Genomic DNA, 112643 nt, shown 5'->3' with positions numbered 1-112643 from the left:
GATTGGCGGCCACCTCGCTGTGGTCGAAATTGAACACCTTGGACAGGATCTTGTAGGCGAAGCGGGTGGACAATCCGTTCATGCCCTCGTCCACGCCGGCGTAATCGCGGTACTCCTGCAGCGACTTGGCCTTGGGGTCCGTGTCTTTGAGGTTCTCGCCGTCGTACACCTGCATCTTGCTGTACAGGCTGGAATTTTCCGGCTCTTTCAGCCGCGACAGCACAGCAAACTGGGCCATCATCTTCAGCGTGCCCGGCGCGCATGGCGCCTTTGACAAGGAGGAGTGGCGGATCAGCTTGTCATAGATCTTGACTTCCTCGGTCACTCGCAGGCAATACGGCACCTTGACGATGTAGATACGATCAAGGAAAGCCTCATTGTTCTTGTTGTTGCGGAACTGTTTCCACTCGCTCTCGTTGGAGTGAGCCAGGATGATGCCTTCGAACGGGATGGCACCGAAGCCTTCCGTACCCTTGAAGTTGCCTTCCTGAGTAGCGGTCAGGAGCGGGTGCAGCACCTTGATCGGGGCCTTGAACATTTCCACAAACTCGAGCAGGCCCTGGTTGGCCAGGCACAAGCCGCCGGAATAGCTGTAAGCGTCCGGGTCGTCCTGCGCGTATTTCTCCAGTTTGCGGATATCCACCTTGCCCACCAGCGAGCTGATGTCCTGATTGTTCTCGTCGCCGGGCTCGGTCTTGGCCACCGCGATCTGCTTCAGCACCGACGGATAGCGCTTGACCACGCGGAACTGGCCGATGTCGCCGTTGAACTCATGCAGGCGCTTAACCGCCCAGGGACTGGGGATGCCCTTCAGATAGCGGCGCGGAATGCCATACTGCTCCTCAAGGATGGGGCCGTCTTCCTCGTAGCTGAACAGGGCAAGCGGAGACTCATTGACCGGGCTGCCCTTCAGGCAATAGAACGGCACCAACTCCATCAGCTCCTTGAGCTTTTCGGCGATGGACGATTTGCCGCCGCCCACAGGTCCCAAGAGATAGAGAATCTGCTTCTTCTCTTCCAGACCCTGGGCCGCGTGCCGGAAGTAAGCCACCACCTGCTCGATGACCTCTTCCGTACCGTAGAAGTCGCGGAAGGCCGGGTAAACCTTGATGACTTTATTGGAGAAAATGCGCGACAGCCGCGGGTCGTGGCGCGTGTCCACCAACTCTGGCTCGCCGATGGCCGCCAGCATGCGCTCAGCGGCCGTGGCGTAAGCGCCCGGATCGTGTTTGCACAACTCCAGATACTCCTGGATGGTGTACTCTTCCTCGCGGGTTTTGTCGTAGCGCACTGCGTAGTGACTGAAGATATCCGGGTGCATGACTCTCTCCTGGCTGGTGGCTGGGGTTGCGGCCAGGCCGAAAGCGCCTGCGCCCCCCTTGCTGAATTAGAGTACTAACTTTGTCTCCGGTTCTTTTTTTGGGTATAGCATAGCAGCACGCGACAACTGGAAAAAACAGCAGAGAAAGGAATCCAGCGCAATCAGGCGCCATGAAAATGAAAAGCCTTTGAATCAATGAGTGTTTTTGAATACTTATTTTTGTAACACTTAATGAAGTTGAGTAAAGGCTTGTAATTTGGACGGGAATGTTTTTCGGATAAATGTATTTAAAACAATAATTTGTCAATTTTTCCGCACGACGATGCGGACGCCGATCTCGTAAATCATCCCGCGCTGCACTTCATTGCAGCGCCGGACTTCCACTTCGGCCTCAAACGGTTTCCCAGGCGTGCCGCCCACGCCGGGCACCAGCACGATGACGCTCAGCTTTTCGCCAAACTGGGGAACAAAGGCTGAGCGCAAGGCCATGCCGTCGACCGACAGGTCCACGCACTCGCCATAATAGGTTTGCCCGCTGACCAGGCTTTTGATGCGGGCCTTGCAGCCCATGGTGATGCGCCGGCCGCGCCGGCGATCGTAATACGCGTCAAATCGGGACACCTCGCATCCTCCCGCCCAGATAGGCCCCTAGCCAGTGCAGGCCGACAATCGACTTGCTGTCGCAGATTTCGCCGGTCAGCACCATTTCCATGGCCGCTTCGAGCGGTTGAGTCATCACCTCCAGAAACTCGCCTTCGTCCAGCTGGCGTTCGCTGAGCATGAGATCCTGCGCCACATAGTAGCTGATCTTTTCATTGGAATAGCCTATGCACGGATGCGCCGTGCCCAGGTAAACCCAGTTATCCGAACGATAGCCGGTTTCTTCGAGCAATTCCCGACGCGCGGTCAATTCCGGCGCCTCGCCCGGATCGATCTTGCCGGCGGGAATCTCGATGAACTCGCGCCCGGCCGGATAGCGGAACTGCCGCTCCAGCACCAGCTCGCGCTGCGGCGTCAGCGCCAGGATGGCCACGGCGCCGGGATGGACGATGTACTCGCGCGTCGCCGCCTTGCCGTCCGGCAGCGCCACCTTGTCCTTGCGCACGGACAAGAAGCCCCCTTCATACACCCGCTCCGAAGACAACTGCTTCTCAAACAGATTCACATTTTACCTTTCTGTTGCGCCACGCGCTGAGAACAGCCCAGCGCCAAAGCAAGCGCGTGGCCAGATATCCCGCCGCTCCCAGCGTCAAACCCAGGGCCGGCATGCCGACCAGCAGCGGCCAGCCCAGATCCATCAACCAAGCCAGCATCTGCCGCAGCCAGGCGGACAACCCCATGCTGAACATGCCTGGCGGCGCGATCATTGTAACCGGGCCCGTCTCGCCGAGTAAGCAGCGGCCAAAACGATAAGCCAGGTAGTAGAGGGGCAGCACGGTCAAGGGATTGCTGTACAGCGACACCACCATGGCCGCCGGGAGATTGACCCGCAGCGCCAAGGCCAGGAATAAGGCAGTGGCCTTTTGCGTGAAGCCGGGCATCACGCCGGAATAGAGTCCAACGGCCACCCCCATCGCCACCTTGCGGCGATTGAACGCCCAGAAAGCGGGGCGATCCAGATACGGCGCCAGCCAGCGCATGGCCGGTTGGGCAAACCATTCGTGCCGCCGCTCGGAGAAAGCGCGGATCTTTCGTTTTAACAAGGTCATTCTGCATTCAAATCATCACGTTGCCGTTACGCCACAGTTTGTCGGGCACTCATGCGCAATTCGGTTGTCAAACGCCCTGGAATAATTTAAACAAGCGTTTGAATTAACCCGACCCCCAGAGTGGGTCTACACAGCATCGCCCTGGCACGCACCAGGCCGAGTCAACCGAACTGGAGAAACCGAATGCCTGCTTACCAAGCCCCGCTGCGCGACTTTGATTTCGTTCTCAACGAACTGATCAAGGTACAGGACATCATCCCCACGTTGCCAGGTTATGAAGAAGCCACGCAGGACATCTTCCAGGCCTACCTGGAGCAGGCCGCCCAGTTCTGCGAATCCGAACTCGCGCCGCTGAACCGCCAGGGCGACGAAGAGGGCTGCCAGTTCGACAGCGCCACCAAATCCGTCACCACGCCAGCCGGCTTCAAGGAGGCCTACAAGCAGTACTGCGAACTGGGCTTTCCGGCGCTGGACTGCGACCCCGCCTACGGCGGCCAGGGCATGCCCAAGAGCCTGGCCTTCCCCATCATGGAAATGCAGTGTTCGGCCAACGTAGCCTGGTCCATGTATCCCGGATTGTCGCATGGTGCCTACTCCGCCATCCACGCCCACGGCACGGAAGAACAAAAACAAACCTATCTGCCCAAGCTGGTGGACGGCAGCTGGACCGGCACCATGTGTCTGACCGAACCGCACTGCGGCACCGACCTGGGCCTGCTGAAAACCCGCGCGGAGCCCAATGACGACGGCAGCTACCGCATCACCGGCACCAAAATCTTCATCTCCGCCGGCGAACACGACCTGTCCGACAACATCATCCATCTGGTGCTGGCCCGCCTGCCCGACGCGCCCAAAGACGTAAAGGGCATCTCGCTGTTCATCGTGCCCAAGTTCCTGGACGGCGGCGCGCGCAACACCGTGTCCTGCGGTAGCCTGGAACACAAGATGGGCATCAAGGCCAACGCCACCGCGGTGATCAATCTGGACGACGCCAAGGGCTGGCTGATCGGCGAGCCGAACAAGGGCCTGGCCTGCATGTTCACCATGATGAACGCCGCCCGCCTGGGCTGCGGCATGCAAGGTCTGGGCATAGGCGAGGCCTCGTTCCAGGGCGCGCTGGCCTATGCGCGCGAGCGCCTGCAGATGCGCGCGCTGAACGGCGCCAAGTGCCCGGACAAGGCGGCCGATCCCATCATCGTCCACCCGGACGTGCGCCGCATGCTGCTGACGCAGAAAGCGTACACCGAAGCCGGCCGCGCGCTGACCGCCCTGCTGGCGCTGCAGCTGGATATCGAGGACAAGCACCCGGACGCCTCCGCCCGCGCCGACGCCGCCGACCTGGTGGCGCTGCTGACCCCGGTGGCCAAGGCCTTCATGACCGACAACGGCTACACCGCGGCCAATATGGGCATGCAGGTGTTCGGCGGCCACGGTTTCATCCGCGAATGGGGCATGGAACAGCTGGTGCGCGACTGCCGCATTTCGCAGATTTACGAAGGCACCAACGGCATCCAGGCCATAGACCTGCTGGGCCGCAAGGTGCTGCTGGACCAAGGCGCCAAGCTGCGCAAGTTCACCAAGCTGATCCACAAGTTCTGCCAGCAGTACGAAGGCCACGCTCAACTGGGCGAATTCGTGGGCCCGCTGGCCAAGCTGATGAAGGAAGTGGGCGAAATCACCATGGGCATCGGCATGGCCAGCATGCAGAACAAGGACGAGGCCGGCGCCGCCGCCACCGACTACCTGCGCCTGATCGGCCACCTCACTTACGCCTGGCTGTGGGCGCGCATGGCCGAAGTGGCCTACGCCAAGCTGGGCCAGGGCGACGACGCCTTCTACCACGCCAAGATCAGCACCGCCCGCTTCTACTACGCCAAGCTGCTGCCGGAGGCGGAAGCGCTGAAGGCCAGCATCAAGACCGGCGCCAAGCCGCTGATGGCGCTGGAGGACGAGCACTTCGCCTTCTAAGCCTATCCGGCGACAACAGGCAAACGCAGGCCGCGCTCCACAAGGGCGCGGCCTGTTGCTTTTTTCATCCTGGCCGGCAGCTTATGCCGCGCCGCCCCACAAGTTTTCCGATTCGCTGCCGAAATCAAGTCATACTGAAAGCAGTCCCTCCTTCCACCTCTCAATCCAGTGCGCCAGAAGGCAGAGACGCACAGACAGGAGTCCGTGATGTCGATTTCTTCCTTAAACAACACGCCAAACAACACGCCGGCGAACCAGACCGCCCAGCCCGGCGTCGCCGCGCAAGCTCAGGGCGCGTACAACGACCAGACCGCGCGCAACCAGCTCAATGCCACCTTGGTGCAGTCGCTCAGCGTGGAATCGCTCAGCGTGTCCATCAGCAGCGGCAAGCAGTCGCAATCGCTGCTGTTCAAAGCCTCCATCACCAACATCAACCAAATACTCAGCGCCGACTTCGCCAACGCCAACGGCCAGGGCGGCGGGCAGGTCAGCGCCAGCCTGCAATACAGCAGCGTGCAGCTAAGCCTGTCCGTGCAACAGCAAAACAGCGCGCAGGGCTCGGCCAGCGAAGACGACAACTCGCCGGAAGCCACCTCCAAGCGCATCCTGGACGGCTCGCTGGGCCTGTTCGGCCTGTACCAGCAGCAGCACAAAGACCAGAGCACGGCCGATCAGGCGCAAGGCTTCCTGAAACTGATACGCCAGGGCTTCGATCAGGGCTTTCAGGAAGCCACGGACATTTTAAAGAGCCTGAATGTGTTCAACGGCGACGTGGCGGACGGCGTGCAGAAGACCCACGACTTGGTGCTCAAGGGCTTCGACGACTTCCTGAAGCAATATCAGGGCAGCGACGCCGCGACTTCGCCCTCCACCACCAGCCAGAGCAGCGCCAGCTGAAGCCTGAAGCTGCGGAGCAGCCGCCATGACCATAGACGACGACATCGCCATTTCGCCCATCCTGCCGACGCACCCGCGGCAGAGCAACGGCGTCAACCAGGTGACCTGGCGTCGCGGCGGCCATGGCGGCGCGCCGCTGCCGCAGGACGACAGCGCGGAGATCGGACTGAGCCAGGGCAAACAGGCGGCCGAGCTGCTGTACAGCGCGTCCATGGATCAGATCGCGCAACTGGCCGGCCTTACACTCGATGCCGGGCTGCGGCAGGAGGCGGACCTGCCGGGCATCAGCCACAGCCAGCACTTGTTGCTGGGCATTGTCATGCTGCAAGAGCGCTACCAGCGCCGCCAGCAGGCACTTGGCGCCGACGCCGCTTGCCGCGCCTTCGCGCCGCTGGCGCGGGAGGGCCTGGCGCGCGGCCTGGACGAGGCCTGCCAGGTTTTGCGGCAAGTCCACGCCCTGACGCCATCCACCGAGGCGCAGCTGCACGGCCTGCATCAACTGACCGTGCGTCTGCTGGATGAGCGTTACGCGCCAGCCTGACGCCTTTCTTAGGCCGGCACCAGCATGCAGGTGCCGGCAATCACCACCACCAGTCCCACCACGATAGGCAAGGACGTGCGCTTGACGATGTCGAACGGCGACACCTGGCTCATGCCTGCGCACGCCACCACCACGCCGGATACCGGCGATACCGTGCGGCCCAGATTGGACGCCTGCAGCATGGGGATGGCCAGGAAGGCAGGATTGATGCCGGACTGCGCCGCCAGCTTGGGAATCAGCTCGACAAAGGCGTAGAACGGCGCATTGCCGGAGCCGGTGGTCAGCGCGGCGATGGTGGTGATCGCCACCAACACCAGCATCAGCACCACGGCGCCGGAGCCGAAGGACTGCGCCAGCGCGATCAGCTGGCTGATGAAGCCCAGCGTGGACAGGCCTTGAGCGAACACGCCGGCAGCGACGATCAGCATCACCACGCTGGTAAACGCGTCGCCCATGCCCTTGTACACCGTATCCAGGCCCGCGAACACCGGCTTGACGCTGCGATGGCGCAAAAACTCCAGGCACGACGTCATCAGGATGCAGATGATCAGGATGGTGACAATGTGCAGCTCCGGCGCGAGCTTGCCGTTGAACAGCAGCACGCCGACGATGGGCGTGAACGGCAACAGGGCGTAGAAAGCCGGCGCATGGGTCTGGATTTCCTTCACATCCTGGCGCGACAGCTCCACGCCGGCGCGGCGGTCCAGATAGCGCTGCCAGAAGAAATGCGTGACGCCCATGCAAACGATGGCGGCGATGGAAATCGGCAGGGTGGTCTTGAAGGCGAAGTCTATCAGCGGCATCTTCGATGCCTGGGCCGCGATCACCACATCGCCGGAAGTGGGCGACAGAATCACCGCCGCCGGCGAGGCGCAGATCGCGGCGGCCGCGCCGCGGCTGATGCCCATGTTCACCATCAGCGGAAACAGCGTGGCCATCAGCAAGACGCCCAGGCCGGTAGCCGAGGATACGGCCAGCGACAGCACGCAGGCGACGAAGTACGCGGCCACCATCAGCACATAGGGCGAACGTATCTTGCTAAGCGGACGCGAGGCCAGCTTCACCACCATGTCGTTGGCGCCGATATGGGTGGTGTAGCTGGCGAAGCCGCACAGCGCCATCACCATCAGGCCCAAGTCCGCGGCGCGGTTGCTCAGCAGCGATTTGACGTATTCCGGGATGTCGGCCAGCGGCTGACCGGTGCTGGGCACGTTCTTGGGCAAGATTTGATGCCCCATCAACACCGAGACCAACAATAGAAACAACCCGCCCACCAGCAGCACGCCAGTGGCGGAATAACCCTTGAAAATGTAGCGCCCCACCAGCACGGTGACGGCGAGGCCAAGCAGCAGCTCCATGAGCGAACTCCCAAATAAATCAATAAAAGCTAATTTACAGGGATATCGCCCGGCCTAGCGGCTAAGACGGCATGACTTTGACCTGAAACAAGCCGTCTACTACGCCCGCCAAAGCCAAAGCGCGCTCAACTCCCGCAAAACGCGCTGACGATGCGGCCGACCCTGGCCTCATCCAGAATGCCGTTCTCGCCCAGGCGGATTTCGCCCTCCTTGCGCAGCGACGCCATCACCCTCCGCGCTGCGTCCGCCTCCGCCACCCCGGCTTCAGACAGCGTCACCGGCATGGCCAGGCCGCGATACAGTTCGACCATGCTGTCTATGACCCGCTCCGGCGCCATGCCGGGGGCGTCGAACACCCGCTCGCCCATCTGGCTCAGCTTGGCCGCCTTTTCCGCCAGGGTTTCGCGCAACAAGGACGGCTGCACGATGGACAGGGTGCGGCCATGATCCATGCCGTACAGAGCCGTCAGCGCGCGGCCTATGCGGTGCGTGGCCCAGTCGTGCGGCACGCCCAGGCCGATGGGGCCAGACAAGGCCTGGTTGGCGGCCCACATCATGTTCTGCCGCCAGTCCAACGAGCGGCGCTCTCCGAAGCGCTGCGCCAGCTGGCGCAAGGCCCGCAACACGGCTTCGGCGCAGCCATCCTGCACCAGCGCGCCCACCGGATAGGTCAGGTACTGCTCGCAGGCATGCACGAAGGCGTCCACCACGCCATTGGCCAGCTGCGCGTCGGGCAAGGAGACCAACAGCTCCGGGTCCAGCACCGCGAAGCGAGGCTGCAGGAGCGGCGAGCGGAAAGTCAGCTTGTCCTGGCTGGACAGCCGGGAAATCACCGCGGTGCCGTTGGCTTCCGCGCCCGTTGCCGCCAGGGTCAGCACCGCGCCTATGGGCAAAGCGGCCCGCACGCGCGCCTTGCCCGCCACCAGATCCCAGGCGTCGCCCGCGTAATGCGCCGCGGCGGCCAGGTACTTGGCGCCGTCTATCACCGAACCGCCTCCCACCGCCAGGATGAAGTCTCGCCCGGTTTCCGCCAATTGGCTGAGCGCCGGGTTCAGCGCCTCGACCGAGGGGTTCGCCGTCACGCCGCCGAATTCGTTCCAGTCATGGCCCGCCAGGGCCTGGGTCAGTGTTTCATACACGCCGGCACGCTTGATCGAGCCGCCGCCATACAGCAGCAGGATTTTCGCGCCATCCGGCAGCAAATCGGGCAGACTGGCCAGCTTGCCGGCGCCGAAGCGGATGCGGGTTGAGGAGTGGTGGTCGAAAGCGATGGCCTGGGTCATGGGTGGCTCCGGATGCGCGGCGCTGAAAATGTCAAAAGAATACCCCTGCCAGCCCCTGCCGCCCAAGCCTCCGTCGCGGAAATGAAAACAGCGGACCGAAGTCCGCTGTTTTCAATGCTGCTTGCCGGGCTTAGTTGGCGCCGCAGCAGGCCTTGTATTTCTTGCCGCTGCCGCACGGGCACAGGTCGTTGCGGCCCACCTTGTCGCCTTCGCGGCGCACGGTGCTCGGCGCCTGTTCCTTGGCGCGCCAGTAGTTGTGCACGGCCACCAGGGCATCGGTCAGCTCTTCCTTGTAGCCTTCCACTTCTTCGTCGGTGAAAGTCAGCAGGTCCTCGCCGCCCTCCTCGTCCTCGAAAGCGCCGCCCAGCACCAGCATCGGCATCATCAGGCTTTCGAAGCCTTCGTCCTCTTCCGCCACTTCGAACCAGTCGGTGTCGACCAGGTCCAGCGCGTACAGATAGGCGTTGGCCCACGGCCAGTAGTCCGGCTCGCCCTCTTCTTCGCTGTCTTCCTCGGCGTAGAGGATCATGTCCAGCTCTTCGCCTTCGGCCAGCGCGGCGCGGATGCTGTCGAACAGCTTCTGCAGCAGGGCTTTCAGCTCGGCTTCGTCTTCCGGGTTTTCAAAGGCCGGCGCGTCGCCCAGCACTTCCGGCAGCCAGAAATCGGCGTCCACCTGGTCCGGACCGCTGGCCAGCGCGGCGAAGAAGCCCTGCACTTCGTCCGGGCGCATGGTGCTGCCGCTGGCGGACAGCGGCGTCAGCAGCGTTTCAAGACGGGTCAGGTCTGCATCGTTGAATACGGTCTCGGTCATGGTGTCATTCCTCAAGATGAATCGGTTTGGCGGCATTGTAAGCCAAAAGCGCGACCGAGGCGGCGCATTTTGCTGTCATCGCTTGTCCGAAGTCATGCCGTTTTCGCATCGGCCAAGCCCAGTTTCTCCGCCATTTGCCGGCGCATCAGGTATTTCTGTATCTTGCCGGTGACGGTCATCGGGAAACTATCGACGAACTCGATGTAGCGCGGAATCTTGTAATGGGCGATCTGGCCCTGGCAAAAGGCGCGGATGTCGTCCTCGCTGGCCGTCTCGCCGTCTCGCAGCCGTATCCACGCGCACAACTCCTCGCCGTAGCGGACATCCGGCACGCCTATCACCTGCACGTCCTGAATCTTGGGATGGCGATACAGGAACTCTTCTATCTCGCGCGGGTACACGTTTTCGCCGCCGCGTATCACCATGTCCTTGACCCTGCCGACGATATTGACCGAACCGTCCTCGTTCATGAGCGCCAGGTCGCCGGTATGCATCCAGCCGCCGGCGTCTACGGCGGCGCGCGTCATCTCCTCGTCGTCCCAGTAGCCCAGCATCACGGAATAGCCGCGCACGCACAGCTCGCCGCTTTGTCCGCGCGGCGCGATTCGCCCCTCGGCGTCGACGATCTTCACCTCCACATGCGGATGGGCGGAGCCTACGGTGCTGACGCGCTGCTCCAGCGGCGTATCGGTGGCGCTTTGCAGGCTGACCGGGCTGGTTTCCGTCATGCCGTAGCAGATGGTGACCTCGGCCATGTGCATGCGCTCTATCACCTTGCGCATCACCTCCACCGGGCAGGGGCTGCCGGCCATGATGCCGGTGCGTAGGCTGGACAAGTCGAACTCGGCGAAGCGCGGATGGTCCAGCGCGGCGATGAACATGGTCGGCACGCCATGCAGCGCGGTGCAGCGCTCTTCCTGCACCGTCTCCAGCACCGCCAGCGCGTCGAAGCCCTCGCCCGGAAACACCATGGCCGCGCCGTGGCACAGGCAGCACAGGGTGCCCATCACCATGCCGAAGCAGTGGTAAAGCGGCACCGGAATGCACAGCCTGTCATCCGGCCCCAGCTTCATCGCCGCGCCGACGAACCAGGCGTTGTTCAATATATTGTGGTGGGACAGCGTGGCGCCCTTGGGATGGCCGGTGGTGCCGGAGGTGAACTGGATATTGACCGCCTCGTCGAACTGCAGCGTCTCGCCCAGCGCCTGCAACGCGGCCAGTTCGTCCGCCGACGGTTCCGTCAGCAGTTCGGAAAACGGCAGCATGCCGGGCAAGGCTTGCTGCCCCATGCGCACGACCCAGCGCAGCTCCGGCAGCTTGGCCGCGCGCAATTCGCCCGGCCGGCAGGCGTCCAGCTCCGGCGCCAGGTCGCGGATCATCTCCACGTAGTCGCTGCTCTTGAAGCTGGGAGACAACACTAGCGCGCGGCACCCCACCTTATTCAGCGCGTACTCCAGTTCCGCGCGGCGGTAGCCGGGGTTGATGTTGACCAGCACCAGGCCCGCCTTGGCCGCGGCGAATTGCATCAACACCCACTCCGCGCGGTTCTGCGACCAGATGCCCACCCGCTCGCCCGTTTTCAGGCCCAGCCGCAGCAGGCCGCAAGCCGCGCGGTCCACCCGCCGCCGCAGCTCGGCATAGCTCCAACTTATGTCCTGATGCCGCACGCGCAGCGCCAGCCGCTCGCCATGCTTGGCGCAAGCTTCGTCGAAGAAACGTCCTATGGTCTGTCCAAGCAGCGGCTGCGCGCTGGCGCCGTGGGCATAGCTGGGTTGCGGCATGGGCGACTCCCGTCAAGATGTGGCGATAAGCGAAGAGACAGATTGACGATTACGTAAACGTAAATCAAGCTCTGCGCTGCGATGGTGGGAAAAACGCTACAATCGCCGTCCAAGGAAGACTTACATGACTCAAGCAGAATTTTTCACCATCTCAGACCTGGCGCGCGAATTCGACGTCACGCTGCGCACCATCCGCTTCTATGAGGAGCAAGGCCTGATCGAGCCGCAACGCGAAGGCCGCCAGCGCCTGTTCACCCGCCGCGACCGCGCCCGGCTCAGATTGATACTGCGCGGCAAGCGCATCGGCCTGTCCTTGGCCGAGATCCGCGAAATCATCGACATGTACCAACTGGCGCGCGACGAAGCCAGCCAATCGCAAAAACTATTGGACCTGCTGTTGGACCGCCGCCGTCAGCTGGAAGAACAAAAACGCGATATCGACGCCGTGCTGGACGAAATCGGCTCGCTGGAAACCCATTGCCGCAGCGTCATCGCCAGCGGCGGCGAGGCGGCCTGACTCCTTGCCGCATCCCTCGCAACAGCGGTAATCCGCGCGCAGCCTTCATGGCATCCAAACAAGTGCCGGGCGCGGCCTGACCCCGAGCCTGGCACCTCCCCTGTTCAAGCATTCCAGCAAAGCCGCCGTGCGGCCGACGGTTTTAGGGCATGCCGGCGCTGGCGCGCATCGAACTGACCGCCCGCGTTGCCTGTCCCCGGGTGCCCGCAGCTCCTTAGGGCAGATGAGGACGAGTCGTCCACAACGGACATGAGCGGCGGCTGGCCAAGTTGTTGCCGAAGTTTGCGCGCTAGTTCATCGCCCGTCACAAAACAAGCCCGCCTCTCCCCCCATCCTTTCCATTCCCTCGTCATGCCAGACCGTCGGAAGCCTTATCTGACGCGGCTGCCAGCCTAACCCAGCAAGAACGTAAGCATATATATACAGCCAAGATAACCTGTCCTACATAACAGGTTCACACCACGGAAATGCGAATGTATTATCCGTGAAAACTAATAATGCTAAATTCATCAAAAATAATAAACTAGCTATAACAATAAAAACCTGCACTTTCCGTAGGACATAACGTAAAGAAAACGTTGACCATTTGCAGGAGATCGGGAATTGCTGAATCACGCATCAATGACGGACGCCATCCTCTCTGCGCTGAAGCATGCCGGGCCGGATAGCGGGCAAGGCATCGCGGTGGTGGAGGAAAGCGGCGAAGAAAAACGAATCTCCCACGCTGAGCTGGCGCAGCAAGCGCTGGCGCTGGCCTCAGGACTCAGAGAACTGGGCGCCGCGCGTGGCGACCTCGTCATCCTGGCCCTGCCCGCCTCCATCGATCACCTGCTGCTGCAAACCGCCTGTGTGCTATTGGGCGCCCTGCCCTGCACCGCGCCGCTGCCAGGCCGATCTCCCGCCGACTCGTCGCGCGGCCAGATTCCGCTAGCCTGCCGCCTGTTTTCCCCGCGCCTGGTCATCGCCAAATCCGCGCAGGCGGAAGCTTTGCGCGCCCTGCTGGCAGACCAGGCCGTCCGCGTCGTTTCCACAGAAGTCGTGGAGCAGGCCGCCGCAGCCGCCAACGCGCTGTCGCCCCTGCGGGTTTCTCCGGATGACGCCCATCATGTACAGCTGACTTCCGGCTCCACCGGCTGCCCCAAGGCCGTGGTGCTGAGCCACCGCAACGTGATCGACAATGTGCGCGGCATAGGCGGCGCGGTTGGCTATGATCCGGCCCGCGGCGACGCCTCCGCCTCCTGGCTGCCGCTGTATCACGACATGGGCTTGATCACCCTGTTGTCCAATCTGTACTACCAGGCGCCGCTGCTGTTGATGCAGCCCCCCGGCTTCATCCGCAATCCGCTGGGCTGGCTCAAGCGCATCGCCGCCTTCGGCGCTACCACCACGGCCACGCCCACCTTCGGCCTGCAATACTGCGTGCGCCGCTACCGCGCCGCGTCCATGCAGGGCGTGGACCTCTCCCGGCTGCGCAATATCTTCATCGGCGCGGAGCGCGTCGACCTGGCCTGTTTACAGGAATTCTCCCGCGTGTTCGAGCCGCACGGTCTGTCCCGTTCCGCCTTGCAACCATGCTACGGCATGGCGGAATCCACCTTGGCCGCCACCATGCACGACGCGACGATAGGCTACGACCGCGACGCTTTCTCTTATCTGATAGCGGACCGCATAGACTCCGACGCCCTGACCAATTTCTCCATCGCCCGACCGGCCGACGAACACGCCCGCGCCGCGGAAACGGTGCTGGCCATGGGCAAGCCGATACCGGGCATGGCAGTGCGCGTCGCCAGCGCCGAGGGCATGGAACTCAAGGCGCGCCAGGTCGGCGAAATCCAGCTGCGCGGCAGCTCGCTGATGTCGGGCTATCTGCCGGCCGACGGCCAGCATGAGGCCTACCATCCCGGCGAATGGTTCGCCACCGGCGACCTGGGCTATCAGGCCGACGGCCAGCTATTCGTGCTGGGCCGGCAGAAGGAAATCATCATCATCCGCGGCAGCAACTACTTCCCGCATGAGGTAGAAGACGCGCTGGCCGCCCACCCGCTGCTGGCCGGCGGCAGCGCCATCGCCGCCACCGGCATCTACGACGAAACCCAGGGCACGGAAAACCTGATCGTGATGATCGAGTTCGAGCGCGAAGAAGAGCAGGCGAATCTGCGCGCAGAGCTGCAGGCCCTGCTGCGCGAGCGTTTCGGCTTCGGCGCCCACGCCATCGCCTTCGTCGCCAACGGCAGCCTGCCGCGCACCACCAGCGGCAAGCTGCAAAGACTGAAATGTCGGGGCCTCTACATCGAACAAGCCCTGCGCAACGTCGACGCGGAAGCCGCGACGGCCTGATTCGGGCCTCGCCCCTCTCCTAATGAACTGACGGAAGCTCCATGCACACTCTTTCCGCCCTCGCGGACGGCGCCCCCGCGCCCGCCGCGCAAGCCCCCGGCTTGCCCGAACTCGCCATCTCTCCGGTGCTGCACCGCCTGAGCGGCTACGGCCAAGCGCCGGCCGGCCTCGCCGCCATGCTGGCCCGCTCCGCCGCGCGCCTGCTCGATTCGGACATGCTGATCCGGCAAACCGAACAGCCCTTCGCCGAGCCCGAGGCCAGCACCCACGCGCCGGTGCCGCTGGAGCACCGCGAACACGCGCTCAGCGAAAGCATATTGGAGCAAATCCGCGCGGATGGCCTGGCGCCGCACTACAAGCCCTTCATGCGCACCTTCGCCCGCATCCTGTTTTCGCTGTTCCTGACGCCGGACCAGTACGAGCGCGCCTGCGCCTGCATAGACAGCGGCAACAATCTGCGTTTCCTGATGAGCGACGCCGGCGGCCCGACCCTGGGCAGCTGGCGCACCGTGGCCCAGCCGGAAGGCGACGGCTTCAAGCTGCGCATAGACAAAGTATGGGGCATGTACGCCCAATTGGACGGCATGGCCATCATCGCCGCGCGCACGCCGGGCAGCTTCTTCCCGTCCGCCTTCCTGGTCTGGCCGGAACAGTACGCCGCGCTGCAGCGCAGCCTGTGCGGCGACAGCTTCCTGGACGGCGTGGTGCAGCTGGGCAATGTGCGCGGCGAAGCCACCGTGGCCGCCGCGGACAAGCTGAAGGCCGGCGGCCCGGCCGCGCTGAACAAATACCTGACCACGGTGCGCCCCTTCCTGGTGCGCGCGCTGATGGCCCACGTCGAATGGCTATGCGGCCAGGGCCGGCTGCGGCTGGGCGCGGACGAGCGCGCCGCGCGCGATTTCATCGCCGAAGCCGCCCGCATCAAGACCCAGACCGGCACCTATGCCAGCGAGGACGTGCACAAGGTGCTGGCCTTGAAATTCGCCTCCAACGAACTCTTGCTACATCTGGTGGCCAGCGGCGCGGTCGCCGGCTACGCCGACCAGCGCGACCTGTTGGCCTTCACCAAGATGGAAGGCAGCTCCTACCGCTGCTACCACGAGCTGCGCGCCGCCGCGCGGCTGGCTCAACCCTGATTCCCCACCCTCTCAACAAGGAGAAGCACCATGTCCGAAACCCTGAACACCCTGGAAACCCTGCGCAAGGAAACCGCCAAGATCCTCAACGTGGAAAGCGTGGATGCCGAAGTCGGCCTGGGCGAACTGGGCATCGATTCGCTGAACGTCGTCGAACTCATCGTTTTCTGCGAACAGCTGTACGGCTCCATCGACCCGGAACAGCTGAACATCACCCAGTACACCACGCTGGCCCAGCTGGACGCCCAGCTGCAAGAGCAACAGCAAACCGCCTGATCCGGCGATGCCGACACCGGGGAACGCCATGACCGAACCGCGCACGCCGCCGGCCTTCCAAGCCGCCGTCATCGCCTACCGCCAGACGGCCACGCCGTTTGTCGCGGCCGGGGCGTCCCTGGCCGAGGCCTCGGCCGAACTGGGCCGCCTGCTCGGCGCCGAGGCCGCCCGCCACGCGGCGGACGCCCGCGTCGACGACTACATCGTGTCGTCCACCGTGCTGTCACCCTTGCTGGCCGACGACACAGAGGAAGCCGGCCTGTTCCGGCAAGCCATAGCCGAACGTTGCGGCCGCGCGCCGGACTGGCTGACCAACGGCTACGAATGCACGGGCTGGGGCTACATCCTGCGCCATGTCCAAGAGAAGGCCAGGCTCAGCGGTCCGCGCCGCCTGCTGCTGCAGATCGCCGACGTGGACATCCACAACTTCGCCTTCTGGCGGCTGACCAGCCGCTGGGGACGCTCCGGCTTCGGCGTCGCCACCCTGCTGCTGGACATCCAGCCGGATGGCGGCGACGAGTCCCTGCTGTTGGGCGCGGCGCCGCAGGCCCACGCGCTGACCATGATGGGACGCGCGCTGCGCCAGTTCGCCGCGCCGCGCCCGGAAGTGCCGGTGGCGCTGCCGCTGTTTCCGGAAGCGACGCGCGGCGCGCTGTTCAAGAGCTTTGATGGCGCGGCCGCCCACGCCGACCACTACCCGCGCTTCGGCCACGCCTTCGGCAGCGACCCCTGGCTGTCGCTGCTGGCGGAAATCGAGGCCGGCGCCGACTACGCCGGGGGCCGCTGCGTGCTGGCCTCGCTGGCGCTGAATGGTTATTTCGCCATCGCGGAACTGGCCTTCGCGCCGGATCTGCGCCATGCGCTGGAGGCCGCATGAATCCGCCATCCCCGCTGGCTCTGCGCCTGAGCCGCAACCCGGACCACGGCCGCGCCCACCCCTGCGCCAGCGTCAATCTGCCCTTGCTGGAGACGCTGGACTACGCGCGGCGCGAGGCGCATGCCCTGGACAACGCCGCGCCGGCGCTGCTCAACCACAAGCAGTACTACGCGCTGCTGGAGCGGCTGGTCCGCCAGGCCTGGGCCGCGCTGGGCGAGGACTGCCGCGTCTTCGTGCAGCTGCGGCAGCCGGCCAAAGACCTGTCCCTGCCGGCCGCGCTGTTCGACCCGCGCGTGCTCTTGGGCGCCTGCCTATGGCGCGAAGCCCTGTGGCGCGCGGAAAGCGACCCGGCGCCGGTGGCCTGGATCGCCGCCGAACGCCTGCGCCGCGACTTGCTGGACCGCGGCGACAACATCGTGCGCCTCGCCTGCTGGCGGGCCGGAGAAGCGGCCTCGGCCGAGGCGCTGCTGCCTGCCTTGGCGTCCATGGCACCGCAAACGACAGACTGGGCCGAACCCGGCCTGGACGCAACGCGATAAAGGAATCGATATGCAAGCCACGCTAGAACCGAGCCAGGACGCGGCCCAGCCTTACAAATGGAAGGTCGAGCTGGACGCCTTCATGTCGGAAAGCTACGACTTCGCCGACGACAGCCTGAACGCCATCTACCAAAAGGCCAAGGCCAACCAGTGGGACGTCAATGTCGACCTGGACTGGAGCCAGGAGTTAAACGCCGACAACCCGCTGGGCATGCCGGACGGCACGCTGCTGATCTACGGCACCGACGTCTGGAACAAGCTGGACGCCAAGGGCCGCGCCGAGGTGCGCCACCACTCCCAGGGCTGGACCCTGTCGCAGGTGCTGCACGGCGAGCAGGCCGCGCTGATCTGCGCCTCCAAGCTGGCCGTGGCCGAGGAAAGCCTATCGGCGCGGCTGTGCGCCGCCGGCCAGATCATGGACGAGGCCCGCCACATCGAGGCCTTCGGCCGCCTGGTCAACGACAAGCTGCCCATCAGCTACCCGATGAGCCAATCGCTGAAGAGCCTCTTGGGCGACACCATCAGCAGCAAGGAACTGGACATCACCAATCTGGGCATGCAGGTGCTGGTGGAAGGCATCGCGCTGTCGCTGTTCCAGAGCATCGTCGCCTACAGCCAGGACCCCTTCATCCGCGACATGGTCACCCGCATCCAGCGCGACGAAGCCCGCCACTTCGCCATCGGCCGCATCACGCTGTGCCGCGTCTACCAGGAAATGAGCGCGACGGAACGCAAGGAGCGCGAGGAGTTCGTGGCCGAAGGCGCGCACACCCTGCACGAACACCTGTGCGCCGACGACATCTGGGAGCCCATGGGCCTGTCCAAGAAGGAATGCGCCCACCTGGTGCGCAACTCGCCGGTCACCAGCTCCATGCGCCGCTCCATCTTCCGCCGCCTGGTGCCCACCATACGCGAGATGGGCCTGCTCAGCCCGCGCGTGCAGAAGGTATTCGAACAACTGCAGGTGATGGACTACGCCGCCATGCCGCTGCCGGCCTGATTCGCCAGACGAGGAAACCCCGCATGACCCGCAACGCAAGCCCAGCGGCCGCCCCGGCCTGGATAGGCATAGAAGCCGCCGCCTACCACTTTCCCGGCGAGCTGCAGGACATCGAAGCCTGCGCCGCCCAGCACAACTGGCAGGACACCCGCGTCCAGGCCATTCTCCGCTCCGGCTGCCGCCACTTCCACGCCGCGCCGGACATCGGCGAAGTCGAACTGGCCGAGCGCGCCCTGGCGCGGCTGTTCGACGAAACCGGCCTGCGCCCGGACGAAGTCGGCGCGCTGATCCACGTGCACACCCAGCTGTTCAGCGTGCCGGCCGCGCCGCGCAGCCTGCCGCTGGAGCTGGTCTCGCGCTTCGGCCTGCGCCCGCTCTGGGCCGGCTCCGTCAACCAGCTGAACTGCTCGTCCAACGCCGCCGCCATCCAGCTGGTGCAGGCGCTGATGGCCAGCCATCCGGGGCTGCGCCGCGCCGTCATCGTCTCCGTCGACCGCGTCTACGGCGAGCGCTTCCGCCTGCGCCAGATGTCCGGCGTGCAAAGCGACGGCGCCGCCTGCCTGCTGGTGGAACGCGAAAGCCGCCGCAACCGCATCGGCGCGCTGGCCCTGCGCAACTATGGCAAATGGCACCAGGGATCGGACACCAATGCCGCGGTGGAGCGCGAAATGATCAATCTGGAATGGCATTACACCCGCAAGGTGATGCAGCAGGCGGTGGCCGACAGCGGCGTGGCGCTGGCCGATTACGGCTGCGTATTGCCGCACAACTCGGACCACAAAGGCTGGATCTCCATCTGCAAGGCCATGGGCATTCCGCTGGAAATCCTGCGCGCCGACAACATCCTGCAAAAAGGCCACGCCTGCTGTTCCGACCTGGCCGTCAACCTGGCCGACATCGGCCTGGCTCAAGTGGACGCCGGCCGCCACCTGATCAGCGTGACCCAGTCCAATAGCGGCGCCTTCTCCGCCCTCACCCTGCACCCGGTGGCCAGCCATGACGCAAACTGACGCCCTTTCCATCCCGCTGCCGCCAGACGAGCAGGCCCTGCAATGGCTGTGGGACGTCAAGACGCCCGGCTACGTGTTCGACCCGTCTATCGTCCTGGCGCGCTACCGCAAGCTGCGCGAGCTGCTGGACAGCCGGCTGATCGTCTCGCTGAAGGCCAATTCCAATCTGGAGCTGCTGATACGCTGCGGCCATGGCTTCGTCGACGGCGTGGAGCTGGCCAGCCTGGGCGAACTGGACCTGGCCGTCGGCCGCATCTCGTCGACCAAGTACGTCAACAACCCCTCGATGGACGAGACCTTCATGCGCGCCGCCCTGGCTTCGCGCTGCGTCTTCATCATCGACAGCCTGGGCCAGGCCGAACGATTGATTGCCGTGCTGGGCAAGCAACCCGCGCCGCAGACCATCTTGCGGCTGAACGCGGCCGAGCTGATGCCGGGCCGCCGCAAGGAGGCGGCCGACCACTTCGGCATGAGCCCGCAGGAAGCCATGCTGGCGGCGGCGGCGCTGAGCCGCGCCGATGTGCCGGTCATCGGCCTGCACAGCTTCGTCGGCTCGCACCAGTTCCGCGTGGACGAGCGCGGCGGCGACTCGGCCGACCTCGCCCACGCGCTGGCCGCCCTGGCCGGCGACATCGAGCGCGTCGCCGGCGCGCCCATCGCCATGCTCAACTGCGGCGGCGGCTTCGGCGAACGCTTCCACGAGGACGAGTCCGTCTTCGCCGCCTACCGCGAGCGGCTGGCTCCGCTGCGCCAGCGCTTCCAGCTGGCGCACGAATCCGGCCGCGCCATCTTCGCCGGCGCCGGCCTGTTCGCCACCCGCGTGCGCGCGGTGAAGACCCTGGGCGGCCAGACCATAGCCGTGTGCGACGGCGGCCTCAGCCACAACTTCCTGCTGGCGCGCACCGAGTCCGCCATCAAGAAATACGCCGCGCCGCGCCTGCTGCGCCGCCAGCCGGCGCCCGAAGGCGCGGCCGTCCAGCCCGTGCGCTTTGTGGGCAGCACCTGCAGCCGCGCCGACGTCATAGGCTGGCAGCCCGATCCGCAGGCCGCGCCCGCCGTCGGCGACCTGGTGATTTTCGACCAATGCGGCGCCTATCACCCCAGCTACAGCGTCAGCGGCTTCCTGTCGCTGGGCGCGGCCGGCGCCTACATCCACCAGACCGGAGAAACCGCATGAACCGCGCCCGCATCAGCCTTTACCATCTGCTGCGGCTGAGCGCCGAGCGCCACGGCGAACGCCCGGCCTTCGCCCAGGGCGAGACGCGCGCCAGCTACGCCCAGTTGCTGGCCGACGTCCGCCGCCACGCCGCGCGGCTGGCCGCCGCCGACATCCAGCCCGGCGACCGCGTCGCCGTCTACGCCGGCAAGCAATACGACACCGTGGCCATGATGCTGGCCGTCAACGCGCGCGGCGCCATCCTGGTGCCGGTCAACCCGCAATTGAAGCCTGCCCAGCTGCGCCACATCCTGGCCGACAGCGGCGCGCGGCTCCTGGTCAGCACCGGCGCGCGGCTGGCGCGGCTGGCCGAGGCGCTGGACGGACTGGCGCTGCAATGCTGGAAACTGGAGGCCCTGCCCGACGCCATGCTGGACGCGGCGGAGCCGGAAGCCACCGACAACGACCCGGCCGCCATCCTCTATACCTCCGGCTCCACCGGCCGCCCCAAGGGCGTGGTGCTGTCGCAGCGCAATCTGGTGTCCGGCGCCGACAGCGTGTCGGCCTACCTGGGTCTGGCCGAGGACGACGTGATCCTGGGCATCCTGCCGCTGAGCTTCGACGCCGGCTTCAGTCAGTTGACTACCGCGCTGGCCAGCGCCGCCTGCTACGCGCCGCTGGATTTCCTGCAGCCCAAGGAAGTGCCGGCCTTCTGCGAGCGCCACGGCGTCACCGCCATCACCGGCGTGCCGCCGCTGTGGATGCAGCTGATGGCCGCCCACTGGCCTGCCGCAACCGGCGCGCGCGTCCGCCGCTTCGCCAATACCGGCGGCCACATGCCCGGCCCGCTGCTGGACAAGCTGCGTCTGGCCTTCCCCCAGGCCCAGCCCTATCTGATGTACGGCCTGACCGAAGCCTTCCGCTCCACTTATCTGCAACCGGAAGACGCCGCCGCCCGCCCCGGCTCCATCGGCAAGGCGGTGCCCAACGCCGACATCCGCGTGCTGCGGCCGGACGGCGCGGAATGCGCGCCGGGCGAGCCGGGCGAGCTGGTGCACCGCGGCGCCTTCGTCACCCTGGGCTACTGGAACGATCCGGAGCTGACCGCCCACCGCTTCCGGCCATGGCAAGGCCCGCACGGCCAGATTCCGCGCCAGGAGGCGGCGGTGTGGTCCGGCGACATCGTCTACCGCGACGAGGAAGGCTATTTGTACTTCGTGGCGCGCGGCGACGACATGATCAAGACCTCCGGCTACCGCGTCAGCCCCACCGAAGTGGAGGAAATTCTGTTCGCGCTGCCCGGCGTGCATGAAGCGGCCGCTTACGGCGTGCCTCACCCCATGCTGGGCGAAGCCATCGCGGTCAGCCTGCACGGCGCCGACGGCGTGGCCGAGGCCGAGCTGCTCGCCTTGTGCCGCGAGCGGCTGCCCAGCTATATGGTGCCGCAGCGCCTGTCCTTCCACGCCGAGCCGCTGCCGCGCAACCCCAACGGCAAGATAGACCGCAAACAGCTGAAACAGCAGTTCGCCGGCCTGTTCGCCGACTCCCCCACCCATACTGGATAACGCCATGCTCTGCATACGCGCCATCGCCTCCGCCTTGCCGGAGCGCGCCGACTTCCACGGCGTCCAGGCCGCCGAACGCAACTTCGGCTACGGCCACCTGCTGTTCCCGTCCGCCGTCCACGCCTTGCCGCGCGGCAAGGGCAAGCTGGACGAAGAAGAAACCCTGCGCTTGACGCCAAGCGCGCCGGTCTCGCTGCCGGTGGCCGAGGCCAGGCTCAGCCACGCCGACCTCGCCCTGCAGGCCGTGGACGCCTTGCGCCGGCAAGTCGCCGCCGAGGAGCTGGCCGCCGTCACCCACATCGTCGTCGCCAACGCCTCGCTGAACCAGCGCATCAACGAATCCCTGTCCGGCCGCGTCCAGCACGCGCTGGGCCTGGACGACGCGCTGCCCTTCGCCGTCGGCCAGTCCGGCACCGCCGGCGTCTACAACGCGCTGACCTTGATCGAGGCGCTGTGCGCCCAGGGCGGCCGCGTGCTGCTGGTGGCCGCCGACAAATGGCTCTATCCCTTCTTCCGCGCCTGGGGCGACCTGGTGGCCTACGGCGACGGCGGGGCGGCCATGCTGCTGGATGGCGGCGGCGAAGGCGGCGTCGGCCGCATCCTGTCCCACGCCGTCCACTACGGCGAAGCGATCGCCAGCCCCTGGGAACAGGCGCCGTCGGCCTTGGCAGAACGGCTGCTGCCGCAGGCCGTGCAAGCGGCCAGCGACGCGCTGGAGCAGGCCCGCATGCGCGCGTCCGACATCGACTGGCTGCTGCCCGCCGGTTTCGGCGCGGACTTCGCCGCCCGCGTGGCCGACGAGCTGGGCATCGCGCCCGCCCGCCGCATGGCGCGCGGCGGCTGCCATCTGTCCAACGCCGATCCGCTGCTAGCCTTGCTCGAATTGCGCGCCGCGCTGCGGCCCGGCGAACAGGCCGCCGCCCTGCTATGGGACGCCGCCCTGTGCGGCCTGTCCGGCGCCATGGTGGCGCAGATTTCCGCCGCGGCCTGAGCCGCGGCCCCATCCTCATCACGGAAACCGAATATGTCCGCTTACAAAGTCAGCTTGCGCGAGCTTCGCTTCTTCCTGTGGGAACAAAACCGGGCTGAAGGGCAGTTCCTGTCGCGCCCGCCCTTCAACGACAAGGACCGCGCCTACTACGACGGCCTGCTGGAGCGGGCGCGCGAGTTCGCGCTGGAGCTGGGCCGCGCCTACCAGGCATCGGACCGCCAGGAGTGCCGGCTGCTGGACAACGGCGAAGTCGCCATCCCCCAGGAATTCCACGCGCTATGGCAACGCTACAAGGCGGAATGGGTGCCGGTGCTGGGCAATAGCGGCGACATCCATCGCCCCGCCCTGCCACCCATTCTGCGCCAGGCCATCCAGGAAATGTTCATGGGCGCCAATCCGGCCTTCATGACCTACGGCGGCTTCAACCTGCCGGCGATCAAGCTGTTCCGCCTGCACGGCACGCCGGAGCAGAAGGCCACCTATCTGGACAAGCTGCAGCGCCACGAGTGGGACGCCTGCTTCTGCGCCACCGAGTCCCAGGCCGGCAGCGACCTGACCGCGGTGAAGACCCTGGCCGAGCCGCTGGAGCAGGAAGGCGTGTACGCGGTGACCGGCGAGAAAGTGTTCATCTCCGCCGGCATGCATGAGCTGACCGACAACACCGTCTACTTCGTGCTGGGCCGTCTCGGCAACGCCGCTGGCGGCTCCTACTCCCTGTCCTGCCTACTGGTGCCGCGCTATTGGCCCAATCCGGAAACCGGCGAGTTGGAGGATAACTTCGTCGAGTGCGCCGAGCTGCCGGTCAAGATGGGGCTGAAAGGCTGCGCCAACACCCGGCTGGTATTCGGCCGCAAGGGCGTCACCCGCGGCGTGCTGCTGGGCGGCCGCAAGAACGCCGGCCTGCTGCAGCTGATCCCGTTGATGAACCAGGCGCGCATCAGCACGGCCGTGATCGGCCTGGGCCTGGCCTCCTCTGCCTATCTGCACTCGGTGGCGTTCGCCGGCAAGCGCCGCCAGGGCCGCGCCATCGAGCGCACCTCGGACGCCGCCGCGCCTAGCCTGCCGATAGCCGAGCACGGCGACGTGCAGCGCATGCTGCTGGACATGAAGGCGCGCGTCGAAGGCTGCCGCGGCCTCTTGGGCAAGCTCACCGCCGCCTCCACCGAGGCCTTCGCGCTGGAGGCCGAGGCCGCGCCGGACGAGATGAAGATAGAAAAGCAACGCAAGCTGGTGCAGCTGCTGACTCCGGTGTGCAAGGCCTTCGTCTCCGACCAATCCTGGAAAATCTGCGAATTGGCCATCCAGATTCACGGCGGCATAGGCTACACCGACGCCTACCCGGTGGAGCAGAACGCGCGCGACGTGAAGATCCTGTCCATCTGGGAAGGCACCAACTACATCCAGGCGCAAGACCTGGTGCGCGACAAGCTGGGCTTCGGCCGCAACTCGCGCCTGATCAAGTATCTGCGCGAGGAGCTGGACGCCTTCCTGGCCGGCGGCAGCGTAGACCCCTCGCTCGCCCAGCTGCCCTTGCAGCTGGACGCGGCCATGCGTTCGGTGGAGCAGGCGCTGGCCCGCATAGGCGAGGCGGTGCGCGACGGCCTGATGCAAGAAAGCAGCCAGTTCTACACCCGCTTCCTGGAAATGCTGGGCTACACCGTCTGCGGCTGGAGCCTGCTGGAAGGCGCCGCGCTGGCCGCCCAGGCGCTGGCCCGCGAGCAGAGCGACGCCGAGGCCGCCTTCTATCGCGGCAAGCTGAAAACCGCCCGCTACTTCTTCGCCAACCTGCTGCCCACGGTGCGCATGCACGAGCAGGCCATCCTGGGCCTGGCCGACGCCGCCGTAGCCATTTCCCTGGACGAACTCGCGCAGGAGGACAGCCATGACGCAAACCGTCTCCGCTCCGCCGTCTGAAGCCGCGCCGCAATCCTTGTTCGGCGGCTCCCGCACGCTGTACCGCGGCACGGATATCGACGGCGCCACCATAGAGCCCAACGAGGGCCTGTGGGTGCGCGGCAGCAATCTGAACGAGCTGATCGGCCATATCGACTTCGCCAGCGCGCTGTGGCGCGTGTGGCTCGGCGGCACGCCGGCCCCCGCCGTCGCCCAGGCGGTGGACGCCGCGCTGGACGCCGTGGCCGAGTCCATGCCCGGACAGCCCTGCCTGGCCGCGGTGCGGGCGGTGGCCGCCAGCGGCGCCGGCATGGTGCAGGCCGCGGCCTGCGGTTTCCTGGCCGATCTGTCGGCGCTGGAGCGCGTCGCCCGCGCCGAGGCCGCCGCGCGCGGCCTGCCGGACGGCGACGACTTCATCCAGGGCCTGGTCGGCATCGCCGCCGCGCCGGCCATGCTGGCGGCGGCGATGGGCCAGGGCGACGCGATCGTCGGCGGCGCCAGCCACGCCGAGCGCGCGCTGGCGGCCATGGGCTCGGCCCGGCGCGACACAGCCGCGCGGCGCGCCGTGGACGCGCTGCTGGTGGCCTGGCACGCCGGCTTTGGCTACATCACGCCCACCGTGCTGGTGCCGCGCACCGCCATCGGCACCGGCGTCACCCTGCCGCAGGCCCTGGCGGCCGGCTTCATGGCCAGCGGCCCCAAGCATGTGGGCGCGGCCGAGGAGGCGCTGGCCTGGCTGAAAAGCATAGGGCCGGACGCAAGCGACGAGGCAGTCTTCGCCGCCGTGGACCTGGCGCTGGATTCGCCCGGCCAGCTGCTATTCGGCTTCGGCCATCCGCTGTTCGTCGAAGACCCGCGCCCGCCGCACATCCGCGCGCTGTTCGCCGAATGGGGCTTTGAAGGCCCCCATATCCGGCTGTTCGACCTGGCCTGCCGCCGCGCCCTGGAGCGCAAGGGCCTACGGCCCAATATCGACTTCATCACCGCCGCCGCCCTGCTGGACCTGGGCGTGAGCGAACCGCGCTGGGGCGTGGGCCTGGGCCTGTGCGCCCGCGTCGCCGCCATGGTGGCGCACGCGATAGAACGGCGCGACCGGCCCGCCTTCGGCGTCAGCAGCAAGGCCGCGCGCAAGCTCTTGGCCACCGTGCCCGTCGGCTGGCTGTGAGCGCGGCCAAAGAAACGCCTGCTGCCGCGTTGCGCCTCCTTGCCGTGCGAATTGCACTGTCCGCGTCGGCGCGCCTGGCCTCAGCCGTTGCTTTAGCCGCTCACGATTCTGTTTGACTCACTGGAGACACACCAATGCTATTGAAAAACCTCCGCCCGGCCGATGAATACGACCGCTTCGCCTCGCAGGCGCTGGAACCGTGGGACGTGCTGTTCGTCACCCGCATCCGCCAGCTGGCGCGCGGCATGGCCCCCGGCGCGCTGGTCGACATCGGCACCGCCACCGCCGTGGTGCCGGTGCGCCTGGCGGCCGACCCGGTATTCAAGGACTGGCGCTTCATCGGCCTGGACCTGGACGAAACCATGCTGGACGGCGGCCGCCCGCGCATCGCCGAGATGGGCCTGGCCGACATCATCGAACTGAAAGTGGGCGACGCCCAGGCGCTGCCCTTCGCCGACGGCAGCTTGGCCATGGCGGTCAGCCGCGCCACGCTGCACCACCTGCCGGACAAGATCAAAAGCCTGACCGAGATGTACCGCGTACTGCAGCCGGGCGGCATCGGCCTGGTGCACGACATGCGGCGCGACGTGTCGCCGGCCCTGCTGGAGAAGTTCACCCAGATGCGCGCCGCCGTCGGCTACCCGCCCACCCATGTCGAGGAAAAAGTCACGCTGGACGAGGCGCGCGAACTGGTGGCGGAAGCCGGCCTGGCCGACTGCTGCGCGGTGAGCAGCCCCAGCGCCGGCCTGGGCGCGCTGGGCTTTGAAATCCTGATCCGCAAGCCGCTGCCGGTCTGAAACCCAAGGAGAGCATCATGGAACACGCCGCCGATCAGGCGCTGAGCTTCCAGCGCGCGCTGGGCGAGGACCAGGTGGCCTGCCGCCCCTACTCGCCGTGGCGCATGCCGCTGCTGATCACGCCGCTGGACGAGGCCCTGCGCCACGATCCGGCAGCCGTCGCCGACTGGCACCGCGCCAAGCTTCCGGTGCTGGAACAGGCCGTGCTGGCGTTCGGCAGCGTGCTGCTGCGCGGCTTCGCGCTCAGCGAAACCGCGCATTTCCAGGCCATCGCCGCGCAGTACCCGGAGCATGCCTTCGGCTATATCGGCGGCGCCACCCCGCGCCGCAATATCGACGGCAAAGTCTACGAGTCCACGCGCATTCCGGCCTCGCTGAAAATAGGCCTGCACCAGGAGAAGGCCTATATGGCGCACTACCCGCGCCGGCTGGCCTTCTTCTGCAAGCAGCCCTCGGCGCGCGGCGGCGAGACCATCCTCTGCGATATGCGCGCGGTGACGCGGCGGCTGCCGCCGGCGCTGGTCGAGCGCTTCCGCCAGCGCGGCATCCAATACTTGCGCAATTTCCGCCGCCCCAGCCAGGACGGCGAGCCCAAGAACTCCACCATGCGCGAATACCACCGTCCCTGGGACGACGTGTTCCAGAGCGACGACCCTGCCCAGGTGGAGCGGCTGTGCCGCGACACCGGCCTGGGCTTCCGCTGGCTGGACGACGGCAGCCTGACCGTGTCCAACACCGGCGGCGCCACCGCGCGCCACCCGGTCACCGGCGAGGAAATCTGGTTCAACCAGCTGTCCACCCAGCACAACAACGCGCGCGCCATGGGCGCGGCCGGCTACGAATACATCCGGCTGCTGTACCGCGACCGCCCGGCGCGGCCGTATGAAGTGCGGCTGGGCGACGGCACGCCCATCGCGCCGGAGGAGATCGCGCCCATCTACGACGCGCTGGACGCTGAGGAGATCGCCTTCCCCTGGCAGCGCGGCGACCTGCTGCTGCTGGACAACATCGCCGTCGCCCATGGCCGCAACCCTTTCCAGGGGCCGCGCGACATCCAGGTCGCGCTGTTTGATTGACCCGTCGCCGCGCGCCATCGCCGGGCGCGCGGCCAAGCCAAGCAAGGAAGAAGTCCATGTCTCCCATTCAATGGGTCCGTTCCTATCTCGCCCACGCGGCCGCCTTCGCGCCGGCCGTCGTTTTCCTGATGTGGGGCCGCTTCGCGCCCGGCGACGCCGGCCTGCGCTGGCAGGATGCCTACCTGGCCGGCGGCGCGCTGGCGCTGCCCCACATGGCCTGGCTGCTGAAGCGGCGCGCCGGCAGCTGGATCGCCCTGGGCATCGACCTCTATCTGGCGATAGGCGCGCTGCTGGCGCTGGTTTCGGCCCAGGCCGTGGACCTATGGGGCCGCGGCTACGGCGCCGCGCCGGCCCTGGCCTCGGTATTCGCCATCGGCTTGGCCGCCACGCTGTTCTCGCCGCTGGGCTTCATAGGCGAAGCGCACCATGACGCGGAGCGCGTGCGGCGCGTATCCGCGCTGCTGCTGGCGGCTGCCGGCGCCGCCATCGCCATCGCGCTGTGGCTGCGGCACAGCCCGCTGCTGGGCGGCGTCGCGCCGGTGCTGGCGGTATTGCTGATCCGCGGCAGGCTGGCGCGGCAACTGGCGCCGGCGAGGTAAGGCGCGATGAATGCCGCCTTGCTCGCCCCCGCCTCCGGCCTCGACGCCTTCCTGGCCGAAGCCGCCTCCTTGCTGCCGCCCGGCGCGCTGCTGCGCGGCGAGGCCTGCGCGCCCTACCAGGCCGACGCCTCCGGCTGCCATGGCCAGGCCGCCGCCGTGCTGCTGCCGGATAGCACGGCCGCCGTCAGCGCCCTGCTGCGCGCCTCCGTGCGCCACCGCGCGCGGCTGGTGCCGCAGGGCGGTCGCAGCGGGCTGGTAGGCGGCGCGGTGCCGGACGGCTCCGGCCGCCAGGCCGTGCTGTCGCTGGAACGGATGCGCAGGCTGCGCGAGTTCGACCCGCTCAACCGCAGCGCGGTGGCCGAGGCCGGCCTGCCGCTGTCCGAATTGAACCGCCGGCTGGAGCCGCATGGGCTGTGGCTGCCGATAGACGTGGGCAGCGACCCGGCCGTCGGCGGCCTGGTCGGCGCCAATACCGGCGGCAGCCGGCTGCTGCGCCACGGCGACGTCCGCCGCAATCTGCTGGGCCTGGAGGTGGTGCTGGCCGATGAACACGGCAGCGTGCTGGACCTGACCGCCCCGCTGCGCAAGAACAATGCCGGCATAGACCTGAAGCAGCTGTTCATAGGCAGCGGCGGCGCGCTGGGCGTCATCACCGCCGCATCCTGGGACTTGAAGCGGCGCGACGCTTCCTCGCTGACGCTGTTCGCCGCCCTGCCGGCGAGAGAAGCCGCGCTCGCCGCGCTGGACGCCTGCGAGCAAAGCTTCGGCGAGATGCTGTCCGCCTTCGAGGTGATCGGCGCGCCGGCGCTGGACGCCACGCTGCGCCAGTTTCCGGTCCTGCGCCACCCGCTGGCGGGCAGCGCCGCCGGCTGCTACGCGCTGATCGAGTTCGCCAGCGCCATGCCGGGGCTGGACGCGCTGCTGCAAGAACGGGCCGAGGCGTTGCTAACCAGCCTGCATGCGCGCGGCCTGATCCTGGACGCGGCCTTCGGCCAAGCCGAACGGCTATGGCCGCTGCGCGACAGCCTGCCGCTGGCGCTGGCGGCGGAGGGCATTCCGCTGTCTTTCGATGTCGGCCTGCCGCGCTCCCGGCTGCCGGCCTTCCTCGCCGCCGCCGAGCGCTGGCTGGCAGCCGAGCACCCGGCGCTGCGGCTGTACGACTTCGGCCATTTCGGCGACGGCGGCTGCCATTTGATCGCACTGCTGCCGCGCGAGCTGGCCGCCAGTTACGGCCCGGCCAAGCTCGCCATGCTGAAAAGCGCGCTGTACCGGCTGACGGCCGAGCATGGCGGCAGCTTCAGCGCCGAGCACGGCGTCGGCCCGCTCAACGCGGCCTTTTACCGCAAATTCACCGGCGCCGCCGCGCAAGGCCTGGCCGCCAGGCTGCAGCGGCTGCTGGACCCGGCGGCGGCGCTGGGCCGCCACCGCTACGACTGAACCATAGACTCCCTGTCCCACCCACCCGACAAGGCGCACCATGAACGCAACCGAACTGCTAGACGCCGCTCCCGATCAAGCCACGACCGGCCAAGAAATGTACGACTTCGTCAAATCGCGCGAATCGTCCGCCCGCACTTACGCCAACGCCATCGACACCGTCATCGCGCGCGGCCACCTGGCCCGCGTCTACGACAGCGAAGGCCGCGACTACCTGGACTGCCTGTCCTGCGCCGGCACGCTGGCCACCGGCCACAACCACCCGCGAGTGCAGAGCCAGGTGCTCGACTTCCTGCACTCCGGCCACGTGAGCCAGGCGCTGGACATCACCACGCCGGCCAAATACCGCTTTCTGCAAAAGCTGCTGGAATGCCTGCCGCCGGACTTCGCCCGCCATGTCCGTTTCCAGAGCTGCGGCCCCAGCGGCGCGGACGCGGTGGAAGCCGCCGTCAAGCTGTTCAAGACCGCCACCGGCCGCCGCACCGTGCTGGCTTTCCACGGCGCCTACCATGGCATGAGCGCCGGCGCGCTGGCGCTGACCGGCAACCTCACCGCCAAACGCCAGGTCGCTTCGCTGATGCCGGACGTGCACTTCCTGCCTTATCCCTATTCCTATCGCTGCCCCTTCGGCGTCGGCGGCGAACGCGCCGAGGACATCTCGCTGGCCTATATCGAGCGTCTGCTGGCCGACCCGGAAAGCGGCATCACCCAGCCTGCCGCGCTGATCGTGGAGGCGATACAGGGCGAAGGCGGCGTCATCCCGGCCTCGGCGCGCTGGCTGCGCGGCCTGCGCGAGATCACCGCCCGCTTCGACATCCCGCTGATCATCGATGAAATCCAAACTGGTTTTGGCCGCAGCGGCGACATGTTCGCCTTCGAGCACGCCGGCATCACGCCGGACGCCGTGGTGGTCTCCAAGGCGGTGGGCGGCGGCTTCCCGCTGTCCATGCTGCTGTATCACGAAAAATACGACGCCTGGCAGGCCGGCGCCCACGCCGGCACCTTCCGCGGCAACCAGATCGCCATGGTGGCCGGCGCCGCCGCGCTGGAGGTGATCCAGTCAGATCAACTGGTGGCCAAGGCCCGCGCCGACGGCGCAAAGCTGGGCGAAGCGCTGCGCGCGCTGGCCGCGCGGCTGCCGGTCATAGGCGACGTGCGCGGACGCGGCCTGATGTGGGGGCTGGAGATCGTGCATCCCGACGCGCCGGCAGACGCGCTGGGCAGCCGCCCGGCCGATGGCGATCTGGCGCGCGCCATCAAGAAACGCTGTCTGGCCAACGGCCTGATCATAGAAACCGGCGGCCGCCACTCCGCCGTGCTGCGGCTGCTGCCGCCGCTGGTGATCAGCGCGGCCGAGCTGGACGAGGCGCTGGACAAGCTGGAGCGCGCCATCCGCGAGGCGCTGGCCTCATGATGGAAATCCGCGGAGACATGCTGATAGGCCGCGCCGCCGTCTATGGCCGCGCCGGCGCGCTGCGCGCCGTAGACCCGGCCAGCGGCGAGGTTCTGGAACCGGCCTTCGGCTGCGGCGACGCCGGCGACGTGGACCGGGCTTGCCGGCTGGCGCGCGAGGCCGCGCCGGCCTTGCGCGCCGCCTCCGGCGAGACGCGGGCGCGGCTGCTGGAAGCCATCGCCGCCGGATTATTGGCCGCCGGCAACGCGCTGTTGGAACGCGCCGCGCGCGAAACCGGCCTGCCGCCGGCGCGGTTGATCGTGGAGCGCGGCCGAGCGGTCGGCCAATTGCGCCAATTCGCCCAGGCCGCGCGCCGCGGGCTGGACGCCGGCGCCATCGTGGAGCCGGGCCAGCCCGGCAAGCTGCCGCCCAAGCCCGACCTGCGCTCGCGCCGCGTCGCCATCGGCCCGGTGGCCGTGTTCGGCGCCAGCAACTTCCCTCTGGCCTTCTCCGTGGCGGGCGGCGATACCGCCGCAGCCCTGGCCGCCGGCTGCCCGGTGGTAGCCAAGGCGCATCCGGCCCACCCCGGCGTGTCCGAGCTGACCGGCCGCGTCATTCAACAGGCCGTGGCCGATTGCGGCCTGCCCGAGGGCGTATTCTCCTTGCTGATAGGCGACGGCCACGACATCGGCCTGGCGCTGGTCCGCCACCCCGCCATCGCCGCCGTGGCCTTCACCGGCTCCCGCCAGGGCGGACTGGCGCTGCTGCGCGCCGCCGCGCTGCGTCCCAGCCCCATCCCGGTATTCGCCGAGATGGGCAGCCTCAACCCCATCTTCGTCCTGCCCCATGCGCTGGCCGCGCGCGCGGAAAGCCTAGGCGCCGCCTGGGTGGACGCGGTGGCGCTGAACGCCGGCCAGTTCTGCACCTGCCCGTCCCTGCTGCTGGCGCTGGAAGGCGAGCCGCTGGACCGCCTGCGCGCCGCCGTCGTCAAGGCCGCTGCCGCCAAGCCGGCCGAAACCATGCTGACGTCGGCCATCCACGCCGGCTACCAAGCCGCGCTGCGAAGAATCCGCGCCGCGCCGGGCGTGGCCGAGCTGGCTACGGGACAGGCCGCGACAGGGCCGCATGCCGCGCGGCTGACGCTGTTCGAAACCCGCGCCGACGCCTTCCTCGCCGCGCCGGAACTATCGGAAGAGGCTTTCGGCCCCTGCGCCCTGTTGGTGGCCTGCCGCGATTTGGATCAATGGTTCGAAGTCGCGCACAGCCTGGATGGCCAGCTGGCCGCCGCCATGCAGCTGGACGAGGCCGACCTGCCCTTGGCGCGCGAGCTGCTGCCCGTACTGGAAGCGCGCGCCGGCCGCGTGCTGGCCAATGGCTCCCCCAATTGGGTGGAGGTGTCGCCGGCCATGATGCACGGCGGGCCGTTCCCGGCCGGCTCGGACAGCCGCGCCACCTCGGTCGGCCTGGCCGCCATGGATCGCTTCCTGCGGCCCGTGTGCTACCAGAACCTGCCGGCCGCGCTGCTGCCGCCGCAATTGGCCGACGACAATCCGCTGGCGCTGTGGCGGCGGGTAGCGGGCGAGTGGCGCGGCGACTGAGGACCCGCCCGACAGCGCCCTCGCTGCCTAAACGCCATGCAATTGCAATGCCATTGACATTTCAATAAGATGACCTCTTATCTAGGAGGCCATCATCATGCCCAGCCCGCATATGGCAGCGTTTTCCCTGCAGCATCTGAGCGCCGAGCGCGCCGAGGACTTCTGGCGCGTCAGCGACAGCGTGGCCAGGGAGCGCCGCTTCCTGTCATTTCTGGAAATCCCGAAAGCGTCATCCCTGGAGTACGCGCGCAGCCAATTGGCTTGCCAGGCGCCGCATCTGCTGTTGCTGGACGGCAATCAAGTCGTGGGCTGGTGCGATGTCTCGCCGCATCCGCGCCCCATCTACCAGCATGGCGGCACGCTGGGCATAGGGCTGTTGCCCAGCCACCGCGGCATGGGCCTGGGCGGCTGGTTGCTGGAAAACACCGTGCGATTGGCGGAGCGACGCGGCTTCCGCCGCATCGAGTTGACGGTTCACGAGGACAATCTGCACGCGATCAGGCTTTACGAAAAGCATGGCTTCCTGCTGGAAGGCCGCAAACGCGAGGCCATTTGCATTGATGGCCGATACCAAGACGTCTTGATGATGGCGCGGCGGCTTCCGCAAAACGCCGAAGCCAGTTAGCTTGACGCGGCGCCCAGCATGCTCCACTGCACCGCCAGCACACTGGCCAGCACGATGGCCAGGCCGGACAGGGATTGCGCCGACAAGGCCTGCCCCAACAGCGCCCAGCCCAGCACCACGGCGGTCAGCGGACTCAGCAGGCCCAAGGACGTGACGGCCACGGCCGATAGGCGGGCGATGCCGCGGAACCACAGCAGATACGCGACCAAGGCGCCGAAGACCGTCAAATAGGCATAGCCGCCGATCTGCGTCGCGCTCAAAGCCGGCAAGGGCGGGTCCGCGATCATGGCCGCCGGCAGCAGCATCAGTCCGCCCAGCGTCAGCTGCCAGCCGGTCAGGCCCGCCACCGGCGCCTGGAAACGCCAGCGCCGCGTCAGATAGGTGCCGCAGGCCATCACCACCGCGCCGCCAAAGGCGGCCAGCATGCCCACTCCGTCCCAATGCGTACCGGGAGACAACAACAAGGCCGCCATGCCGGCCACCCCGCTCAGGCTGGCCCACAAGGCCAGCCGGGCCGGCTTGCGTCTTTCCACCTGCCAGGCCAGCGCCATCACCAATAGCGGCTGGCAGGCGCCCACCACGGCCGCGAGGCCGCCCGGCAAACGGTAGGCGGCGACGAACAGCAAGGCCTGGAACGCGCCGATATTCAAGAAAGACAATAACAGCATGCGCCCCCACTGCCCCTTGGCCGGCCGCCATCCGCCGTAGCAGGCCAGCAGCAAGCCAGCGGGCAGCACTCGCAGCAAGGCCGCGGTGAAGGGACGGTCGGGCGGCAGCAGCTGGGTGGTGACAATATAGGTGGAGCCCCAGATCACCGGCACCAAGGCGGTGATCAGGACATCGCTCCAATGAGCGGAGGCGCGTTGGCCAGACATGGGCAATCCTTTTTCCTGCGGTTATAATCGGTGGTGAGTTAACTTGAATTCAAGATAACATTTATCTCGAATTCAAGGCAAATAAATCTTGAATTCAAGACAATGGTGCAATATGTCCGAGACCAGAACAGGCGACGCGGTAGACCGCATACTCGAACAATGGGCCAAGGAAAGGCCGGACCTGGATGTCAGCCCCATGGGGTTGATCGGCAGGCTCAGCCGCTGCTCGGCATTGTTATCGCAACGGCTGGACAGCGTGTTCGCGCAATACGGTCTCAGCGGTTGGGAGTTCGACATGCTGGCCGCGCTGCGCCGCAGCGGCGCGCCCTACTGCCTGGCGCCGACCGAGCTGTTTTCCTCGCTGATGGTCACCTCCGGCACCATGACCCACAGGCTGAAGGTATTGGAGGGCAAGGGCTGGATAGAACGCGTAGCCAGCGAGCAGGACGCGCGCAGCACCCTGGTGCGGCTCAGCGCGGACGGCTTCGAACTCATAGAGCGCGCGCTGGAAGCCCATGTCGCCAATGAACACGCCATCCTGTCCGCGCTGCCAGCGCGCAGCGTGGAGGCGCTGCAAAAACGGCTGGCGGAATTGCTGGCAACACTTGAAGACCAAGCTAGCTAGCCCGATTATTCCGATAGGCGAAAGAATTCCTTGCGCATCGCGGCCATTCCGCGGCGAGCGGCGCTCAGGCAAAGTGAAGGTCCCAAGCTATCCCCCGACAAGGAGACACGCATGACCCGCACCGCCATCCGGCTATACGACTTCCCGCTGTCCGGCCACAGCCACCGCGCGCGGCTGATGCTGTCGCTGCTGGGGCTGGAGTATGAAACCATCCCGGTGAAGCTGGCCGAAGGCGAGCAAAAGCAGCCGGCCTTCCTCAAGCTGAACCGCTTCGGCCAGGTGCCGGTCTTGGTGGACGGCGAGGCGGTGGTGCCGGATTCCAACGCCATCCTGGTCTATCTGGCGCGCCGCTACGGCCATGGCGACTGGCTGCCAGCCGACCCGCTGGGCGAGGCGCGCGTGCAGCGCTGGCTGTCCGCCGCCGCCGGCCCGCTGGCTTTCGGCGCGGCCCAGGCGCGGCTGCACAAATGGCGCGGCGTGCCGCTGGATTACGAGCTGGCCGCCAGCCGCGCCCGCGCGCTGCTGCAGGTGATGGACGAAGAGCTGGCCGAGCGCCCCTTCCTGGCAGGAAGCGCCGCCACCATCGCCGACGTCGCGCTGTACAGCTACACCGCCCGCGCGCCGGAAGGCGACATCTCGCTGCAGCCCTATCCGCATGTCCGCGCCTGGCTGGCCCGCGTCGAAGCGCTGCCCGGCTTCGTGGCCATGCCCGCCGTCAAGAGCTGAATCAGGAAACCATCATGTCCGACACCCGCCCCGCCTCGCCCTGGCACGCCGGCGAACAAGAAATGCAACGCCGCGCCGGCAGCCTGGACGCGCTGGCGGCGGTCGGCCCGCGCGTGGTGCGCGACCATATGCCGGAACAGCACCGCGCGTTTTTCCGTCAGTTGCCTTTCCTGGCGATGGCGGCACTGGACGAGGCCGGGCGGCCTTGGGCGGGCATCGTCGAAGGCCTGCCCGGCTTTGTCGATTCGCCCGATCCGCGTGCGCTGAGCATCGCCGCCCTGCCCAGTCCGGCCGACCCCCTGCGCGACTGCCTGCGCCCCGGCGCGGCGGTGGCCCTGCTCGGCATCGAGCTGCACACGCGCCGCCGCAACCGCATGAACGGCGAGTTGATCGAGCTGGATGATGCCGGCTGCGTCGTCGCCGTCCGGCAATCTTTCGGCAACTGCCCCAAATACATACAGCAGCGGGAATTCTCATTCTCCCGCGAGCCGGGGCCGCGCATTGTGGGATCGGTAGAGTGGATGGACGAGCTGGACGATGACGCGCGCGCCGCCATCGCCGCCGCCGACACCTTCTTCGTCGCCAGCGCCTGCCGGGACGAGGCCGGTGGCTGGCAGGCCGACGTGTCGCATCGCGGCGGCAAGCCCGGTTTCGTCAAAATAGACGGCGACGCGCTGACCATTCCGGACTTTGCCGGCAACGGCTATTTCAACACCCTGGGCAATTTGCTGCTGCATCCGCGCGCCGGCCTGCTATTCGTCGACTTCGCCAGCGGCGACACGCTGCAGCTGGCCGGCCAGGCCCAGGTGCTGGATGCCGAGGCGGCCGCCGTTTTCGATGACGCGGAGCGGCTGTGGACCTTCCGCGTGGAGCGGGTGGTGCGCCGCCGCAACGCGCTGGCGTTGCGCTGGACGCTGCGGGAATACTCACCCTTCGCCCTGGCCACCGGCTCCTGGCCGCACGCCGCGCCAGAGCGGCGATGGCTGCCCTTGCGCGTCGCCCAGGTGGAGGACGAAAGCAGCGTCGTCCGCTCCCTCTATTTCGAGCCGGCGGACGGGACGGCACCGCCGCCCTTCCTGCCCGGCCAGCACCTGAGCCTGAAAGTGGCGGGCGTGGACGGCGCGCGCATGCGCAACTACACGCTGTCGCAAACCGGCAGCTACCGCATCAGCGTCAAACGCCAGGGCAAGGCCTCGGCCCGGCTGCACCAGTTGGCGCCGGGCGACATTGTGGAGGCGCTGCCACCGCGCGGCGATTTCACCCTGGCGCGCGCCGACCGCCCCATCGCGCTGTTGGCCGGCGGCATCGGCATCACGCCCATGCTGGCCTTCCTGCATCAGTTGACGGAAAACCCGGCCGCCATGCCGCCCACGCTGCTGGCCTACGCCACCCGCAATGTGGCCGAACGCGCCTTCGACGCCGAGCTGGAAACCTTGCGGGTCCAATCCGGCGGCAAGCTGCGCATCGTCAAGGCCGTCAGCCAGCCGGAAACCGGCCGCCGGCTGGGCGTCGACTACCAGCACGCCGGCCATGTGGATATCGACCTGCTGCGCGGCTACGGCCTCAGCCTGGATGGAGACGTCTATCTGTGCGGCCCGGCCGGCTTCATGCAAACGCTGTACGAGCAGTTGATCGATGCCGGCGTGGAGGACGCGCGCATCCATGCCGAAGCCTTTGGTCCGGCCGGGCTGCGACGCGTCGGCCATCCAGTCCAGGCCTTGCCGGCGCCGGCCGACGGCGCGGTGCCGGTGCGCTTCGCCGCGTCAGCCCTAGACGCCGAATGGCAACCCGGCCAGAGCCTGCTGGAATTGGCCGAATCCTGCGGCCTGAATCCGGATTTCAGCTGCCGCGGCGGCACCTGCGGCAGCTGCCGAGCCGCCTTGCTGGCCGGCCAGGCCACCTATCTGCAAACGCCGGAATACGGCACCCAGCCCGGCGAGATTTTGCTGTGCTGCGCCTACCCAGCCGCCGGGGCGGACAGGCTGGAAATCAACCTATAAGCCGCGGATCCGCGCGCAGCCGCTCGGCCAGGAAGTCGATGAAGCGGCGCATCCGCGTCGAGCCGTAGCGGCTTTCGGCGTGGACGATGTGTATCGGCAGCGGCGCGCTCTCGTAAGCCGTCAGCACCCGCTCCAGCTTGCCCGCCGCCAACGCCTCCGCCACCTGGTAGGACATCACCCGGATCAGACCGAATCCGCCCTGCGCCGCGTCTATCGCCACATCGTTGCCGCTGACCGTCAGCCGCGGCCGCACCCGCACCCGCCGCTCGCCATCCGCGCCGAACTTCCACTCCAGCGAAGCCGAGGCGGCGGTGGACGCGATCACGGTGTGGCTCAGCAAGTCTTCCGGCGCATCCGGCGCGCCATGCCGCGCCAGATAATCCGGCGCCGCGCACACCAGCCGTCTCACCTCGCCCACCTTGATCGCGCGCAGCGAGGAATCCGGCAGATGCCCAATGCGCACCGCCGCGTCCAGTCCTTCCTCCATCAGGTTCACCACGTTGTCGCGCAGCTGCGCCGATACCTCCACCAACGGGTGCTGACGCAAAAAATCCAGCACAATGGGCATCACGTACAGCCGGCCGAACAAGACCGGCGCGGTCAGCCGGATCAGGCCGCGCGGCTCGGCGTTGCCGCCGGCCGCCGCCTCTTCCGCCTCATCCACCGCCGCCAGGATGCGGCGCGCGTCGTCCAGATAGCGCGCGCCGGCCTCCGTCACCCTGACATAGCGCGTGGTGCGGTTCAGCAGGCGCACGCCCAGGTTTTCCTCCAACGCCGCCACCGCGCGCGTCACCGCCGGCGGCGACAGCTTGAGCCTGCGCGCCGCGCCGGCGAAGCCTTCCTCCTCCGCCACGGCGACGAAAACGGCCATCAGGTGGAAACGGTCCATCTACTATTCCCCATATTGAAATAATCCATTTTATAAAACAGATATTCTTCCAAAATAAAGAATTTGGCAAAGTACACCCATCGCGGAAACGTTCCGCATCCACCCAGGAGTCTTGCCATGAACCGCATCGCCATCCCCGCCGCCGAGCACATCCCCGCCGCCAGCCAGCCGCTGCTCGCCGCCGTGCAACAACAACTGGGCATGGTGCCCAATCTGATGAAGCTGCTGGCCCACAGCCCTGCCGCGCTGGAAGGTTATCTGTCGCTGAACGGCGCGCTGGGCAAGGGCAAGCTGAGCGCCGCGCTGCGCGAGCGCATCGCGCTGGCGGTGGCCGAATTCAACGGCTGCGACTACTGCCTGTCCGCCCACAGCTATCTGGCCAAGCACGTGGCCAAGCTCGGCGATGACGAAATCGCCGCCGCCCGCGACTTCGCCAGCGCCGACGCCAAACAGGCCGCCGCGCTGCGCTTCGCGCTGAAGGTGGCGGAACAGCGCGGCCGCGTGGCCGACGCCGAACTGGCCGCCCTGCGCGGCGCCGGCTTCGACGAGGCGGAAACGCTGGAAATCGTGACCGTAGTGGCGCTGAACATCCTGACCAACTACGTCAACAACGCCGCCGCCACCGCGGTGGACTTTCCGCTGGTCCAAGCCCGCGGCTAAACCCGCCGCAGCCGGGAGCCTACGGGCTTCCGGTCCTTCATGTCACTCTGCCTGGAATTCTGTACATCGGAGCCTCCGCATGCCCCTTCATCTGGCTACGCTTGGCATCTGAAATCTGTGCCCAACCTCACCCTACTAAAGCCTTACCTGGCTTGATTTTGAACAATGCAGTGCACAACAAAACAGTAGCACTTTAAATGCCATTCATATAAAATATGAGAAATATAAATTTGATATGACTATTCATCATCTGTGCAGCGGAGACCTAAAACTTGGGAGCAACCGCGCGCGATTGATTGAAAAAATTAGAAAACTTCAAAAAAATGAAACTGGCACTGGAATTCCTACGCGGAAAAGGCATCGAATTTGGACGCGGCGCTCACAACCCTTTAGCACCAGACAATTGCATCTCCATTGCACCATGCAATGGGGTTGAATATATGGAGGAAAATGATCTCGATGATTACCGATACCATTTTTCCTTACAAATGCACTACCACTCTTCAGTCACCAGAGTAGATGTCGTGGCTGAAGCAGATCAAATTCCATTCATTGAAGATAACTCCCTAGATTACATCGCCACCTCTCACGTACTGGAACATATTCCTGACATTTTCTCAGCCTGGCACGAGTGGTGGCGTGTATTGAAGCCAGGCGGCGTAAATTTCATGATCGTTCCCAAACGCATCGCCCTAGAAGATGACACCATCAGACCCATCTCCTCACTTAATGATTTCACTAATGCATTTATAAGAAAAATCAAACCCAAGGATCTTCCTGACATGCCATGGCGTGGCCATTACCATGTATTCACGCTTCAATCATTGCTTGATGCCGTGAACTGGTATAACCAACAAGGCATGGGAATGTGGGAACTCGCAGCATTAGAGGAGAGCGATACAAAGGTAGGAAATGGCCATACTCTTGTGCTGAAGAAAACACTACACTTACCGGACATCCAAGACACTGCAATGCTACTTGGTCAATTTTTTTCCGATGACGACCATGTAAAAACCAAAGAAGCTGCCAAACAAATTCTCTCCCTAAACTTCAGAATTCACGAAGCCTGGTTTATGCTTGCGATAGCAGAATTAAGCACAGGAGAGACACAAGCAGCAATTCAAGCCATCACCCAAGCACTCATACTCCAACCCAGAAACATTGAATACAATAGCATTTACCAAAACATCACAAAATGTGCATTTCAATATCCAACCAGCCTAATAGACTATTACGCTCGCATGATTTAATTATGGCTATTCCATCCCGCACGATCATCTGAGCAAACGCCTCTGGAAACTGACCTTGGCCCTCCAGAATTTGGGTAAGCATCTGGAAACGCTCAAGCATGCCGAGCGTCAAACTGGTTTGCCCATGCGCTTCTATCGAATCATTCGCGTGAGCAAGCCTTAGGGCTTGCTCTCCCTACCCACTACACAACTGTCCGCATCTCCCCCCGCGGGCAAAGCGCTGCCCGGCAATAGCTAGGCAGGACCGACAGCAATTTCAATGCCAGGCCAGCTCACGCCCCAAATGGATCAAGCTTTCTGCGCCTGGTCATTCAACGCAACAAGCAAACTGACATTAGCTATTCTTTATAGTTATTTTTCACACTTAAATTGATTTGTAAAAAAATTTTATCCGCTTAAAATAAAACTTTGCGCATGCATTTTTATTTAATACAAGTTCAACGTTGTCATAACTATGAAAAATTATCTCGCACCTATCGCACTCGCCTTCGCCCTACCTCTGTCAGGTTGCGGCAGCGGCTCCGGCGACAATACCGCCAGCAACCCGCCAATTGCCGCGCATGATAGTACAATTCAAAATATAAGCGGTACCGTAGCCGTCGGCGCCCCACTGGCCAATGCTCAGGTCACCGTCAAAAGTGCCCAAGGGCTAGTGATTAAAACCTTCCAAGTAGATGCCAATGGTTCCTTCCGCAATATTGAAGTGAGCAATGCGACGATGCCTCTGCTGCTGGAGGCCAGCGGCATGGCGAATGGCGCTCCCCAGAAAATACATTCTGTCGCAATCCGCAGCGGCATAGTCAATATCACTCCGCTGACCAATGCCATAACAACGCTGGCTAGCGACGGAGATGCAAGCCAATGCTTCGCCCAAGCGGCAGACTGTGCCAAGAAGCTCACTGCCAATGCGCTGCAACAAAGTCAGGCCAATCTCAAAACCGCGCTGGCTCCGCTTAGCCAAGCCATTTCACTAGATGACAAGGCTGATTGGATTTCGACCGCTTTCACGCCAAATAAAACTGGCCATGACAAATTATTGGAGTTGGTGGACATCAGCGCTGGGACACAATCTGGCAGCCTGACACTGAAAAGCAAACTTGGTGGAGGCTCGGTTGAAATCAACCGTCAACAAGCTCCAGTTTCGCTGAAAATTCCCGATGGTGGCGCACCCGACCTAGCCAGTCTGGATGCTTTGGCACAACAGCTGACAGACGTATACAAAACCGCGGACGGAGCGAAAGAACGATACGCCGCCCTACTCAGCAAAAACTTCAACAACTCGGGCATGAATGCGACGCAGTACTTGGCTCAATTCTTCTTTGCAATGCCAGGCCAACACTTCTCCCTTCCTCGCCTGATACGCTGCGAGGATGCTAATCGCTGCGAAATCGCGCTGGGGCTTGACGACGGTAGTCAATGGGCGAGTTACATCGTCAATTACGAAGATAGCAAGTGGAAAATTGCCGGCAACGGCTATCCCGTGGCGATGAATATTGCATCAACTGCATTCGCCAACCATAAAATTGATCGAGCCACGGGCCAAGATAAAACCGTTATCGACACCACCTTCGAATTAATCATTGCGCAAAGCCCGATTGGGCAAAATGCCAAACTAGTACGCAGCGCCCAGATGCTGGCATATGGTCAACCCATACTGTCTTTGACTGCAAACTCGGCTTGCGGCATCACGCTCACCGCCACAGATCAACAGTATAGCCTTGGCCCTATTTGCAACTCTCGATATCGCTTCCCTGACGATGTTGCCCATAAGATAAATCAGGCAATACACGATGGCCAGGCGCAGATCAGGCTATATAGTCAAGCCGATTTTACTCAGCCAGCAGCCAAAGACATCGCGCTTTACCAACCAGTCTTCGCATCCGGTGATTTGAAAGCCGACTCATTCCCCATGCTGGATCAGCCCAGCATCGATAAATTAATCAATGCGACAGCGAATAGCGATCTCTCCTTGAGCTGGATCCAAACTGCAGATTTGTATTTTGAATTTGCAAATATAATGATGAACAAATTATCGCCCTTCCGCATAGAAAGCATCGGACTGAAAAATATGGTGCGCGACCCAGAAAATCCAACCAAGCTTAGCGGTGTATTCAATAAGAATATTAAAACTCAGGCGGATAACTATAGCAGCTTGTCCGTTCTACTAAATGGCTGGGATGCCCATTTGCGTCAATTCGGCAGCTCTTACATTATTCAATAAGACACTTCGCCACCAATAGCAGGCCGTTGAAAAACCAACAGCCATTCATTTGGTATAATCATCAACATCCAACGAACCGCGAAAGCACCCGATGAGAGGCGTCCGCAACGACAGTCAGACGAGCCTGTTCAGCTACATCCAGCTGGAAGATCGCATCCCGGCCAATCACCCGCTGCGCAAGATCCGCCAGATGGTCGACCTGGTGCTCGGCTCGATGAATGAGGTATTCGACGGCTTATATTCCCGCGTCGGGCGGCCTTCGATTCCGCCTGAACATCTGCTGCGCGCCTCCCTGCTGCAAGTGCTCTACACCATCCGCTCCGAGCGGCTGCTGGTCGAGCAACTGGACTACAACCTGCTGTTTCGCTGGTTCGTCGGCCTTTCCGCCGATGCCCGCGTATGGGATCACTCGACCTTCTCGCAAAATCGCGACCGCTTGTTTACCGAAGACGTCGCCCGCGCCTTCTTCATTCGCGTACGCAGCCTGGCCGAGTGGGGCAAGCTCACCAGCGACGAACATTTCAGCGTCGACGGCACGCTGATCGATGCCTGGGCTTCGCACAAAAGCTTTGTTCACAAGGATGACGACACCTCCCCACCCGCAGGGCGCAACCCGGACGTCGATTTCCGGGGTGAGAAGCGAAGCAACCAGACGCATCAATCGCGAACCGATCCGGAAGCGCGACTGGCCCGCAAGAGCGCCGGCGACGCCAGCCGCTTGTGCCATATGGCCCATATCCTGACCGAGAACCGCAACGGTCTGGTGGTGGACGTCTCGGTGTCCGAGGTCAATGGCCACGCCGAAAACATCGAAGCGCTGAACCTGTTGCTGCGCAATGCCAAGAAAGGCAGCACCGTCGGCGCGGACAAGGGCTATGACACGCCGGCTTTCGTGAACGGCTGCAGAGACTTGGGCATCACGCCGCACGTGGCGCGCAAGCGTGTCGGCAGCGCCATCGACAGCCGCACCACGCGCCATGAGGGTTACGCGATCAGCCAGCGGCGACGCAAACGGATCGAGGAATGCTTCGGCTGGCTGAAAACCGTCGGAGGCCTTCGCAAAACCAAACTGATCGGCCGGGCCAAACTGGCCGGGCAAACTTTTTTAGCGTTTGCGACCTATAACCTGATCCGCATGGGCAGCCTGTCCGGCTGTTGGGGCGGATCGCATGTATAGGGCGTATTGCGCCCAAAATCGCCGGATAACCGGCAAACAGCCTGAAAACCCAGGCAGAGAGCGGATTTATTGGCATTCTGCCCGCTGAAACCGCCCATTTTTGTTCATACGGAAATGGGTTGGGGCAAGATCGACGTGTTTTTCAACGGCCTGATAGGCGAGCGCGGACCCATCGCCTGCGCTCGCCTCGACATGCAGCCACAGCTTGCATTTCATTCCGTGTCGCCTGCATTTCATTCCCGCGCTGCGCCACCAATCCATAAGCGCGTGCTTATACTCATGCCAACCGTAATGATTTTAAGCGAGCAGCGGCATGAACGACGCATCCAACGCCATCCGCTACCGAACCCTGCCGGTACCGTCCTCACCCAGTTCGCGCTAGGTTCCGTCTATACCTGGAGCCTGTTCAACGTCCAGCTTTCGCACAAGCTCTCCGAGCCGATCAGCCAGGTGGCCATCGCCTTTGGCCTGATGCTGGGCCTGGGCGTTTACCTGACCTCTCAAGCCAATAATCTGATCATGCTCTACCTATGCGCCGGCCTGCTGGTGGGCTTTGCCGACGGCGCCGGTTACCTGAAGTCGCTGTCCAATTGCGTGAAATGGTTCCCCGAACGCAAGAGCCTGATCTCGGCCTGCGTCCTCGGCGCTTACAGCTGGGCAGCCCGGGCTTCAAGTTCATCAACTTGGCGCTGCAGTCGTGCTTCAGCCTTGAGACAACCTTCTAGTTGTGGGGCCTGATCGCCATGGCCATGGTGGCGGCCGGCGCCCTGCTGATGACTGACGAACCGCAGTTGGGCAAAGCCTGAGATTCCCCCCCAGACAAAACAAAGCCCCCGGATTCGGGGGCTTAATGTGATGGTCAGCCTGACCTAAATGCCTCAGCAGGCGTCAAACCTGCTGAGGCATTTTTTCTTCTTCGGGGAGAGCATCATGGCAACCGTCACACTCATCGGTCTGGATATCGGCAAGCACAGCTTTCATCTGATTGGGCACGACCCGCGCGGCAACCCGGTCCTCAAGAAGCAGTTCAATCGCAACAGTCTCATCGAATTTCTCGCGAAACAGCCTCCCTGCCGCATCGTGATGGAGGCCTGCTGCGGCGCGCACTGGCTGGCACGCAAGCTGACGGGCTTCGGTCATACCGTACAACTGATCGCACCGCAGTACATCCGCCCGTTTGTCTTCGGCAACAAGAACGATTTCATCGATGCCCAGGCCATCTGCGAGGCGGCTACGCGCCCGACCATGCGCTACGTTGCCGCCAAGAGTGCCGAACAGCAAGCCTTGTCGGCACTGCATCGCCTGCGGGAATCTCGCATTGCCGAACGAATACAGACCAACAACCAGATCCATGCGCTGCTGCTGGAGTTCGGCATCGCGCTTCCTGTCGGGGTACGGGGGATCACGCAGCTGCCGATGCTGCTGATGGACGAGACCAACGGCTTGCCCGTCAAGGCCCGGCAGATCCTGCAACGCCAGCTGGATCACTACCGTCTGCTCAAGACCGAGATCGACGAGCTGGATCACGAGATTGCCACAGAAGCCCGACAGGACGATGTCGCCCGGCGGTTGATGACCATTCCCGGCATCGGTGCGATCACCGCCAGCCAGTTGTCGGCGGACGCCGGCAATGCCAAGGGCTATGGCAATGCCCGTGACTTTGCGGCATCGCTGGGTCTGGTCCCGCGACAATACTCGACAGGCGGGAAGTCCAAGCTGCTGGGCATCAGCAAACGCGGTGACAAGAGCCTGCGTCGCCTGCTGGTGCAATGCGCACGGGTGATCATGCAGAACGCGCCGCGCTGGAAGAGTGCGATGGCAGCGTGGACGGTGGCGCTGATGCAGCGTCGCCACTCGAATATCGTGGCCTGCGCACTGGCCAACAAACTGGCACGGGTCGTGTGGGCGCTACTCGCCAAAGGCGGCGAGTACCGTCCCCAGGCCCGCGCACTGACTGAAATGCAAACCGCCGGGTAAACCCGGCGGCGAGTAGAAGCCTGCTTTTGCCAAGACAGATACTGATGACGACAACCGGCCCACGGCCTGCAGGATACCCCGATCGTAAAAACAGTCATGACAGACTGAGGGCTTTTTAGGGACTTGCAGGAGCGGCTCACATCATGGATCGGGCTCTATTGTGCCCATCAAGAATCCGGATAGATTAGAGCAAGCCTACCCCGTCATGATTCATCAGCACGCTGTTCTTGCAAAGGTCAGGCTGACCATAGATTTTTCGTAGGGCGGAAGCCCCAACGGGGCGTTCCGCCTTCTACTTGCCTGTAGCCTTTGGCGGAACGCCCGGATCAAGCCGGGCTTCCGCCCTAGCGCCTCTTCGCCAGCCAAATGTCCAACTGCCGGGCGAAGGCCTGGCGGTCCGCCTGGCTCAAGGGCGGCGGGCCTTCGGTCTGGATGCCGCTGGCGCGCAGATTGTCCATGAAGTCCCGCATCGTCAGTTGGGCGGCGATGGTTTCCTTGGAAAACGCCTCGCCGCGCCAGTTCAGCGCCTGCGCGCCCTTGGCCAGCACCTCGGAAGCGAGCGGAATGTCGCCGGTGATCAGCAAATCTGTCGGCTCGATGCGGCGGGCGATTTCGTTGTCGGCCACGTCGAAGCCCTTGGGCACTTGCAGCGCGCGGATGTTCGGCGCCTTCGGCACCGTCAGCAGCTGGTTGGCGACCAACACCAGCTCCACGCCGGTGCGCTGCGCCGCGCGGAACAACACTTCCCGTATCACCTTGGGACAGGCGTCGGCGTCTACCCAGATCGTCATCGCGTTTCTTTCTTCATTTACATAGCAGGCCATGATACCCGCCCTTGTCCATGACGGGAGAAAGCGCTATGCTGCGCGCCCGCCCAAAATGCCAAGGAGATATCGCATGATCAGCGTCGACATAGACGGCACCCGCTTCAATCTGCGCGCCGGCGCCATCATCGAGCATGAGGGCAAAGTCTTGCTGCACCGCCTGATCCGCGACGACTTCTGGACCCTGCCCGGCGGCCGCGTGGACCCCGACGAGGAAGCGCCTAAAACGGTGGAGCGAGAAATGCTGGAGGAGCTGGGCGAAACCGTGCGTTGCGGCGAGATGGTCATGCTGATAGAAAACTTCTTCACCACGGGCGGCCAACGCAACCATGAACTGGGCCTGTATTTCCAGACCTATCTGGCCGCCGACTCCGCGCTGCCTGACCGCGCCGCGCCTTTCATTATCGAAGACGGCGGCTCGCGTCTGGAATTCGACTGGTTCAGCAGCCAGCAGCTCAGCGAATTGCGCATCCTGCCGCTGCCCATGAAAGACATGCTGATCAGCGAAGACCGCCGCTTCCGCCACGTAATCAACCGCGAATAAGCATCCGGCCGCCCTTTGCGGCGGCCATCATGTCGACGTATTGACGCTTACGTAAACGTAAGCGATGATGTGCTCATCAGGCGCCGCCAGCCGCGCCGCACGCTTAAACGAGGAGAACCCCATGTACAGCAGCCTGCGCTTCGCCTTCGGCGAGACTTACGACCTCCTGCGCGAATCGGTGCGCGACTTCGCCGAACGCGAGATCGCCCCGCGCGCCGCCGCCATCGACCAGGAAAATCTGTTCCCGGCCGACCTGTGGCGCAAGTTCGGCGAGCTGGGCTTGCTCGGCATCACCGTCAGCGAGCAATACGGCGGCGTGGACATGGGCTACCTCGCCCACATGATCGCCATGGAAGAAATCAGCCGCGCCAGCGCCTCGGTGGGCCTGTCGTACGGCGCGCACTCCAATCTGTGCGTCAACCAGATCTACAAGAACGGCAACGACGCCCAGCGCGCCAAGTATCTGCCCAAGCTGATCTCCGGCGAGCACGTCGGCGCCTTGGCGATGTCCGAGCCCAACGCCGGCTCCGACGTGGTCAGCATGAAGCTGAAGGCCGACAAGACCGACGGCGGCTACCTGCTCAACGGCAGCAAGATGTGGATCACCAACGGCGGCGACGCCGACACGCTGGTGGTGTACGCCAAAACCGACGTCAACGCCGGCCCCAAGGGCATCACCGCCTTCATCGTCGAGAAGAACTTTGCCGGCTTCAGTCACGGCAGCAAGCTGGACAAGCTGGGCATGCGCGGCTCCAACACCTACCCCATCTTCTTCGACAACTGTTTCGTGCCGGAAGAAAACGTGCTGGGCGGCGAAGGCAATGGCGTGAAAGTGCTGATGAGCGGCCTGGATTACGAGCGCTCGGTGCTGGCCGCCGGCCCCTTGGGCATCATGCAGGCCAGCCTGGACATCGTGGTGCCCTATCTGAACGACCGCAGCCAGTTCGGCCAGCCCATCGGCGACTTCCAGCTGATGCAGGGCAAGCTGGCCGACATGTACGTCAAGCTGTCCGCCAGCCGCGCCTACGTCTACGCCGTAGGCCAGGCGCTGGACCGCGGCGAAACCGGCCGCCAGACCCGCAAGGACGCCGCCGGCGCCATCCTGTACGCGGCCGAGAACGCTACCCAGCTGGCGCTGGACGCCATCCAGTGCCTGGGCGGCAATGGCTACATCAACGAATACGCCACCGGCCGCCTGCTGCGCGATGCCAAGCTGTACGAAATCGGCGCCGGCACCAGCGAGATCCGCCGGTGGTTGATCGGCCGCGAACTGATGGCCGAAACCCGCTGAGCGCGGCGGATAAAATGCCTGATGCCGCGTTGTGCAGCCTGGCCGTACGATTTGTACTGTCTGCGGCGGCGCGCCTTGCCTCGGTCCCTTTCTCCACCACGCTCCGGCTTATCTCAGCAAAGCTAGAAGAAACCCGAACATGACCGCCGCCGAACGCATCGTCCAGGCCCAGCTGGACGCCTACAACGCCCGCAATCTTGAGGCCTTCGCCGCCTGCTACGCCGAGGACGTCAAGGTCTACCGCCTGCCATCGATGGCGTTGAGCCTATCCGGCCGCGCCGCGCTGGCCGACCACTACGCCAGCAAGCGCTTCCATCTGCCCCGGCTGCACGCCGCGCTGCTGCACCGCATCGTCCAGGGCAGCCGCGTCATCGATCACGAAGACGTGACGCTGGATGGAGAAAACCACCTGCGCGCCGTCGCCATCTACGACGTCAACGCCGACGGATTGATCGCCTCGGTGTGGTTTGTGGATGAGGCCTGAACTGGAACAACTCAATGAGAAAATTGCACCATCCGCCCTTTAATATCAGTGCACTCGCGGACGAGGTGGAAAACGATGGCATCGCAGTCATTGTTTCCAATACCTCGCATCAACGCCAGGCTGGCCAAGAGGTCATAGAAGCCCTCTCAGCGCGAGCCGTCACCGCCCGTTCCGTCGAGGCGGGAGCGCCCAATTTCGTACATTGCATCTACAACAGTGACGAAATGACCTCCTCCGAGGCTCAGTCCATTGGTCAATCCCTAGATATTGAGGATCTGTAACCATGCCCATCCTCGAATCCAAGCTGTCGCCGCGCGCCGCGGACTTCGTCGCCAACGCCGACAAGATGCGCGCGCTGGTGGACGATCTGAAACAGAAAGTCGCCCAAGCGGCGCTGGGCGGCGGCGAGAAAGCCCGCGCCAAGCACACCGCGCGCGGCAAGCTGCTGCCGCGCGAACGCATAGACCTGTTGCTGGACCCCGGCGCGCCGTTCCTGGAACTGTCCCAGCTGGCCGCCTACGGCATGTACGGCGGCGACGCGCCCGGCGCGGGCATGATCGCCGGCATCGGCCGCATTTCCGGCATCGACTGCCTGATCATCGCCAACGACGCCACCGTCAAGGGCGGCACCTATTACCCGATGACGGTGAAGAAGCATCTGCGCGCGCAGGAAATCGCCCGCGACAACCGCCTGCCCTGCGTCTACCTGGTGGACTCCGGCGGCGCCTTCCTGCCGCTGCAGGACGAGGTATTTCCGGACCGCGAACACTTCGGCCGCATCTTCTACAACCAGGCCAATCTATCCGCCGCCGGCATTCCGCAGATCGCCGTGGTGATGGGCAGCTGCACCGCCGGCGGCGCCTATGTGCCGGCGATGAGCGACGAAACCGTCATCGTCAAGGAACAGGGCACCATCTTCTTGGGCGGCCCGCCGCTGGTAAAGGCCGCCACCGGCGAGGTGGTCAGCGCCGAAGAACTGGGCGGCGGCGATGTGCATACCAAAGTCTCCGGCGTGGCCGACCACCTGGCCCAGAACGATGCCCACGCGCTGGCCATCGCCCGCCGCATCGTGTCGGACCTGAACTGGAAAAAACAGGGCGAGCTGGACCGCGCCGAGCCCAAACCGCCACGCTACGCCGCGGAAGAAATCTACGGCGTGATCCCGGCCGATCCAAAAAAGCCGTTCGACGTGCGCGAGATCATCGCCCGGCTGGTGGACGATTCGGACTTCGACGAATTCAAACAAAACTACGGAAATACTCTAATAACGGGCTACGCCCGTTTAAATGGGTACCGCGTCGGCATCCTGGCCAACAACGGCATCCTGTTCTCCGAATCGGCGCTGAAAGGCGCGCACTTCGTCGAATTGTGCTGCCAGCGCGGCATCCCGTTGATCTTCCTGCAGAACATCACCGGCTTCATGGTGGGCAAGAAGTATGAGAACGGCGGCATCGCCAAGGACGGGGCCAAGCTGGTGACGGCCGTAGCTTGCGCCAAGGTGCCCAAGTTCACCGTGCTGATAGGCGGCAGCTTCGGCGCCGGCAACTACGGCATGTGCGGCCGCGCCTACTCGCCCCGCTTCCTGTGGATGTGGCCGAACAGCCGCATCTCGGTGATGGGCGGCGAGCAGGCCGCCGGCGTGCTGGCCCAGGTGAAGAAGGAACAACTGGGCGACGCCTTCACCCCAGAACAGGAAGAAGCGCTGAAAGCGCCGGTGCGCCAGCAGTACGAGGAACAGGGCCACCCCTACTATGCCAGCGCCCGCTTGTGGGACGACGGCGTGATCGACCCGGCCCAGACCCGCGACGTGCTGGCGCTGGCGATAGAAGCCGCCCTATCCGCCCCCGTCGAACCCACTCGCTTCGGCGTGTTCCGGATGTAAGGAGCGCAGAATGAGCTACGCCACGCTGCAAATCGAACACACCGGCAAAGCAGCCACCATCTGGCTGAACCGCCCGGAGCTGCACAACGCGCTGAACGAGGTGCTGATCGCCGAGCTGACCGAGGCGATGGGCCAGTTGAACCGCGACGAAACCGTGCGCGTCATCGTGCTGGCCGGCCGCGGCAAAAGCTTCTGCGCCGGCGCGGATCTGGACTGGATGCGCCGCGCCGCCGGCTACAGCGAAGCGGAAAACCTGGCCGACGCGCAAAAGCTGGCCGCCATGCTGAAGAGCGTCTACCGCAGCGCCAAGCCAGTGATCGCCCGCATCCACGGCGCGGCCATGGCCGGCGGCACCGGCCTGGCGGCCGTCTGCGACGTAGCCATCGCCACTGACGCCGCCAAGTTCGCCCTGACAGAAGTGCGGCTGGGCCTGATCCCGGCCACCATCGGCCCCTATGTCGCCGACGCGATAGGCTGGCGCCAGGCCAGGCGTTATTTCCTGTCCGCCGAGCGCATCTCCGCCGCCGCCGCTTTGCAATTGGGCCTGGTTCACGAGTTGGTCAGCGAGGAACGGCTGGACGCGCGCGTGGCGGAAATCGCAGAGGAACTGGCCAAGGGCGCGCCCGGCGCGCTGCGCGAGGCCAAGCTGCTGTTGGCGGAGCTGCGCGAAGGCTCGCCGTGGGACGACGCGCTGCTGGAACGCACCGCCGGCCGCATCGCCTCCATCCGCGCCGGCGACGAGGCGCGAGAGGGCCTGGCGTCGTTCTTCGAAAAACGCGCGCCGAAGTGGCAGGAATAAAGATGGATAAGCGGCTGCTTCGCCCCCTCTCCCCCAGCCCCTCTCCCACAGGGGGAGAGGGGAGCCATCGAGCGTCGGCCACGCCGTGGCAACTGAACGCAGTTGGGAATGAAGGCCAGTCGAACCATGCCGCCCATAGCCCCTCTTCCTTACTGAGGAATGAGCGCGGTCAAGCTCCAGCCTGGCGAGCCAACGCGCTTGCAGATGCACACCAGCCCAACAGCGCCGCCCATAGCCCCTCTTCCTTACTGAGGAAAGAGCGCGGTCAAGCTCCAGCCTGGCGATCAAGCACGCTTGTGGATGCACACCAGCCCAACAGCGCCGCCCATAGCCCCTCTTCCTTACTGAGGAAAGAGCGCGGTCAAGCTCCAGCCTGGCGAGCCAACGCGCTTGCGGATGCACACCAGCCCAACAGCGCCGCCCATAGCCCCTCTCCCCTCGCGGGTGAGGGGTTGGGGAGAGGGGGCGATGCCGCTCTCTCATTCACAACCAGACAACGCCCAACTGGCAGACCATGAAAGATTGCCATGTTCAATAAAATCCTGATCGCCAACCGCGGAGACCAGCAGCCGCAGGGCTGCGCAGCTGCGCAGCAAAATCGCCTGCCGGCGCGCCTGCGCCGGGGCGGTTTCGCCGCGGGAGACCACCATGTTCAATAAAATATTGATCGCCAACCGCGGCGAAATCGCCTGCCGCGTCATCCAAACCGCCAAGGCCCTGGGCATCGCCACCGTCGCCGTCTATTCCGACGCCGACGCGAACGCCCGCTTCGTCAAGCTGGCCGACGAGGCCTATCGCCTCGGCCCGGCGCCGGCCGCCGAGTCCTATCTGCGCGCGGACCGGATCCTGGCCATCGCCCAGCAGAGCGGCGCCCAGGCTGTGCATCCCGGCTACGGCTTCCTGTCCGAGAACGAAGACTTCGCCGCCGCCTGCGAGGCCGCCGGCATCGCCTTCATCGGCCCGCCGGCCTCGGCCATCGCGGCCATGGGCAGCAAGTCCGCCGCCAAGGCGCTGATGGAAAAAGCCGGCGTGCCCCTGGTGCCCGGCTACCATGGCGATGATCAAGATCCCGCGCTGCTGCAAAGCCAGGCCGACGCCATCGGCTACCCGGTGCTGATCAAGGCCAGCGCCGGCGGCGGCGGCAAGGGCATGCGCATCGTGGAGAAAAGCGAAGACTTCGCCGCCGCCCTCGCCTCCTGCCAGCGCGAAGCGCGCGCCAGCTTCGGCGACGACAAGGTGCTGGTGGAGAAATACCTGACCAAGCCCCGCCATGTTGAAATCCAGGTGTTTGCCGACAAGCTGGGCGGCTGCGTCTACCTGTTCGAGCGCGACTGCTCGGTGCAGCGCCGCCATCAAAAAGTGCTGGAAGAAGCGCCGGCCCCCCACCTGCCGCAGGCCACCCGCCAGGCCATGGGCGAAGCCGCCGTCGCCGCCGCCCGCGCGGTGGGTTATGTCGGCGCCGGCACGGTCGAGTTCATCATGGACGTGGACACGGGCAAGTTCTACTTCATGGAGATGAACACCCGGCTGCAAGTGGAGCACCCGGTGACCGAGATGATCACCGGCCAGGACCTGGTGGCCTGGCAGCTGGCCGTCGCCGCCGGCGGCGCGCTGCCGCTGAAGCAGGAGCAGCTGGCGATGTGCGGCCACGCCATCGAGGCGCGCATTTACGCCGAAGATCCGGACAAGGGCTTCCTGCCGTCCACCGGCGCCTTGGTCCACTTGGCGACGCCTGTAGAGTCCGCCCACGTGCGCATCGACACCGGCGTGGAACAGGGCGACGCCATTTCGCCGTTCTACGACCCGATGATCGCCAAGCTGATCGTCTGGGGCGAAACCCGCGAGGCGGCGCTCAGGCAGATGGACGCCGCGCTGGCGCAGTATCAAATCGTCGGCCTGTCCAGCAATGTGTCCTTCCTGCGCCGCATCGTGAACCACCCCAGTTTTGCCAGCGGCCAGGTCGATACCGGCCTGATCGCGCGCCATCACGACGAACTGTTGCCGCCGCCCGCCGCGCCCAGCGCCAAGCAACTGGCCCTGCTGGCGCTGGCCGAAGCGCTGGCACAGCAAGCACCCTACCCGGCGGCCGCCGGCTGGCGCTTGAACGGCGAGCAGACGCGCCGTTTCGCCTTCCGTCTGGATGAAGAAGAGTACAGCGCGACGCTGCGCCATCAGGCGGACGGCTTCATCGTCTCCGTGGACGGCCAATCGTTCGCCGCGCGCGCGCAATTGCAAGGCTCGCAACTGCTGGCCGTGCTGGATGGCTCCACGGTCAAGGCCACCGTGGCGCGCCACGGCGCGCAGCGGGTGCTGTTTGAAAACGGCGAGCGTCTGGCGCTGGAATGGGTGGACCCCTATGCCTACACCGAGCTGGGCGTTCACGGCGAGACCCACCTCAAGGCCCCGATGCCGGGCCGCGTAGTGGCGCTGCTGGCCGAAATCGGCAAGAAGGTGGCCAAGGGCTCGCCGCTGCTGATCCTGGAAGCGATGAAGATGGAACACACCATCACCGCCCCAGGCGACGGCGTGGTCCAGGATTTCTACTTCGCTGCCGGCGAGCAGGTTAACGATGGTGACGAACTGGTAGACTTTGCCGCAGAATGATGAGGACATAAAACCAACAGCAAGGACAGCTCATGCACATCGCCCTGGAAAACATCCGCAAGCTGCAACACAACGGCCAGACGGAACAAGCCTTGCGAGAGGCGCAAGACTTGCTGCGCCAGCAGCCGCAGCATGCGGACCTGCATTATCTGGCCGCCTGCCTGCACGATGGCCGCGGCGAAGAGGCCGAGGCGATTCCGCACTATCTGCAAGCACTGGAAATGGGCATCAGCGGCCATGACGCCGCCGGCGCCTGGCTGGGCCTGGGCAGCAGCTACCGCGCCCTGGGCCAGTACCGGGAGGCCGAGATGGCCCTGCGCGAGGGGCTGCATCATTTCCCGGACGACAAGGCCATGCAAGCCTTTCTGGCCATGGCCTTGTACAACCTTGGCCGCCACAAGGAAGCCACCGAAAGGTTGCTGGCCTTGCTGGCCGATACCAGCGCCGATGAGGACATCCGCCGCTACCGCCAAGCCATGCGCTTTTACGCCCAAGACCTGGATAAAACCTGGTAAGACCAGCCCGCAAGCGGAGGACTATACGATGGACCCCATCATCATTGATCACCCCGGCCTGGCGCTGGCCGGTTACAGCATCGCCACCGGCAAGCAAAACGACGACAATCTGCGCCAGATTCCCGCCTTTTGGAACGATTACTCGGTGAAGCTGCGCCAGCCCTTGCTGAACGCGCTGCAGCGCCCCCACGCGCCGGAATACGGCGTGGTCTGCGACTTCGACCCCGCCAGCGAGCGCTTCCGCTACCTGATAGGCATGGAATGCCCGGACGAGCGCGCGCTGCCGGAAGGCTGCGAACGCCGCCGCATCGGGCCTGCCAAATACGCCGTGTTCTCCACGCCGCCGGCCGCGCCAGCCGATTTCGGCCAGGCCATCGTCCAGACCTGGCAACACATTTATCAAAGTTGGCTGCCCGCCTCCGCCAAATGGGAGCACGCCGCCGGCGAAACCTTCGAGCGTTACGACGGCCGCTGCGCGCCGGGCCAGGAGACGCTGCAGATGGACATCTACATTCCCGTTCAGCCTAAACGCTAAGAATTGATCCCCATGCAAAGCGTCAAGATTGTCGAAGTCGGCCCGCGCGACGGGCTGCAAAACGAAAAGCAGACCGTGAACGCCGCCGTCAAGCTGGAGCTGATCCGCCGTCTGGCGGACAGCGGCCTGTCCGCCATAGAAGCCGGCGCCTTCGTCTCGCCCAAATGGGTGCCGCAAATGGCCGACAGCGCCGAAGTGCTGGCCGCGCTGGACCTGTCCGGCCCCATCGCCTACCCGGTGCTGGTGCCCAACGACAAGGGCCTGGACGCCGCGCTGGCAGCCGGCGCGCGCGAGATCGCCGTTTTCGGCGCCGCCAGCGAGAGCTTCAGCCAGAAAAACATCAACGCCAGCATCGCCGAGAGCCTGCAGCGCTTTGAAAGCGTGACCCGGCGCGCGCTGGACGCCGGCCTCAAGGTGCGCGGCTACGTGTCCTGCGTGGTGGGTTGTCCCTACGAGGGCAAGATCGCGCCGCAAAAAGTGGCCGACGTGGCCAAGGCGTTATCCGAGCTGGGCTGCTACGAAATCTCGCTGGGCGACACCATAGGCGTGGGCACGCCGGCTTCGGTGCGCGAGATGCTGGACGCCGTGCTGCGCGCGCTGCCGGCGGTGCGCCTGGCCGGCCACTACCACGACACCTATGGCATGGCCATCGCCAATATCCGCGCCTCGCTGGACGCCGGCCTGCGCGTGTTCGACGCCTCCGTCGCCGGCCTGGGAGGCTGCCCCTACGCCAAGGGCGCGTCCGGCAATGTGGCCACCGAGGACGTGGCCTACCTGCTGGCCGGCGAGGGCTACCACACTGGCATCGATCTGACTAAACTGGTGGCCGCCTCCTGGCACATCGCCGACGCGCTGGGCAAAGCCCCCGCCTCCAAGCTGGCGCACGCGCTCGGCCGCCAGGGCTAAACCATATCGGCCGGCCCGTCCCCATCCAGAGAGCCACAAAACGGGCCGCCACAGGAGAAACCATGCAAGCAAGCAACACCCCGATCTGGACGCCCTCGGCCGAACGGCTGGCCGGCTGCCATCTCACCGCCTTCACCCGCCTGGCCGAAACCATATGGGGCCGCCCGCTGCCGGACTACCGCAGCCTGTGGCACGCCAGCGTGGAAGATCCCGCGCGCTTTTGGTCCCTGGTCTGGGATTACTGCGGTGTGATAGGCGACAAGGGCGAGGTAGCGCTGGAAAACGGCGACGACATGCTGGCCGCCCGCTTCTTCCCGCAAGCCCGGCTCAATTACGCGGAAAACCTGCTGCGCCGCGACGACGACAGCCTGGCCGTGGTGTTCCGCGGCGAAGACAAGATCGAGCAAAAGCTGAGCTGGCGCGAGCTGAACCAGCAAGTCTCCCGCCTGCAGCAAGCCATGCGCGCCGCCGGCATCCAGCCTGGCGACCGCGTGGCCGGCTTCATGCCCAATATGCCGGCCGCCCTGGCCGCCATGCTGGCCGCCAGCAGCCTGGGCGCGGTGTGGACCAGCGGCTCGCCGGACTTCGGCCTGGACGGCGCGCTGGACCGCTTCGGCCAGACCGAGCCGAAAATCCTGTTCTGCCCGGACGGCTACTGGTACAACGGCAAGGCCGTGGACATCCGCAACAAGATGATCCAGCTGGCGCAGCAACTGCCCAGCGTGGAGCGCATCGTCGTCGCGCCGTATCTGAGCGCCGACGGCGCGGCCTTCGCCGCCGAGGTGCCGAAGGCGCAAACCTGGGACGCCTTCCTCGCCGGCTACGACGCCCGCCCGGTGGAGTACGTCCGCCTGCCGTTCAACCACCCGCTGTTCATCCTCTACTCCAGCGGCACCACCGGCAAGCCCAAGTGCATCGTGCACGGCGCCGGCGGCACCCTGCTGCAGCACCTGAAAGAACATCAGCTGCACGCCGATATCCATTCCGGCGACCACTTCTTCTACTTCACCACCTGCGGCTGGATGATGTGGAACTGGCTGGTAAGCGGCCTGGCCTCCGGCGCGGCGCTGATGCTGTACGACGGCTCGCCCTTCGCCGACGAAGGCCGCGTGCAATGGGACTACGCCGCCGATCACGGCTTCACTCACTTCGGCACCTCGGCCAAATACATAGACAGCCTGCGCAAAACCGCCATCGTGCCGGCGCGCGACTGGCAGCTGCCGCGGCTGCGCAGCGTGTTCTCCACCGGCTCGCCGCTGGTGGCGGAAAGCTATGACTGGGTGTATGAGAACATCAAGCCCGATGTCAGCCTGGCCTCGATCTCCGGCGGCACCGACATCGTGTCCTGCTTCGCCCTGGGCGCGCCCACCCTGCCGGTCTACCGCGGCGAACTGCAATGCCGCGGCCTGGGCATGGCGGTGGACATCTTCGACGAACTGGGCCGCCCGGTATGGCAGGAAAAGGGCGAGCTGGTCTGCACCAAGCCCTTCCCGTCCATGCCCATCGGCTTCTGGAACGACCCGGACGGCGCCAAATATCATCAGGCCTACTTCCATCGCTTCCCCGGCATCTGGTGCCATGGCGACTACGCCGAGATCACTGCCCACGATGGCGTGATCATCTATGGCCGCTCCGACGCGGTGCTGAACCCCGGCGGCGTGCGCATCGGCACCGCCGAGATCTACCGCCAGGTGGAGGCCTTCCCGGAAATCCTGGAAAGCCTGGCCGTGGGCCAACTGTGGCAGGATGACGAACGCGTGGTGCTGTTCGTCAAGCTGCGCGACGGCGTGGCGCTGGACGAGGCGCTGATCAGCCGCGTCAAAACCCAGATCAAGAACGGCGCCAGCCCGCGCCACGTCCCCGCGCGCATCGTCGCCGTGGCGGACATCCCCAAGACAGTCAGCGGCAAGATCGTGGAGCTGGCGGTCAAGAACATCATCCACGGCCGCCCGGTCAGCAATGTCAGCGCCCTGGCCAATCCGGAGGCGCTGAAGCTGTTCGAAAATCTGAAAGAACTGGGCGAATAAATTCGCCGCGCAAACGTATGGCAAAACGAGGACATCGGTCCTCGTTTTTTATTTTGCGCCGCGAAAGCCCGCAATCCGCAAACCCTTGTGGCGAAAATGGCTTGGTGCCAACTCGCTGGCGGCCCATGCGCCGTTTGAAAACCTGGTTCAGACCGAACTGGATTATCATGAAAGGGGAAGCATCCATCTTTCCAGTCGCGACCGGCATCAAGAAATGGGCGGCATCCGCCGAAATACAGGCGGAACGCGGCGATTATCGGAGCGCGCAAACATGTTAAGTCGACAGCAAAGAAATTGGGGCGTGCAGCAATGGGCGGCTTACCTGAAAGACAGGGAGATACCCGTCTTAGCGGCCACGCGCGATGCCTTTCTGCAACTGAAATCGCAAGGCCAGGACGCGCCGGAATTCTCGCCCAAGCAACTCGCCGAACGCGCGCAGGAAGATCCCTATTTGGCGGTCAAATTGCTGATAGAAGCGGAGCGGCATCGGTCGCGGCGCCTAGGCAAGGAAACCACCACCCCGCTGGCCGCCATTCTTCAGCTTGGCAGCGACGAATTATATGCGCTGATTGCCGGCAGCCCTGTCGTAGCGCTTGAGCATCCGGGCTGGCAGGCCGCCGTTTCGACAGCGGTCATGGCGTCCGGCATCGCCCGCGCCTGGTCCAATTTCCGCTCCGACGCTTCGCCCGAGGAAATTTCGCTCGCCACCCTGCTTTCCGAAACCGGCGAGTTGCTGCTGTGGCATTTCGCGCCGGAATTGCCGATGCAGGCCATAGCGGAATTCGAAGCCGGGCGCTCCAACCGCACCAGCCTGGCGCAATTGAATACCGCTGGTTTCACTTTCCGGCAATTGACCCTGGTTTTAGCCGAAGAGTGGAAACTGCCGCAAATGATCAGCCAGCTGATCCGCGGCGTGGATCGGCCGCGCACCCATATCGCGCAAATCGCCATCGACTGCGCCCGCCACCTGATGCAAAACCCGGACAACCCGGCCCTGCCTTCCGACATCGGCCATATCGCCGAATACCTTCCCGGCATCGCCAAGGAAAAGCTGGTTTCCATTTTGCCGATTTCCGAAGACCAGCAGGCCCATATCCTGGCTCATCTGCTGGAGGAATAGCGGCGGCCGCGCCTGGCCGGCAAGGCTCAAAGCCGCCGCAATGGCAAGCGCCGGCGTCCTTTGCCGAGTCTCAATCCGGCGCTTGCGCGGGCGGCAGCCGCTGCAGCAAGGCGAAAGTGAGATTGTCCTCGCGCGGTCGGTGGCCGGTCCACAATACCTGCCAGCCCGGCTCCGCCATGCCCTCGCTCTTGTCACGCACCACCAGCCAGTAATCGCAAGGCGGCGTTTCCCCTGCGGGAAACGGCACCAGGTCCATGTCCGCGTAGTATTTCCAGCTGATCAGCGCCAGGCGGTTGTAACGCTCGGTGGCGATGCAGGACACGCCGCCCGCGGGCAGTTTGCGCAACATGCTCTGCACCACCGGACGATAGCTCTTGGCGGCATCGAACCAGGGCAACCACAAGGACATGGCCAGGCCCCACAGCAAAATCAGGCCGGCGGTCCAATTGGTGATGGCCTGGCGGCCGCGCAGATGCGGCCGGCTCAGCGCCCATAGCCAAACCAGCGTCGCCAGCAGCGCCCCCACGGCCTGCCACCAGGACACATGGGGCTGGTAAAAGGGGCTGAAATATCGCGCGCGTCCGGCCAAGCCCTCCGGCCAGCCGTAATTCATCGCCGCCCAGCCCAGCCATACCAGAAGACCGAACAAACCGAAGGTCATCAACGCGAACCAGTTCAGGAAGGCGGCCGCGCCGCGCCGCAGCGTGTCCAGCTCCACCGCCGCCAGGATGGACAGCGGCAGCAGCAACGGCATGGCGTCGGTGATGCTGGCGCGGTCAGACAGGGTCAGCAGCAGCGCGATCATCAAGGTGAACAACAAGGGCAGCTGCAGCTTGGGCGATTGCAATTGCCGGTTGCGGTACAGCGTCCACAACGCCAGCGGCCAGGCCGGAAAGGCAAACCACAGCACGTTCTTGGTGTAGTAGCCAAAGTCGTGGAACAGACGCACATGATGGAAGCCGCTGGTCTGGCCCAGGGCGTAATTGGACCACCAATCGGCAAACACGGCGGGGTATTCGCGCAACAGCAGCAGGGGCCAGATCAGCGTGGCGGGCAAGGCCACCAGCAAGGCCAGCAGCAGCGTCAGCGCGTAGTTCTTGTGGCGCCAGGCGCTGAAGGCCGGCAGCATCAGCGCAGTCAGCCAGATCAGCATCAGGTCCGCCAGGCTGCCGCCCAGGAAAGTGGCCACGCTGGCCGCGCCCAGCAAGGCGCCGGCGAGCCCAGGCGAGCGCAGGCTCAGCGACAGCGAGTAAAAGGCGGCCACGAAGCCGGCAAAACCGGCGATGACGGGCGTGAGCTGATGGCCGGACTCGACCAGGCCCAGGCAGCCAATCAGGATCATCACCACGCTGCGGCCATGGCGGCGGCCTATCAGGTCGCGCCCCGCCATGCCCGCCAGCAGCAAGGCCAGCGACATCAGGAGCGGCGTGGCCAGCCGGGCGGCGTCATGCGCCGTCAACAGCCACGGCGAAAACAGCTTGATGCAGCCCGCCGCCAGCCAGTAGTACAGCGGCGGATTGTCCAGGTAAGGCACGCCGTTCAGCGTGGGCAGCAGCCAGTCGCCGCTGCGCAACATGGCTTGCGCCACCGCCAGCACATACGGCTCGTCAGGCTTCCACGGGTCATGCCCCAGGATGCCGGGCCACAGCCAGATAAAGCACAGCAGCAGCAAGACCCAGGGTTTTTCGGTTGGCTTGGCCAATTGGCTGGCCTGAGCGGAATAAGTCAGCATGGTCGTTTGGACTCCGCTTACCGGCGGCCGGGAGCGGTTCGATTTGGGTATGGGAGGACGGGTCGCCGATTACGGCGACCGACTCGGCTGGTCATTATATCCCGATAGGCGATGAACCATCAGGCTGGCCATCGCCGCGCGCGCAAAGCAAAAAAGGCAGCCATGGCTGCCTTTTTTCCAGATGCTTCGTCTACGACAAACGCGATTAGCGCTTGAAGAAGCTGCCGAACTTCTGGTTGAACTTGTCCACGCGACCTGCGGTGTCCACGATCTTTTGCTTGCCGGTGTAGAACGGGTGGCAGCTGGAGCACACTTCGATGGAGAAGGCGTCCTTGGACATGGTGGACTTGGTCACGAACTGGTTGCCGCAGGAGCAGGTAACGTTCAGTTCTTTGTAGTTCGGGTGAATATCGGTTTTCATCTCTCTACCTTTCAAATCGGGTACAGGGGTTTTGCCTGTACTGCTTTACGAAACACGGCATTATCCGCCGTTTGACTACCGTTGACAAGCGCAGGCGGCCAAACCCGGATCAAGCGCGGCGCCAGCTGGTGCCGCCCGCGCCGTCTTCCAGCACGATGCCCTTGGCGGTCAGCTCGTCGCGGATGCGGTCGGACTCGGCCCAGTTCTTGGCCGCGCGCGCGTCCTTGCGCGCCTGGATCAGCGCTTCCACTTGTTCCGCGGACAACTCGCCCTCGACCGCGCCGCCCTTGAGAAAGTCTTCCGGATCGCGGGCGAGCAGGCCCAGCACGCCGGCCAGGTCCTTCAGCAGGCGGGCCAGCAGCGGGTCGCGGCTCTTGTTCACCTCGCCCGCCAGCTCGAACAGCACCGCCACCGCCTCGGACGAATTGAAGTCGTCGTCCATCGCCGCCTTGAAGCGCGCAGCGTAGGCGTTGTTCCAATCAATGCCTTGGGACGCCGGCAATTCGATGCCGCGCAGGGCGGTATACAAGCGGGTCAGGCCCTGCTTGGCGTCGTTGAGGATGCTGTCGGTGTAGTTCACCGGGCTGCGGTAGTGGCTGCGCACGATGAAGAAGCGGATCACTTCGCCGTCGAAATGCTGCAGCACATCGCGGATGGTGAAGAAATTGCCCAGGCTCTTGGACATTTTCTCGCCGTCGACATTGATGAAGCCGTTGTGCAGCCAGTAATTGACGTACTGGTGGCCATGCGCGCCCTCGGACTGGGCGATTTCATTCTCATGGTGCGGGAACTGCAGGTCCTCGCCGCCGCCGTGGATGTCGAAATGCTCGCCCAGATGATGGCAGCTCATCACCGAGCACTCGATATGCCAGCCCGGACGGCCCTTGCCCCACGGGCTGTCCCAGGACGGCTCGCCCGGCTTGGCGGCCTTCCACAGCACGAAGTCCAGCGGATCGCGCTTGTTCGGGTCCACTTCCACGCGCTCGCCGGCCCGCAGCTTGTCCAGGGTGCGGCCGGACAGTTTGCCGTAGCCCTCGAACTCGCGCACCGCGTAGTAGACGTCGCCATTGGCGGCCGGATAGGCCTTGCCGTTGGCGATCAGCTGTTCGATCAGCGCGATCATGCCGCCCACATGATGGGTGGCGCGCGGCTCGTGCGTCGGCGGCAGCAGGCCCAGCGCGGCCGCGTCCTGGTGCATGTCGGCGATGGTTTCTTCCACCAGCTGGTCCGGCGTGATGCCGCGCTCCAGCGCGCGCTTGATGATCTTGTCTTCGATATCGGTGATGTTGCGGACGTAAGTCACGTCGTAACCGGAGGTCTTGAGCCAACGGTAGATCACGTCAAAAGCAGCCAGCATGCGCGCGTGGCCGATGTGGCAGAGGTCGTAGACGGTCATGCCACAGACGTACATGCGCACTTTGCCGGGTTCGATGGGTGTGAACGCTTCCTTCTGGCGGGTCAGTGTGTTGTACAGACTCAGCATGTTTGCAACCTATGGTGTTCGGTCAAAAAGAGGGAGATTGTAACAGATGGCGCGCGGCCGCAGCAGCCGCCAAGCAAAAACCGCCGGCGAGCCGGCGGTTTGGATGGCGCGTGGCGTTCAGATCTTGGGCCAGGCGATGGGGCGGTAATCCGGCAGGCCATCCTTGAACGGCGGGATGCGCTCGCCCTCCATCAGGGGCTTGACGTAGTCGAGGAAGGCCTGGGTCACGCTGAAGCCATCCTCGCCGATGAATTCCGGCGGCAGGCACTTTTCCTTGTCCCCCACCGCGGACAAGGGCACTTCCGCCACGTTCCAGCAGTAGGGATGGTCGTTCAGGCGCTCGATGCCCGCCATCAGACCGGTCTTGCCGGCCAGCAGCCACTCCACCGCGCGCTCGCCCATCACATAGGCTTGGCGCACGTCGGTGGCGGAAGCCAGGTGGCCGCCGGCGCGCTGCAGATAGTCCACCTGGGCCACGTGGGCGGAAATGCCGCGCTCGCTCAGGATCAGCTGGGCCAGCCAGTGGCCGGCGCCGCCCAGTTGCTCGTGGCCATAGGTTTCGGACTTCTTGGCCTCGGCGACGAAGCGGCCGTCCTTGTCCGTGATGCCCTCCGCCACGGCGATGGCGCACTGGCCGTACTTGGCCAGGCTGGCGTCCAGCGCAGCCAGGAAACGCTCCTGATCGAACGGCACTTCCGGCAACAGCAGGATGTGCGGCGCTTCCTGCGGGCTGCGCGAAGAGGCGGCGCAGGCGGCGGCCAGCCAGCCGGTGTGGCGGCCCATGGTCTCCATGATGAAAACGCGGCCCCAGCCCATGCTGGTCATGTCCAGGCCCACCTCGCGCATGGCGCTGGCCAGGAATTTGGCGGACGAGCCGTAGCCCGGGCTGTTGTCGGTGCCGACCAAGTCGTTGTCTATGGTCTTGGGAATGCCGATCACGCCCAGCTTGTAGCCGGTATGCTTTTCAAAATCCACCAGGCGCTCGGCGCAACCCAGCGAGCCGTTGCCGCCATTGATCAGCAGATAGTGAATGTCGTGCTTGGCCAGCACGTCGCGCAGGCGCAGCCAGTCTTCCGGCGCCTCCTCGAAGGTGCCGATCATGCGGCGGCTGACGCCGAAGCTGCCACCCGGCATGAAGGCGAGCTGGGCGATGGCGGTGTCGGGCACGCCATCGGTATCGCACAGGCGCCCTTCCAGCAAGCCCGCCAAGCCATCAAAGGCGGCATACAGCGACAGGCCCAGCCGGCGCGCGGTCTCAATCGCGCCCTGGGCGGAAGCGTTCAGCACGGCGGTGGGACCGCCGGATTGCAGATATACAGCTCTTGGTTTGGACATGGCGTTCTACCTGTAGGGTAAAAGTAGCGCCTGGCGCCGCAACAGCCCGCAAGCCAGGCATCGGATAGGCACACCTTACCACCACGCCCGAATACGGCTCAACCTCGCCAGAGCGCCGATTTACAAGCGTTTGATCCTTCGCAAATCGATTATTCCGATGCAGGCCACCCAAGACGCGAGCCATGGCGCGGCCGGCAAAAGTAATAAAACAACAAACGATTGATCTATAAAGCTCTAAACGCGCTACAAGGCAACATCCTGCGCCTCCGGGCAAGCCATGCGCGCGATGCGCGCGCGCAACACCCTATCGCGCCAAGCGCCGCCGCCAGACCCGCCCCCTCATCCCGGCTCGGGACACACGCCGCTGCCCCACGCAAACTGTCAGACGAAAAAAAACCTCCCGCCAAAACGGGAGGTCTTGATCTTGCCGACAGGCGCGGGCTTTACTTCCAGCTGTCCTTCAGGCCCACGGTGCGGTTGAACACCGCCTTGACGCCCGGCTGGTGCTCGTAACGGTCGGTCACGAAGTAACCCAGGCGTTCGAACTGGAAGCGCGTTTCCGGCGCCGCCTGCAGCACAGAAGCCTCGACATAGGCCGGGACCAGCTTCAGCGATTCCGGATTCAGGAATTGGCGGAAGTCGACATATTCGCCGTCCTCGCCGCGCACCGCATCGGGGCGCGACTCGGTGAACAGGCGATCATACCAGCGCACATCGGCCTGGATGGCGTGCACGGCCGACACCCAGTGGATCACGCCCTTGACCTTGCGGCCTTCCGGGTTCTTGCCCAGGGTGTCGTGGTCGATCGAGCACTTCAGCTCGACGATCTCGCCATTGGCGTCCTTCACCACTTCCTCGCACTTGATCACGTAGGAGTAGCGCAGCCGCACTTCGCCGCCGGCGGTCAGGCGCTGCCACTTGGGCGGCGGCACCTCGGCGAAGTCGTCGCGCTCGATCCAGATTTCGCGGGCGATGGGCACATCGCGCTCGCCGAACTCCGGGTGATGCGGGTGGAACGGCGCGCTGCGGCTGGCGGTGACGGCGGCGTCATAGTTGGTCAGCGTCACTTTCAGCGGGTTGACCACGGCCATCACGCGCGGCGAATCGTTTTCCAGCGTCTCGCGCACCGCGCCTTCCAGAATGGCCATGTCGATGATGTTTTCGCTCTTCGACACGCCGATGCGCTGGGCGAACAGCTTGATGCCGGCCGGGCTGTAGCCGCGGCGGCGCATGCCGGCGATGGTGGGCATGCGCGGATCGTCCCAGCCGGTGACGAAGCCGTCGTTGACCAAGGCTTGCAGCTTGCGCTTGGAGGTCAGCGCGTACAGCAGCTCCAAGCGCGAGAATTCGATCTGCTGCGGATGGTGCTCGATGCTGATGTTGTCCAGCACCCAGTCGTACAGCGGGCGGTGGTCTTCAAACTCCAGCGAACACAGCGAATGCGTGATGCCCTCGATGGCGTCGGAGATGCAGTGGGTGTAGTCGTACATCGGGTAGATGCACCACTTGTCGCCGGTGCGGTGATGATGCACGCGGCGGATGCGGTAGATGGCCGGATCGCGCAGATTGATGTTGGGCGAGGCCATGTCTATCTTCAGGCGCAGCGTCTTGCTGCCGTCGGCGAACTCGCCGTTCTTCATCCGGGTGAACAGGTCCAGGTTCTCTTCCGGGCTGCGCTCGCGGTAGGGGCTGTTCTTGCCCGGCTCGGTCAGGCTGCCGCGATACTGGCGCATTTCCTCGGCGGATAGGTCATCCACATAGGCCTTGCCGGCCTGGATCAGCTCAACGGCGTAATCGTACAGGCGGTCAAAGTAGTCCGAAGCGAAACGAACCTCGCCGTTCCACTTGAAGCCCAGCCAGGCGATGTCCTCCTTGAACGCCTCGACGAACTCGTCCGATTCCTTTTCCGGATTGGTGTCGTCCATGCGCAGATTGCACTGGCCCTGGTAATCTTCGGCCAGGCCGAAATTGATGCAGATCGCCTTGGCATGGCCAATGTGGGCGAAGCCATTCGGCTCCGGCGGGAAGCGCGTCATCACGGAACCGCGGCGGCCCGTGGCCAGGTCCTCGTCGATGATGCTGCGAATGAAGTTGTTGACAACCGGCGCGTGGTTTTCCGTGCTCATGTTCTGGCTGTGGGTATGGATAGCGAATCGGCCATTGTAACCGATTTTCAGCGCATTTTCCGAGAGGGCGCAGATACCCGAGGGAAGTGGCGAACGCTCCCGCCGAATCGGCGCCTGCCACGGCTCAGCCTACCCGCTCCAGCACCACTTCCCACAAGGCCTTGGGCAGGCCGTATTTGCCAGACACACGATGTTCCAGCGACAGCACGCGCCAGCCGTCCGCAAACAGTTGGCGCACCGCCCGCTCGTTGAAAAAGCGCTTGGGGGAGCCTTCCACCAGATAATAATCGGGCGCGATTTCAGGATGGCCGCTGGAGCCGTAATGGTGATCGTCGGTAGCGTTGAGCCGGCACAGCAGCTTGCCGCCAGGCGGCAGGCTCTGGCGAATGCGCGCCACGATATCCAGCGTTTCATCCCAAGGAAAATAATGCAGCGACAGGCTGGCCACCGCCGCGCCAGGCTGCCGTCCATTCAACGGGAACGGTTGCCGGGCATCCTGACAGTGGAACTCGCCGCCCGGCGCGCGACGGCGACGGCCTCCGCCGACAGGTCGAAAGCGATCAACGCCAGCCCCGCTTCCATCAGCGTGGCGGAATCCTCGCCCTCGCCGCAGCCTATCTCCAGCACCGGGCCATGCGCGCACGACTCGCGCAGCATGGGCAGCCAGCGCGCCAACCAAGCATCGCGCGCGCCGCCCAAGCGGACATCCGACACTGCTTCTGGCTCTCTCATAAAACCACCGCCACAAACCGCCATCGACGCCGCGATGGCGGCCGATCATGCAAGACAGACGCGCCACTCATATCAGCGCCCTGCTCGTCAGCCGCTCCAGCTGCCGCAGCGGAGACTTGGCCGGATCGTCCATTTTCTCCAGCGGCAGCCACAGCGTCTGCTCCAGCATGAACTGGCCGGACATCACCGCGTGCGAGGCGTGATCGGAGAAACAGATCCAGGCGCCGCCCGGCGCGAACGGCACGGTCTGCTGCGGGCAATCCTTCTGATAAGCCAAATCAGCCTTCATCGCATCGTGCAGATGCAGCATGATGTGATCGTAAGCGCTGCGTTTGCGTTTGGTGATTTTCAAAGCCGCCAGCAGCGCGGCCGAGCCCGGCCATTGGCGCGGCACGCGCGGCAGCATCTTTCTGGCCATGTCCTCGAACGGCTCGCCCACGCGCCATACGCGCGGCTCGCCCGCCGGGTTGACGTTGCAGAACACGCGCAGGATGCGCTCGCCATAAGTGGGGCGCGACGGGAAGGCGTCCACGTGCAGCCGGCTGTCGTCCTTGCGCCAAGAGGTCTTGCGGTCTTCCACCCGCACCAGGCGCAGGCTGGTGGGCGCGGCGCGGGTCTTGCCCTGATACTCCGGCAAAACCTGGGCCAGCAGATCCGCCGCCGCCTGCTGATAACGCGAGACCAGCGCGCGCACCGCCCGCTGGGCATCGTCGCCGCCCAGCACGCCATGCAGCGCCCCGTTGTTCGGCTCCAGGCTGATGTTCTTGCGCTTGGGATCGGCGATGGCGGGATTGAGCAAGGCTTGCTCGGCCGCGTCCAGCTTGAAGCCGAAATCAGGCACATGCAGCACCGCGCCCGCTTCCAGTTTTTTCACCCAGCCGGTTTCCCCAGCCTGCACGCTGACGATGCGCTCCGTCATGATTCCGCTTCCTTATCCATGGCGACAGGCGGCGCGCAAGCTATCGCTGCTGCGCCGCACAAAGCGACAGGGTACACCCAAACGCCCGGCAAAGGCAGCCCGCCGCCAGGACAGGCCAGGACAGCGCCTTGATTTGGCGGGAAAAATCCCGCAGACAAAAGCCCTACCCGCAGCCGGACAATTAAGCGCAATAAACAGTTGTTTATGCTGATTTTTTTATCGAAATGCGGCATAATGGCCGGCTGCCAGAAATAGACGTGAACGCATGACTACTCCGCAAGCCGCCAAACCTATCGATTCCTACCGCAAGTACTGGGCCAGCCGTTTCGGCACCGCCCCGTTCCTGCCGATGACCCGCGCCGAGATGGACCAGCTGGGCTGGGACTCCTGCGACATCATCCTGATCACCGGGGATTGCTATATCGACCACCCAAGCTTCGGCATGGCGCTGGTGGGCCGCTTGCTGGAGGCGCAGGGTTTTCGTGTCGGCATCATCTCGCAGCCGGACTGGCACAGCGCGGACGCCTTCCGCGAGCTGGGCCGGCCGAATCTGTTCTTCGGCGTCACCGCCGGCAATATGGATTCGATGATCAACCGCTACACCGCCGACCGCAAGCCGCGCTCGGACGACGCCTACACGCCGAACGCCGAGCCCAACAAGCGGCCGGACCGCGCCGTCACCGTCTACGCCCAGCGCTGCCGCGAAGCCTATCCCGGCATAGGCGTGATGATAGGCTCGATCGAGGCCAGCCTGCGCCGCATCGCCCATTACGACTACTGGAGCGACAAGGTCCGCCAGTCGGTGCTGATCACCTCCAAGGCCGACATCCTGCTGTTCGGCAACGCCGAGCGCGCGCTGGTGGAAATCGCCCACCGCGCGGCCAAAGGCGAGAAGCTCAATGAAATCCGCGACGTGCGCGGCACCGCCTTCATCGTGCCGCACGGCTGGAAGCCGGACGAAGAATGGCAGGAGATGGACTCCAGCGTGGTGGACGAGCCGGGCCGCGTCGATCCGCACCTGAATCCGTATCAAGAAATCCCGGAACAGGCGGCTGAGGCCACCAAGGGCATGGACCCGTCCAAGCCGCAGGTCATCCGCATCGAGTCGCGCGAGGAGCGCCTGGCCAAGCGCCGCGCCGAGCGCGCCAAGACCGTGCTGCGCATCCCAGCCTACGAAGCCGTGGCGCACGACCCGGTGCTGTACGCCCACGCCAGCCGCACCCTGCACCTGGAATCCAACCCCGGCAACGCCCGCGCCCTGGTGCAGCTGCACGGCGAGCGCGACGTGTGGCTGAACCCGCCGCCGATTCCGCTTTCCACCGAGGAAATGGACTTCGTCTACGGCCTGCCCTACGCCCGCAATCCGCACCCCAGCTACGGCGACGCCCACATCCCGGCCTGGGAGATGATCAAGTATTCGGTCAACATCATGCGCGGCTGTTTCGGCGGTTGCACCTTCTGCTCCATCACCGAGCACGAAGGCCGCATCATTCAGAGCCGTTCGGAAGAATCCATCCTGCGCGAGATCGAGGAAATCCGCGACAAGACGCCGGGCTTCACCGGCCACATCTCCGACCTGGGCGGCCCGACGGCGAACATGTACCGCCTCTCCTGCAAGGACCCGAAGATCGAATCGTCCTGTAGAAAGCTGTCCTGCGTGTTCCCGGACATCTGCGAGAACCTCAACACCGATCACAGCCACCTGATCCAGCTGTACCGCAAGGCGCGCGCGCTGCCGGGCGTGAAGAAGATCAACATCCAGTCCGGCCTGCGCTACGACCTGGCCGTGCGCTCGCCCGAGTACATCAAGGAACTGGTGCAGCACCACGTGGGCGGCTATCTGAAGATCGCGCCGGAGCACACCGAGGACGGCCCGCTGTCCAAGATGATGAAGCCGGGCATGGGCGCTTACGACAAGTTCAAGGAATTGTTCGAGCGCTTCAGCCGCCAGGCCGGCAAGGAACAGTATTTGATCCCCTACTTCATCGCCGCCCACCCGGGCACCAGCGACGAAGACATGATGAATCTGGCGCTGTGGCTGAAGAAGAACAACTTCCGCCTGGACCAGGTGCAGACCTTCACCCCCACGCCGATGGCGCTGGCCACCACCATGTGGCACACCCGCCGCAACCCGCTGAAGCGGCTGGGCCGCAGCTCGGAAAAGGTGGACGTGGTGCGCGACGGTTACCGCCGCAAGCTGCACAAGGCTTTTCTGCGCTACCACCACCCGGACAACTGGCAGATCATCCACGACGCGCTGCTCAATATGGGCCGCGGCGACCTGATCGGCCACAGCAAGCACTGCCTGATCCCGCCGACGCCGCCGGGCGACAAGGCCGCCGCCGTGCGCCACAAGATGGGCGCGCCCATGAACCGCGGCAAGAGCACCGGCGCGCGGCAGGCGCCGCAAGGCCAGCGCGGCAAGCCGGCGGCAGTCGGCGCGCGCGGCCAGGGCGGCAAACCGGCAACGGGCAAGCCGCCAGCCAGCCGCGCGCAAGGCAGCGGCAAGAAGTCGGGCCGCTGATGCCAGCACCACGCCACGCGCCAGCAATGGGCGTGGCGTTTTGATTTCCACCGCGCGCGCAGCATAAATGCCAATGGTCTAGCCATGGCTGGCGCCAAGGCGCAAAATGGCCAAGCCGGCCGCATGCGCAAGACCGCAACATGCGGCAGCTAAGCTGGCGGACAGACGACAGCGCGCCTTCCCTCGCGGAACAGAGGGCACGCGTAAAGAAGCGCAAGCAGAACCGCGAACAACCAGCCGCCCACGCAGCAAAGTCTCGCTCCGCTAGCGGGAGAGGGGCTGCGCAAGAGACCCATCCACGAGGCCAAGCATGATCCATATCGACTTCGACCACAGCTACGCCCGCGAACTTACGGGCGCCTGGGAAGCGGCGCAGCCGGAGGCGCCCTACTTGCCGCAGTTGCTGTATTGGAACGCCGCATTGGCCGACGAGCTGGGCCTGGACGCCAGCCAGGCCGGCGAAGCCGAGCTGGCCAGGCTGTTCTCCGGCGCGGCCCTGCCCGCAGGCGCCCAGCCCATCGCCCAGGCTTATGCCGGCCACCAGTTCGGCGGGCTGTCGCCGTCGCTGGGCGATGGCCGCGCCCTGCTCTTGGGCGAAGTGATAGACAAAAACGGCCTGCGCCGCGACATCGCATTCAAGGGCAGCGGCCGCACCGTGTTTTCCCGCCGCGGCGACGGCAAGGCGGCAGTCGGTCCCATGCTGCGCGAACTGATACTGGGCGAGGCCATGCAGGCCCTGGCCATCCCCGCCACCCGCGCGCTGGCGGTCGTGGCCACCGGCGAGGCCGTGCAGCGCGAACGGCCGCTGCCCGGCGCGGTGTTGACCCGCGTCGCCGCCAGCCATCTGCGCGTCGGCACCTTCCAATACTTCGCCATCCGCGGCGAAGCCGACATGCTGCGCAAGCTGGCCGACTACACCCTGGCCCGCCACTACCCGGAACTGGCGCGGCAAGAGAACCGCTACCTCAAGCTATTGCAAGCCGCGGCGGAACGGCAGGCGGCGCTGATCGCGCGCTGGATGCACGCCGGCTTCATCCATGGCGTGATGAACACCGACAATATGGCGCTGTCCGGCGAAACCATAGATTTCGGCCCCTGCGCCTTCATGGATGCCCACCACCCGGACACCGTGTTCAGTTCCATAGACCACAACGGCCGCTACGCCTACGGCAACCAGCCGGCCATCGCGCAATGGAACCTGGCCCGCTTCGCCGAGACCCTGCTGCCGCTGATCTCCCCGGACGATCCCGCCGCCGCCGTGCCGGCCGCCACCGAAATCATCGAAGGCTTCGCCGAACGCTATCAGGCCGCCTGGCTGGACCAGGCGCGCCGCAAGCTGGGCCTGCTGGACGCCAAGCCGGCCGATCTGCAATTAACGGAAGACTGGCTGGCCCTGCTGGCGGCCTACGGGGTGGACCACACCCTGGCCTGGCGCTATCTGGCCGACGAGGCGGAAGGCAGAAGCGAGCGCCTGGCTGCCCTGTTCCCCTCCCCGGACGCGCTGGAACCGTGGCTCAAACAATGGCACAACCGCCAGGTGCCGCGCACCCGCCGTCCGCAAGACATCGCCGCCGCCATGCGCCGCGAAAACCCGCTCTACATCGCCCGCAACCATCTGGTGGAAGAAGCGCTGGACGCCGCCAGCGAGCATGGCGACATGGGGCCCACCTTGAAACTATTGGAAGTCTTGCGCGACCCGTTCAACGAACGCGAGGGACTGGCGCGCTACGCGCTGCCGGCCGCGCCGGAAGTGGCGGAGGGATATAGGACGTTTTGTGGGACGTGACATGACTAAACCAAGCTTCACGCTGCGCCAAGCGACGCTAAGTGACGAACCGGTGGCTTTCGAAATTTTCGAAGCGGCTATGAAACATTACGTTGATCTGACATGGGGCTGGGACCAAAACTATCAGCGCGACGGCCACCGTGATCACTTCGATCCCCATCAGCATTGGATCGCGTCATCAAACAAACAGATCGTTGGATTGATCAGTCTGGAAAACCATCCAACGCATCTGCAACTGCTCAAGCTCTACCTGCTTCCAGAATTCAGAAACCGGGGGCTAGGCGCCCAGATATTGCAGTCTGTACTCCAACAAGGACAAAACGAAAACAAGCCAGTTCGTCTCCGCGTGCTGCAAGTCAACAAGCTGGCGCAAGCATTCTATTTGAGACAAGGCCTCAGCATCGTCGCAGAAACTCCTGAAAGACTTTATATGGAGCACTGCTAGCCCAAGGTATTAAAAAAGAAGCGGTGGCTCCTTGATCAGAACCACCGCTACGTTCTTATCAGCCAGCGCGTAATTCAGTCCGGAAACCGACAGATAGGTCACGCCATTCGCAACTGGCTGCATCGTTACCACCGCATTGCCGCTCACCACGCCGCCCTGGAATGAAGCCCCATTCTGATTGATCATCGGCGCCACTCGGCCATTCAACGCCTGCTGCAAATCGTAAGGCAAGGCCTTGAGCTGATTCACCACCCCACCTAACAGGCCGTTGAAAAACCAACAGCCATTCATTTGGTATAATCATCAACATCCAACGAACCGCGAAAGCACCCGATGAGAGGCGTCCGCAACGACAGTCAGACCAATCTGTTCAGCTACATCCAGCTGGAAGATCGCATCCCGGCTCATCACCCGCTGCGCAAGATCCGCCAGATGGTCGACCTGGTGCTCGGCTCGATGAATGACGTATTCGACGGCTTATATTCCCGCGTCGGGCGGCCTTCGATTCCGCCTGAACATCTGCTGCGCGCCTCCCTGCTGCAAGTGCTCTACACCATCCGCTCCGAGCGGCTGCTGGTAGAGCAACTGGACTACAACCTGCTGTTTCGCTGGTTCGTCGGCCTTTCCGCCGATGCCCGCGTATGGGATCACTCGACCTTCTCGCAAAATCGCGACCGCTTGTTTACCGAAGACGTCGCCCGCGCCTTCTTCATTCGCGTACGCAGCCTGGCCGAGTGGGGCAAGCTCACCAGCGACGAACATTTCAGCGTCGACGGCACGCTGATCGATGCCTGGGCTTCGCACAAAAGCTTTGTTCACAAGGATGACGACACGTCCCCACCCGCAGGGCGCAACCCGGACGTCGATTTCCGGGGCGAGAAGCGAAGCAACCAGACGCATCAATCGCGAACCGATCCGGAAGCGCGACTGGCCCGCAAGAGCGCCGGCGACGCCAGCCGCTTGTGCCATATGGCCCATATCCTGACCGAGAACCGCAACGGTCTGGTGGTGGACGTCTCGGTGTCCGAGGTCAATGGCCACGCCGAAAACATCGAAGCGCTGAACCTGTTGCTGCGCAATGCCAAGAAAGGCAGCACCGTCGGCGCGGACAAGGGCTATGACACGCCGGCTTTCGTGAACGGCTGCAGAGACTTGGGCATCACGCCGCACGTGGCGCGCAAGCGTGTCGGCAGCGCCATCGACAGCCGCACCACGCGCCATGAGGGTTACGCGATCAGCCAGCGGCGACGCAAACGGATCGAGGAATGCTTCGGCTGGCTGAAAACCGTCGGAGGCCTTCGCAAAACCAAACTGATCGGCCGGGCCAAACTGGCCGGGCAAACTTTTTTAGCGTTTGCGACCTATAACCTGATCCGCATGGGCAGCCTGTCCGGTTGCTGGGGCGGATCGCATGTATAGGGCGTATTGCGCCCAAAATCGCCGGATAACCGGCAAACAGCCTGAAAACCCAGGCAGAGAACGGATTTATGGGCATTCTGCCCGCTGAAACCGCCCATTTTTGTTCATGCGGAAATGGGTTGGGGCAAGATCGACGTGTTTTTCAACGGCCTGCTAATGGCCCTGCAGCACCAATCCGGCTCTCGGCATAACCCACCGATCCTCCACCATAATTTACCGCGACATTCAGATTATCGCTGTGGATCACAGGCCGCCAACCGGCCTGCGCTACCCCGGACACCACACCCAGCGCAACAACAAATAGTTTTATTTTCATACTCTTCCCTTATTTATCCGTCTTTTGTAAACAAAATTTACATTGCAGCAATGACATAGTAATGCCTTTGGCATTTTTCTGGCAAGCAGTATCGGCAACTACCTAAAACTGGGTCATCAAACAAAACGCCGCCTCCAAAAACATGAGAAGCGGCGCCATGTGCTTTTTCTTGACAATCACATCAAATGCTTTTCCATCACATAATCATCCATCACAAAGCCATTGCCGATATCGGCCACCACCTGCTCCCGCACACTGAAGCCGCGTTTTTCATACACGGCGATGGCGTCGGCGTTGTGGCGGTTGACGGTCAGCATCAGCGTGGCGCAGCCCTTGGCGCGCGCGGCGGCTTCCACTTCGTCCATCATGCGGCCGCCCAGGCCCTGGCCGCGCAGGGTTTCCAATAGATACAGCTGCTCCAGCTTCATCTCGCCGGGCCTGTCCGTCAGCGCGTAGCTGCAGTAGCCGGACGGCTGGCCGTCCACGCGCAGCAGGCGGAACCAGCGGTCCGGCGCGTCCAGGTAGCGGCTCAGTTTTTCCGGCGTGTAGCGGCCGGACACCATGTAGTCGATCTGCTCCAGCGTGATCATGGAAATGAAATGCTTGCGCCAGATTTCCGCGCCGAGTCGGGCTACGGTGGCGAAGTCGCGCGAGGTCAGAAAATCCAGGGTCGCGATGGCGGGCATGGCTGGGGCTCCGAGTAAATTCGACGAGGTTATGCATCAAACATGCTCGATTCATCATGCGGCCGGTCCCGCCCCCTGTCCAGTCCATAAAATCAGACCACCCGGATACGGATGGATTGCGCAAATCGCCGCCGCCGCTGATAAACAAAGCATCGCCCAACCGCCGCCGGCAAGGAGGCGCCCATGGCCGCCACCCTGAAACTGTCGCAATTGATCAGCGCGCTCAGCTACGCGCTGGACATCACCGAAGGCCAACCGGCAGGCCATTGCGTGCGCAGCTGCTGGATAGGCATGCATATCGGCCGCGCCATCGGCCTGGAGCCGCAGGCCTTGTGGGACTTGTACTACGCCATCCTGCTGAAAGACCTGGGCTGCAGCAGCAACGCCGCCCGCATCAGCGAGCTTTACCTGACCGACGACCGCCGCTTCAAACAGGACTTCAAGCTGGTGGGCGCCAGCCTGCCGCAGATGCTGGGCTTCGTCTTCGGCAACACCGGCACCCACGCCGCCAGCTGGCGGGAGCGCGCCTCGTCCATCGTCAACGTGCTGCTGCGCGGCAAGGAGATGGCGGACGAGCTGATCAACACGCGTTGCCACCGCGGCGCCGACATCGCGCGCCAGCTGCGCTTCAACGACAATGTGGCGCGCGGCATCCAGTGCCTGGATGAACACTGGGACGGCTCCGGCCGGCCGCTGGGCCTGCGCGGCGACGCCATTCCGCTCAATGCGCGCATCGCGCTGCTGGCCCAGGTGATAGACGTGTTCCACATCACACACGGCCGCCATGCCGCGCTGGACGAGGCGGTAAGCCGCGGCGGCGCCTGGTTCGACCCGGAACTGGTGGCCGCCTTCCGCGGCGCGGCCCATGACGACGCCTTCTGGCGGCAGCTGGAGGCCGACGACATCGAACAAGCCGTGCTGGCGCTGGAGCCGGCGCAATGCGCGGTGCCGCTGGACGAGGACTATATGGACGAAATCGCCGAAGGCTTCGGCCAGGTGGTGGACTCCAAGAGCCCGTTCACCGCCGGCCACAGCCTGCGCGTGGGCCATTACGCGGACAGGATAGGAGAGGAACTGGGCCTTGACGCCCCGCGCCGGCGCTGGCTCAAGCGCGGCGCGCTGCTGCACGACGTGGGCAAGCTGGGCGTCAGCAACACCGTGCTGGACAAACCCGGCGCGCTGGACGAGGCGGAATGGGCCGCCATCCGCCTCCACCCCGGCTACACCGAGACCATACTCGGCCGCATTGAATCCTTCTCCGAGCTGGCCCGCGTGGCCGGCGCCCACCATGAGCGGCTGGACGGCAAGGGCTATCCGCGCGGCCTCAAGGCCGGCGAAATCGCGCTGGAAACCCGCATCATCACCACGGCGGACGTCTTCGACGCCATCCATGCCGAACGGCCCTATCACCCGGAGAACCCTATCCCCAAGACGCTGGACATCATGCGGCAAAACCTGGGCAGCGCGCTGGACCCAGCCTGCTTCGCCGCGCTGGAGGGCATATTGCGGCTGGAAGGCGCGCTGGAAAGCGACGCCATCTGCCTGACCTAAGCCGCGATGAACGACACCCTGAATGCGCTGGCCGCGTCGCTACGGCTGGATGCGCCGGAACACGAAACGCTGCGCCTGCGTTTCGGCTTGGACTGCGCTCGCCGCGTGGAGCATCTGCTGGAAAACCGGGAGGTCCAAGCCTGCCTGGATGGGCTGGAGCACTATCTGGCGGAAGAAATCGACCGCACGGCGCTAGACGCCCTGGCCCGGCGCGCCGCCGAACTGGCCCGCGCCCATCCCGGCTCGCCCTCGCTGGACGGTTGCGGCCACGCGGCGGTGTCGGCCAGCCACGCCGTAGCCATGGCATTGGCCGGCCGCGCCCTGCCGGCGGCGGACTACGCGGCCTATGCCGCTGTGTATGGCGCAGGCGGCTACGGCGCGGCGGCGGACCCGGCATCGTTTCTGCCGGAATGCGCCTGGCAGGTTCGGCGATTGCAAACGCTGGCGGCGCAATAAGCACAGGCTGCTTCCGCCGCCCCGCGCCGACCAGTACAATGCCTGCCGAACCACGCCACCCGCCACCCTTCATGCACTTCATTTTCGACATAGACGGCACCCTCTGCTTCGACGGCGCCACCATCAGCCCGGCCATACAAGACGCGCTCAGCGAGCTGGAAGATCAGGGCCATGAGATAGGCTTCGCCTCCGCCCGCCCCTACCGCGACATGCTGCACCTGCTAGACCAGCGTTTTCACCACGGCCTGTTCGTCGGCTCCAACGGCGCCATGACCTACCATCGCGGCGAGCTCAGCGACATCCAACCCCTGCCCCGGCGCACGCTGGACCAGCTGTTCGAACTGACTGAGCGCTTCCAGGCCTCCTGCCTGGTGGACCTGCCCTGGCACTACCACTACAACGGCGACCCCGCCCACCCCTTCATGAACTGGGTGGACCCGGCCAAGCGAGCCACGCCGGTGTCTCGCGACGACATCCGACTGCCGGTCAAGCTGCTGGTCACCGAGTGCGCGGACGGCCCGGCCCTGCAGCTGGCGCTGGACCAGCGCGACGACATCGCAGTCCATCACCATTCCGACCAGCAGATCGTGGACATCACGGCCAAGGGCGTCAGCAAGATGAGCGCGCTGCTGCGCCACGGCGTGGCGGCGGAGCAACTGGTCTGTTTCGGCAACGATAGCAATGACCTGTCCATGTTCGGCGCCGCGCGCCACGCGGTGCAAATAGGCGAGCATGCGCAGCTGAGGCCGCTGGCGGCGGAGCGCATCGCGCGCGACGATGACACCGAGACGGCATTGATAGGCGCGATGCGACGCTTGGGCGCGCGCTACGCGGGCTAGCTCTCGGACAAGGCGCCCAGGCTGGCCGCCGTCACCATGACCAGGCCGACCAACTGCAGCGGCGTCACGGACTGGCCCTGCGCCAGCGCGCCGGCCAACACCGCCACCGCCGGCTCCAGGCTCATCAGCACGCCGAAGGAAGCCGCGCTCATGCGCCGCAGCGCCGCCAGCTCCAGCAGGTAAGGCAGGACGGGCATCAGCAGCGACCAAGCCGCCAGCCGCAACAGCATGCCCGCCTCCGGCCGCGCCGCCGCCATCCAGCACAATGGCGAGGCGAGCGCGGCGGCGGCCGGCAAGGCCAGCGCCACGCCGTCGCTGCCGCGGCATTGCTCCCCCACCCGCCTAAGCAGAACGATATAGGCCGCCCAGCATGCCGCGCCCAAAACCGCCCAGCTCAGCCCAGCGCCATCCACCGTCCAGCGCTCGCCATGCCGGGATAGCGCCAAGATGCCGGCCAGGGCCAGCAATGGCCACCAGCCGCGCCGCGGCCCGCTGCCCGCGCGCCAGGCCAGCAGCAAGGGCCCCAGCAGATTGATGGCCACCGCCAGCCCCTGCGGCAAGGTTCTGATGGCGGCGAAGAAAGCGATCAGCATGCCCGCCATCGCCGCGCCCAATAGCGTAACGCTGAGCCAGGCGCCGGCCCGTCGCGGCAACGCCGGGCGCTTCCATGCCAGCAAAAGCAAGGCGGCGAAAATCAATCGCCACGCCGTCGCGCTTGGCGCGCCCAGGCTTTGCGAGGCCGGCTGCGACCACGCCGCGCCGAACTGCACGCAGCACATGGACAATACCGCCATCCCGGCGCCGGACACCCCTCGGCCTCCCCGGACCGGCGCCTCAGTAAGTGACGAACTCACCGCGCAGCTTCCGTTTCATCCATCTGTGCCGCTCCTCCAGCTCCGGCGTCAGCCCCGCGCCGCCTCTATGCACCAGCGCCGCGCCGCCCAACTCCTCTCGCGCCCTAGCGATGACCGCGTCGACATCGCCCACGCCTTTATCTATCCAGCGCAACACGGCCAACGCGTGCCGCATGTCGTCGGTCACCAAGCCTATGCCGGCCGCCCGCGCCGCGTCGGGACCGTTGACGCCTATGGACCACGGCGCGCGGCGCAACATCTCCGCGTCGTTGGCGCCGTCGCCCATGGCCACCAGCCGCGCCAAGCCGCCTCCGCGCCGCGCCAGGCTCATGGCCAGCGCGGCCTTGGAGCGGTCGCCCACCATGACGCTGGCCTCCACGATGCGGCCCAGCAGCGTCGGCGCCAGCCTGCCTCGCCGTTCACCCGGCGCATAGGAAATGCCCAGTTCTTCCCGATAAAAACGGCGGAAGCGTTGCCGCAACAGCTGACGGCCGGCATTGGAGAAATGCCGCCGCCGCGTCGCGCCGTCCATCCACACCTCGGACATGCCGTCTATCAGCTCATAAGCGTCTTGCAGATAGGCCCGCGCCAGCGCCATCTCCGGCTCCCATCGGCCATGGCCGCGCAGGCAGGCCTCCGCCTCGGCCAAGGGAAACGGCGAACCCAACACCCGCGCCGGCGCCAGCCAGCCGCATCGCTCGGCCACTTGCCGGTAAGGCTGTTGCGGCGCCGTGGTGATGCCCGCCAGCCGCCACCCCATGCGCTCCAATCCCAGCGCCATGCCTTGCGCGCCGGGCGTCGCGCCGGAGCGCAAGGCCAATGCCTCCAAATAGGCATAATCCACGCCCGCCGCCAGCAGCATGGGCAAAGCGAAAATGGTGTCGGTGCCTTCCTGCGCCAGCGTGTAGCCTGCCGCCGGCGGCGGGCCAACGCGATGTCCCTGCGGCCGACGCTGCCGGGCGATATCCTCGGAAAAGGCGCGATAGCCTTCGCCATACAGGATTTGCCCGTAGGATGGCGTGGCATCCGCCGCGCCGGCTTCCGGCTTCAGCCTGGCGGTCAGCGCTTCGGCGATGAAATCGCCCAGGAACAGCGGCCCTTCGATATCGCAGGCCAAGAGCCAGCCCGCGCCCTCCACGTCCGCGCCATCGACCAAGGCCCGCAGCCCGCGCGCCGCAAACAGGCTTTGAATTGTTTGGTCCCGCATCGCGTTCTCCCGCTGGTTCATCATGTCTCTGGTATAGCGAGACCGCTCCACCGGCCACAATGACTTGCGGTTTGCCCCTAGCCGCGCCGCCGCGCGCAGATGCGCGATATACTGCAGTCATAATCCTTCCTCAGACCAAAGCCATGATCCTGATCCACACCCCCAGCCCGAAAGAAGTCGCCGCCTATCTCGACCTGTTCCGCGCCGCCATGCCGGAGCGCGAATTCGTCGACTTGGCGCACGCCGACCTGTCGTCCGTGCGCCATCTTGTCGCCTGGGGGCTGCCCGATGGCTTGCTGGCGGACATGCCGCGGCTGGAAGGCCTGTTCGCGCTGGGCGCCGGCGTGGACAAGCTGATGACCCGGCCGGACCTGCCGGCCGGTCTGCCTGTCTATCGCCTGCTGGACGGCGGGATGTCGGCGCAGATGGCCGAATACGTGCGCTACGGCGTGCTGGGCTATCAGCGCAATATGGACTTGTACCGCCGCCAGCAGGCTGAAGGCCAATGGCGCAAGCTGGCGCCGCGCCTGCCGGGCGATATTCGCGTCGGCGTGCTGGGGCTGGGAGAGATAGGCTCGGCCGTGGCGCGCGCCCTGGCGGCGGACGGCTATCGCGTCAGCGGCTGGAGCCGCAGCGCCAAAACGGTGGAGCATATGCGCTGCCTTCATGGCGGCGGCGGGCTGGAGCAAATCTTGGCGGACAGCCAGGTGCTGGCTTGCGTGCTGCCGTCCACGCCGGATACGCAGGGCCTGCTCAACCGTCAACGGCTGGAAGCGCTGCCGCAAGGCGCCATGGTGATCAACGCCGGCCGCGGCGACCTGCTGGATCTGGACGCGCTGCTCTCGCTGCTGGATAGCGGCCATCTGCGCGGCGCGCTGCTGGATGTTTTCCCCGAGGAGCCGCTGCCGGCCTCTCATCCCTTGTGGCGGCACCCCGCCGTGGCCGTCACCCCGCATGTGGCCGCCATCACCTTGCGCCAACCCGCGGTGGAGCAGATTGTGGACGGGCTGCGCCGCCTGGCGGGCGGGCTGCCGGTTGCCGGACTCGTTCAGCGCGGGCAGGGGTATTGAGACCGCTACGCGCTCCCCTCCTGCCAACCAGGACGCCGCGCGCGACGCGGCGTCGAGCAAAGCCGCCCCCCAAGTCCGGATCCTGCATGGCGCCGCCTTGCCGCATGCCTGGCGCAGCCTGCGTCGGCGCGCCTTGGCCCGGCCTCCCTAAGGAAATTTGCTTAGCGACGCTAAGTCATGCCGCCGCATCCTGAAACCGCCGGCTAAGCCCACACCACGCCTTCGGTCAGCACCCGCTCCGCCCTTTGCAACGCGCAAGCCAGGTCCGGCTGCAAATTGTCCTCTCCCAGCCTGTCCGCCAGCCGCGAACCGTCCAGCATGTCCATCACCTCATCCGCCGCGCCGCACAGAATCAGCGTCTTGCCCTGCTCGGCCAGCCGGGCGCGCAAGGCCTCCAGCGCCAGCAGGCCGGACGTGTCCAGCAGCACCAGCCTGTGCAGCTGCAGAATCACCACCCTGGCTCGCGGCGCGTCTTTCAGGATGATGTCCACGCAGTCCGCCGCGCCGAAGAACAGCGCGCCCTCGATGCGGAAGGCCGCGCAACCGTCCGGCACGCTCTTGCCGGCTATGCTGTGGCGCTCGAACAACTGGGCATGCTCGGGCTGGAGACGGCAGATGGCGGTATGGCCGGCCATGCTGCGGATGAAGAACATGGCGGCCAGCAGCAGGCCGATCTCCACCGCCACGGTCAGGTCGAACATCACGGTCAGCGCGAAAGTCACCGCCAGGATCAGGGTATCGTGCGGCGGAAACTGCCGCGCCTTGCGGATGTCCCAATCGCCCATTTTCAGCGCCACCGCCACCAGGATGGCCGCCAACGCGGCCAGCGGCACATGGGCAGCCAGGGGCGCGGCCAGCAGCAGCACCAACAGCAGCAGCGCCGCGTGGAAGACGGCCGCCAGCGGCGTGCGCGCGCCGTTGCCGATATTGGTGACCGAGCGCACCACCGCGCCGGTGGCCGGGATGCCGCCGAAGAACGGCGCCACCATATTGGCGATGCCCTGCCCTATCAGCTCCTGGTTGGCGTCGTGCCGGTCTGCGGTCAGGCTGTCCACCACCACAGCGCACAACAGGGACTCGATCGCGCCCAGCAGGGCGATGGTGAAGGCCGGCGCCAGCAGATCGGACAGATGCGCGGGATTCAGGTCCAGCCCCTGCGGCATGGGTAGGCCTTGCGGAATGCCGCCGAAGCGGCTGCCAAGCGTCGCCACCGGCAGGTTGAACAGCGCGACGGCCAGCGTGGCCAGCACCAAGGCGGCGAACGGCGACGGCACGATGCGGTTGAGCCGTTTGGGCCACAGCAGGATTAACGCCAGCAGCGCCGCTGACAGTAAGGTGGTGGGCCAATGCAGGCCAGAAAAGTGCGCGCGCAGCGCCGCCATCACGGCGAAGAAACCCGATGGCATCTTGGCGATGGGCAGGCCGAAAAAGTCCTTCAGCTGCGTGAGGAAAATCAGCACCGCGATGCCGTTGGTGAAGCCGGTGATCAAGGGCATGGGGAAGAAACGTATCACCTGCCCCAGCCTGAGCGCGCCCATCAACACCAGCATGGCGCCGGCCATGAAGGTGCAGATCAGCAGATTGGCCACGCCGTATTTGCTGACGATGCCGTACAGGATGACGATGAAGGCGCCGGTGGGCCCGGTGACGCACAAGCGGGTGCCGCCCAGCGCCGCCGCCAGCGAGCCGGCGATCACCGCGGTGACGATGCCGGCCTGCGGCGGCACCCCGCTGGCGATGGCGAAGGCCATGGCCAGCGGCAGCGCGACGATGCCGACGGTGACGCCGGCCATGAGATCGGCCCGCAGCAGCTTGCCGTTGTAATGGCGCAGCGCGTCGAGCAAACGGGGACGGAAAAATGTGGCGGACATCGCGCGCTTTCAATATGGGCAAAGTATGCTGTCAGCCTAGCCCAAGCGGCGGCGGGCCGCTCAGCGCTGGATCAACCGGAAGCGTGCGATGCGCAAGGTCTAGGGACTATTGACGCTCGCTAAGCGGCCGCGGCCCTCAGCCCACGCCCAGCAGCCGGCTTGCCAGCCAGAAGCTGCCGGCGGCGATGCCGGTCCAGTTGGCCAGCCGCGCCAGCCGCAGCCCATGGCCTTCGTCCACCCTCCTGGCCAGCCAGAGCGCCAGCCCGTACAGCGCCGCCACCAGCAACTGGCCGGCCTCGATGCCCAGATTGAAGCCGGCCACGGCGGGCAGCCTATGGCCGGGGTCCAGCCCCAGTTCCGCCAGCGCGCCGGCGAAGCCCAGGCCATGGATCAGCGCGAACCCAAACACCAGCCCGATGCGCAGGCCCGTAGGCATGGCCGCGCCGCGCATGCGCGCGCGCCAGTCCAGCAGCGCCATGCCGACGATGGTGGCGGCGATGGCCGGCTCCACGATGGCCGGCGGCGCGGCCAGCCCGCCCCAGACGCAGGCGGCCAGCGTGATGGCGTGGCCGACGGTGAAGGCGGACAGCGCCAGCAGCACGGCGCGCCAGCGCCAGCCGGCGGACAGCACCACCAGCAGGAACAGCATGTGGTCGAAGCCGGTCAGGATGTGGTTGACGCCCAGGCCGAAGTCGTCGCTCAGTACCGCCCAGGCGGAGCGCCACAGCGGCCGGCTGTCGCTATCCGGTGTCAGCACCAGCAGCTCGCTGTCGCCCGGCCGCGTCACCGTGATTTCATAGCGCCGCTCCGCAGGCGCCGCGCCATACAGCCCCACGCGGAAGATCAGCGGCGTCTCCCGCGGCGGCAGCGCGTAGCGGCCCAGCGCCACCAGCTGGTCCGTGCTGTCGCTGCCCTCGTTGGCGGAGAAACTGAGCATGACGCCCTGCAGCGGCAATGGTTTGCCGTAGCCCAGCAGCTGCGCACCGCGCTGCAGTTGCGCTTCTATCGCGCCATGCTCGGCCTTCAGCTCCGGCAAGGTGATGCGGCCCGGCGTCTTCAGGCTCAGCCCCTGAAACGCGCTGACCGGCAGCGACAGCACCATATAGGCGCCGCCATGCGCCAGGTTCAGCGTGCCATGCTGCGCCACCATCAAATGCGCCTGGCAAGGCAGGCATAGCGCCAGCCACAACAACAGCGTCCGCCACATGTCAGCTACCCTTCACGCAGCGCGAGATATAGGGGTAGCTGTCGGTGATCACGTAGTAATAGATGCCGCCCGGAAACTCCGGCGTCACGCCGGTGCGGCCATTGCACTCGTCCAGATCGCCGGAGCCGGCCACGTACTGGTAGTCCTGGCTGAAGGTGCCCATCGGGTATAGCGAGGTGGATGGCCGCCCGGAGTCCGGCGTCGATTTCAGCTGGTAGCTGCCGCTCAGCGTCTTGATGGCGGAAGCGGCGTCGTTGGCGCTGCTGTAGCCGTAGCGCGCGTAGATGGGGAATCCATCCTCGGCCCAGCCCACCAGCGTCATCGCCGTTCCCTTGCCCAGCTCCGCGATCAAACCATTGGGCATGCCATGGTAGTGGTAGGCGCCGTTGGGCTGCACATGAGCGTTATTGCTGTCCACGCCGAAGTTGAAGCTGCTTTGTCCCAGCGCCTCTATGCTCCAGCTGCCGGTATTGCCGACCAGGGTGCAGCTGCCGGAATTGTCGCAGCTGCCGGCCGTGGCCGGGTCGAACTTGACGCCGTTCAACGCGTAGCCGGTGGGCTGCACGGTCTTGCTGCTGCCGGACAGGCTGGGCGATAAGGCGAAGCTGGGCGTCACCGACTGCGCGCTGATGGTGTTGGGGTTGTTGACATTGGGAAAGGTGCCCACCGCGTGGTCGGGCAGGCCGTTGGCGCTGAGCTGGCGCGCGCTGCTGGTGCAGCTCCATACCGCCGTGCTGGTGGCGTTGACCGAGGGCGAGCTGTTGAACGTGCTTTCCGAATAGCTGCACAGCACGCCGGCGGTGGAGTAATTGCCTGTTTGCGAGGTCGAGCCGCTTGAGCCGCTAGCACTGCTTGCAGTGCTGGAGCTGGAGGAGGAGCCCCCTCCTCCGCCGCAGCTTACGCAGAGGATGGCCGCCACGGCCAAGGTCATAGAGGATCGCAAAAAGCGTGGCATCCGCGTCTCCGGGTTGGCTCGGTAATGTTCCCGGTTTAGCAAACTTCTCGGCGCAACAAAACATACGACATTGGAAAGTTTGTTTAAATTCTTTTTCCAGGTCGGAATTCGTCATGCATTCCCGAGGCGGAACGTCCGGCTTGGCCGGGCTTCCGCCCTACATGGCCTTGAACTGGGCGGCGTAGCTTCGGCTCAGCGGCAGCTTGTCGCCGCGGCCCTTCAAGAGCACGTAGCTGCGGCCCAGCAGGTCCTGCTCGATGGATTGCACGGCGGCCAGGCGCACGATCAAGCCGCGATGAATCTGGACGAACTGGCCAGGGTCCAGCCGCGCCGCCAGCTCCTTCAGCGCCGTGCGTATCAGCTGCGTCTCGCCGGCCAGCACCAGCTCGGTGTATTTGTCGCAGGCCTTGAAATACAGCACCTCGTCCACCGCGATCAGCCGCTTGCTATTGCCCAACCCCGCGGTAATCCAGCGCAGATGCTCCGACTGCGCGTCCGCGGGAGGCGCGACGACGGTCGGAACGGCAGGCGTCGCCTGTTGCAGCCGGCTGATGCAGCGCAACAGCCGCGCGTCGTCTATGGGCTTGAGCAGGTAGTCTAGCGCCGCCGCGTCGAAGGCCTGCAAGGCGTATTCGTCGTAGGCGGTGACGAAGACCACGCGGCTGCCCGCCACGCTCCTGGCTACCGCCATGCCATCCAGCCCGGGCATGCGGATGTCCAGGAAGGCAAAGTCCGGCCGCCAGCGGTTGATCTCGGCCAGCGCGGCCGCGCCGTCATGCGCCACGGCCACGATGGACAACTGCGGCCACAGCCGGGCCAACGCGGATTGCAGCGCGGCGGCCAGCAGCGGCTCGTCGTCGGCGATCAGGGCGGTGGGCATGGCTTGGTTCTCCAGACAAAGGATTCGAGCATTATGCGATTGGCACTATCAACTCCGCCAGCACGCCGCACGGCTGGCTCGGAGACAGGCGCAATTGCGCCGCCGGACCGTACAAGGCGGCCAGCCGCTCGCGGATATTGGCCAGGCCGACGCCGGTTGGCGCGGATTCGGCGATGCCGACGCCGCTGTCGCGCACCGACAGCCTGAGCGCGCCGCCGTCGCGTTCGACCCGGATGGCGATGTCGCCGCCCGCCACGCTGGGCTCCAGGCCATGCTTCAGCGCGTTTTCCACCAGGGGCTGCAAGAGCAGCGGCGGCAGCGGCAGCGGCTTCAGCTCCTCCGCTACCTGCACGCTGACGCGCAGCCGCTCGCCCATGCGGATGGCGGCGATGTCCAGCAGCGCGCCCACCAGTTCCAGCTCCTGGCCCACGGTGCCCTGGGCATTGCGGCTGCGCGCCAGGCTGGCCCGCAGATAGGTGTTCAGATGCCGCAGCATGGTCGACGCGCGCGGCGGGTCGATCTCGATCAGGCTTTGCACATTGGCCAGGGTGTTGAACAGGAAGTGCGGCTCGATCTGCGCCTGCAGCATGGCCAGTTGCGCCGCGGTCTGCGCCTCGCGGCTTTCCGCCTCGCGCCGCCGCGTGGCCTCCAGCTCCCCGGCCAGGGCGCGGGAGCGGAAATAAAACAAGGACAGGAACATCGTGAACAGCGACACCAGCATCACCACCAGCAGCATGCGCAGGGTGATGTCCGACGATAGGCGCCATTGGCCCATCACATCATAGGCGCCCAAAACAGCAGAAAGCTTGAAGCCCAGCGGCACCGCGATCAGCGTCACCAGCAGATAGATCAGGCTGCGCGGCAGCTTCAGCCATTGCAGCAGTTCGGACATGCCCCAGCAACAGTAACCGATGCTGAACGAGATCAGCAGGCAGTCCTTCAGCATCGACCAACCATTCAGCGCGGTGAAAAACAGCGCGATCGCCAGATTGACGATATTCAGGAACAACAGCCCACGCCCGTCCACCGCGAATTTGCCCACTTTCATCGCCACCCCCTCGCTCGCCTATAAAAAGTAATCGAACACCAGCTGCCAGCTTTGCCGGCCATGGGCCGCGCCATACTGCGTGCGCGGCGCGCCGTCATAGCGCTGCCATTGCAGGGCCAGATCGACCTGGCGCCAATGGTAGCGCGCCTCGGCCCAGTTCATGCCGCTGTGATCCGCCAGGCTGGTCTGCCGCATCGCGGCCAGGTCCAGATTGTCCATCAGCGCGTCTTGCCAGCTGGCGCGCAGCAGCGCCGCGCGACGCGTCAGCAAGGCCGTGGAGCCCGCCATGGCCGCGCGGTAAGGCCCGTAGGACGGGCCGCGCCGCAGCGTGTCCCAATCGGCGGCGTCCGGCGCGGCGCCGTCGTATTCGCCTTCCAGCGTCAGGCTGAGTTTGTCGGCGCCGGTCCAGGTGGCGCCCAGGGCCAGCCGGTTGCGCCAGCCGCCGTCGGCCTCGCCCAGCCATGTCCGCCACGGCGTGTCCCGCCGGCCGCCGGCCCACTCCGCATAGGCCACGGTGGAGTCGCTCAGCACATGGCTGAGGTTGAAGCCCAGCTGCGGCGAGCCGCCCTGCTCGCGGAACAGCAGCCACTGCGGGTTCCAGGCCTCGGCAAAACGGTAGCTGAAGGCCAGCAAGGCCCGCTCCCGGGGATTGCTGGCGCCCCAGTCCGGGCTTAGTCCATTGGGGCTGGGCGCGTCGGCCAGCTTGGGCGACCAGATCGCGGTCAGCGAGGCGGCGTTCCACACGCGCTGCCAGCGCAGCATGACATTGCCCAGGCGGTTCTGGCGCAGGCTTTCCTGATCGGCCGACACCACCGAGCGCACCGCGCCCTCGCCCAGAAAATCCGTGGGATTGTAGCCAAAGGCCACACCATAGCGCGTATTGACGCGGCCGATGTCCAGCATGCTCTCATTGCCGAAGGCGCGGCTGAGATAAGCCTCGCGCAGCGTGTTGACGCCATGGCTGCGCCTGGGCGTATTGTCGAAGCCTTGATCGAGACGGTCCGACAGCACCGCCCGCCAGTCAGCGTTCAGCCGGCCGTCCCAGCGCAGGTCGAACGACAGCCGCTGCGCGTCCGGCCCGCCGGGATTGACGATGGCGGCGGATTCGAACAGCAGCTTCAGATCGTGCGGCTTGTCCGCCACCGCCGGCGTCTGGTCCGCCAGCAGCAAGGCCGCCGCGTCGTCGTCGGCCAGCGCCGCGGCCGGCAATGCCGCCAGCGCCAGCAGGCACCAGGCGCGCATCGCTCACTCCGCCCGGAAGCGCGGCAGGTAGTCGCGCTGCAGCCAGGCTTCCGGCACCTCGCGCCAGGCGAAATCGCTGTCGCGCATCACCGTCACCCACTTGGGATTCAGGCCGTCTATGATCACCGTTTCCGTCGGGCGCTCCCGCCCCAGCTCTACCCGGTAAGCGCGATAGTAGGCCGTTTTCAGCAGGCTGCCGCTTTCCGAATAAAACTTGGCCTTGCGGCTGCGGTAGCCGTCCTTGTCCAGCCACAGGTCGATGGCGTGATAGGTGACGCCGCCGTTGCGCGCCGACAGGTGCAGCTTGTAGCAGCGCCGCGTCTGGCGGTCGCCGTCCTGGATGTCCTCCTCGCCGTCCAGCCGCGCCGTGTAGTCCAGCGCCAGGTTCACCGTCACCACATCGCCATTGGAGGCCTGGCCCAGCAGACGCTGCTGCGGCGAGATCGGCACGCTGGCCTTGCTGGCCGGATCGTAGAACCACAGATCGTTGCCGTTCTTCAGCATCAGCTTGCCGGCGTCGCGCGCCGGGCTGACGAAGCGCAGCAGACTGCGGTACTGGCCGCTTTTTTCGTCGGCGCGCGAATACACCGCCAGCGCGCTGCGCTCGTTCTCCTGGCCGTCCTTATAGCCTACCAGGGACACGATCAAGCCAAACGGCTTGCCGGGATTGCGCACCGCGTCGCTGGCCGCCAGTATCGCCTGCGCGTCAGGCGCGGCCTGGGCCAATGGGCCAGCCAGGGACAACAGCACCATCATCAGCATTCTTTTCATGTTTCTCTCCTCAGGCGTGGCGCAGCGCGTCCACGATCACGGCGCGGGCGGCGCGGCGGGCCGGCCACCAGGCGGACAGCATGGCCATCAGCATCAGGCCCAGCGCGCAGCCCAGCAGCATGCGGTTCTCGCCCCACAGCCTCACATAGATGGGCGACGGGTCCACTTGGCCCGGCGGCAGCCAAGTCAGCCCGGCGTGGTTGATCAGCGCGGCCAGCAGCAGGGACAGGGCAATGCCGCAAGCGCTGCCCAGCGCGCCCAGCATCACGCCCTCGCACAGGAACAGGCGCTGGATGCCGCCGCGACGCAGGCCCATGGCGCGCAACGTGCCTATCTCCACCGTGCGCTCCATCACCACCATATTCATGGTGTTGGCGATGGTGAACAGCGAGACGCAGCCGATCAGGATGGACAGGAAGCCGAAGATGGTGCCAAACATGCCGGTGATCTGGCCGTATTGCGGCTGCAGCTCGGTGAAGTCATACACGGCCAAGGGCTGGTCCTTCAGCGAGCTGGCGAACAGCTGGGCCAGCCGGGCGCGGGCCGCCGGAATCTGCGCGGTATGGCGCAGCTGCAGCTCGATGGCGGTGACGCGCGGCGCTTCCGCGCCGTACACCAGCCGCTGCGCCTGCGCCAGGTGCAGGCTGACATACATATCGTCCAGCTCCTTCACGCCCATGCTCTGCGCCTTCACCACCTGCAGCCGCGCCACATTGGGCGCGCCGCTGGCGGTGGCGGCCAATAGCTCTATGCTGCCGTCGGCCTTCGGTTGCGGCGCGGCGGCGGACAGCGCGGCCAGGTCGGCCGGCATGGCCGCTCCGCCCTTGTCCTGGCCGCGCGGCGGCCGGCAATGGTCCACCTTCAGCGCGTCGCACAGCTGCAGCGTCCGCGCCAGGCCCTTGCCGATGACCGCCGCGTCGGGCGCGCTGCCAGTCAGCGCCGCCGGCTTGGCCGGGATGCCGAAGTGGTAATCGTCCCACTGCCGCATGCGGTTCTGTCCCTCCACCTCGCTGCCCTGAGCGAACACGGTGCGCGAGGCGCCGGCCGAGTAATGGCCGGCGATGCCGCCCAGCGACAACGTCGGCGTGGCCACCAGCAGCATCGGCTTGAGCACCGGGTCGTTCTCCACCACGCGGATCACCCGGCGGTAATCCCGAATGCCGTAAGCGGCCGGATTGCCGCTGCCGTATTGGAAAAAGTCTTTATGCTGGATCTGCAGATGGCCCACCCCGCGCACAAAGCTGGTTTGCAGGCCGTATTGCACGGTGCGGTTGTAGCCGCCGAACAGCAGCAGGGCCACCACGCCTGCCACCATGGTGCCCAGGGTGGCCACGGTGCGGCGGCGGTTGCGCAGCAGGTTGCGCCAGGCCAGTTTCACGGTATTCATGCCATTTCCTTTTCAGTATGAGGCTGGGGGCGGCTGACGCGGCCGTCGCGCACCTGGTAGCGATCGTCCGCGGCGGCGATCACCTGCGGATCATGCGAGGAGAACACCACGGTCAACTGGTATTGGCGCTGCAGATCGCGCAGCAGGGCCAGGATGGCGCCGCCGGTCTGGCTGTCCAGATTGGCCGTCGGCTCGTCCGCCAGCACCAGCGAGGGCCGATGGACCAGGGCGCGGGCGATGGCCACGCGCTGGCGCTGGCCGCCGGACAGCTGGCCGGGACGGTTGCGCGCCTTGTCGGCCAGGCCCACGGCGTCCAGCAACTCCATCACTCGATTCTTGCGCTCTCCCGCCGGCACCCGGTTCAGCAACAGCGGGTACTCCACGTTCTCGTAAGCCGACAGCACCGGCAGCAGGTTGAAAGTCTGGAAGATGAAGCCGATGTGGCGGGCGCGGAAATCGCTGAGCGCGTTGTCGTTCAAATGGACGATGTCCTGCCCGGCCACCTGGACACGGCCTGCGTCCGGCCGATCCACGCCGCCTATCAGGTTCAGCAGCGTGGTCTTGCCGCTGCCGGACGGTCCGGCCAGCACGGTGAAGCCGCCGGGACGGATGGACAAGTCCACGTCCTGCAACGCCGGCACGCTAACCTGGTCCAAGCGGTAATGCTTGCTCACGCCGCGCATCTCTACGGTCCCCATCTCGACTCTCCTGGTAATTGACGATATCGGCACTGTATGCGCCGCGCCGCGGGGGCGCTCAGGCTTGCGACGAAACGCCAGACAACGGCGCGAAACGCTCTCTTGCGGCGCGAACGGCATGACAAACAATTGATCCAGCACATCGACGGCCCCCAGGCCGCGACTTACGATGAAGCCAGGCACCCACCACCAGAAAGGCCAGCCAATGATGCAAGACCAGGACAAGGAAGCGCCGATTCCCGATGCCGAGGCGGAGAAAGCCGCGCCCGCGCCCAAGCGCCGGCAGACGAGACGCCAGCGCAATATCGAGCGCGTGCATGAGGAATCCGTACACATCATCGAGGAAAGCAGCCAGCAGCCCATGGCGCGGCAGGTGGCGCTGGCCCCGCCCGGCAGCGAGGAGGACAGCCTCACGGCCGAATTGCCCGCCGCCTATCCCTATCACACGCGGCTGCGCAGGGCCGAGTACGAGCGGCTGAAGCAGGAGCTGCAGATCGAGCTGCTGAAAGTGCAAAGCTGGGTCAAGGAGAGCGGGCAGAAAATCGTCATCCTGTTCGAAGGGCGCGACGCCGCCGGCAAGGGCGGCACCATCAAGCGCTATATGGAGCACCTGAATCCGCGCGGCGCGCGCGTGGTGGCGCTGGAAAAGCCCAGCGAGCAGGAGCGCGGCCAATGGTATTTCCAGCGCTACATCAATCATCTGCCCAGCGCCGGCGAAATCGTGTTCTTCGACCGCTCCTGGTACAACCGCGCCGGCGTGGAGCGCGTGATGGGCTTCTGCACGCCGCTGGAGTACCTGGAATTCATGCGCCAGGCCCCGCAGCTGGAGCGCATGCTGGTCAACAGCGGCATCAAGCTGTTCAAGTACTGGTTCTCCGTCAGCCGCGAGGAGCAGCTGCGCCGCTTCATCTCGCGCCGCGACGACCCGCTGAAGCACTGGAAGCTGTCGCCGATAGACATACAGTCGCTGGACAAATGGGACGACTACACCGCCGCCAAGCAGGCGATGTTCTTCCACACCCATACCGGCGACGCGCCGTGGACCGTGGTCAAGTCCGACGACAAGAAGCGCGCCCGCCTGGGCTGCATCCGCCACTTCCTGTCGCGGCTCGACTACCCGGGCAAGGACCCGCGCGTAGCGCACGCGCCGGACCCGCTGATCGTGGGCGATCCGGGGGAAATGCTGGGTACCTGAGGTCTCTTGCCGGCTGCTTGGACGATGCCTGATCTTTGTAATGGGTCAGGCAACAACGTAGACATATGCCCGTTGCGGAAAATATCGCCATTGGCATAACATCAGGGGCAAACAGGCGATGCCAAGCCGTCGCCGGCCCATCCAACAGCCAAGCCCACCCTGATGAAACATTGCTCCGCCCCGCCCCGTCCGCGCGCCACGGGTCAACGCTACGGCTATGCCGCGTTGCTCGTGCTTGCCCTCGCCAGTCCTGCCTGGGCGGAGCCATCGCTGGTGATCGGCGGCAACATCGCGCATTACACCGACACCGGCACCCGGACCTTTACCTTCAGCCCAGCCGGCCTGGCCCAGCTGTCACAGCATGAGATCACCACCGCCACCGACTGGACACCCAAGGGGACCTTCAGCGGCCCGCTGCTGCGCGATCTGCTGGCCAAGGCCGGCGCGCGCGGCAAATCCGTCAAGTTCTTCGGCGCCGACGAATACAGCATCACCATTCCCATCGCCGATTTTCACCGCTACGACGCGATATTGGCCTGGCGCTGGAACGGCAAGCCGCTCAAGGTGGAGGATTACGGCCCATTCTGGGTGATGTACCCGCTGCCCGACATGAAGCAGGCCGAAACCAACGGCGACTTCCCCGCCAAGCTGATCTGGCAGGTCAAGCGCATGGAGGTGCGATGAAAGGCTGGAGAGATTGGAGCCTGAGCGAGAAGCTGGGCAAAGGCATCATGTTCCCTGCGCTGGCGCTGTTCGCCACCTTGTTGATATCCGCCGCGCTGTACGCCTCCGTCATCAAGCGGCCGATACCGGACAAGGCCAGCGATCTGTACTGGATGGTGGCGCAGATGCAATTGTCGCTCAACCGGCTGGAACTGGACGCCTGGCGCTACCGCGCCGGCCAACTGGCCCGCAGCGAGGTGGACAACAGCTACGCCATCGCCGTCAGCAAGTACCGCATGTACTCTCGCCCCTCGCCTGCCAATACCGCGCTGGCCCAGGTACCCGGCTTCCCGGCGGTCAAGGCCGCCCTGGCGGAGCTGTTTGAAAAGCCGCCCCGCTCATGGAGCCAGCGCGACGCGCAGCAGTTATCGCAAGACTTGGCCGTGCTGCGGCCCACGCTGGCCGACTTCGCCGTACGCGCCCGCCAGCAGGAAACGGGCGAGATGGTGCAGCAGCTGCGCTTGATGGAAAGCCACCAAACCCTGTACCTGCTGGGGCTGACCTGCTGGCTGGGCTTCCTGTGCCTGTTCTGGATAGTGATGCACCGCTTTGGCAAGGTGAAACGCCAAGCCTCGCAGCAACAGCAAATACTGGAGCGCGAACAGGCGGCGCGCGCCGCCCTGGTGCAAAGCGAGCTGGCGCGCGACACCTTTCTCGCCACCATCAGCCACGAGATCCGCTCGCCGCTGCAAAGCATACAGACCTGCGTCGAGCTGATGGAATACAGCGTGGCGCGCGACACCGTCTGCTATGGCTATCTCGCCCGGCTGAAACACAGCACCGAACACCTGCTGGAGCAGGTGCGCGACATCATGGACATCTCGGCGCTGAAAAACCTGCAGTTGACGCTGGAGCCGGCCGCCACCGACATCGCGGCCCTGATCGCCGGCATCGAACTGGCCCACCGCAGCCTCGCCGAAGCCAAGGGCCTGGCGCTGAGCATAGACTGCCCGGCCATGCCGCCGCTGTGGCTGGACGGCCACCGGCTGCGGCAGATCGTGTGGAACCTGCTCTCCAATGCCATCCGCTACACCGACCACGGCCGCATCGACCTGACGCTGCGTCATCAGGACAAACAGCTGCTGATCCTGGTGCAGGACACCGGCGTCGGCATAGCGGATGATCTGAAAGCCCAGCTATTCCGCCCCTTCGCCCGCGGCAAAACGCGTCGTCCCGGCAGCAGCGGCCTGGGGCTCGCCATCGTGCATGAGCTGGTCATGCTGTTTGGCGGCAGGATCCAGGTGGCCAGCCAGCCGGGCCAGGGCAGCAGCTTCCGTCTGCTGCTGCCGGTCCAAGAAGCCGCAGACGCGGCCCCGGCGGCCGAAGACGCCGCGGCGCCCGGACGCATCCTGCTGCTGGACGACGACGACCAGATACGCGAGTCCTATCACGCCCTGCTGGAAGCCAAGGGCTATGCCGTGGACACCGTGGCCACGGTGCCCGCCGCCATAGAGAAAGTCCATGCCCAAAGCTACCATGTGCTGCTGCTGGACCTGCAGGTAGGCAACGCCAGCGGCTATGAAGTGGCGGAGGCCGCCAGGCGCACCGCAGTCAACCTGAAGACGCCGGTCATCGGCATGACGGCGTTCACCCAGGAGTTCTGCGATCCGCGGCACACCCTGCTGACCGGCAAGCTGGAAAAACCCTTCAATTTTGGCCAACTGCAGAAACTGCTGACGCAATACCTGCCGGCGGCGTCACTGGGCGCGACCAAGACCGCCTGAACCTTGGCAGCCGCCTTTTCCATCCATAGCCCCTCCGCCAGCGCTTGCGCCGCCGCGCGCGCAGGGCCGGCATCGCCTTGCCGCCCCGGACACATCCTTTGACATTACCCCGCCCATCGTGTCGCCGAGGGGATTGCCGACAAAATCAAGATAACGGTATATTCGAATCGGATAAGAGTTTCTACTTAGCCCAAAAGCTGCTACACCCAAACAACAAGTTGATTCGCAGGTAATCGGACATGAGTCAAACGCAAGTCAAATGGGGCCACCTGGGCATCCGCATCATCCTGGTCGCCGCTGCGGCCATCACCGTCTCCTTCGCCGTGATGATCGTGTTGATTGCCAAGCTCAATTACAACGCCGCGGTAAACAATGGCTACCAATTGGCCTCCGAGCAAGCCGCCAGCTACGCCAAGGATGCGGAAAGCGACTTCGACCGCGGCTTTCAGCTGCCCAAGCACCTGGCCGATACGGTGGAAGGCATACGCCGCACCGGCAAGCCGGACCGCAAGCAGACCGACGCCATCATCATGCAGATGCTGGACAACGCGCCGCAGTCCATCGGCCTGTGGATGCTGTGGGAACCCAACGCCTTCGACGGCGACGACAACGCCTTCCGCTTCGACTGGCCGCGCCACGACCCCACCGGCCGCTACGAGCCCTACATCACCAAGAATGCCCAGGGCAAGGCGCAGATGGACGTCATGATGTCCACCGACCGCGTCAAGGACTTCCCCAAATTCAAGGAACACCCGGAAACCTACCAGCCCGACTATGAAAAGCCGGGCTGGGGCGACTTCTACTACGTGCCCAAACAACGCGGCCGCGACACCATCACCGAGCCCTACCCCTACGAGGTGCAAGGCAAGAAGGTGCTGGAGAGCTCGCTGGCGGTGGTGATGAAGAACGCCTCGGGCAAGATGACCGGCGTGTCCGCCACCGACGTGGCGCTGGACCAGCTGCAGAAGCGCTTCGGCCAGATTCACCCGCGCGAAACCGGCTTCATCCGCATCGTGTCCGAGGGCGGCACCTATGTGGTCAACCCGCAAGCCGAGATGCTGGGCAAGCCGGTGGCCAAGGAAGACCCGCTGTTCGGCCATCTCGACGAGGTGAAGAAAGGCAGCGACTTCGTTTATGAGGACAGCGGCTACACCCACTTCTTCCATCCCATACGCATCGGCGACACCGGCCAGTTCTGGTCCATCGGCATCAGCATTCCCACCGCGGCCATCACCGCCGACGCCCGCCAATCCATGTTCGCGGCCATAGGCATAGGCGTGGTGGCGCTGGCGCTGATCCTGCTGTTGCTGACCATCGTCATCCGCACCCTGACCCGGCCGCTGATCAATCTGGCCGAGGCCATGGAGCAGCTGGCCAATGGCGGCGGCGACCTGACGGCGCGCATCGCCATCACCAACCGCGACGAGATCGGCCGCACCGCCTCCGCCTTCAACCGCTTCCTGGACAGCCTGCGCGACATGTTCGTCCAGGTGCGCGAGCAGAGCCGCCAGGTATCGCAAGCCGCCGCCCAGCTCAGCCACTCCGCCACCCAGGTGCACGACGCGTCGACCCAGCAGTCCGACGCCGCCTCCGCCAGCGCAGCCAGCGTGCAGCAGGTCACCGTGGGCGCCCAGCACATCGCCGACACCACGCAGCAGGCCGGCGACATCGCGCGCCAGACCGACTCGCTGACCGAGCAAAGCGTGGACAAGGTCAACCGCGTCACCAGCGAAATCCAGCGCATGACCGATACCATGCACGCGCTGGCCGACCGCATGGCCGCCTTGGGCAACCGCTCGCAAGAAGTCACCACCATCGTCGGCGTGATCAAGGACATCGCCGATCAGACCAATCTGCTGGCGCTGAACGCCGCCATTGAGGCCGCGCGCGCCGGCGAAATGGGCCGCGGTTTCGCCGTGGTGGCGGACGAGGTGCGCAACCTGGCCGGCCGCACCGCCGAGGCCACGGTGCAGATCACGCGCATCGTGGAGGCGATCAGCAGCGAGACGCGCCAGGCGGTAGACGATGTGCAGAGCAGCACCCAGCAGGTCGATGTCAGCGTCGGCATCGCCGAGGAAGCGAACCAGTCCATGCGCGAGGTGCAGGACTACAACCGCCAGCTGGTGGCCAGCATCGTGGACATCGCCGCCGCCACCCGCGAGCAGTCCAGCGCCAGCCAGGAGATCGCGCAGAACGTGGAACGCATCAGCAGCATGGCGCAAAGCAATAACCAAACGGTGAGCGAGGTCAGCCAGGCGGTGAACCGGCTGCGCGAGCTGTCCGGCGAGCTGGAAACGCTGGTGAGCCACTTCCGGCTGTAACCGCGCCATCGCTCCGCTCAGCAGCCCGGCCCAGCCGGGCTGTTTTCATGCCAGCCCGGCCGCGCGCGCGCCCAGGCCCACGGCAAAACCGAGCAAGACCAGGCCGCAGGCGATGTCCAGGCCGCGCCGGCCGGCCGGCCCCAGGCGCGACAGCAGCGCGCCGCCGCCGTAAGCCAGCAGCAGCCACCACAGCGCCGAGCCGCAGAACACGCCGGCAACGATCTCCAGCTGCCGCGCCGGCCCCGCGGGCAGGCCGCCCGACAAGCCGGCCGCCACCGCGGCGAAGGACAGGATGGTCATCGGGTTGCTCAGTGTCAGCGCCAGCGTCCCCAGATAGGCCCGCGCCAGCCGCCTTTCGCCATCCTCTCCTTCTCCCGCGCCGGCAGGCCGGCGCAAGGTGGCGACGCCCAGCCAGGCCAGCAGCAGGCAGCCGCCCCAGGCCAGCGGCCGGGCCAAGGCGCCGGCCCAGGCCAATACCAGGCTGCCGCCGCACACCCCTGCCAGGGCGAACAAGCCATCGGCGCTGGCCGCCCCCAACCCCGTCGCCAGGCCCAGCAGCGGGCCGCCGCGCATCGTGCGGCTGATGCACAGCAAACCTATCGGCCCCACCGGTGCCGCGATCGCCAAACCTATGCCCATCGCCTGCCAGAACATAGCGCCCTCCCCCGTCTTTGGAATGACTACAGTCTGCCTGCCGCCAGCGATTAGGCACATGGTGCTTTTTAGGAGCCCAGCCATGCTAACCTTCAGAACAAGGGATAAATGCGGAAAAGAGCTTACGAATGGAAGTGGACGCCAAATCCTGGGCGATATTGACCGCCCTGCAGGCCAATGCCAGGCAATCGCTGACCGAGCTGGCGCAGGCGGTGGGCCTGTCGGTGCCGGCGGTGTCGGAGCGGGTCAAGCGGCTGGAAGAGGCCGGCGTGATCCAGGGCTATCACGCGCGGGTGGCGCCGCTGCGCGCCGGCTACGCGCTGTCGGCCCTGGTGGGCATCACCGTGCCGCAGCCGGACAAGAAGACCCTGCTGGCGCGGCTGGAGGCGATGCCGGAAGTGATGGAATGCCACCACGTGACCGGCGTCGACTCCTACGTGTTCCGGCTGCTGGCGCGCGACGTCTCGCACCTGGAGCAGCTGGCGGCGCAGTTGAACGACCTGGGCGAGACCCGCACCGCCGTCATCCTCTCCACGCCGATACAGGGGCGGCCGGTGCGGCCGCCTCGCTGAGCGCGCTAGCCCGCCTGGCGGCAGGCCTTGTCCGGCGCCTGGTAGGCGCGGTTCACCTCCAGCGGCGCGGCATACGGCGAGGACCAGGTCTGCTCGTGCAGTTGGCCGATGCGTTTGGCCATGGCCTCGTTGCGCAGCGCCACCTCGACATTGCGCGACTTGTCCATATAGCCGCCGCTCCAGTTGCTGGTGCCCACCCAGGCGATCTGGTCGTCTATCTCCATGGTCTTGCTGTGGATGACGCGGGCGAAGGGGATGCAGGCGCCGTCGCGCGGTATCGTGACGATGCGCACTTCCATGCCGGGCAGCACGGCCAGGCTCTTCAGGTAGTCGATGCCTGGTTTTTCCAGGTTCCAGTCCGACACCATCAGCTTAACCTTGACGCCGCGCGCCAGCGCGCCGCGGATGGCGTTGTCGAATACCGGGTAATAGTTGCGCGGCTTGCCGTAGCTCAGCGGCGCGTAGTCCAGCAGCTGGATGCGCACCTCATGCTTGGCCTCGGCCATCAGGCGCGGCAGGGCCTGTTCGGAGTCGCCCACGCCGGCCGGGTTGTAGGCATTCGGGCTGGATAGCAGCACCGCGGGCTGGGACAGGTCGGCCGCCTGCTCCGTCGTCCGCAGCGGCTTGACCTTGCCGCCGGCGGCGAGCGCGGCCTGGGCCGCCCAATCCTGCTCGAAAATGGCCTGCAGGCGGCCGGCCATCGCCGCATCGTCTATCTTCAGGCCGGTTTCATGGATGTGCTGCAGCGAGCGCCAGTCGAAGTTCTGGCTGCCCACATAGGCGGTCTTGCCGTCCGCCACGATGAATTTGGCATGGATGATGCCGTTGCCGGTCAGCTGGTTGTAGTCCAGCTGGCGGTATTGCAGATTGGGGATGCGCTTGAGCCGTTCGATGGTGGCCGGCTCGCTGGCGAACATGCCTTTCTTTTCCATCAGGAAGCGGATTTTCACGCCTCGCTTGCCCGCGGCTTCCAGATGCTCGATCACGCCGTCCAGTTTGCTGCCCGCCTGGTCCGCCACGTAAAACTGCTCCAGGTCGATCTCGCGCTGGGCGGCATCGAACATCTGGCTCCACACGGTCGCCGGGTCGCGCAGGTCCGGCGTGTCCAGCTGCGCATGCTGCGGCGCGGTATGCACCAGCTCGAAGCCGGGAATGGAAAAATCGGCGCGGGCCAGGGGCGCGGCCAGCAACAGCACCAGCGGCAAGACGCGTTTGGACATGGCGGCTTCCTTCGAAAAATTGCGGATCATGACATGGCCATGTTAAGGAAGTATGTAGCCAGCATGAAAAAAGACCGCCCAGCGAGGGCGGCCATCAAGACGGGCCCGCTGCGGCTCGTCAACGAAGCGAAAGCAAGGCCAGCACGCGATAGCGGCTGATGCCCAGCAGCGCCGGCACCAGTTGCTGCAGCTGCTGGAAGTCGGCGCGTTGGTTGAGCCGGGCGTTGAAGTCGGCGACGAAGCCGCTGGCCCAGCTCTGCTCGTCGGTGCGCGACAGCTGGCTGATCGACTGCCTGGCCTCGGCGATGGCGCCGTCTATCGCCGCATGCGTCTGTTGCAGCCTGGCGATGGCGCGCAGCACCTCCTGCAAGGCCAGCCTGACCTGGGCGTGGTCATCGGTTTTCCAGCGCGAGGCGTCCAGCGCCGGCGGCTCCGGCTCCAGGCTTAGCGGCTGCGGCACGCCGCCCGGGAAGCGCACGCCGCCGCCGCGCACGGTCAAGCCATCCCGCAGCTGCGGCCAGTCCCGCTCGCTGCAGCTGAAGCCCAGATTGCCCCTATCATCCAGCTCGCAGCGCGCGCCGGCCGGGCCCAGCGCCTGATTCAGCGCGCGCAGCACCTCGTCGCGGCTCACGCCCTCCCCTACCCGCACGGCGCTGGCGCCGCCGCCTGGCACGGAGAGGACCAGCGTTTCCGGCTGGCCCGCGCTCAAGCCGTCCAAGTCCAGTCCGCGCGCGCTGAAGCTTTGGCGCGCCGGCGCGCCCAGCGACAGGCGCAGCTGGCTGTCCAGGCTGCCGGCGCTGTCCTGCTGCCGGCGCTGCCAGGCGCGTTGCAGACCGTCCCGCTGCGCGCTCAGCGCCTCCGTATCCAAGCGGCGCTGCGCCAGTTGCTGGCTCAGGCTGTCCTTGAAGCCCTGCAGCTGGTCCAGCATGTCCTCCACATAGTCCCGCGCACATTGGGCCGAGGTCAGCTGCTCATTCAACTGGGTGCTGTAGCGCCAGCCTGAGACGCCGGCCGTCTGCGGGCGCGCGCTGGCCAGGGGCGGGCGCGCCGGCGCGCCGCCGGTTCGCGGCGCGGCGGGCGCGATGGCGGCGCCGTCTTTGCCCCAGCGCTTGTCGCCGGCGGCGGGGGTGAGGGAAGCGAGCGTGGCGGCCATGGCGTCAGATCGCGTCGAACAGCGTCAATTGGCTGACCTTGCCGTACGCCTTCTGGCTGGCCTGCAGCGCCATCGACAGCTGCCCGAGGTTCATATAGGCCGTGCCGTAATCGAGGCTGCCCAGCTCCAGCATGCTTTGCTGATTGGCCAGACTCAGGCTGTTGTGGTTGCCGTCCAGCGTCTGCAGCACGTTCTGCGCGCCGCCCAGCTCGGATACCCGGCCGCTGACGTCGCTCAACGCCGCGTCCACGCCGTCCATGGTGGCGCGCACCATGGCGCCCACCGCCGGATCGTTGCCGTTCAGCGTGGGGCTTTGCAGCGCGGCGATGGCCTTGTCCAGCTGGTTGAGCAGCGCGGGCATGGACTCCAGCGTGACATTGGATGTCTCGGTGACGCCCTCGCCCACCGTCACCATCTGTTTGTCGACATTGCCGTTGAAGCGGTAACGGCTGCCGGCCGGCTGGCTGGCATCGAACTGGATGGCCGCGCTGTTGACGGCGCTGCCGGAAAACAGGTAGCGGCCTTCGCTGTCTTGGGTGTTGGCGGCGTACAGCATGCTGTCGCGCAGGCTGATCAAAGGCGACGCCATCGCCTTCAGGTCTTCAGCCGGCGCGGGATTGGCCGCCGCCACCAGGATGTCGCGCGCGTTGCGCAGGTCGCTGCTGATGCCGTCCAGCAGCGCTTCGTTCTGGCTCAGCTTGGACTTGAGCGCGCCGATATTGTCGCGATACTGGGACAGCGCCGCTTCCTCGCGCTGCAGCCGCAGCAGGCGCACGCTGGCGATGGGGTTTTCTGACGGCGCCAGCATGCTCTTGCCGCTGGACATCTTCTGCAAAAGCTCGGCCATGCCGGAACTGCTGTTCTGCATGGCCAGCAGCACGACGGATTGATACTGGTTGCTGGAGATACGCATGCTTGTCCTTACAGGATGGCCAGCGTGCTTTCGAATAGCTGGTTCGCCACCGAAATCACCTTCATGTTGGCCTGGTACATCTTCTGGTATTCGATCAGGCTCACCGCTTCCTCGTCGCGGTTGACGCCTGAGGCGCCCTGCCAGTTTTTTTCCGACTCGGCGCGGATCACATTGGCGGTGTCCAGCCCCGACTTATTCTGCTGGCTGGCGATGGCCAGGTGGCCGATCATCTGCGAATAGGCGTCGCCCAGCGTCACACTGCCGATGCCGGCCAGCGGCAGGCTTTGCTGCCGGATGGCGATGATTTTTTGCAGATTGTCGTTATTGCCCGGCTTGGCCGGATCGGCGGAGAAACCCAGATCGGCCGCGCCTATGCCTGTGGTCTGCAACAGGCCATGGGCCGCGCCGGGATCGAACTGGAACAAGGCCTGGCCGCTCTGGCCGCGCATATCGTAACCCTGCGCCAGTTGCTGATTGACGCGGCCGGCCAGCTCGCCGGCCAGCGCGCGCACCTGCTCCTGCGCCGGCCGCAATACCTGTACCTCGAACTGGTTGAGTCCGCCCAGCTGTCCGCCCAGGTCGCCGCCGGGCATGGCGTATTGTTCGGTGCCGAAGGCCAGCTTCAATTGCTGGCTGCCATCGGGCTGCGCCTCGCTGGACAGCGCGGCCGCATCGTCGCCGGACACCAAGGGCAGGCCGTTGCTCAGCGAAACGGACTTGCCGCCGTCCGGCTGCGCCACCACGCGCACCTCCACCAGGGAAGCCAGCGCGTCGATCTGGCGATCGCGTTCGTCTTCCAGGCCCGAGGTATTGATGCCCTGGGCGCGCGCCGCCACCAGCTTGGCGTTCAAGGCCGCCAGATTGGCGGTGGCGCTGTTGATCTGGCTCAGCGTGGCGCTGCGCTGTTCGCCAATGGCGGCCTGCTGCGAGGTGAGCACGCCGTAAAGATTGTTGAAGCGCTGCGCCAGCGATCCGGCCTCGCGCACCACCTGGTCGCGCATGGTGTTGGAGTCCAGGCTGGCGGCATTGAGCGCGGCGAAGAACTTGTCCAGGCCGCTGGACAGGCTGCTGCCCTCGCTGCCCATCACCTGTTCCAGCTGGCTGAAATAGGGCTGGGCCGCGGATAGCGCGCCGACATGGGAGCCGGCCTGCCACTGCTGCAGATTGCGGTAGTCGTCGCTGAAGCGGCGCACGCCGGTCACCGACACGCCGTAGCCGGCGCTGAGCGGGTCGCCCGCGCCGGGCGTCTGCGTGGCCAGCACCACGCCCTGGCGGGTATAGCCCGGCGTCTGCTGGTTGGCGATGTTCTGGCTGGCCGTGTTCAGCGCGACCTGGGCGGCCTGCGCGCCGGTCAGCGCGTTGTCAATCATGCGCATGGTGAGCAGTCATCACTTGGAAAGAGGAAACATCGGCGCGGCGAATGCCGCCAATCCCTGGCCGGCGTCGCGCCCCTGCTGCAGACGGGCGACGGCCGGGTCCGCGTTCTTAAGGGGAATATTGCCAGCGGCCGGCAATAGCTGCGCCAGGATCACATTGGCGATGCCGAACACGCGCCGACTGGCCAGCTGGTCGGCCAGGGCACCGTCGGCGATGTCCAGCAGGTCGCCGTTCATGGAATTGGCGAAGATGCTGTCCTCGCCGGCCACCTCGCGCGTGGTCTTGCGCATCTGCTTGAACATCTCGCGCACGAACTGGCCCTCGAACATCTCCGCCGCCTTCTCCGCCTTCTGGCGGTATTCCGGGCTGGCCGCCGCCACCGGCTGCTCGCCATTGGTTCCGGCTGACGGGTTCTGCAAATCGTTGTTCAGCATCCGCCTCTCCTTAAATGACGACCAGCTCGCCATCTATCGCGCCGGCCTGGTCCAGCGCCTGCAGGATGGCCATCACGTCGTCCGGCGTGGCGCCGGTGCGGTTGACGGTGTCTATGATGGCGCGCAGACTGGCCCCGGCCGGCCACTTGAACATGCGGCCCTGGTCCTGCCCCACTTGCACGCTGGAATTGGGCACCACCTTAGTGGTGCCGTTGCTGAACGGGCCGGGCTGGCTGACCTGGGACGACTCCGAAATCACCACGCGCAGGCTGCCGTGCGACACCGCCGCCGGCCGCACGGTGACGCCCTCGCTGATCACCACCGTGCCGGTGCGCGAATTGAACACCACGCGCGGAATTTCCGGCCCCACGTCCACATTGAGTTTTTCCAGCCGCGCGACGAAGGCCACGCGCTCGGTCGGATCCAGCGGCGCCTTCACTTCTATGGTGGTGGCGTTGCGGGTGCTGGCGATCTTGCCGTAGCCGCGGTTGATGGCCTTCACCACATTGGTGGCGGTCTCGAAGCTGGGGCGGCGCAGGCTGAGCCGCACGGAGTCGCCCTGCTCGAAGTCGCTGGGAATCTCGCGCTCTATGCTGGCGCCGTTGGGGATGCGCCCGGCGGTGGGCGTGTTGACGGTGACGCTGGAGCCGCTCTTGCCCTGCGCCGACAAGCCGCCTATCACCACGCTGCCCTGGGCCAGCGCGTACACTTCGCCGTTGGCCGCCTTCAGCTGGGTCAACAGCAGCGTGCCGCCGCGCAGGCTCTTGGCGTCACCCAGCGACGACACGGTCACGTCTATGGTCTGGCCGCGGCTGTAGCCGGGCGGCAGGCTGGCGCTGACCATCACCGCCGCCACGTTCTTGACGCGGGTGTCGGTCTTTTCCGGCATCTTCAGGCCAAACTGCTTCAGCATATTGGCCACGGACTGGCCGGAGAACTTCACCTGCGAGTTGTCGCCGGTGCCGTCCAGGCCCACCACGATGCCGTAGCCTATCAATTGGTTGTCGCGTATGCCTTCCACATTGACCAGCTGGCGCAGCGGCTGCGCCGCGGCGGCAAGCGACCACGCCGCCAGGCAGGCGGCGGCGCTCAGGCGCTTCAAAAGTGTCAATCTCATGGATAGCCCTAGAACGGCATCAGCGGGCTGGCGAAGAACTTCATCAGCCAGCCGGGGTTGTTGGCGTCGGCCAGCGCGCCGCTGCCGGAGTAGCCGATGCGGGCGTTGGCGATGCGCAGCGAGGAAACGCGGTTGTCGGTGTCGATGTCTTCCACCCGCACGTAGCCGGCCAGTTGCAAGGTTTCCTCGCCCTGGTTCAGCGTCAGCTGTTTTTCGCCCTGCACCTGCAGCAAGCCGTTGGCCAGCACCTTGTGCACCACCACGGTCAGCGAGCCGGCCAGCGCATTCTGCTGGGTGGAGGTGGACGAGCCGTTGAAGTTGCGGTTGGCGTCTATGCCCACCTGGGCGTTGAAGGTGGTGTTGCCGAGCAACGATGGGCCGATCTTGGCGCCGGACTGCTTGCCGAAGGTGGTGCCGGCCTGCTTGCTGGCCTGGGTGGTCTCTTCCAGCACCACCGTCAGCACGTCGCCGGGGCGGAAGGCGCGGTTGTCCGAGGTCAGCGCCAGGCTGCCGCCGGGCGTGAACACGCCGCCGCCGCGCGGCGCCTCGGCCGCCTGCCGCAACAGATCGGGCAAGGGGTCGGGCCGGGGCGGCGCCGGCTGGAACGAGGCGCAGGCCGCCAACAGCAGCGCGCCCAGCGGCGCGAGACGACGCAGCGTCATCGCACCGATTGTCCCAGTTGCTGCAGCATATTGTCCGCCGCGGTCAGCACCTTGGTATTCATCTCGTAAGTGCGCTGGGCGGCGATCATGTCCACCATTTCCTCCACCACCTGCACATTGGAGCCTTCCAGGCTGCCCTGCTTCAGCTTGCCCAGCGCGTCGCCGCCCGGATTCCCGGTGCTTGGGTTGCCGCTGGCGGCGGTTTCCTGGAACAGATTGTCGCCCAGGGCCAGCAGGCCGGTGGGGTTCACGAAGTTGGCCAGGGTGATCTGGCCAACCTCGGTGGGCGTAGTGCCGCTGCCCTCGGTCACCGACACCACGCCGGTCTCGCTGATGGAAATCTTGGTGGCGCTGGCCGGGATCTTGACTTCCGGCTGCAGCGGCAGGCCCTGGGCATTGACCAGCAGGCCGTCCGGATTGAGCTGCAGCTGGCCGGCGCGCGTGTAGCCGGTTTCGCCGTTGCCCATCTTCACCTGCAGAAAGCCCTGGCCGACGATGGCCACATCCAGGCTCTGATTGGTGGTGGTCAGGTTGCCCTCGGTGAACACCTTCTGGCTGCCCACCAGGCGCGTGCCGTTGCCCAGCTGCACGCCGGACGGCGACAGATTATTGTCGTCCACCTTGCTGCCGGGCTGGCGGTCTACTTGGTAGAACATGTCCTCGAACACCATGCGGTCGCGCTTGAAGCCGGTGGTGTTGACGTTGGCCAGGTTGTTGGCGATGGCGGTCAGGCGCGCGTCCTGCGCCTGGATGCCGGTTTTGCTGATCCACAGTGCCGGATTCATTGAATTCTCCTATCAGCCGCGCACCAGGCGGTTGCCCGCCTCGTTCATGTCGCTGGCGGCGTTGAACAGCTTCATCTGCATTTCGAAATTACGGTTGAGCGACATCACCGACACCATCTCCTCCACCGCGGACACATTGCTGCGCTCCAGGTGGCCGCTCTGCACGGTGACGCTGTCGTCCGCCGGAAACGGCGCGTTTTGCCGCGGCACGATCAGGCCGTCGGCGCTCTTCATCATCTCGCGCGCGTCCGGTTTGACCAGCTTGAGCTTGTCCACCGGCTGCATTTCGGCGCCGCCCGGATTCAGCACGGAAACGGTGCCGTCCTGGGCGATGGCGACTTTGAGGTAGCCTTCCGGCAGGCGGATGGGGCCGCCGTCGCCCAGCACCGGATGGCCGTTCACGCTGAGCGTGCCGTCGGGGCCGGCCACCATGCTGCCGGCGCGGGTGTAGGCCTCGCCGCCGTCCGGCGCGGCGATGGCCAGAAAACCGTCGCCCTGCAGCGCCACGTCCAGGTCGCGGCCGGTTTCCACCACGGTGCCGTTGCGGGTATCCAGCGCCGTCGGCGCATTGTGGCTGAGCACGCGCGCGTCGTAGCCGTAGCCGGGCACGACTTGGCTGACGGCGCTGTCGATGTCGGCGCGGAAGCCGCCGGTTTCGGCATTGGCCAGGTTGTTGGCGTGGATCTGCTGCGCGCGCAGCAGACGGTCTGCCCCGCTCATCGCGGTGTAGATCAGCGCGTCCATGCCTTACACCGCCTGCATCAGGGCCTGCATCACCTGGTTCTCGGTGGCGATGACCTTGGTGTTGGCCTGGTAATTGCGCTGCGCGGTCATCAGTGTCACCAGCTCGGAGGTGACGTCGACGTTGGACTGTTCCAGCGAGCTGACGGCCAGCTTGCCGGCCATGCTGCTGCCGGCGGTGGCCAGCAGGGCCGGACCGGAGGCGGTGGTTTCCTGCCAGCTGGTCTGCGAGCTGGGCGCCAGCGCGTTCTCGTTGGCGAAATTGGCGATGGCCAGCTGGGCCACCACCTGCTTCTGGTCGTTGCTGTAGCTGACGATGACCTCGCCATGCTCGCCCAGGCTGACGCCGGTGCGGGCGCCAGGCGGATAGCCGGTGGCGGCGTTGCGGCTGGTGCTCGGTTCGCCGGCGAACTGCGTGGTGCCGCTGTAGTCCACCGCCAGCTTCAGCGCGGAGGCGCCGTTGGGCGTGCCCAGATCCAGCGCCACCGCGGCGGCGGGCGCGGCCAGTTTGCCGTTGCTGTCGAACTTCAAATCCGTGGTGGCCGGCAGCGCTTGGCTATCCAGCGCATAGTGCACGGTGACGGTGCTGTCGGCGCTCTTGCAGAAGTACTGCGTCAGGTTGTGCTTGTTGCCCAGGGAGTCATACACCGTGGACACGCTGGAATGGTTGAAGCTCTGGGGATTGCCCTTGTCGAAGGCGATGGTCTGGGTGGCCCAGCCGGCCGACATATTGCCGGTGTACTGCAAGGCGTCGCTGGCCTGGGCCGGGATGTTGCCGGTGGGAATCTGGATATCGCTCAGCGCGCCCAGCGCCGCGCTATTGGCCGATTTGGCGTAGCCCTGGATGCGGCCCTTGTTGCCGTCTATCAGGTAGCCGTCCTTGTCGGTGTCAAAGATGCCGACGCGGCTGTAACTGACGGTGCCGGCCGCGCTGCGCGACACGAAGAAGCCGCGGCCGTCGATGGCGGCGTCCAGCGCGCGGCCGGTGTTGATCAGGCCGCCGTTGCGGCCGATGTTCTGGCTGTTGCCATTGCTGTTGACGCCCATGGCCTGGCTGCCGGCGTAGGCGGAAGCGAAGGTGACGCGGCCGGACTTGAAGCCGTAAGTGGCGGAGTTGGCAATGTTGTCGCTGATGCTGCCCAGCTGGTCGTTGACGGCATGGATGCCGGACAGGGCGATTTCGAAACTCATGGGGTTCTCCGTACGGGACTTTAAGCGGGAGCGCCGGGCAGACCCAGCAAGGCGGAAACGGAAGAGGCCGGGAAGTCGCCCAGGCCGGCCAGGCTCAACACCGGTTCGGCGCCGTTGATCGGCAGGCGCACGCCGCTGACGTCGGCCTTCAGCTCCAGCAGGCCGGCGCTGCCGGAGGCGGTGGACAATTCCAGCTGGTAATCGCCGGCGCTCAGGCCGTAATCGGCCAGCTTGATCTGGAAGTCGCTGGCGCCGGCCGCGCGTTTGCCCAGCTCGATGCGGGTGCGCTGACCGTCGGCGCCGGTGAGGATCAGCGTCGCGTCGCGCTCGGCGCCGGACAGCGTGACGCGGCCGGACAGCGCGGTCTGGCCGTCGCTGCGGAAGCGGTCGGTCTGCACCAGCACCGGACGCCCCACCTGGGCGCCCAGCGCCACGCCCTGCAGCTCGCGCAGCATGCCGGCCTGGCTTTGCAGTTGTTGCAGCATGGACTGCGTGGTCTGCACCTGGCTCATCTGCGCCAGCTGGTTGACGAACTGGGACGGGTCGGCCGGATCCAGCGGGCTCTGGTTGCGAATCTGCGCCAGCAGCAGCGTCATGAACATGTCCTGGCCGCCATTTTTCTGGCCGGCGGCAGGCGCTACCTGCGCCGGCTCGGACGACTGGCCGCCGGCGGACAGCAGGGACGATGAGGTCTGATCCACGCTCATGCGTTGTCTCCCAGTTTGAGCAAATCCTGTTGCATGGCCTTGACCCGGCCCAACACCTCCACATTGGTCTGGAAGGCGCGGCTGGCGGACAGCATGTCCGTCATCTCCTCCACCGCATTGACATTGCTGTAGAACACATTGCCGTCGGCGTCGGCCAGGGGATTGCCCGGTTCGTGCGCCTTGCGCACCGGCTCGGGGTTCTGCACCACGTCCAGCACCTGCACGCCCATGCCCTCGCCCTGCATCTGGCTGCGGAACACCGGCTTGCGGCCGTGATAGGCGGCCTGCTCGCTGCCGGCGGCGGTATCGGCATTGGCCAGATTGCTGGCCACGGTATTGAGGCGCACCGTCTGCGCCGTCATGGCGGAGCCGGCGATGCGCGAGATGTCCCTGAACGACATGGCTTATTGCCCCGCGATGACTTTGGCCAGCCCGTGCAGCTTCATATTGATGAAGGTGAGGCTGGTCTGGAATTCGGAAACGTTTTGCGAGAACTCGGCCTGCTCTACCCCCAGCTCCACCGTATTGCCGTCGCGCGAGGGATGGTTGGGCAGGCGGTACAACAGCTCCTCGCCCTCGCCCAGCGCCAATGGGGAATCGGCGTCGGCCGCGGCCAGCGCCGCCTTGAAGTCGATGTCGCGCGCCTGATAGCCCGGCGTGCTTTCATTGGCGATATTGGACGCCAGCACGCGGGTCCGCTCCGCCCGCAGCCGCAAAGCCTCCGGGTGAATGCTCAGGGCCTTGTCCAGATGCAATCCCATTGCCTTGACCTTATCGATTCATTACGATGTTAAAGTCATTTACCGTTAATGACTCACTTATTGGAAAGCGATACTAATAAGTGCGCCCCACACCGTATACGCAACAATTACCAAGCCACCCCGGATGTCAAAATTCACACCCCCCCTGCTTTGCCTCGCCTTCGCGCTGCCGGCGCAAACCGGACACGCCGCCGCCGCGCCCGATGCCGCCGTCCGCCAGCAAGCCGCCCACCTAATTGAACAGCGCCTGAACGAGGCCGGCCTGGACCAGCCGGCCTGGCAGCTGCAGCTGCTGCCGCCGCGCGCGCTGCCCGGCTGCGAGACGCCCTGGACGGTGGAAGCCGCCGACGCGCGCGCCTTCTCGCGCATGCGTTTTGACATTGCCTGCCCGTCCAGCGGCTGGCGCGGCGACTACATCGTGCGCGCGACGGTCAGCGCGCGCGTTGCCGTCGCCGCGCGCGATCTGCCCGCCGGCGCGGTCCTGCAAGCAGACGATGTGAAATGGGCAGCGCGGCCGGTATGGGAGCCCGCCGAGCTATTCGGCCGCGGCCAGCCGCCGCTGGCCTTGCAACTGAAGTCCGCGCTGAGCGCGGATCAGGCCCTGCGCCGACGCCAGTTGGCAGCCCCGCTGCTGGTGAAGCGCGGCGCAACGGTGCGCATCGTCGCGCGCCAGGACGGGATAGAAGTCACGGTATCCGGGGAGGCGCTGGCCAATGGCAAGCAGGGCGAGATCATCGCCGTGCGCAATCTGGACAGCGGCAAGACCCTGCGCGCGCGCGTCAGCTCGGCGGACGAGGTGGAGCCGCAGGACTGAAGGTCGGGGTAAGTAGAAACCCTTAAGCTGTACTAGACTGAAGCCGGATCGAGAAAGTCCCACCCATCACAGAGGAGGCCGGCTCATGCCCTTGTTCAGCAATAAACTCGCCGATCAGTTACGCCTCGCCCAGGCCGAGCTGGAAAAGAGCCGCGGCGCCTTGCGCGCGATAGACCGCTCGATGGCCATCATCGAATTCACCCCGGACGGCGTGATCGTTCAGGCCAACGACGTGTTTCTGCGCATCATGGGCTACACCCGCGAAGAAGTGGCGGGCAAGCATCATAGAATGTTTTGCGAGTCCGCCTACGCGGCCTCGCCCGGCTATGGCGAGTTCTGGCAAAAGCTGGCGCGCGGCGAGGCCCAGACCGGACGCCAGCTGCGCCTGGCCAAGGGCGGCCGGCCCGTCTGGCTGGAGGCCAGCTACTCGCCGGTTCTGGACGCCGCAGGCAAGGTCAGCGGCGTGATCAAGATCGCCTCGGACATCACGCGCCAGATGCAGCTGGAACAGCAGGACAAGGCGATGCGCAGCGCCATAGACCGCTCGATGGCGCGCATCGAGTTCGACCTGGATGGCTCCATACTGGACGCCAACGATAATTTCCTGGCGGTGTTCGGCTACAGCCTGGCGGACCTCAAGGGCAAGCATCACAGCGTCTTGTGCGACGAAGCCTATGTGCGCAGCCCGGAATATCAGCAGCTGTGGCAAAAACTGCGCCAGGGCGAGTTCCAGCAGGGACGCTTCCGCCGCGTGGGCCGCAATGGCGAGCCGATCTGGCTGCAGGCCACCTACAACCCGGTGCTGGACGCGGCCGGCAAACCGGCCCGCGTGGTCAAGTTCGCCAGCGACATCACGCGCCAGATGAGGCAGATGCAGGCCCAGGCGGAAAACGCGCAGTCGGCGGTGCAGGCATCGGAAAGCACCGAACAGCTGTCGATACGCGGCAGCACGGTGCTGGACCAAGCCGCCAACGAAATCTCCCGCGTCGCGGACAGCGTGCGCCAGTCTTCTCAGATTCTGGCCAAGCTTGGCGACAGTTCGGGCCAGATCGGCGCCATCATCGGCACCATCAGCGACATCGCCGACCAGACCAATCTACTAGCGCTGAACGCGGCCATCGAGGCGGCGCGCGCCGGGGAAATGGGCCGCGGCTTCGCCGTGGTGGCGGACGAGGTGCGCAAGCTGGCCGAGCGCACCAGCCAGTCCACCGGCGAGATTTCCGGCATCGTCAAGTCGATACAGGGCGACTCCGCCTCGGCGATAGGCGCGATGGAGGCGATGCGGACACTGGCGGAAACCACTCTGGAGCTGGCGCAGCAGGCCCAGGGCTCCATCGCCGAGATACGCAGCGGCACCCGCAACGTGGTGCAGGTGGTGCGCGACGTTTCCACGCTGCTGCAACAGCAGGGCTGAGCGCCGCCATGGCGGAAACGGCCGCGCCGGGCCCATGAAAAAGGCCGGCGCGAGGCCGGCCTTGCTCACGCCGTCAAAACGGCATCAATAGCCCAAGCCCATCGCGGCGCGCACTTCGCCCATGGTTTCGCGCGCCACTTTCTCGGCGCGGGCATTGCCGTCGGCCAGAATCTCGGCCACCAGCTTGGGATTGGCCAGATATTTCTCGGCGCGCTCGAACATCGGCTGCTGCTCGCGCACCACGGCGTCGATCACCGGTTGCTTGCAGTCCAGGCAGCCGATGCCGGCGCTGGCACAGCCGGCCTTGACCCATTCCTTGGTCTCGCCGTCGCTGTATACCTCGTGCAGCTGCCACACCGGGCACTTGGCCGGCGTGCCCGGATCGGTGCGGCGCACGCGCGCCGGATCGGTCGGCATGCCGCGGATTTTCTTGCTCACCGTCTCCGGCGCCTCGCGCATGGTGATGGTGTTGCCGTAGGACTTGGACATCTTCTGGCCATCCAGGCCCGGCATCTTGGACGCGGCGGTCAGCTTAGCCTCGCACTCGGCCAGGATGCTCTTGCCCTTATTCTCCAGCCAGCCGTACAGGCGCTCGCGGTCGGCGTTGCCCAGGTTCTG

Annotated in this window: 108 protein-coding genes and 1 pseudogene (2 of these 109 running past the window's edge); 60 read left to right on the top strand and 49 right to left on the bottom strand. The window is 65.4% G+C overall.

Annotation, left to right across the window (positions count from 1 at the left end; translation table 11 throughout):
• From FYK34_RS04155 to FYK34_RS04140, 4 genes are all read right to left on the bottom strand, one after another.
• A protein-coding gene (locus tag FYK34_RS04155) for a PrkA family serine protein kinase (protein WP_149295192.1) crosses the window boundary here: on the bottom strand, positions 1-1321 show its 5' portion. 608 nt of this gene lie to the left of the window's left edge; 1321 of the gene's 1929 nt are visible here — the first part of the coding sequence; its start codon is at positions 1319-1321; its stop codon lies beyond the left edge, outside the window.
• Between the two features lie 303 nt (positions 1322-1624).
• Positions 1625-1942 carry a PilZ domain-containing protein gene (locus FYK34_RS04150; RefSeq protein WP_149295191.1) on the bottom strand — a complete coding sequence of 106 codons (318 nt, stop codon included), beginning with the start codon at positions 1940-1942 and terminating at the stop codon, positions 1625-1627.
• Positions 1929-2486: an NUDIX domain-containing protein gene (locus FYK34_RS04145; RefSeq protein WP_149295190.1), complete on the bottom strand. Its 558-nt coding sequence runs from the start codon at positions 2484-2486 to the stop codon at positions 1929-1931. The genes FYK34_RS04150 and FYK34_RS04145 overlap by 14 nt, the downstream gene beginning before the upstream one ends.
• Positions 2473-2961 (bottom strand): DUF2062 domain-containing protein, encoded by a 489-nt coding sequence (locus tag FYK34_RS04140; protein ID WP_168209641.1) that lies wholly within the window; start codon positions 2959-2961, stop codon positions 2473-2475. Before FYK34_RS04140 ends, FYK34_RS04145 begins: the two co-directional genes overlap by 14 nt.
• 252 nt (positions 2962-3213) lie before the next feature.
• Here FYK34_RS04140 and FYK34_RS04135 point away from each other — a divergent pair, with 252 nt between their 5' ends.
• The 3 genes from FYK34_RS04135 to FYK34_RS04125 all read left to right on the top strand — a co-directional run bounded on the left by FYK34_RS04135 (position 3214) and on the right by FYK34_RS04125 (position 6436).
• Entirely contained in the window at positions 3214-4998 is a 1785-nt protein-coding gene (locus FYK34_RS04135) for an acyl-CoA dehydrogenase C-terminal domain-containing protein (RefSeq protein ID WP_149295188.1), read from the top strand.
• Between the two features lie 207 nt (positions 4999-5205).
• The gene (locus FYK34_RS04130) at positions 5206-5895 is read left to right on the top strand and encodes a DUF5610 domain-containing protein (protein ID WP_149295187.1); all 690 of its coding nucleotides are present in this window, start codon (positions 5206-5208) and stop codon (positions 5893-5895) included.
• A 25-nt stretch (positions 5896-5920) separates the two neighbouring features.
• A complete protein-coding gene (locus FYK34_RS04125) occupies positions 5921-6436 on the top strand; it encodes a DUF5610 domain-containing protein (protein WP_149295186.1) in 516 nt (171 codons plus the stop codon).
• Positions 6437-6444: 8 nt separating this feature from the next.
• Here the strand turns inward: FYK34_RS04125 and dcuC are convergent, their stop codons facing one another.
• From dcuC to FYK34_RS04105, 4 genes are all read right to left on the bottom strand, one after another.
• Positions 6445-7794 (bottom strand): anaerobic C4-dicarboxylate transporter DcuC, encoded by a 1350-nt coding sequence (gene dcuC / locus FYK34_RS04120; protein ID WP_149295185.1) that lies wholly within the window; start codon positions 7792-7794, stop codon positions 6445-6447.
• A gap of 125 nt (positions 7795-7919) precedes the next feature.
• On the bottom strand, positions 7920-9077 hold the full coding sequence (locus tag FYK34_RS04115; protein ID WP_196782614.1) for an iron-containing alcohol dehydrogenase: 1158 nt from the start codon (positions 9075-9077) through the stop codon (positions 7920-7922).
• A gap of 130 nt (positions 9078-9207) precedes the next feature.
• Complete coding sequence (locus FYK34_RS04110; protein ID WP_149295184.1) at positions 9208-9888, bottom strand: YecA family protein; 681 nt, start codon at positions 9886-9888, stop codon at positions 9208-9210.
• A gap of 92 nt (positions 9889-9980) precedes the next feature.
• Entirely contained in the window at positions 9981-11669 is a 1689-nt protein-coding gene (locus FYK34_RS04105) for an AMP-binding protein (RefSeq protein ID WP_149295183.1), read from the bottom strand.
• A gap of 124 nt (positions 11670-11793) precedes the next feature.
• Between FYK34_RS04105 and FYK34_RS04100 the strand changes: the two genes are divergently transcribed.
• The 20 genes from FYK34_RS04100 to FYK34_RS04005 all read left to right on the top strand — a co-directional run bounded on the left by FYK34_RS04100 (position 11794) and on the right by FYK34_RS04005 (position 33656).
• The gene (locus FYK34_RS04100; RefSeq protein ID WP_149295182.1) at positions 11794-12186 is read left to right on the top strand and encodes a MerR family transcriptional regulator; all 393 of its coding nucleotides are present in this window, start codon (positions 11794-11796) and stop codon (positions 12184-12186) included.
• Between the two features lie 621 nt (positions 12187-12807).
• Positions 12808-14523 (top strand): AMP-binding protein, encoded by a 1716-nt coding sequence (locus tag FYK34_RS04095; RefSeq protein WP_149299756.1) that lies wholly within the window; start codon positions 12808-12810, stop codon positions 14521-14523.
• A gap of 41 nt (positions 14524-14564) precedes the next feature.
• Positions 14565-15659 (top strand): hypothetical protein, encoded by a 1095-nt coding sequence (locus FYK34_RS04090; protein WP_149295181.1) that lies wholly within the window; start codon positions 14565-14567, stop codon positions 15657-15659.
• A 30-nt stretch (positions 15660-15689) separates the two neighbouring features.
• Positions 15690-15935: an acyl carrier protein gene (locus tag FYK34_RS04085; protein ID WP_149295180.1), complete on the top strand. Its 246-nt coding sequence runs from the start codon at positions 15690-15692 to the stop codon at positions 15933-15935.
• Between the two features lie 28 nt (positions 15936-15963).
• Positions 15964-16812, top strand: a complete 849-nt coding sequence (locus tag FYK34_RS20680) for a hypothetical protein (RefSeq protein WP_196782612.1) — start codon at positions 15964-15966, stop codon at positions 16810-16812.
• Positions 16809-17351 carry a hypothetical protein gene (locus tag FYK34_RS04075; protein ID WP_149295179.1) on the top strand — a complete coding sequence of 181 codons (543 nt, stop codon included), beginning with the start codon at positions 16809-16811 and terminating at the stop codon, positions 17349-17351. The genes FYK34_RS20680 and FYK34_RS04075 overlap by 4 nt, the downstream gene beginning before the upstream one ends.
• Positions 17352-17361: 10 nt before the next feature.
• Positions 17362-18351: a ferritin-like domain-containing protein gene (locus tag FYK34_RS04070; RefSeq protein ID WP_149295178.1), complete on the top strand. Its 990-nt coding sequence runs from the start codon at positions 17362-17364 to the stop codon at positions 18349-18351.
• 23 nt (positions 18352-18374) lie between these two features.
• Positions 18375-19361 carry a beta-ketoacyl-[acyl-carrier-protein] synthase family protein gene (locus tag FYK34_RS04065; RefSeq protein WP_149295177.1) on the top strand — a complete coding sequence of 329 codons (987 nt, stop codon included), beginning with the start codon at positions 18375-18377 and terminating at the stop codon, positions 19359-19361.
• Positions 19348-20538, top strand: a complete 1191-nt coding sequence (locus tag FYK34_RS04060; protein WP_149295176.1) for a type III PLP-dependent enzyme domain-containing protein — start codon at positions 19348-19350, stop codon at positions 20536-20538. Before FYK34_RS04065 ends, FYK34_RS04060 begins: the two co-directional genes overlap by 14 nt.
• A complete protein-coding gene (locus FYK34_RS04055) occupies positions 20535-22082 on the top strand; it encodes an acyl-CoA ligase (AMP-forming), exosortase A system-associated (protein WP_149295175.1) in 1548 nt (515 codons plus the stop codon). The genes FYK34_RS04060 and FYK34_RS04055 overlap by 4 nt, the downstream gene beginning before the upstream one ends.
• Before the next feature lie 4 nt (positions 22083-22086).
• Positions 22087-23073 carry a beta-ketoacyl-[acyl-carrier-protein] synthase family protein gene (locus FYK34_RS04050; protein ID WP_149295174.1) on the top strand — a complete coding sequence of 329 codons (987 nt, stop codon included), beginning with the start codon at positions 22087-22089 and terminating at the stop codon, positions 23071-23073.
• A gap of 33 nt (positions 23074-23106) precedes the next feature.
• On the top strand, positions 23107-24987 hold the full coding sequence (locus FYK34_RS04045; protein ID WP_149295173.1) for an acyl-CoA dehydrogenase: 1881 nt from the start codon (positions 23107-23109) through the stop codon (positions 24985-24987).
• Positions 24956-26131, top strand: coding sequence for a citrate/2-methylcitrate synthase (locus tag FYK34_RS04040; protein WP_149295172.1), 1176 nt, complete (start codon positions 24956-24958; stop codon positions 26129-26131). The genes FYK34_RS04045 and FYK34_RS04040 overlap by 32 nt, the downstream gene beginning before the upstream one ends.
• 134 nt (positions 26132-26265) lie before the next feature.
• Positions 26266-26928, top strand: a complete 663-nt coding sequence (locus FYK34_RS04035) for a class I SAM-dependent methyltransferase (protein WP_149295171.1) — start codon at positions 26266-26268, stop codon at positions 26926-26928.
• 17 nt (positions 26929-26945) lie between these two features.
• Positions 26946-28004, top strand: coding sequence for a TauD/TfdA family dioxygenase (locus tag FYK34_RS04030; RefSeq protein WP_149295170.1), 1059 nt, complete (start codon positions 26946-26948; stop codon positions 28002-28004).
• A 56-nt stretch (positions 28005-28060) separates the two neighbouring features.
• On the top strand, positions 28061-28603 hold the full coding sequence (locus FYK34_RS04025; protein ID WP_149295169.1) for a permease: 543 nt from the start codon (positions 28061-28063) through the stop codon (positions 28601-28603).
• A gap of 6 nt (positions 28604-28609) precedes the next feature.
• Positions 28610-30040 carry an FAD-binding oxidoreductase gene (locus FYK34_RS04020; RefSeq protein WP_149295168.1) on the top strand — a complete coding sequence of 477 codons (1431 nt, stop codon included), beginning with the start codon at positions 28610-28612 and terminating at the stop codon, positions 30038-30040.
• Between the two features lie 40 nt (positions 30041-30080).
• Positions 30081-31454 (top strand): diaminobutyrate--2-oxoglutarate transaminase family protein, encoded by a 1374-nt coding sequence (locus FYK34_RS04015; protein WP_149295167.1) that lies wholly within the window; start codon positions 30081-30083, stop codon positions 31452-31454.
• On the top strand, positions 31451-33031 hold the full coding sequence (locus tag FYK34_RS04010; RefSeq protein ID WP_231137365.1) for an aldehyde dehydrogenase (NADP(+)): 1581 nt from the start codon (positions 31451-31453) through the stop codon (positions 33029-33031). The genes FYK34_RS04015 and FYK34_RS04010 overlap by 4 nt, the downstream gene beginning before the upstream one ends.
• 97 nt (positions 33032-33128) lie before the next feature.
• Positions 33129-33656 carry a GNAT family N-acetyltransferase gene (locus FYK34_RS04005; RefSeq protein WP_149295166.1) on the top strand — a complete coding sequence of 176 codons (528 nt, stop codon included), beginning with the start codon at positions 33129-33131 and terminating at the stop codon, positions 33654-33656.
• Here FYK34_RS04005 and FYK34_RS04000 read toward each other — a convergent pair.
• A complete protein-coding gene (locus tag FYK34_RS04000) occupies positions 33653-34531 on the bottom strand; it encodes an EamA family transporter (protein WP_149295165.1) in 879 nt (292 codons plus the stop codon). The two genes, FYK34_RS04005 and FYK34_RS04000, sit on opposite strands and share 4 nt — an antisense overlap.
• Before the next feature lie 112 nt (positions 34532-34643).
• Between FYK34_RS04000 and FYK34_RS03995 the strand changes: the two genes are divergently transcribed.
• The 3 genes from FYK34_RS03995 to FYK34_RS03985 all read left to right on the top strand — a co-directional run bounded on the left by FYK34_RS03995 (position 34644) and on the right by FYK34_RS03985 (position 37882).
• Positions 34644-35156, top strand: a complete 513-nt coding sequence (locus FYK34_RS03995; protein ID WP_149295164.1) for a MarR family winged helix-turn-helix transcriptional regulator — start codon at positions 34644-34646, stop codon at positions 35154-35156.
• Positions 35157-35267: 111 nt separating this feature from the next.
• Positions 35268-35882, top strand: a complete 615-nt coding sequence (locus FYK34_RS03990; protein ID WP_149295163.1) for a glutathione S-transferase family protein — start codon at positions 35268-35270, stop codon at positions 35880-35882.
• Positions 35883-35896: 14 nt separating this feature from the next.
• On the top strand, positions 35897-37882 hold the full coding sequence (locus FYK34_RS03985; protein ID WP_149295162.1) for a 2Fe-2S iron-sulfur cluster-binding protein: 1986 nt from the start codon (positions 35897-35899) through the stop codon (positions 37880-37882).
• On the opposite strand, the gene FYK34_RS03980 is transcribed toward FYK34_RS03985, so the two are convergent.
• The gene (locus FYK34_RS03980) at positions 37872-38771 is read right to left on the bottom strand and encodes a LysR family transcriptional regulator (protein ID WP_149295161.1); all 900 of its coding nucleotides are present in this window, start codon (positions 38769-38771) and stop codon (positions 37872-37874) included. The two genes, FYK34_RS03985 and FYK34_RS03980, sit on opposite strands and share 11 nt — an antisense overlap.
• A 117-nt stretch (positions 38772-38888) precedes the next feature.
• Between FYK34_RS03980 and FYK34_RS03975 the strand changes: the two genes are divergently transcribed.
• The 6 genes from FYK34_RS03975 (at position 38889) to FYK34_RS03950 (ending at position 46056) form a co-directional block, all read left to right on the top strand.
• Positions 38889-39431: a carboxymuconolactone decarboxylase family protein gene (locus FYK34_RS03975; protein ID WP_114062356.1), complete on the top strand. Its 543-nt coding sequence runs from the start codon at positions 38889-38891 to the stop codon at positions 39429-39431.
• Positions 39432-39754: 323 nt separating this feature from the next.
• On the top strand, positions 39755-40681 hold the full coding sequence (locus tag FYK34_RS03970) for a methyltransferase domain-containing protein (RefSeq protein ID WP_149295160.1): 927 nt from the start codon (positions 39755-39757) through the stop codon (positions 40679-40681).
• A 454-nt stretch (positions 40682-41135) separates the two neighbouring features.
• The gene (locus FYK34_RS03965) at positions 41136-42902 is read left to right on the top strand and encodes a carboxypeptidase-like regulatory domain-containing protein (protein ID WP_149295159.1); all 1767 of its coding nucleotides are present in this window, start codon (positions 41136-41138) and stop codon (positions 42900-42902) included.
• 91 nt (positions 42903-42993) lie between these two features.
• The gene (locus FYK34_RS03960) at positions 42994-44079 is read left to right on the top strand and encodes an IS5 family transposase (RefSeq protein WP_149294741.1); all 1086 of its coding nucleotides are present in this window, start codon (positions 42994-42996) and stop codon (positions 44077-44079) included.
• A gap of 69 nt (positions 44080-44148) precedes the next feature.
• Positions 44149-44817 (top strand): MFS transporter, encoded by a 669-nt coding sequence (locus FYK34_RS20675; RefSeq protein ID WP_196782610.1) that lies wholly within the window; start codon positions 44149-44151, stop codon positions 44815-44817.
• A 192-nt stretch (positions 44818-45009) separates the two neighbouring features.
• The gene (locus FYK34_RS03950) at positions 45010-46056 is read left to right on the top strand and encodes an IS110 family RNA-guided transposase (protein WP_149295158.1); all 1047 of its coding nucleotides are present in this window, start codon (positions 45010-45012) and stop codon (positions 46054-46056) included.
• 344 nt (positions 46057-46400) lie between these two features.
• On the opposite strand, the gene FYK34_RS03945 is transcribed toward FYK34_RS03950, so the two are convergent.
• The gene (locus tag FYK34_RS03945; protein ID WP_149295157.1) at positions 46401-46847 is read right to left on the bottom strand and encodes a YaiI/YqxD family protein; all 447 of its coding nucleotides are present in this window, start codon (positions 46845-46847) and stop codon (positions 46401-46403) included.
• A gap of 106 nt (positions 46848-46953) precedes the next feature.
• Between FYK34_RS03945 and FYK34_RS03940 the strand changes: the two genes are divergently transcribed.
• The 6 genes from FYK34_RS03940 to FYK34_RS03915 all read left to right on the top strand — a co-directional run bounded on the left by FYK34_RS03940 (position 46954) and on the right by FYK34_RS03915 (position 51880).
• Positions 46954-47424 (top strand): NUDIX hydrolase, encoded by a 471-nt coding sequence (locus FYK34_RS03940; protein WP_168209640.1) that lies wholly within the window; start codon positions 46954-46956, stop codon positions 47422-47424.
• 121 nt (positions 47425-47545) lie between these two features.
• Positions 47546-48715, top strand: a complete 1170-nt coding sequence (locus FYK34_RS03935; protein ID WP_149295155.1) for an isovaleryl-CoA dehydrogenase — start codon at positions 47546-47548, stop codon at positions 48713-48715.
• Positions 48716-48854: 139 nt separating this feature from the next.
• Positions 48855-49199, top strand: coding sequence for a nuclear transport factor 2 family protein (locus FYK34_RS03930; protein ID WP_076228021.1), 345 nt, complete (start codon positions 48855-48857; stop codon positions 49197-49199).
• A 14-nt stretch (positions 49200-49213) separates the two neighbouring features.
• Entirely contained in the window at positions 49214-49480 is a 267-nt protein-coding gene (locus FYK34_RS03925; protein WP_076228020.1) for a hypothetical protein, read from the top strand.
• Between the two features lie 2 nt (positions 49481-49482).
• Positions 49483-51081 (top strand): carboxyl transferase domain-containing protein, encoded by a 1599-nt coding sequence (locus FYK34_RS03920; RefSeq protein WP_149295154.1) that lies wholly within the window; start codon positions 49483-49485, stop codon positions 51079-51081.
• A gap of 10 nt (positions 51082-51091) precedes the next feature.
• The gene (locus tag FYK34_RS03915) at positions 51092-51880 is read left to right on the top strand and encodes an enoyl-CoA hydratase/isomerase family protein (protein WP_149295153.1); all 789 of its coding nucleotides are present in this window, start codon (positions 51092-51094) and stop codon (positions 51878-51880) included.
• Between the two features lie 479 nt (positions 51881-52359).
• On the opposite strand, the gene FYK34_RS20400 is transcribed toward FYK34_RS03915, so the two are convergent.
• Positions 52360-52554, bottom strand: a complete 195-nt coding sequence (locus FYK34_RS20400; RefSeq protein WP_168209639.1) for a hypothetical protein — start codon at positions 52552-52554, stop codon at positions 52360-52362.
• Here FYK34_RS20400 and FYK34_RS03910 point away from each other — a divergent pair.
• The 6 genes from FYK34_RS03910 (at position 52529) to FYK34_RS03885 (ending at position 59587) form a co-directional block, all read left to right on the top strand.
• Complete coding sequence (locus tag FYK34_RS03910; protein ID WP_149295152.1) at positions 52529-54484, top strand: acetyl-CoA carboxylase biotin carboxylase subunit; 1956 nt, start codon at positions 52529-52531, stop codon at positions 54482-54484. The two genes, FYK34_RS20400 and FYK34_RS03910, sit on opposite strands and share 26 nt — an antisense overlap.
• A gap of 32 nt (positions 54485-54516) precedes the next feature.
• Positions 54517-54999 carry a tetratricopeptide repeat protein gene (locus FYK34_RS03905; protein WP_174774498.1) on the top strand — a complete coding sequence of 161 codons (483 nt, stop codon included), beginning with the start codon at positions 54517-54519 and terminating at the stop codon, positions 54997-54999.
• 28 nt (positions 55000-55027) lie between these two features.
• A complete protein-coding gene (locus tag FYK34_RS03900) occupies positions 55028-55534 on the top strand; it encodes a GyrI-like domain-containing protein (protein ID WP_149295151.1) in 507 nt (168 codons plus the stop codon).
• A gap of 12 nt (positions 55535-55546) precedes the next feature.
• A complete protein-coding gene (locus FYK34_RS03895) occupies positions 55547-56440 on the top strand; it encodes a hydroxymethylglutaryl-CoA lyase (RefSeq protein WP_149295150.1) in 894 nt (297 codons plus the stop codon).
• A gap of 62 nt (positions 56441-56502) precedes the next feature.
• Complete coding sequence (locus FYK34_RS03890) at positions 56503-58467, top strand: acetoacetate--CoA ligase (protein WP_149295149.1); 1965 nt, start codon at positions 56503-56505, stop codon at positions 58465-58467.
• Positions 58468-58552: 85 nt separating this feature from the next.
• The gene (locus FYK34_RS03885) at positions 58553-59587 is read left to right on the top strand and encodes an HDOD domain-containing protein (protein ID WP_149295148.1); all 1035 of its coding nucleotides are present in this window, start codon (positions 58553-58555) and stop codon (positions 59585-59587) included.
• Between the two features lie 70 nt (positions 59588-59657).
• Here the strand turns inward: FYK34_RS03885 and FYK34_RS03880 are convergent, their stop codons facing one another.
• The 8 genes from FYK34_RS03880 to FYK34_RS03850 all read right to left on the bottom strand — a co-directional run bounded on the left by FYK34_RS03880 (position 59658) and on the right by FYK34_RS03850 (position 68335).
• Positions 59658-61319 (bottom strand): ArnT family glycosyltransferase, encoded by a 1662-nt coding sequence (locus tag FYK34_RS03880; protein ID WP_149295147.1) that lies wholly within the window; start codon positions 61317-61319, stop codon positions 59658-59660.
• 205 nt (positions 61320-61524) lie between these two features.
• On the bottom strand, positions 61525-61740 hold the full coding sequence (rpmE, locus tag FYK34_RS03875; RefSeq protein WP_149295146.1) for a 50S ribosomal protein L31: 216 nt from the start codon (positions 61738-61740) through the stop codon (positions 61525-61527).
• A gap of 109 nt (positions 61741-61849) precedes the next feature.
• Positions 61850-63223 (bottom strand): cysteine--tRNA ligase, encoded by a 1374-nt coding sequence (gene cysS, locus FYK34_RS03870; RefSeq protein WP_149295145.1) that lies wholly within the window; start codon positions 63221-63223, stop codon positions 61850-61852.
• A gap of 117 nt (positions 63224-63340) precedes the next feature.
• Positions 63341-64558 (bottom strand): 6-phosphofructokinase, encoded by a 1218-nt coding sequence (locus FYK34_RS03865; RefSeq protein WP_149295144.1) that lies wholly within the window; start codon positions 64556-64558, stop codon positions 63341-63343.
• Between the two features lie 443 nt (positions 64559-65001).
• Positions 65002-66684: a glutamine--tRNA ligase/YqeY domain fusion protein gene (locus FYK34_RS03860; RefSeq protein WP_149295143.1), complete on the bottom strand. Its 1683-nt coding sequence runs from the start codon at positions 66682-66684 to the stop codon at positions 65002-65004.
• A 124-nt stretch (positions 66685-66808) separates the two neighbouring features.
• The gene (locus FYK34_RS20670; RefSeq protein WP_196782606.1) at positions 66809-67159 is read right to left on the bottom strand and encodes a hypothetical protein; all 351 of its coding nucleotides are present in this window, start codon (positions 67157-67159) and stop codon (positions 66809-66811) included.
• On the bottom strand, positions 67156-67416 hold the full coding sequence (locus FYK34_RS20665; protein WP_196782604.1) for a methyltransferase domain-containing protein: 261 nt from the start codon (positions 67414-67416) through the stop codon (positions 67156-67158). Before FYK34_RS20665 ends, FYK34_RS20670 begins: the two co-directional genes overlap by 4 nt.
• Positions 67417-67483: 67 nt before the next feature.
• A complete protein-coding gene (locus FYK34_RS03850) occupies positions 67484-68335 on the bottom strand; it encodes a Kdo hydroxylase family protein (RefSeq protein WP_149295142.1) in 852 nt (283 codons plus the stop codon).
• 265 nt (positions 68336-68600) lie between these two features.
• Between FYK34_RS03850 and FYK34_RS03845 the strand changes: the two genes are divergently transcribed.
• The 3 genes from FYK34_RS03845 (at position 68601) to FYK34_RS03835 (ending at position 73090) form a co-directional block, all read left to right on the top strand.
• Entirely contained in the window at positions 68601-70859 is a 2259-nt protein-coding gene (locus FYK34_RS03845; RefSeq protein ID WP_149295141.1) for a YgiQ family radical SAM protein, read from the top strand.
• A gap of 310 nt (positions 70860-71169) precedes the next feature.
• Complete coding sequence (locus FYK34_RS03840; protein ID WP_149295140.1) at positions 71170-72645, top strand: protein adenylyltransferase SelO; 1476 nt, start codon at positions 71170-71172, stop codon at positions 72643-72645.
• Position 72646: 1 nt separating this feature from the next.
• The gene (locus FYK34_RS03835) at positions 72647-73090 is read left to right on the top strand and encodes a GNAT family N-acetyltransferase (protein WP_149295139.1); all 444 of its coding nucleotides are present in this window, start codon (positions 72647-72649) and stop codon (positions 73088-73090) included.
• Between the two features lie 9 nt (positions 73091-73099).
• On the opposite strand, the gene FYK34_RS03830 is transcribed toward FYK34_RS03835, so the two are convergent.
• A complete protein-coding gene (locus FYK34_RS03830) occupies positions 73100-73339 on the bottom strand; it encodes a hypothetical protein (protein ID WP_168209638.1) in 240 nt (79 codons plus the stop codon).
• An 84-nt stretch (positions 73340-73423) separates the two neighbouring features.
• Here FYK34_RS03830 and FYK34_RS03825 point away from each other — a divergent pair, with 84 nt between their 5' ends.
• Positions 73424-74509, top strand: coding sequence for an IS5 family transposase (locus FYK34_RS03825; RefSeq protein ID WP_149295137.1), 1086 nt, complete (start codon positions 73424-73426; stop codon positions 74507-74509).
• A gap of 142 nt (positions 74510-74651) precedes the next feature.
• On the opposite strand, the gene FYK34_RS20395 is transcribed toward FYK34_RS03825, so the two are convergent.
• Both FYK34_RS20395 and FYK34_RS03820 read right to left on the bottom strand, forming a co-directional pair.
• The gene (locus FYK34_RS20395; RefSeq protein ID WP_168209637.1) at positions 74652-74825 is read right to left on the bottom strand and encodes a hypothetical protein; all 174 of its coding nucleotides are present in this window, start codon (positions 74823-74825) and stop codon (positions 74652-74654) included.
• Between the two features lie 176 nt (positions 74826-75001).
• Positions 75002-75511: a GNAT family N-acetyltransferase gene (locus tag FYK34_RS03820; RefSeq protein ID WP_149295136.1), complete on the bottom strand. Its 510-nt coding sequence runs from the start codon at positions 75509-75511 to the stop codon at positions 75002-75004.
• Between the two features lie 183 nt (positions 75512-75694).
• On the opposite strand from FYK34_RS03820, the gene FYK34_RS03815 reads away from it, so the two are divergent.
• The 3 genes from FYK34_RS03815 to FYK34_RS03805 are packed head-to-tail and all read left to right on the top strand — an operon-like array spanning position 75695 to position 78357.
• Entirely contained in the window at positions 75695-77062 is a 1368-nt protein-coding gene (locus FYK34_RS03815; protein ID WP_149295135.1) for an HD-GYP domain-containing protein, read from the top strand.
• Positions 77063-77068: 6 nt separating this feature from the next.
• The gene (locus FYK34_RS03810) at positions 77069-77518 is read left to right on the top strand and encodes a putative immunity protein (protein WP_149295134.1); all 450 of its coding nucleotides are present in this window, start codon (positions 77069-77071) and stop codon (positions 77516-77518) included.
• Positions 77519-77556: 38 nt separating this feature from the next.
• Positions 77557-78357, top strand: a complete 801-nt coding sequence (locus FYK34_RS03805; RefSeq protein WP_168209636.1) for an HAD hydrolase family protein — start codon at positions 77557-77559, stop codon at positions 78355-78357.
• Here the strand turns inward: FYK34_RS03805 and FYK34_RS03800 are convergent.
• Together FYK34_RS03800 and FYK34_RS03795 are read right to left on the bottom strand one after the other, a co-directional pair.
• The gene (locus FYK34_RS03800; protein WP_149295132.1) at positions 78354-79166 is read right to left on the bottom strand and encodes an EamA family transporter; all 813 of its coding nucleotides are present in this window, start codon (positions 79164-79166) and stop codon (positions 78354-78356) included. The genes FYK34_RS03805 and FYK34_RS03800 overlap by 4 nt on opposite strands.
• A 25-nt stretch (positions 79167-79191) precedes the next feature.
• Entirely contained in the window at positions 79192-80418 is a 1227-nt protein-coding gene (locus tag FYK34_RS03795; protein WP_149295131.1) for a hypothetical protein, read from the bottom strand.
• Between the two features lie 143 nt (positions 80419-80561).
• Here FYK34_RS03795 and FYK34_RS03790 point away from each other — a divergent pair, with 143 nt between their 5' ends.
• Positions 80562-81488 carry a 2-hydroxyacid dehydrogenase gene (locus FYK34_RS03790; RefSeq protein ID WP_149295130.1) on the top strand — a complete coding sequence of 309 codons (927 nt, stop codon included), beginning with the start codon at positions 80562-80564 and terminating at the stop codon, positions 81486-81488.
• A 203-nt stretch (positions 81489-81691) separates the two neighbouring features.
• On the opposite strand, the gene FYK34_RS03785 is transcribed toward FYK34_RS03790, so the two are convergent.
• The 9 genes from FYK34_RS03785 to FYK34_RS03745 all read right to left on the bottom strand — a co-directional run bounded on the left by FYK34_RS03785 (position 81692) and on the right by FYK34_RS03745 (position 91547).
• Positions 81692-83359: a SulP family inorganic anion transporter gene (locus FYK34_RS03785; RefSeq protein ID WP_149295129.1), complete on the bottom strand. Its 1668-nt coding sequence runs from the start codon at positions 83357-83359 to the stop codon at positions 81692-81694.
• 136 nt (positions 83360-83495) lie between these two features.
• Positions 83496-84566 (bottom strand): HupE/UreJ family protein, encoded by a 1071-nt coding sequence (locus tag FYK34_RS03780; protein WP_149295128.1) that lies wholly within the window; start codon positions 84564-84566, stop codon positions 83496-83498.
• A 1-nt stretch (position 84567) separates the two neighbouring features.
• Positions 84568-85497, bottom strand: coding sequence for a YHYH protein (locus FYK34_RS03775; protein WP_196782602.1), 930 nt, complete (start codon positions 85495-85497; stop codon positions 84568-84570).
• Between the two features lie 181 nt (positions 85498-85678).
• Positions 85679-86401 carry a LytR/AlgR family response regulator transcription factor gene (locus tag FYK34_RS03770; RefSeq protein WP_149295126.1) on the bottom strand — a complete coding sequence of 241 codons (723 nt, stop codon included), beginning with the start codon at positions 86399-86401 and terminating at the stop codon, positions 85679-85681.
• Positions 86402-86432: 31 nt separating this feature from the next.
• A complete protein-coding gene (locus tag FYK34_RS03765) occupies positions 86433-87449 on the bottom strand; it encodes a sensor histidine kinase (protein WP_149295125.1) in 1017 nt (338 codons plus the stop codon).
• Between the two features lie 18 nt (positions 87450-87467).
• Complete coding sequence (locus FYK34_RS03760) at positions 87468-88691, bottom strand: hypothetical protein (protein ID WP_149295124.1); 1224 nt, start codon at positions 88689-88691, stop codon at positions 87468-87470.
• Positions 88692-88694: 3 nt separating this feature from the next.
• Positions 88695-89462, bottom strand: coding sequence for an outer membrane lipoprotein-sorting protein (locus FYK34_RS03755; RefSeq protein WP_149295123.1), 768 nt, complete (start codon positions 89460-89462; stop codon positions 88695-88697).
• A gap of 10 nt (positions 89463-89472) precedes the next feature.
• Positions 89473-90849, bottom strand: a complete 1377-nt coding sequence (locus FYK34_RS03750; protein WP_149295122.1) for an ABC transporter permease — start codon at positions 90847-90849, stop codon at positions 89473-89475.
• Positions 90846-91547, bottom strand: a complete 702-nt coding sequence (locus FYK34_RS03745) for an ABC transporter ATP-binding protein (RefSeq protein WP_149295121.1) — start codon at positions 91545-91547, stop codon at positions 90846-90848. The genes FYK34_RS03750 and FYK34_RS03745 overlap by 4 nt, the downstream gene beginning before the upstream one ends.
• A gap of 361 nt (positions 91548-91908) precedes the next feature.
• On the opposite strand from FYK34_RS03745, the gene ppk2 reads away from it, so the two are divergent.
• The 4 genes from ppk2 (at position 91909) to FYK34_RS03725 (ending at position 97510) form a co-directional block, all read left to right on the top strand.
• Positions 91909-92742 (top strand): polyphosphate kinase 2, encoded by an 834-nt coding sequence (ppk2, locus tag FYK34_RS03740; protein WP_196782691.1) that lies wholly within the window; start codon positions 91909-91911, stop codon positions 92740-92742.
• A 162-nt stretch (positions 92743-92904) separates the two neighbouring features.
• Positions 92905-93426 (top strand): molybdopterin-dependent oxidoreductase, encoded by a 522-nt coding sequence (locus FYK34_RS03735; RefSeq protein WP_149295120.1) that lies wholly within the window; start codon positions 92905-92907, stop codon positions 93424-93426.
• Positions 93423-95189, top strand: a complete 1767-nt coding sequence (locus tag FYK34_RS03730) for an ATP-binding response regulator (protein ID WP_149295119.1) — start codon at positions 93423-93425, stop codon at positions 95187-95189. Before FYK34_RS03735 ends, FYK34_RS03730 begins: the two co-directional genes overlap by 4 nt.
• Before the next feature lie 239 nt (positions 95190-95428).
• Positions 95429-97510, top strand: a complete 2082-nt coding sequence (locus FYK34_RS03725; protein ID WP_149295118.1) for a methyl-accepting chemotaxis protein — start codon at positions 95429-95431, stop codon at positions 97508-97510.
• A gap of 45 nt (positions 97511-97555) precedes the next feature.
• Here the strand turns inward: FYK34_RS03725 and FYK34_RS03720 are convergent, their stop codons facing one another.
• Positions 97556-98164 (bottom strand): LysE/ArgO family amino acid transporter, encoded by a 609-nt coding sequence (locus tag FYK34_RS03720; protein WP_149295117.1) that lies wholly within the window; start codon positions 98162-98164, stop codon positions 97556-97558.
• A gap of 128 nt (positions 98165-98292) precedes the next feature.
• Here FYK34_RS03720 and FYK34_RS03715 point away from each other — a divergent pair, with 128 nt between their 5' ends.
• The gene (locus FYK34_RS03715) at positions 98293-98736 is read left to right on the top strand and encodes an Lrp/AsnC family transcriptional regulator (protein ID WP_149295116.1); all 444 of its coding nucleotides are present in this window, start codon (positions 98293-98295) and stop codon (positions 98734-98736) included.
• A 5-nt stretch (positions 98737-98741) separates the two neighbouring features.
• On the opposite strand, the gene FYK34_RS03710 is transcribed toward FYK34_RS03715, so the two are convergent.
• From FYK34_RS03710 to flgB, 13 genes are all read right to left on the bottom strand, one after another.
• On the bottom strand, positions 98742-99956 hold the full coding sequence (locus tag FYK34_RS03710; RefSeq protein ID WP_149295115.1) for a phospholipase D-like domain-containing protein: 1215 nt from the start codon (positions 99954-99956) through the stop codon (positions 98742-98744).
• A 118-nt stretch (positions 99957-100074) separates the two neighbouring features.
• Positions 100075-101109: a hypothetical protein gene (locus FYK34_RS03705; protein ID WP_149295114.1), complete on the bottom strand. Its 1035-nt coding sequence runs from the start codon at positions 101107-101109 to the stop codon at positions 100075-100077.
• A gap of 4 nt (positions 101110-101113) precedes the next feature.
• Positions 101114-102022 carry a flagellar hook-associated protein FlgL gene (gene flgL, locus FYK34_RS03700; protein ID WP_149295113.1) on the bottom strand — a complete coding sequence of 303 codons (909 nt, stop codon included), beginning with the start codon at positions 102020-102022 and terminating at the stop codon, positions 101114-101116.
• An 8-nt stretch (positions 102023-102030) separates the two neighbouring features.
• Positions 102031-103398: a flagellar hook-associated protein FlgK gene (gene flgK / locus FYK34_RS03695; protein WP_149295112.1), complete on the bottom strand. Its 1368-nt coding sequence runs from the start codon at positions 103396-103398 to the stop codon at positions 102031-102033.
• Between the two features lie 12 nt (positions 103399-103410).
• Positions 103411-103833 carry a flagellar biosynthesis protein FlgJ gene (locus FYK34_RS03690; RefSeq protein WP_149295111.1) on the bottom strand — a complete coding sequence of 141 codons (423 nt, stop codon included), beginning with the start codon at positions 103831-103833 and terminating at the stop codon, positions 103411-103413.
• Between the two features lie 10 nt (positions 103834-103843).
• A complete protein-coding gene (locus tag FYK34_RS03685; protein ID WP_149295110.1) occupies positions 103844-104950 on the bottom strand; it encodes a flagellar basal body P-ring protein FlgI in 1107 nt (368 codons plus the stop codon).
• Positions 104951-104958: 8 nt separating this feature from the next.
• The gene (gene flgH / locus FYK34_RS03680; RefSeq protein ID WP_174774497.1) at positions 104959-105612 is read right to left on the bottom strand and encodes a flagellar basal body L-ring protein FlgH; all 654 of its coding nucleotides are present in this window, start codon (positions 105610-105612) and stop codon (positions 104959-104961) included.
• Entirely contained in the window at positions 105609-106397 is a 789-nt protein-coding gene (flgG, locus tag FYK34_RS03675; RefSeq protein ID WP_149295109.1) for a flagellar basal-body rod protein FlgG, read from the bottom strand. The genes flgH and flgG overlap by 4 nt, the downstream gene beginning before the upstream one ends.
• A 12-nt stretch (positions 106398-106409) precedes the next feature.
• Positions 106410-107141 (bottom strand): flagellar basal body rod protein FlgF, encoded by a 732-nt coding sequence (locus FYK34_RS03670; protein WP_149295108.1) that lies wholly within the window; start codon positions 107139-107141, stop codon positions 106410-106412.
• Between the two features lie 3 nt (positions 107142-107144).
• Positions 107145-108329, bottom strand: coding sequence for a flagellar hook protein FlgE (locus FYK34_RS03665; RefSeq protein ID WP_149295107.1), 1185 nt, complete (start codon positions 108327-108329; stop codon positions 107145-107147).
• Between the two features lie 20 nt (positions 108330-108349).
• Positions 108350-109036 (bottom strand): flagellar hook capping FlgD N-terminal domain-containing protein, encoded by a 687-nt coding sequence (locus FYK34_RS03660; protein WP_149295106.1) that lies wholly within the window; start codon positions 109034-109036, stop codon positions 108350-108352.
• Positions 109033-109437, bottom strand: coding sequence for a flagellar basal body rod protein FlgC (gene flgC, locus FYK34_RS03655; protein ID WP_149295105.1), 405 nt, complete (start codon positions 109435-109437; stop codon positions 109033-109035). The genes FYK34_RS03660 and flgC overlap by 4 nt, the downstream gene beginning before the upstream one ends.
• Positions 109438-109440: 3 nt before the next feature.
• Entirely contained in the window at positions 109441-109797 is a 357-nt protein-coding gene (flgB, locus tag FYK34_RS03650) for a flagellar basal body rod protein FlgB (RefSeq protein ID WP_149295104.1), read from the bottom strand.
• 124 nt (positions 109798-109921) lie between these two features.
• Between flgB and flgA the strand changes: the two genes are divergently transcribed.
• The 3 genes and pseudogenes from flgA to FYK34_RS21150 all read left to right on the top strand — a co-directional run bounded on the left by flgA (position 109922) and on the right by FYK34_RS21150 (position 112025).
• Complete coding sequence (flgA, locus tag FYK34_RS03645) at positions 109922-110611, top strand: flagellar basal body P-ring formation chaperone FlgA (protein ID WP_149295103.1); 690 nt, start codon at positions 109922-109924, stop codon at positions 110609-110611.
• 85 nt (positions 110612-110696) lie between these two features.
• Positions 110697-111467, top strand: a pseudogene (locus tag FYK34_RS21155) (PAS domain-containing protein); the annotation flags it as partial.
• 6 nt (positions 111468-111473) lie between these two features.
• Positions 111474-112025: a methyl-accepting chemotaxis protein gene (locus FYK34_RS21150; protein ID WP_407923601.1), complete on the top strand. Its 552-nt coding sequence runs from the start codon at positions 111474-111476 to the stop codon at positions 112023-112025.
• An 84-nt stretch (positions 112026-112109) separates the two neighbouring features.
• On the opposite strand, the gene FYK34_RS03635 is transcribed toward FYK34_RS21150, so the two are convergent.
• Positions 112110-112643 carry the final stretch of a tryptophan--tRNA ligase gene (locus tag FYK34_RS03635; RefSeq protein ID WP_149295101.1) on the bottom strand. The gene runs 663 nt beyond the window's last position, so the window shows 534 of its 1197 coding nt (coding positions 664-1197); the start codon falls outside the window, past its right edge; its stop codon occupies positions 112110-112112.

Origin of the sequence: Chromobacterium paludis (assembly GCF_008275125.1) — a bacterium.
Classification (GTDB): domain Bacteria; phylum Pseudomonadota; class Gammaproteobacteria; order Burkholderiales; family Chromobacteriaceae; genus Chromobacterium; species Chromobacterium paludis.
The sequence above is the reverse complement of the archived record's forward strand: the minus strand, read 5'-3'. Positions and strand labels throughout refer to the sequence as shown.

Excerpts from the sequence above, each read along its gene's own strand:
- FYK34_RS03660 (WP_149295106.1), bottom strand. The coding sequence starts at position 109,036 with ATGAGCGTGGATCAGACCTCATCGTCCCTGCTGTCCGCCGGCGGCCAG.
- FYK34_RS04110 (WP_149295184.1), bottom strand. The coding sequence starts at position 9,888 with ATGACCGAGACCGTATTCAACGATGCAGACCTGACCCGTCTTGAAACG.
- FYK34_RS04085 (WP_149295180.1), top strand. The coding sequence starts at position 15,690 with ATGTCCGAAACCCTGAACACCCTGGAAACCCTGCGCAAGGAAACCGCC.
- FYK34_RS03950 (WP_149295158.1), top strand. The coding sequence starts at position 45,010 with ATGGCAACCGTCACACTCATCGGTCTGGATATCGGCAAGCACAGCTTT.
- FYK34_RS03710 (WP_149295115.1), bottom strand. The coding sequence starts at position 99,956 with ATGTCCAAACGCGTCTTGCCGCTGGTGCTGTTGCTGGCCGCGCCCCTG.
- FYK34_RS03755 (WP_149295123.1), bottom strand. The coding sequence starts at position 89,462 with ATGAAAAGAATGCTGATGATGGTGCTGTTGTCCCTGGCTGGCCCATTG.
- FYK34_RS03945 (WP_149295157.1), bottom strand. The coding sequence starts at position 46,847 with ATGACGATCTGGGTAGACGCCGACGCCTGTCCCAAGGTGATACGGGAA.
- FYK34_RS03910 (WP_149295152.1), top strand. The coding sequence starts at position 52,529 with ATGTTCAATAAAATATTGATCGCCAACCGCGGCGAAATCGCCTGCCGC.
- FYK34_RS04020 (WP_149295168.1), top strand. The coding sequence starts at position 28,610 with ATGAATGCCGCCTTGCTCGCCCCCGCCTCCGGCCTCGACGCCTTCCTG.
- FYK34_RS03850 (WP_149295142.1), bottom strand. The coding sequence starts at position 68,335 with ATGACGGAGCGCATCGTCAGCGTGCAGGCTGGGGAAACCGGCTGGGTG.
- FYK34_RS03795 (WP_149295131.1), bottom strand. The coding sequence starts at position 80,418 with ATGCGGGACCAAACAATTCAAAGCCTGTTTGCGGCGCGCGGGCTGCGG.
- FYK34_RS04030 (WP_149295170.1), top strand. The coding sequence starts at position 26,946 with ATGGAACACGCCGCCGATCAGGCGCTGAGCTTCCAGCGCGCGCTGGGC.
- FYK34_RS03925 (WP_076228020.1), top strand. The coding sequence starts at position 49,214 with ATGAGAAAATTGCACCATCCGCCCTTTAATATCAGTGCACTCGCGGAC.
- FYK34_RS03685 (WP_149295110.1), bottom strand. The coding sequence starts at position 104,950 with ATGAGATTGACACTTTTGAAGCGCCTGAGCGCCGCCGCCTGCCTGGCG.
- FYK34_RS03825 (WP_149295137.1), top strand. The coding sequence starts at position 73,424 with ATGAGAGGCGTCCGCAACGACAGTCAGACCAATCTGTTCAGCTACATC.
- FYK34_RS03915 (WP_149295153.1), top strand. The coding sequence starts at position 51,092 with ATGAGCTACGCCACGCTGCAAATCGAACACACCGGCAAAGCAGCCACC.
- FYK34_RS03790 (WP_149295130.1), top strand. The coding sequence starts at position 80,562 with ATGATCCTGATCCACACCCCCAGCCCGAAAGAAGTCGCCGCCTATCTC.
- FYK34_RS03990 (WP_149295163.1), top strand. The coding sequence starts at position 35,268 with ATGACCCGCACCGCCATCCGGCTATACGACTTCCCGCTGTCCGGCCAC.
- FYK34_RS04115 (WP_196782614.1), bottom strand. The coding sequence starts at position 9,077 with ATGACCCAGGCCATCGCTTTCGACCACCACTCCTCAACCCGCATCCGC.
- FYK34_RS04125 (WP_149295186.1), top strand. The coding sequence starts at position 5,921 with ATGACCATAGACGACGACATCGCCATTTCGCCCATCCTGCCGACGCAC.
- FYK34_RS03880 (WP_149295147.1), bottom strand. The coding sequence starts at position 61,319 with ATGCTGACTTATTCCGCTCAGGCCAGCCAATTGGCCAAGCCAACCGAA.
- FYK34_RS03665 (WP_149295107.1), bottom strand. The coding sequence starts at position 108,329 with ATGAGTTTCGAAATCGCCCTGTCCGGCATCCATGCCGTCAACGACCAG.
- FYK34_RS04135 (WP_149295188.1), top strand. The coding sequence starts at position 3,214 with ATGCCTGCTTACCAAGCCCCGCTGCGCGACTTTGATTTCGTTCTCAAC.
- FYK34_RS04015 (WP_149295167.1), top strand. The coding sequence starts at position 30,081 with ATGAACGCAACCGAACTGCTAGACGCCGCTCCCGATCAAGCCACGACC.
- FYK34_RS04050 (WP_149295174.1), top strand. The coding sequence starts at position 22,087 with ATGCTCTGCATACGCGCCATCGCCTCCGCCTTGCCGGAGCGCGCCGAC.
- FYK34_RS03965 (WP_149295159.1), top strand. The coding sequence starts at position 41,136 with ATGAAAAATTATCTCGCACCTATCGCACTCGCCTTCGCCCTACCTCTG.
- FYK34_RS03765 (WP_149295125.1), bottom strand. The coding sequence starts at position 87,449 with ATGAAAGTGGGCAAATTCGCGGTGGACGGGCGTGGGCTGTTGTTCCTG.
- FYK34_RS04005 (WP_149295166.1), top strand. The coding sequence starts at position 33,129 with ATGCCCAGCCCGCATATGGCAGCGTTTTCCCTGCAGCATCTGAGCGCC.
- FYK34_RS03985 (WP_149295162.1), top strand. The coding sequence starts at position 35,897 with ATGTCCGACACCCGCCCCGCCTCGCCCTGGCACGCCGGCGAACAAGAA.
- FYK34_RS03810 (WP_149295134.1), top strand. The coding sequence starts at position 77,069 with ATGAACGACACCCTGAATGCGCTGGCCGCGTCGCTACGGCTGGATGCG.
- FYK34_RS04040 (WP_149295172.1), top strand. The coding sequence starts at position 24,956 with ATGACGCAAACCGTCTCCGCTCCGCCGTCTGAAGCCGCGCCGCAATCC.
- FYK34_RS03720 (WP_149295117.1), bottom strand. The coding sequence starts at position 98,164 with ATGTTCTGGCAGGCGATGGGCATAGGTTTGGCGATCGCGGCACCGGTG.
- FYK34_RS04070 (WP_149295178.1), top strand. The coding sequence starts at position 17,362 with ATGCAAGCCACGCTAGAACCGAGCCAGGACGCGGCCCAGCCTTACAAA.
- FYK34_RS03775 (WP_196782602.1), bottom strand. The coding sequence starts at position 85,497 with ATGACCTTGGCCGTGGCGGCCATCCTCTGCGTAAGCTGCGGCGGAGGA.
- FYK34_RS20395 (WP_168209637.1), bottom strand. The coding sequence starts at position 74,825 with ATGAAAATAAAACTATTTGTTGTTGCGCTGGGTGTGGTGTCCGGGGTA.
- rpmE (WP_149295146.1), bottom strand. The coding sequence starts at position 61,740 with ATGAAAACCGATATTCACCCGAACTACAAAGAACTGAACGTTACCTGC.
- flgB (WP_149295104.1), bottom strand. The coding sequence starts at position 109,797 with ATGGGATTGCATCTGGACAAGGCCCTGAGCATTCACCCGGAGGCTTTG.
- FYK34_RS03770 (WP_149295126.1), bottom strand. The coding sequence starts at position 86,401 with ATGCCCACCGCCCTGATCGCCGACGACGAGCCGCTGCTGGCCGCCGCG.
- FYK34_RS03900 (WP_149295151.1), top strand. The coding sequence starts at position 55,028 with ATGGACCCCATCATCATTGATCACCCCGGCCTGGCGCTGGCCGGTTAC.
- flgA (WP_149295103.1), top strand. The coding sequence starts at position 109,922 with ATGTCAAAATTCACACCCCCCCTGCTTTGCCTCGCCTTCGCGCTGCCG.
- FYK34_RS03905 (WP_174774498.1), top strand. The coding sequence starts at position 54,517 with ATGCACATCGCCCTGGAAAACATCCGCAAGCTGCAACACAACGGCCAG.
- FYK34_RS04025 (WP_149295169.1), top strand. The coding sequence starts at position 28,061 with ATGTCTCCCATTCAATGGGTCCGTTCCTATCTCGCCCACGCGGCCGCC.
- FYK34_RS04000 (WP_149295165.1), bottom strand. The coding sequence starts at position 34,531 with ATGTCTGGCCAACGCGCCTCCGCTCATTGGAGCGATGTCCTGATCACC.
- FYK34_RS03760 (WP_149295124.1), bottom strand. The coding sequence starts at position 88,691 with ATGCGCGCCTGGTGCCTGCTGGCGCTGGCGGCATTGCCGGCCGCGGCG.
- FYK34_RS03995 (WP_149295164.1), top strand. The coding sequence starts at position 34,644 with ATGTCCGAGACCAGAACAGGCGACGCGGTAGACCGCATACTCGAACAA.
- ppk2 (WP_196782691.1), top strand. The coding sequence starts at position 91,909 with ATGGCGCGGCAGGTGGCGCTGGCCCCGCCCGGCAGCGAGGAGGACAGC.
- FYK34_RS03815 (WP_149295135.1), top strand. The coding sequence starts at position 75,695 with ATGGCCGCCACCCTGAAACTGTCGCAATTGATCAGCGCGCTCAGCTAC.
- FYK34_RS03805 (WP_168209636.1), top strand. The coding sequence starts at position 77,557 with ATGCCTGCCGAACCACGCCACCCGCCACCCTTCATGCACTTCATTTTC.
- FYK34_RS03725 (WP_149295118.1), top strand. The coding sequence starts at position 95,429 with ATGAGTCAAACGCAAGTCAAATGGGGCCACCTGGGCATCCGCATCATC.
- FYK34_RS03930 (WP_076228021.1), top strand. The coding sequence starts at position 48,855 with ATGACCGCCGCCGAACGCATCGTCCAGGCCCAGCTGGACGCCTACAAC.
- flgK (WP_149295112.1), bottom strand. The coding sequence starts at position 103,398 with ATGCGCATGATTGACAACGCGCTGACCGGCGCGCAGGCCGCCCAGGTC.
- FYK34_RS03845 (WP_149295141.1), top strand. The coding sequence starts at position 68,601 with ATGACTACTCCGCAAGCCGCCAAACCTATCGATTCCTACCGCAAGTAC.
- FYK34_RS04100 (WP_149295182.1), top strand. The coding sequence starts at position 11,794 with ATGACTCAAGCAGAATTTTTCACCATCTCAGACCTGGCGCGCGAATTC.
- FYK34_RS03840 (WP_149295140.1), top strand. The coding sequence starts at position 71,170 with ATGATCCATATCGACTTCGACCACAGCTACGCCCGCGAACTTACGGGC.
- FYK34_RS03750 (WP_149295122.1), bottom strand. The coding sequence starts at position 90,849 with ATGAATACCGTGAAACTGGCCTGGCGCAACCTGCTGCGCAACCGCCGC.
- FYK34_RS04010 (WP_231137365.1), top strand. The coding sequence starts at position 31,451 with ATGATGGAAATCCGCGGAGACATGCTGATAGGCCGCGCCGCCGTCTAT.
- FYK34_RS03820 (WP_149295136.1), bottom strand. The coding sequence starts at position 75,511 with ATGCCCGCCATCGCGACCCTGGATTTTCTGACCTCGCGCGACTTCGCC.
- flgH (WP_174774497.1), bottom strand. The coding sequence starts at position 105,612 with ATGACGCTGCGTCGTCTCGCGCCGCTGGGCGCGCTGCTGTTGGCGGCC.
- FYK34_RS04060 (WP_149295176.1), top strand. The coding sequence starts at position 19,348 with ATGACGCAAACTGACGCCCTTTCCATCCCGCTGCCGCCAGACGAGCAG.
- flgC (WP_149295105.1), bottom strand. The coding sequence starts at position 109,437 with ATGTCGTTCAGGGACATCTCGCGCATCGCCGGCTCCGCCATGACGGCG.
- FYK34_RS20665 (WP_196782604.1), bottom strand. The coding sequence starts at position 67,416 with ATGAGAGAGCCAGAAGCAGTGTCGGATGTCCGCTTGGGCGGCGCGCGC.
- FYK34_RS03690 (WP_149295111.1), bottom strand. The coding sequence starts at position 103,833 with ATGCTGAACAACGATTTGCAGAACCCGTCAGCCGGAACCAATGGCGAG.
- FYK34_RS03975 (WP_114062356.1), top strand. The coding sequence starts at position 38,889 with ATGAACCGCATCGCCATCCCCGCCGCCGAGCACATCCCCGCCGCCAGC.
- FYK34_RS04045 (WP_149295173.1), top strand. The coding sequence starts at position 23,107 with ATGTCCGCTTACAAAGTCAGCTTGCGCGAGCTTCGCTTCTTCCTGTGG.
- FYK34_RS04075 (WP_149295179.1), top strand. The coding sequence starts at position 16,809 with ATGAATCCGCCATCCCCGCTGGCTCTGCGCCTGAGCCGCAACCCGGAC.
- flgG (WP_149295109.1), bottom strand. The coding sequence starts at position 106,397 with ATGAATCCGGCACTGTGGATCAGCAAAACCGGCATCCAGGCGCAGGAC.
- FYK34_RS03785 (WP_149295129.1), bottom strand. The coding sequence starts at position 83,359 with ATGTCCGCCACATTTTTCCGTCCCCGTTTGCTCGACGCGCTGCGCCAT.
- FYK34_RS21150 (WP_407923601.1), top strand. The coding sequence starts at position 111,474 with ATGAGGCAGATGCAGGCCCAGGCGGAAAACGCGCAGTCGGCGGTGCAG.
- FYK34_RS03960 (WP_149294741.1), top strand. The coding sequence starts at position 42,994 with ATGAGAGGCGTCCGCAACGACAGTCAGACGAGCCTGTTCAGCTACATC.
- cysS (WP_149295145.1), bottom strand. The coding sequence starts at position 63,223 with ATGCTGAGTCTGTACAACACACTGACCCGCCAGAAGGAAGCGTTCACA.
- FYK34_RS03890 (WP_149295149.1), top strand. The coding sequence starts at position 56,503 with ATGCAAGCAAGCAACACCCCGATCTGGACGCCCTCGGCCGAACGGCTG.
- FYK34_RS20680 (WP_196782612.1), top strand. The coding sequence starts at position 15,964 with ATGACCGAACCGCGCACGCCGCCGGCCTTCCAAGCCGCCGTCATCGCC.
- flgL (WP_149295113.1), bottom strand. The coding sequence starts at position 102,022 with ATGCGTATCTCCAGCAACCAGTATCAATCCGTCGTGCTGCTGGCCATG.
- FYK34_RS03780 (WP_149295128.1), bottom strand. The coding sequence starts at position 84,566 with ATGTGGCGGACGCTGTTGTTGTGGCTGGCGCTATGCCTGCCTTGCCAG.
- FYK34_RS03705 (WP_149295114.1), bottom strand. The coding sequence starts at position 101,109 with ATGGCCGCCACGCTCGCTTCCCTCACCCCCGCCGCCGGCGACAAGCGC.
- FYK34_RS03670 (WP_149295108.1), bottom strand. The coding sequence starts at position 107,141 with ATGGACGCGCTGATCTACACCGCGATGAGCGGGGCAGACCGTCTGCTG.
- FYK34_RS03835 (WP_149295139.1), top strand. The coding sequence starts at position 72,647 with ATGACTAAACCAAGCTTCACGCTGCGCCAAGCGACGCTAAGTGACGAA.
- FYK34_RS03935 (WP_149295155.1), top strand. The coding sequence starts at position 47,546 with ATGTACAGCAGCCTGCGCTTCGCCTTCGGCGAGACTTACGACCTCCTG.
- FYK34_RS03895 (WP_149295150.1), top strand. The coding sequence starts at position 55,547 with ATGCAAAGCGTCAAGATTGTCGAAGTCGGCCCGCGCGACGGGCTGCAA.
- FYK34_RS04105 (WP_149295183.1), bottom strand. The coding sequence starts at position 11,669 with ATGCCGCAACCCAGCTATGCCCACGGCGCCAGCGCGCAGCCGCTGCTT.
- FYK34_RS03920 (WP_149295154.1), top strand. The coding sequence starts at position 49,483 with ATGCCCATCCTCGAATCCAAGCTGTCGCCGCGCGCCGCGGACTTCGTC.
- FYK34_RS03940 (WP_168209640.1), top strand. The coding sequence starts at position 46,954 with ATGATCAGCGTCGACATAGACGGCACCCGCTTCAATCTGCGCGCCGGC.
- FYK34_RS04035 (WP_149295171.1), top strand. The coding sequence starts at position 26,266 with ATGCTATTGAAAAACCTCCGCCCGGCCGATGAATACGACCGCTTCGCC.
- FYK34_RS03865 (WP_149295144.1), bottom strand. The coding sequence starts at position 64,558 with ATGTCCAAACCAAGAGCTGTATATCTGCAATCCGGCGGTCCCACCGCC.
- FYK34_RS04055 (WP_149295175.1), top strand. The coding sequence starts at position 20,535 with ATGAACCGCGCCCGCATCAGCCTTTACCATCTGCTGCGGCTGAGCGCC.
- FYK34_RS03745 (WP_149295121.1), bottom strand. The coding sequence starts at position 91,547 with ATGGGGACCGTAGAGATGCGCGGCGTGAGCAAGCATTACCGCTTGGAC.
- FYK34_RS04130 (WP_149295187.1), top strand. The coding sequence starts at position 5,206 with ATGTCGATTTCTTCCTTAAACAACACGCCAAACAACACGCCGGCGAAC.
- FYK34_RS03730 (WP_149295119.1), top strand. The coding sequence starts at position 93,423 with ATGAAAGGCTGGAGAGATTGGAGCCTGAGCGAGAAGCTGGGCAAAGGC.
- FYK34_RS04090 (WP_149295181.1), top strand. The coding sequence starts at position 14,565 with ATGCACACTCTTTCCGCCCTCGCGGACGGCGCCCCCGCGCCCGCCGCG.
- FYK34_RS04095 (WP_149299756.1), top strand. The coding sequence starts at position 12,808 with ATGACGGACGCCATCCTCTCTGCGCTGAAGCATGCCGGGCCGGATAGC.
- FYK34_RS03715 (WP_149295116.1), top strand. The coding sequence starts at position 98,293 with ATGGAAGTGGACGCCAAATCCTGGGCGATATTGACCGCCCTGCAGGCC.
- FYK34_RS04065 (WP_149295177.1), top strand. The coding sequence starts at position 18,375 with ATGACCCGCAACGCAAGCCCAGCGGCCGCCCCGGCCTGGATAGGCATA.
- FYK34_RS03970 (WP_149295160.1), top strand. The coding sequence starts at position 39,755 with ATGAAACTGGCACTGGAATTCCTACGCGGAAAAGGCATCGAATTTGGA.
- FYK34_RS03860 (WP_149295143.1), bottom strand. The coding sequence starts at position 66,684 with ATGAGCACGGAAAACCACGCGCCGGTTGTCAACAACTTCATTCGCAGC.
- FYK34_RS03980 (WP_149295161.1), bottom strand. The coding sequence starts at position 38,771 with ATGGACCGTTTCCACCTGATGGCCGTTTTCGTCGCCGTGGCGGAGGAG.
- FYK34_RS04140 (WP_168209641.1), bottom strand. The coding sequence starts at position 2,961 with ATGCGCTGGCTGGCGCCGTATCTGGATCGCCCCGCTTTCTGGGCGTTC.
- FYK34_RS03735 (WP_149295120.1), top strand. The coding sequence starts at position 92,905 with ATGAAACATTGCTCCGCCCCGCCCCGTCCGCGCGCCACGGGTCAACGC.
- dcuC (WP_149295185.1), bottom strand. The coding sequence starts at position 7,794 with ATGGAGCTGCTGCTTGGCCTCGCCGTCACCGTGCTGGTGGGGCGCTAC.